This is a genomic window from Rhizobium sp. NFR12 (assembly GCF_900108545.1).
Taxonomy (GTDB): Bacteria; Pseudomonadota; Alphaproteobacteria; order Rhizobiales; family Rhizobiaceae; genus Neorhizobium; species Neorhizobium soli.
Genome location: NZ_FNWM01000001.1, coordinates 1,072,902 through 1,183,868 on the forward strand (window position 1 = coordinate 1,072,902; position 110,967 = coordinate 1,183,868).

115 protein-coding genes and 1 tRNA gene (1 of these 116 cut by a window edge) are annotated in these 110,967 nt (G+C 60.0%); 31 read left to right on the top strand and 85 right to left on the bottom strand.

Features of this window, described 5'->3' with window-relative positions; genetic code table 11:
• Positions 1-62: 62 nt before the first annotated feature.
• From BLW69_RS05170 to BLW69_RS05185, 4 genes are all read right to left on the bottom strand, one after another.
• The gene (locus BLW69_RS05170; RefSeq protein WP_092660359.1) at positions 63-1,043 is read right to left on the bottom strand and encodes a Csu type fimbrial protein; all 981 of its coding nucleotides are present in this window, start codon (positions 1,041-1,043) and stop codon (positions 63-65) included.
• Positions 1,024-3,477: a fimbria/pilus outer membrane usher protein gene (locus BLW69_RS05175; RefSeq protein WP_092660361.1), complete on the bottom strand. Its 2,454-nt coding sequence runs from the start codon at positions 3,475-3,477 to the stop codon at positions 1,024-1,026. Before BLW69_RS05175 ends, BLW69_RS05170 begins: the two co-directional genes overlap by 20 nt.
• 12 nt (positions 3,478-3,489) lie before the next feature.
• Positions 3,490-3,918 carry a fimbrial biogenesis chaperone gene (locus BLW69_RS05180; RefSeq protein ID WP_062455754.1) on the bottom strand — a complete coding sequence of 143 codons (429 nt, stop codon included), beginning with the start codon at positions 3,916-3,918 and terminating at the stop codon, positions 3,490-3,492.
• Between the two features lie 65 nt (positions 3,919-3,983).
• Positions 3,984-4,481 carry a Csu type fimbrial protein gene (locus tag BLW69_RS05185; protein ID WP_092660363.1) on the bottom strand — a complete coding sequence of 166 codons (498 nt, stop codon included), beginning with the start codon at positions 4,479-4,481 and terminating at the stop codon, positions 3,984-3,986.
• 437 nt (positions 4,482-4,918) lie between these two features.
• Here BLW69_RS05185 and BLW69_RS05190 point away from each other — a divergent pair, with 437 nt between their 5' ends.
• Positions 4,919-5,461: an adenine phosphoribosyltransferase gene (locus BLW69_RS05190; protein WP_092660366.1), complete on the top strand. Its 543-nt coding sequence runs from the start codon at positions 4,919-4,921 to the stop codon at positions 5,459-5,461.
• 101 nt (positions 5,462-5,562) lie between these two features.
• Positions 5,563-6,177 carry a LysE family translocator gene (locus BLW69_RS05195; protein WP_092660368.1) on the top strand — a complete coding sequence of 205 codons (615 nt, stop codon included), beginning with the start codon at positions 5,563-5,565 and terminating at the stop codon, positions 6,175-6,177.
• Positions 6,178-6,184: 7 nt separating this feature from the next.
• Here the strand turns inward: BLW69_RS05195 and BLW69_RS05200 are convergent, their stop codons facing one another.
• From BLW69_RS05200 to ychF, 3 genes are read right to left on the bottom strand one after another with little or no spacing between them, the layout of a single operon-like run.
• Positions 6,185-6,652, bottom strand: a complete 468-nt coding sequence (locus BLW69_RS05200) for a MaoC family dehydratase (RefSeq protein WP_092660370.1) — start codon at positions 6,650-6,652, stop codon at positions 6,185-6,187.
• Positions 6,649-7,119 (bottom strand): MaoC family dehydratase, encoded by a 471-nt coding sequence (locus BLW69_RS05205; protein ID WP_092660372.1) that lies wholly within the window; start codon positions 7,117-7,119, stop codon positions 6,649-6,651. Before BLW69_RS05205 ends, BLW69_RS05200 begins: the two co-directional genes overlap by 4 nt.
• Before the next feature lie 27 nt (positions 7,120-7,146).
• The gene (ychF, locus tag BLW69_RS05210; RefSeq protein WP_092660374.1) at positions 7,147-8,250 is read right to left on the bottom strand and encodes a redox-regulated ATPase YchF; all 1,104 of its coding nucleotides are present in this window, start codon (positions 8,248-8,250) and stop codon (positions 7,147-7,149) included.
• Between the two features lie 283 nt (positions 8,251-8,533).
• Here ychF and clpS point away from each other — a divergent pair, with 283 nt between their 5' ends.
• Positions 8,534-8,842, top strand: coding sequence for an ATP-dependent Clp protease adapter ClpS (gene clpS, locus BLW69_RS05215; protein ID WP_062455774.1), 309 nt, complete (start codon positions 8,534-8,536; stop codon positions 8,840-8,842).
• 12 nt (positions 8,843-8,854) lie between these two features.
• Here clpS and prmB read toward each other — a convergent pair whose 3' ends face one another.
• The 5 genes from prmB to BLW69_RS05240 all read right to left on the bottom strand — a co-directional run bounded on the left by prmB (position 8,855) and on the right by BLW69_RS05240 (position 14,637).
• Positions 8,855-9,784 carry a 50S ribosomal protein L3 N(5)-glutamine methyltransferase gene (prmB, locus tag BLW69_RS05220; RefSeq protein WP_092660376.1) on the bottom strand — a complete coding sequence of 310 codons (930 nt, stop codon included), beginning with the start codon at positions 9,782-9,784 and terminating at the stop codon, positions 8,855-8,857.
• Between the two features lies 1 nt (position 9,785).
• Entirely contained in the window at positions 9,786-10,514 is a 729-nt protein-coding gene (pth, locus tag BLW69_RS05225) for an aminoacyl-tRNA hydrolase (protein WP_062455780.1), read from the bottom strand.
• 108 nt (positions 10,515-10,622) lie between these two features.
• Positions 10,623-11,435, bottom strand: coding sequence for a substrate-binding periplasmic protein (locus tag BLW69_RS05230; RefSeq protein WP_244508744.1), 813 nt, complete (start codon positions 11,433-11,435; stop codon positions 10,623-10,625).
• Positions 11,416-13,800 (bottom strand): putative bifunctional diguanylate cyclase/phosphodiesterase, encoded by a 2,385-nt coding sequence (locus BLW69_RS05235; RefSeq protein WP_092660378.1) that lies wholly within the window; start codon positions 13,798-13,800, stop codon positions 11,416-11,418. The genes BLW69_RS05230 and BLW69_RS05235 overlap by 20 nt, the downstream gene beginning before the upstream one ends.
• Positions 13,801-14,019: 219 nt before the next feature.
• Positions 14,020-14,637 (bottom strand): 50S ribosomal protein L25/general stress protein Ctc, encoded by a 618-nt coding sequence (locus tag BLW69_RS05240; RefSeq protein ID WP_062455789.1) that lies wholly within the window; start codon positions 14,635-14,637, stop codon positions 14,020-14,022.
• Positions 14,638-15,006: 369 nt separating this feature from the next.
• On the opposite strand from BLW69_RS05240, the gene BLW69_RS05245 reads away from it, so the two are divergent.
• Positions 15,007-17,817, top strand: a complete 2,811-nt coding sequence (locus tag BLW69_RS05245; RefSeq protein ID WP_092660380.1) for a bifunctional diguanylate cyclase/phosphodiesterase — start codon at positions 15,007-15,009, stop codon at positions 17,815-17,817.
• Between the two features lie 20 nt (positions 17,818-17,837).
• On the opposite strand, the gene BLW69_RS05250 is transcribed toward BLW69_RS05245, so the two are convergent.
• From BLW69_RS05250 to lgt, 8 genes are all read right to left on the bottom strand, one after another.
• Positions 17,838-18,095, bottom strand: a complete 258-nt coding sequence (locus tag BLW69_RS05250; protein WP_062455795.1) for a hypothetical protein — start codon at positions 18,093-18,095, stop codon at positions 17,838-17,840.
• Positions 18,096-18,205: 110 nt separating this feature from the next.
• The gene (locus tag BLW69_RS05255) at positions 18,206-18,610 is read right to left on the bottom strand and encodes a Kazal-type serine protease inhibitor family protein (protein WP_082472021.1); all 405 of its coding nucleotides are present in this window, start codon (positions 18,608-18,610) and stop codon (positions 18,206-18,208) included.
• Positions 18,611-18,726: 116 nt separating this feature from the next.
• Positions 18,727-19,659, bottom strand: a complete 933-nt coding sequence (locus tag BLW69_RS05260; RefSeq protein WP_062455798.1) for a ribose-phosphate pyrophosphokinase — start codon at positions 19,657-19,659, stop codon at positions 18,727-18,729.
• A gap of 125 nt (positions 19,660-19,784) precedes the next feature.
• Positions 19,785-20,528 carry a hypothetical protein gene (locus BLW69_RS05265; protein ID WP_092660382.1) on the bottom strand — a complete coding sequence of 248 codons (744 nt, stop codon included), beginning with the start codon at positions 20,526-20,528 and terminating at the stop codon, positions 19,785-19,787.
• Between the two features lie 78 nt (positions 20,529-20,606).
• Entirely contained in the window at positions 20,607-21,758 is a 1,152-nt protein-coding gene (locus tag BLW69_RS05270; RefSeq protein ID WP_092660384.1) for a M24 family metallopeptidase, read from the bottom strand.
• Between the two features lie 18 nt (positions 21,759-21,776).
• On the bottom strand, positions 21,777-22,568 hold the full coding sequence (gene pgeF / locus BLW69_RS05275; protein WP_092660386.1) for a peptidoglycan editing factor PgeF: 792 nt from the start codon (positions 22,566-22,568) through the stop codon (positions 21,777-21,779).
• A 127-nt stretch (positions 22,569-22,695) separates the two neighbouring features.
• Complete coding sequence (locus tag BLW69_RS05280; protein WP_092660388.1) at positions 22,696-23,811, bottom strand: class I SAM-dependent methyltransferase; 1,116 nt, start codon at positions 23,809-23,811, stop codon at positions 22,696-22,698.
• A 7-nt stretch (positions 23,812-23,818) separates the two neighbouring features.
• Positions 23,819-24,637: a prolipoprotein diacylglyceryl transferase gene (gene lgt, locus BLW69_RS05285; RefSeq protein ID WP_062457920.1), complete on the bottom strand. Its 819-nt coding sequence runs from the start codon at positions 24,635-24,637 to the stop codon at positions 23,819-23,821.
• 234 nt (positions 24,638-24,871) lie between these two features.
• Between lgt and BLW69_RS05290 the strand changes: the two genes are divergently transcribed.
• From BLW69_RS05290 to BLW69_RS05305, 4 genes are all read left to right on the top strand, one after another.
• A complete protein-coding gene (locus tag BLW69_RS05290; RefSeq protein WP_062582967.1) occupies positions 24,872-25,156 on the top strand; it encodes an accessory factor UbiK family protein in 285 nt (94 codons plus the stop codon).
• Between the two features lie 538 nt (positions 25,157-25,694).
• Complete coding sequence (locus tag BLW69_RS05295) at positions 25,695-26,195, top strand: type III secretion system chaperone family protein (RefSeq protein WP_062455815.1); 501 nt, start codon at positions 25,695-25,697, stop codon at positions 26,193-26,195.
• Entirely contained in the window at positions 26,195-27,010 is an 816-nt protein-coding gene (gene proC / locus BLW69_RS05300) for a pyrroline-5-carboxylate reductase (RefSeq protein ID WP_062455818.1), read from the top strand. The genes BLW69_RS05295 and proC overlap by 1 nt, the downstream gene beginning before the upstream one ends.
• A gap of 6 nt (positions 27,011-27,016) precedes the next feature.
• Positions 27,017-27,358: a tRNA-binding protein gene (locus tag BLW69_RS05305; RefSeq protein ID WP_062455821.1), complete on the top strand. Its 342-nt coding sequence runs from the start codon at positions 27,017-27,019 to the stop codon at positions 27,356-27,358.
• A gap of 71 nt (positions 27,359-27,429) precedes the next feature.
• On the opposite strand, the gene BLW69_RS05310 is transcribed toward BLW69_RS05305, so the two are convergent.
• The 3 genes from BLW69_RS05310 to BLW69_RS05320 are packed head-to-tail and all read right to left on the bottom strand — an operon-like array spanning position 27,430 to position 30,037.
• Positions 27,430-28,809 carry an ATP-binding protein gene (locus BLW69_RS05310; protein ID WP_092660390.1) on the bottom strand — a complete coding sequence of 460 codons (1,380 nt, stop codon included), beginning with the start codon at positions 28,807-28,809 and terminating at the stop codon, positions 27,430-27,432.
• Between the two features lie 39 nt (positions 28,810-28,848).
• On the bottom strand, positions 28,849-29,547 hold the full coding sequence (locus tag BLW69_RS05315; RefSeq protein WP_062455827.1) for a response regulator: 699 nt from the start codon (positions 29,545-29,547) through the stop codon (positions 28,849-28,851).
• Positions 29,548-29,560: 13 nt separating this feature from the next.
• The gene (locus BLW69_RS05320; RefSeq protein ID WP_092660392.1) at positions 29,561-30,037 is read right to left on the bottom strand and encodes a MarR family winged helix-turn-helix transcriptional regulator; all 477 of its coding nucleotides are present in this window, start codon (positions 30,035-30,037) and stop codon (positions 29,561-29,563) included.
• Positions 30,038-30,301: 264 nt separating this feature from the next.
• Between BLW69_RS05320 and BLW69_RS05325 the strand changes: the two genes are divergently transcribed.
• Positions 30,302-30,496, top strand: coding sequence for a hypothetical protein (locus BLW69_RS05325; protein ID WP_062455833.1), 195 nt, complete (start codon positions 30,302-30,304; stop codon positions 30,494-30,496).
• A gap of 68 nt (positions 30,497-30,564) precedes the next feature.
• Positions 30,565-31,212, top strand: coding sequence for an MBL fold metallo-hydrolase (locus BLW69_RS05330; protein ID WP_092661065.1), 648 nt, complete (start codon positions 30,565-30,567; stop codon positions 31,210-31,212).
• Positions 31,213-31,290: 78 nt separating this feature from the next.
• Here BLW69_RS05330 and BLW69_RS05335 read toward each other — a convergent pair whose 3' ends face one another.
• Together BLW69_RS05335 and BLW69_RS05340 are read right to left on the bottom strand one after the other, a co-directional pair.
• The gene (locus BLW69_RS05335; protein ID WP_006725577.1) at positions 31,291-31,506 is read right to left on the bottom strand and encodes a cold-shock protein; all 216 of its coding nucleotides are present in this window, start codon (positions 31,504-31,506) and stop codon (positions 31,291-31,293) included.
• A 478-nt stretch (positions 31,507-31,984) separates the two neighbouring features.
• Positions 31,985-32,926 (bottom strand): EAL domain-containing protein, encoded by a 942-nt coding sequence (locus BLW69_RS05340; RefSeq protein ID WP_062455836.1) that lies wholly within the window; start codon positions 32,924-32,926, stop codon positions 31,985-31,987.
• 220 nt (positions 32,927-33,146) lie between these two features.
• Here BLW69_RS05340 and BLW69_RS05345 point away from each other — a divergent pair, with 220 nt between their 5' ends.
• Positions 33,147-34,349 (top strand): pyridoxal phosphate-dependent aminotransferase, encoded by a 1,203-nt coding sequence (locus BLW69_RS05345; RefSeq protein WP_092660394.1) that lies wholly within the window; start codon positions 33,147-33,149, stop codon positions 34,347-34,349.
• A gap of 134 nt (positions 34,350-34,483) precedes the next feature.
• Here the strand turns inward: BLW69_RS05345 and BLW69_RS05350 are convergent, their stop codons facing one another.
• Both BLW69_RS05350 and BLW69_RS05355 read right to left on the bottom strand, forming a co-directional pair.
• Positions 34,484-35,704, bottom strand: coding sequence for a PQQ-dependent sugar dehydrogenase (locus tag BLW69_RS05350; protein ID WP_092660396.1), 1,221 nt, complete (start codon positions 35,702-35,704; stop codon positions 34,484-34,486).
• A 124-nt stretch (positions 35,705-35,828) separates the two neighbouring features.
• On the bottom strand, positions 35,829-36,941 hold the full coding sequence (locus BLW69_RS05355; RefSeq protein ID WP_062455845.1) for a calcium:cation antiporter: 1,113 nt from the start codon (positions 36,939-36,941) through the stop codon (positions 35,829-35,831).
• 199 nt (positions 36,942-37,140) lie between these two features.
• Here BLW69_RS05355 and BLW69_RS05360 point away from each other — a divergent pair, with 199 nt between their 5' ends.
• Positions 37,141-37,401, top strand: a complete 261-nt coding sequence (locus BLW69_RS05360) for a DUF2188 domain-containing protein (RefSeq protein ID WP_062455848.1) — start codon at positions 37,141-37,143, stop codon at positions 37,399-37,401.
• A gap of 80 nt (positions 37,402-37,481) precedes the next feature.
• Here the strand turns inward: BLW69_RS05360 and BLW69_RS05365 are convergent, their stop codons facing one another.
• The 4 genes from BLW69_RS05365 to trxB all read right to left on the bottom strand — a co-directional run bounded on the left by BLW69_RS05365 (position 37,482) and on the right by trxB (position 41,425).
• Positions 37,482-38,606: an alkene reductase gene (locus tag BLW69_RS05365; RefSeq protein ID WP_062455851.1), complete on the bottom strand. Its 1,125-nt coding sequence runs from the start codon at positions 38,604-38,606 to the stop codon at positions 37,482-37,484.
• Positions 38,607-38,657: 51 nt separating this feature from the next.
• Positions 38,658-38,954, bottom strand: coding sequence for an ArsR/SmtB family transcription factor (locus BLW69_RS05370; RefSeq protein WP_092660398.1), 297 nt, complete (start codon positions 38,952-38,954; stop codon positions 38,658-38,660).
• 591 nt (positions 38,955-39,545) lie between these two features.
• On the bottom strand, positions 39,546-40,448 hold the full coding sequence (locus tag BLW69_RS05375; protein WP_062455858.1) for a LysR family transcriptional regulator VtlR: 903 nt from the start codon (positions 40,446-40,448) through the stop codon (positions 39,546-39,548).
• Positions 40,449-40,450: 2 nt separating this feature from the next.
• Positions 40,451-41,425, bottom strand: a complete 975-nt coding sequence (gene trxB / locus BLW69_RS05380; RefSeq protein WP_062455861.1) for a thioredoxin-disulfide reductase — start codon at positions 41,423-41,425, stop codon at positions 40,451-40,453.
• A gap of 341 nt (positions 41,426-41,766) precedes the next feature.
• On the opposite strand from trxB, the gene BLW69_RS05385 reads away from it, so the two are divergent.
• From BLW69_RS05385 to BLW69_RS05395, 3 genes are read left to right on the top strand one after another with little or no spacing between them, the layout of a single operon-like run.
• Positions 41,767-42,237: an Lrp/AsnC family transcriptional regulator gene (locus tag BLW69_RS05385; RefSeq protein ID WP_062455864.1), complete on the top strand. Its 471-nt coding sequence runs from the start codon at positions 41,767-41,769 to the stop codon at positions 42,235-42,237.
• Between the two features lie 49 nt (positions 42,238-42,286).
• On the top strand, positions 42,287-43,300 hold the full coding sequence (locus tag BLW69_RS05390) for a Stealth CR1 domain-containing protein (RefSeq protein ID WP_092661067.1): 1,014 nt from the start codon (positions 42,287-42,289) through the stop codon (positions 43,298-43,300).
• A gap of 60 nt (positions 43,301-43,360) precedes the next feature.
• On the top strand, positions 43,361-44,092 hold the full coding sequence (locus BLW69_RS05395) for a hypothetical protein (RefSeq protein WP_092660400.1): 732 nt from the start codon (positions 43,361-43,363) through the stop codon (positions 44,090-44,092).
• Positions 44,093-44,114: 22 nt separating this feature from the next.
• Here BLW69_RS05395 and BLW69_RS05400 read toward each other — a convergent pair whose 3' ends face one another.
• From BLW69_RS05400 to greA, 3 genes are all read right to left on the bottom strand, one after another.
• Positions 44,115-45,005: a hypothetical protein gene (locus BLW69_RS05400; protein WP_092660402.1), complete on the bottom strand. Its 891-nt coding sequence runs from the start codon at positions 45,003-45,005 to the stop codon at positions 44,115-44,117.
• Positions 45,006-45,075: 70 nt separating this feature from the next.
• The gene (locus BLW69_RS05405) at positions 45,076-46,128 is read right to left on the bottom strand and encodes a glycosyltransferase family 4 protein (RefSeq protein WP_175487250.1); all 1,053 of its coding nucleotides are present in this window, start codon (positions 46,126-46,128) and stop codon (positions 45,076-45,078) included.
• A gap of 63 nt (positions 46,129-46,191) precedes the next feature.
• Entirely contained in the window at positions 46,192-46,668 is a 477-nt protein-coding gene (greA, locus tag BLW69_RS05410) for a transcription elongation factor GreA (RefSeq protein WP_062457929.1), read from the bottom strand.
• Positions 46,669-46,910: 242 nt separating this feature from the next.
• Between greA and BLW69_RS05415 the strand changes: the two genes are divergently transcribed.
• From BLW69_RS05415 to BLW69_RS05425, 3 genes are all read left to right on the top strand, one after another.
• Positions 46,911-48,143, top strand: a complete 1,233-nt coding sequence (locus BLW69_RS05415) for a putative DNA modification/repair radical SAM protein (protein ID WP_092660406.1) — start codon at positions 46,911-46,913, stop codon at positions 48,141-48,143.
• Positions 48,143-49,594 (top strand): UdgX family uracil-DNA binding protein, encoded by a 1,452-nt coding sequence (locus BLW69_RS05420; protein WP_092660408.1) that lies wholly within the window; start codon positions 48,143-48,145, stop codon positions 49,592-49,594. The genes BLW69_RS05415 and BLW69_RS05420 overlap by 1 nt, the downstream gene beginning before the upstream one ends.
• 100 nt (positions 49,595-49,694) lie before the next feature.
• The gene (locus BLW69_RS05425; RefSeq protein ID WP_244508745.1) at positions 49,695-50,072 is read left to right on the top strand and encodes a DUF6693 family protein; all 378 of its coding nucleotides are present in this window, start codon (positions 49,695-49,697) and stop codon (positions 50,070-50,072) included.
• A 6-nt stretch (positions 50,073-50,078) separates the two neighbouring features.
• Here the strand turns inward: BLW69_RS05425 and BLW69_RS05430 are convergent, their stop codons facing one another.
• Both BLW69_RS05430 and carB read right to left on the bottom strand, forming a co-directional pair.
• Positions 50,079-51,647, bottom strand: a complete 1,569-nt coding sequence (locus BLW69_RS05430) for an MFS transporter (RefSeq protein ID WP_092660410.1) — start codon at positions 51,645-51,647, stop codon at positions 50,079-50,081.
• A gap of 107 nt (positions 51,648-51,754) precedes the next feature.
• Positions 51,755-55,243 (bottom strand): carbamoyl-phosphate synthase large subunit, encoded by a 3,489-nt coding sequence (gene carB, locus BLW69_RS05435; protein ID WP_092660412.1) that lies wholly within the window; start codon positions 55,241-55,243, stop codon positions 51,755-51,757.
• A 347-nt stretch (positions 55,244-55,590) separates the two neighbouring features.
• On the opposite strand from carB, the gene BLW69_RS05440 reads away from it, so the two are divergent.
• The 4 genes from BLW69_RS05440 (at position 55,591) to BLW69_RS05455 (ending at position 60,618) form a co-directional block, all read left to right on the top strand.
• Positions 55,591-56,505, top strand: coding sequence for a phosphatase PAP2 family protein (locus tag BLW69_RS05440; RefSeq protein ID WP_210184903.1), 915 nt, complete (start codon positions 55,591-55,593; stop codon positions 56,503-56,505).
• Between the two features lie 71 nt (positions 56,506-56,576).
• Entirely contained in the window at positions 56,577-57,824 is a 1,248-nt protein-coding gene (locus BLW69_RS05445; RefSeq protein ID WP_092660416.1) for an MFS transporter, read from the top strand.
• Between the two features lie 100 nt (positions 57,825-57,924).
• A complete protein-coding gene (locus BLW69_RS05450; protein ID WP_092660418.1) occupies positions 57,925-58,821 on the top strand; it encodes a KPN_02809 family neutral zinc metallopeptidase in 897 nt (298 codons plus the stop codon).
• A 381-nt stretch (positions 58,822-59,202) separates the two neighbouring features.
• A complete protein-coding gene (locus tag BLW69_RS05455; protein ID WP_092660420.1) occupies positions 59,203-60,618 on the top strand; it encodes an MATE family efflux transporter in 1,416 nt (471 codons plus the stop codon).
• A gap of 42 nt (positions 60,619-60,660) precedes the next feature.
• Here BLW69_RS05455 and carA read toward each other — a convergent pair whose 3' ends face one another.
• Complete coding sequence (carA, locus tag BLW69_RS05460) at positions 60,661-61,866, bottom strand: glutamine-hydrolyzing carbamoyl-phosphate synthase small subunit (RefSeq protein ID WP_092661069.1); 1,206 nt, start codon at positions 61,864-61,866, stop codon at positions 60,661-60,663.
• Between the two features lie 307 nt (positions 61,867-62,173).
• Between carA and BLW69_RS05465 the strand changes: the two genes are divergently transcribed.
• The 6 genes from BLW69_RS05465 to BLW69_RS05490 all read left to right on the top strand — a co-directional run bounded on the left by BLW69_RS05465 (position 62,174) and on the right by BLW69_RS05490 (position 69,995).
• On the top strand, positions 62,174-62,626 hold the full coding sequence (locus tag BLW69_RS05465; protein WP_062455897.1) for a GatB/YqeY domain-containing protein: 453 nt from the start codon (positions 62,174-62,176) through the stop codon (positions 62,624-62,626).
• A gap of 383 nt (positions 62,627-63,009) precedes the next feature.
• On the top strand, positions 63,010-65,025 hold the full coding sequence (gene dnaG / locus BLW69_RS05470; protein WP_092660422.1) for a DNA primase: 2,016 nt from the start codon (positions 63,010-63,012) through the stop codon (positions 65,023-65,025).
• 537 nt (positions 65,026-65,562) lie between these two features.
• Positions 65,563-67,614 carry an RNA polymerase sigma factor RpoD gene (gene rpoD / locus BLW69_RS05475; protein ID WP_062455900.1) on the top strand — a complete coding sequence of 684 codons (2,052 nt, stop codon included), beginning with the start codon at positions 65,563-65,565 and terminating at the stop codon, positions 67,612-67,614.
• Positions 67,615-67,727: 113 nt separating this feature from the next.
• On the top strand, positions 67,728-69,050 hold the full coding sequence (locus BLW69_RS05480; RefSeq protein ID WP_162759463.1) for a DUF930 domain-containing protein: 1,323 nt from the start codon (positions 67,728-67,730) through the stop codon (positions 69,048-69,050).
• A gap of 25 nt (positions 69,051-69,075) precedes the next feature.
• Entirely contained in the window at positions 69,076-69,498 is a 423-nt protein-coding gene (locus BLW69_RS05485; RefSeq protein WP_092660426.1) for a secondary thiamine-phosphate synthase enzyme YjbQ, read from the top strand.
• A 155-nt stretch (positions 69,499-69,653) separates the two neighbouring features.
• Positions 69,654-69,995 carry a hypothetical protein gene (locus BLW69_RS05490; protein WP_092661070.1) on the top strand — a complete coding sequence of 114 codons (342 nt, stop codon included), beginning with the start codon at positions 69,654-69,656 and terminating at the stop codon, positions 69,993-69,995.
• A gap of 78 nt (positions 69,996-70,073) precedes the next feature.
• Here BLW69_RS05490 and BLW69_RS05495 read toward each other — a convergent pair whose 3' ends face one another.
• Positions 70,074-70,841: an SIMPL domain-containing protein gene (locus tag BLW69_RS05495; RefSeq protein ID WP_062455912.1), complete on the bottom strand. Its 768-nt coding sequence runs from the start codon at positions 70,839-70,841 to the stop codon at positions 70,074-70,076.
• A gap of 188 nt (positions 70,842-71,029) precedes the next feature.
• Here BLW69_RS05495 and BLW69_RS05500 point away from each other — a divergent pair.
• Positions 71,030-71,105 (top strand) — tRNA-Ile (locus tag BLW69_RS05500).
• Complete coding sequence (locus tag BLW69_RS05505) at positions 71,106-71,531, top strand: hypothetical protein (protein WP_139283798.1); 426 nt, start codon at positions 71,106-71,108, stop codon at positions 71,529-71,531.
• Positions 71,532-71,591: 60 nt separating this feature from the next.
• On the opposite strand, the gene tcmP is transcribed toward BLW69_RS05505, so the two are convergent.
• From tcmP to BLW69_RS05700, 38 genes are all read right to left on the bottom strand, one after another.
• On the bottom strand, positions 71,592-72,461 hold the full coding sequence (tcmP, locus tag BLW69_RS05510; protein ID WP_092660430.1) for a three-Cys-motif partner protein TcmP: 870 nt from the start codon (positions 72,459-72,461) through the stop codon (positions 71,592-71,594).
• Positions 72,462-72,491: 30 nt separating this feature from the next.
• Positions 72,492-73,316: a DUF5131 family protein gene (locus BLW69_RS05515; protein WP_092660432.1), complete on the bottom strand. Its 825-nt coding sequence runs from the start codon at positions 73,314-73,316 to the stop codon at positions 72,492-72,494.
• A gap of 84 nt (positions 73,317-73,400) precedes the next feature.
• Complete coding sequence (locus BLW69_RS05520) at positions 73,401-74,207, bottom strand: DNA adenine methylase (RefSeq protein WP_092660434.1); 807 nt, start codon at positions 74,205-74,207, stop codon at positions 73,401-73,403.
• A 157-nt stretch (positions 74,208-74,364) separates the two neighbouring features.
• Positions 74,365-74,583 carry a hypothetical protein gene (locus BLW69_RS05525; protein WP_092660436.1) on the bottom strand — a complete coding sequence of 73 codons (219 nt, stop codon included), beginning with the start codon at positions 74,581-74,583 and terminating at the stop codon, positions 74,365-74,367.
• Between the two features lie 11 nt (positions 74,584-74,594).
• Complete coding sequence (locus BLW69_RS05530) at positions 74,595-75,278, bottom strand: hypothetical protein (RefSeq protein ID WP_092660438.1); 684 nt, start codon at positions 75,276-75,278, stop codon at positions 74,595-74,597.
• A gap of 12 nt (positions 75,279-75,290) precedes the next feature.
• On the bottom strand, positions 75,291-76,817 hold the full coding sequence (locus BLW69_RS05535) for a hypothetical protein (protein ID WP_092660440.1): 1,527 nt from the start codon (positions 76,815-76,817) through the stop codon (positions 75,291-75,293).
• Positions 76,814-82,042 (bottom strand): carbohydrate binding domain-containing protein, encoded by a 5,229-nt coding sequence (locus BLW69_RS05540; protein ID WP_092660442.1) that lies wholly within the window; start codon positions 82,040-82,042, stop codon positions 76,814-76,816. The genes BLW69_RS05535 and BLW69_RS05540 overlap by 4 nt, the downstream gene beginning before the upstream one ends.
• A gap of 3 nt (positions 82,043-82,045) precedes the next feature.
• Positions 82,046-82,468, bottom strand: a complete 423-nt coding sequence (locus BLW69_RS05545; protein WP_092660444.1) for a DUF6950 family protein — start codon at positions 82,466-82,468, stop codon at positions 82,046-82,048.
• 62 nt (positions 82,469-82,530) lie between these two features.
• The gene (locus BLW69_RS05550) at positions 82,531-83,151 is read right to left on the bottom strand and encodes a hypothetical protein (RefSeq protein ID WP_092660446.1); all 621 of its coding nucleotides are present in this window, start codon (positions 83,149-83,151) and stop codon (positions 82,531-82,533) included.
• The gene (locus BLW69_RS05555) at positions 83,152-83,796 is read right to left on the bottom strand and encodes a hypothetical protein (RefSeq protein WP_092660448.1); all 645 of its coding nucleotides are present in this window, start codon (positions 83,794-83,796) and stop codon (positions 83,152-83,154) included.
• On the bottom strand, positions 83,796-86,345 hold the full coding sequence (locus tag BLW69_RS05560) for a phage tail length tape measure family protein (RefSeq protein ID WP_092660450.1): 2,550 nt from the start codon (positions 86,343-86,345) through the stop codon (positions 83,796-83,798). Before BLW69_RS05560 ends, BLW69_RS05555 begins: the two co-directional genes overlap by 1 nt.
• A complete protein-coding gene (locus BLW69_RS05565; RefSeq protein ID WP_092660452.1) occupies positions 86,345-86,737 on the bottom strand; it encodes a DUF1799 domain-containing protein in 393 nt (130 codons plus the stop codon). Before BLW69_RS05565 ends, BLW69_RS05560 begins: the two co-directional genes overlap by 1 nt.
• Entirely contained in the window at positions 86,737-87,150 is a 414-nt protein-coding gene (locus BLW69_RS05570; protein WP_092660454.1) for a hypothetical protein, read from the bottom strand. Before BLW69_RS05570 ends, BLW69_RS05565 begins: the two co-directional genes overlap by 1 nt.
• A gap of 21 nt (positions 87,151-87,171) precedes the next feature.
• Positions 87,172-88,101 carry a phage tail tube protein gene (locus BLW69_RS05575; RefSeq protein WP_175487244.1) on the bottom strand — a complete coding sequence of 310 codons (930 nt, stop codon included), beginning with the start codon at positions 88,099-88,101 and terminating at the stop codon, positions 87,172-87,174.
• On the bottom strand, positions 88,101-88,247 hold the full coding sequence (locus BLW69_RS22690) for a hypothetical protein (protein WP_162759461.1): 147 nt from the start codon (positions 88,245-88,247) through the stop codon (positions 88,101-88,103). Before BLW69_RS22690 ends, BLW69_RS05575 begins: the two co-directional genes overlap by 1 nt.
• Complete coding sequence (locus BLW69_RS05580) at positions 88,240-88,662, bottom strand: phage tail terminator protein (protein ID WP_092660458.1); 423 nt, start codon at positions 88,660-88,662, stop codon at positions 88,240-88,242. Before BLW69_RS05580 ends, BLW69_RS22690 begins: the two co-directional genes overlap by 8 nt.
• Positions 88,659-89,225, bottom strand: a complete 567-nt coding sequence (locus tag BLW69_RS05585; protein WP_092660460.1) for a phage virion morphogenesis protein — start codon at positions 89,223-89,225, stop codon at positions 88,659-88,661. Before BLW69_RS05585 ends, BLW69_RS05580 begins: the two co-directional genes overlap by 4 nt.
• The gene (locus BLW69_RS05590) at positions 89,225-89,656 is read right to left on the bottom strand and encodes a gp436 family protein (protein WP_092660462.1); all 432 of its coding nucleotides are present in this window, start codon (positions 89,654-89,656) and stop codon (positions 89,225-89,227) included. Before BLW69_RS05590 ends, BLW69_RS05585 begins: the two co-directional genes overlap by 1 nt.
• 14 nt (positions 89,657-89,670) lie before the next feature.
• Complete coding sequence (locus BLW69_RS05595) at positions 89,671-90,555, bottom strand: hypothetical protein (protein WP_092660464.1); 885 nt, start codon at positions 90,553-90,555, stop codon at positions 89,671-89,673.
• A gap of 99 nt (positions 90,556-90,654) precedes the next feature.
• Positions 90,655-90,939 carry a hypothetical protein gene (locus tag BLW69_RS05600; RefSeq protein WP_092660466.1) on the bottom strand — a complete coding sequence of 95 codons (285 nt, stop codon included), beginning with the start codon at positions 90,937-90,939 and terminating at the stop codon, positions 90,655-90,657.
• 81 nt (positions 90,940-91,020) lie between these two features.
• Positions 91,021-91,917, bottom strand: a complete 897-nt coding sequence (locus BLW69_RS05605) for a Mu-like prophage major head subunit gpT family protein (RefSeq protein ID WP_092660468.1) — start codon at positions 91,915-91,917, stop codon at positions 91,021-91,023.
• Between the two features lie 10 nt (positions 91,918-91,927).
• Positions 91,928-92,338 (bottom strand): hypothetical protein, encoded by a 411-nt coding sequence (locus tag BLW69_RS05610; protein WP_092660470.1) that lies wholly within the window; start codon positions 92,336-92,338, stop codon positions 91,928-91,930.
• Positions 92,335-93,495: a phage protease gene (locus BLW69_RS05615; protein ID WP_092660472.1), complete on the bottom strand. Its 1,161-nt coding sequence runs from the start codon at positions 93,493-93,495 to the stop codon at positions 92,335-92,337. The genes BLW69_RS05610 and BLW69_RS05615 overlap by 4 nt, the downstream gene beginning before the upstream one ends.
• Before the next feature lie 438 nt (positions 93,496-93,933).
• On the bottom strand, positions 93,934-94,683 hold the full coding sequence (locus BLW69_RS05625) for a hypothetical protein (protein ID WP_092660476.1): 750 nt from the start codon (positions 94,681-94,683) through the stop codon (positions 93,934-93,936).
• A complete protein-coding gene (locus BLW69_RS05630; protein ID WP_092660478.1) occupies positions 94,676-95,053 on the bottom strand; it encodes a hypothetical protein in 378 nt (125 codons plus the stop codon). Before BLW69_RS05630 ends, BLW69_RS05625 begins: the two co-directional genes overlap by 8 nt.
• 1 nt (position 95,054) lies before the next feature.
• Positions 95,055-95,861: a ParA family protein gene (locus tag BLW69_RS05635; protein WP_092660480.1), complete on the bottom strand. Its 807-nt coding sequence runs from the start codon at positions 95,859-95,861 to the stop codon at positions 95,055-95,057.
• Between the two features lie 127 nt (positions 95,862-95,988).
• Positions 95,989-97,200 carry a phage head morphogenesis protein gene (locus tag BLW69_RS05640; RefSeq protein WP_162759460.1) on the bottom strand — a complete coding sequence of 404 codons (1,212 nt, stop codon included), beginning with the start codon at positions 97,198-97,200 and terminating at the stop codon, positions 95,989-95,991.
• A gap of 1 nt (position 97,201) precedes the next feature.
• Entirely contained in the window at positions 97,202-98,782 is a 1,581-nt protein-coding gene (locus BLW69_RS05645) for a DUF935 domain-containing protein (RefSeq protein ID WP_092660484.1), read from the bottom strand.
• Positions 98,782-100,428, bottom strand: coding sequence for a hypothetical protein (locus BLW69_RS05650; RefSeq protein WP_092660486.1), 1,647 nt, complete (start codon positions 100,426-100,428; stop codon positions 98,782-98,784). Before BLW69_RS05650 ends, BLW69_RS05645 begins: the two co-directional genes overlap by 1 nt.
• Positions 100,425-101,003, bottom strand: coding sequence for a DUF3486 family protein (locus tag BLW69_RS05655; RefSeq protein WP_092660488.1), 579 nt, complete (start codon positions 101,001-101,003; stop codon positions 100,425-100,427). The genes BLW69_RS05650 and BLW69_RS05655 overlap by 4 nt, the downstream gene beginning before the upstream one ends.
• Positions 101,003-101,329, bottom strand: coding sequence for a VpaChn25_0724 family phage protein (locus tag BLW69_RS05660; RefSeq protein WP_244508746.1), 327 nt, complete (start codon positions 101,327-101,329; stop codon positions 101,003-101,005). The genes BLW69_RS05655 and BLW69_RS05660 overlap by 1 nt, the downstream gene beginning before the upstream one ends.
• Positions 101,329-101,718, bottom strand: coding sequence for a Clp protease (locus tag BLW69_RS05665; RefSeq protein WP_244508747.1), 390 nt, complete (start codon positions 101,716-101,718; stop codon positions 101,329-101,331). Before BLW69_RS05665 ends, BLW69_RS05660 begins: the two co-directional genes overlap by 1 nt.
• 214 nt (positions 101,719-101,932) lie before the next feature.
• The gene (locus BLW69_RS05675; RefSeq protein WP_244508748.1) at positions 101,933-102,220 is read right to left on the bottom strand and encodes a hypothetical protein; all 288 of its coding nucleotides are present in this window, start codon (positions 102,218-102,220) and stop codon (positions 101,933-101,935) included.
• Entirely contained in the window at positions 102,153-102,518 is a 366-nt protein-coding gene (locus tag BLW69_RS05680; RefSeq protein WP_092660494.1) for a hypothetical protein, read from the bottom strand. Before BLW69_RS05680 ends, BLW69_RS05675 begins: the two co-directional genes overlap by 68 nt.
• Entirely contained in the window at positions 102,515-102,766 is a 252-nt protein-coding gene (locus BLW69_RS05685; RefSeq protein ID WP_092660496.1) for a hypothetical protein, read from the bottom strand. The genes BLW69_RS05680 and BLW69_RS05685 overlap by 4 nt, the downstream gene beginning before the upstream one ends.
• A 2-nt stretch (positions 102,767-102,768) precedes the next feature.
• Entirely contained in the window at positions 102,769-103,479 is a 711-nt protein-coding gene (locus BLW69_RS05690; RefSeq protein ID WP_092660498.1) for a peptidoglycan recognition protein family protein, read from the bottom strand.
• Positions 103,480-103,585: 106 nt separating this feature from the next.
• Positions 103,586-103,996, bottom strand: coding sequence for a hypothetical protein (locus BLW69_RS05695; protein WP_092660500.1), 411 nt, complete (start codon positions 103,994-103,996; stop codon positions 103,586-103,588).
• On the bottom strand, positions 103,971-104,621 hold the full coding sequence (locus BLW69_RS05700; protein ID WP_092660502.1) for a gp16 family protein: 651 nt from the start codon (positions 104,619-104,621) through the stop codon (positions 103,971-103,973). The genes BLW69_RS05695 and BLW69_RS05700 overlap by 26 nt, the downstream gene beginning before the upstream one ends.
• A gap of 149 nt (positions 104,622-104,770) precedes the next feature.
• Here BLW69_RS05700 and BLW69_RS05705 point away from each other — a divergent pair, with 149 nt between their 5' ends.
• Positions 104,771-105,514, top strand: a complete 744-nt coding sequence (locus tag BLW69_RS05705; protein WP_139283802.1) for a hypothetical protein — start codon at positions 104,771-104,773, stop codon at positions 105,512-105,514.
• 53 nt (positions 105,515-105,567) lie between these two features.
• Here BLW69_RS05705 and BLW69_RS05710 read toward each other — a convergent pair whose 3' ends face one another.
• A complete protein-coding gene (locus BLW69_RS05710; protein WP_139283804.1) occupies positions 105,568-105,882 on the bottom strand; it encodes a hypothetical protein in 315 nt (104 codons plus the stop codon).
• 10 nt (positions 105,883-105,892) lie between these two features.
• Positions 105,893-106,543 (bottom strand): DUF3164 family protein, encoded by a 651-nt coding sequence (locus tag BLW69_RS05715; protein ID WP_092660508.1) that lies wholly within the window; start codon positions 106,541-106,543, stop codon positions 105,893-105,895.
• A gap of 2 nt (positions 106,544-106,545) precedes the next feature.
• Complete coding sequence (locus BLW69_RS05720) at positions 106,546-106,836, bottom strand: hypothetical protein (RefSeq protein WP_092660510.1); 291 nt, start codon at positions 106,834-106,836, stop codon at positions 106,546-106,548.
• On the bottom strand, positions 106,833-107,102 hold the full coding sequence (locus tag BLW69_RS05725) for a hypothetical protein (protein ID WP_092660512.1): 270 nt from the start codon (positions 107,100-107,102) through the stop codon (positions 106,833-106,835). Before BLW69_RS05725 ends, BLW69_RS05720 begins: the two co-directional genes overlap by 4 nt.
• The gene (locus BLW69_RS05730; protein ID WP_092660514.1) at positions 107,102-107,413 is read right to left on the bottom strand and encodes a hypothetical protein; all 312 of its coding nucleotides are present in this window, start codon (positions 107,411-107,413) and stop codon (positions 107,102-107,104) included. Before BLW69_RS05730 ends, BLW69_RS05725 begins: the two co-directional genes overlap by 1 nt.
• Entirely contained in the window at positions 107,410-108,429 is a 1,020-nt protein-coding gene (locus BLW69_RS05735) for an AAA family ATPase (RefSeq protein ID WP_092660516.1), read from the bottom strand. The genes BLW69_RS05730 and BLW69_RS05735 overlap by 4 nt, the downstream gene beginning before the upstream one ends.
• Before the next feature lie 116 nt (positions 108,430-108,545).
• Complete coding sequence (locus BLW69_RS05740; protein WP_092660518.1) at positions 108,546-110,507, bottom strand: transposase domain-containing protein; 1,962 nt, start codon at positions 110,505-110,507, stop codon at positions 108,546-108,548.
• Between the two features lies 1 nt (position 110,508).
• A complete protein-coding gene (locus tag BLW69_RS05745) occupies positions 110,509-110,967 on the bottom strand; it encodes a hypothetical protein (protein ID WP_092660519.1) in 459 nt (152 codons plus the stop codon).
• Positions 110,960-110,967, bottom strand: the end of a protein-coding gene (locus tag BLW69_RS05750; RefSeq protein WP_092660521.1) for a ParB N-terminal domain-containing protein. 847 nt of this gene lie beyond the right edge of the window; 8 of the gene's 855 nt are visible here — the last part of the coding sequence; its start codon lies off the right edge, out of view — the gene reads right to left on this strand; its stop codon occupies positions 110,960-110,962. Before BLW69_RS05750 ends, BLW69_RS05745 begins: the two co-directional genes overlap by 8 nt.

The following is a 110,967-nucleotide window of genomic DNA, read 5'->3' on the forward strand; positions in this document are numbered from 1 at the left end:
CTTTTTTGTTGTCTTGCGACTGGCCGCTCAGAGGTCCGGGCAGCCCCGTCCTTCGGCAGAGGTCAGAAATAGGTGACGGTGACGATGACCGTGTCTGTGTAGTTGCCGACGGCAGCCGGTTGCGGAGCAACGCGGCCAAAGACAGGTATCGACTGCACCGCGCCGGCCCCCGTGCCGGAGACCAGTGCGCTGCCTGTCGCACCCCAGGGTCGAGAATGGGCCTGATCGGCGTAAAGGCCGTAAGCGATCGTGTTGGTACCGGAGCGCATCAGCCGTTGTTCCGGGTTGGTGGCCGCAGCCAGGCCGCCATCCATGGCGATGCTATAGGTCGAGTTCGGCGTGCAGGTGACGTCGACCCCGCCGCTTGCGGTCACTTCGGAATCGATCAGGCCGTGAAGACCGAAATCAAGGTTTGAAACGGCGATCAGGCAGTTTGCCGCAACTGTTGCCTGGACGGTAAAGCTTGCCTGCGCCAGTGTCGCCGAGGTCGGTGCAGTGCAGTCGAGGGTACTTCCCTCTTCATAGTAGAACCGTACTTCGCCGGTGGTGAAGGAGGAGAGGTAGGTGCCGGTGCCAGCGCTCGTCTGGCCTGCAGACAGCGCGCCGTATAGCGTCACAACGCCATTGGCCTCGCCATCAGATGCGGCGATGCGGATCGTCCGTGGCTGGCCGAGTGTCGTATCGTCATACGAACCCCAACGGGTCGCGCGGCCGGCGTCGGCGTAGAGCTGGTAGCCGAGTTCGTTCGCGCCCGACCGCATGGTGCGGGTCCCGCCGGATGTGCCACCGCTACCGCTGCCGAGATTGCCGCAGAGCGTGACCGCCGTTGCGTTGGCGCTGACGCCGCTGCAACTGATCGAAACCTGCGCCGTCGCATCGGCGGATGCGCCCGAGAGCGTATCGACATTGCCGAAATTGGCGGAGTCGATGTCGACCGTGCAGCTTGCGGCCGCGGCGTCGGCGGCGCCGGCTCCATAGAGGAGCAGGCCGATCCCGGCCTGGAGAAGAAGCGTTCTGAGGCGCTTAAGGCTGGCATATCGCATCGGTAATACTCACCTGTTTGCCCCGCTGGGGCTTGTATTGGAAGGTTGCCACGCAGGTGGTCTCATCCGGCAGCGTCAGGGTGAGGCGGTTGCTGGCTTTCAGATTTTCCACGAGCGTCTGGCCGTCATAGCCGACGACGAAAGGTTCCGATCCGGTCTTCGTCGTGCCGCTGGCGCCGACTGCGATGGGTTTTCCGTCCGGTCCGGAGAAGGTCACCAGTGCGGCGTTCGCATCGACGTCGACCTCGAAGTTGACGACGATCCCCGATCGGTCGGCCGGCACCACGACGGTGCGGGTGGTGTTGACGACGGCGTCGAGCGGCAGATCCTCGGGGTCGATCGCAATGTGGTTTTCCTGATAGGAGCGCAGGTTCGGAAGGAGCAGCTTGCCGCCGCTGTTTGTGCGGCCGGCTGGTCTGTTCTCATGCTGGACCTCGACGCCGGGCGCGCCTGCATCGACGATGGCGAACGCGTCGTTGATGCGGTTGGACGCGAAGACGCCGCCTCCGGCCGCGACCAGAGCTCCATCAACGGTCACACTGGCCCTTGTCTTGCTGCCGCGTTGGTCGACGCGCGCCGCCACTTTTGCCGCCGAAGCGCGGTAGCTGACGGCTGCCGAGTTGATCGCGTTTTCCGACTGCGTCCGGCCAACGCTCCAGCCGTAGTCGCCGATCTGCTGACCCAGCGTGCGGCTGACCGTCTGCGTCACGCTGGTTTCGTCTGACTGCGATGCTACCGATGTGGTGGCCGAGATCCGCTTGCCGATCGGGACGAAGAGGCTCGCATAGATTCCGACAGTGCCGTCGGTCAGGCTCTTGATCGCGGACACGGAAAACGTGCTGTCGGTGAACACCGGGCGGCTGTAGGAAAGGCCGAGGATACGCTGCCGGTCACCTTCTGCGGTCTCGGCATTGGTAAAGCTGAAGTTCAGGTTCGATCGGTCGAACGGCATTGGGACCGAGACGGATACCTGATCGAGCGCCTTGGGCGGCGCCGCTGATCCCAGCAAGATCCCGTCGGTTGAGCTGCGCTTGTCGGCTGTGACCGAGGCAATGTCCTGAAAACTGCCGAAGCTGCGCTGCATGCGGGCTCTGAGGTGAAAGCCTCGCATCTGTCTCTCCCAGGTCATGCCAACCTGCTCGCCTATTCCACCGTCGTGATAGCTGCCAGCGCCAGAGAGCGAGATGACGCCACTCCAAGGCGCGGCGAACACGGCGCCGACGCCGCCATGGACGAGATCCGCGCCGCCCTCGGCATGGCCTTCCATCGTCAGCCAGTTGGTCGCGCCGGTGCGCAGGGTCAGCGATCCGTAAGGGCGGGAATCGTAGTCGTTCGAGTCGATCCCGTAGCCGTGTCGCGCAAAGCCCAGCTCGGCGGAGAAATCGTAAAGCCCGCGGGCGAGCATCTGACTGGACGCGATGAAGCTGCTTTCGGTCGACACCTGCTGCCCTTGAGCGTCGGTGACGACAACCCGGGCATTGCCGCTTCCGTCGACGAAGGGCAGGTTGGTGATGTCGAACGGACCTGCGCCGACCGAACTGGAAAAGCGCTTGGCATCATTGAGATAGACATCGACGGTGGAAGGCACGGCAGCACTGGCCGACAGTTCCGGCACGGGAAAGGTGACCAGGTCGGATCGCAGCGAGAAGCTGCGTTGCACCTGCAGGCCTCCAAGACGGGTCGGGCGCGTCCAGTTCAGGCCGCCGGTGATGACGTCACCGGCGCTGTAGGTGATCATCGAGTCCTGATCCGAATAGCGCCAGGTCGTGTCCAGGCGCGTCGAGCCGTAGTATGTATCGTCCGAGGTGCTGGCGATAAATGTATTGCTGAGGACGCCCAGCGGGCTGAAATACAGGGCTTCGAAAGCGCCGCTCACACCGGTGAAGCCGAACCGCGAATCCTTTTCGGAATTGTCGGAAGACGCGACGATATTGTAGTTGAGGAGTGCACCGGACGAGGATTGCGCCTTCAGTCTCGGTCTCTTCGGCGCACCGCCGCGCCGCGCCTTGGCGTCGATGATTTTTGGCGCGCGTTCGCCGTTCGATGCGGTAAAATCGATCGTTTGCTGCAGATCGTCGTAGACGAAGGTGACTGATGGTAGCTGATCGATCGTCACGCGGCCATCGGCGCCGATTGCCGTCTTGGCGGGCTTGATGCCGATATTGCGCAGCTGCTCGATATCGATCGAGAGGGATCCGTCCGGTGCCTGCCGGAAGGCGGCAACGAGATTGGTCTTTACGCCGTTGATCGATACGTACAGATAGAGGTCGCTCGGCCCGCCCGTATCGGTGGCCGCAGGGACGTCAAAAGGATCGGCGTCGGCCGCCAGATCGGCATCCGGAGACGTATCCCCGGATGCCGCATGACCTGCGGTCGGCAGGACGAGGACGGCGAGGCACAAGCGCGCCAGGAGCAGGGCTGTCTGACGCGCCATGCGACCGACCCCCTAGTCGGTAAACCGAACGGGGATCGAATGCCGGATCATGACGCTGACCTGACCGGGGGTCTTTCGCCCGGCCTCGGGCAGCTGATCGATCAGAAGCCGGTAGGACTCTGTTCCGACAATCGGCTTCTTGCTGACACGGACAACTCTGATCGAGTTCTCAGTACCAGGCTTCAGCGTGGTGACCGGGGGGCTGGCAACCACGTCCGTGGTGGGATCCAGGCGATCCTTGCCATTGACCTTCGTCCAGCGAAAAACCCGCACCTGCACCTTGACCGGCCGCAACCCGTCTTCCCACACCCGAACCGTTCCCGTGGGGGAAGAGGCTTTCAGATCCAAAGTGATCGGAGAAACCCTCAAAGCAGCTGCTCCGGCACCGCCGGCTATCAGGCATGCGAATAGGCTCGCTGCCATGAAGCGCATGGAGATCATCTTGTCATCCTTATTTTCAGGTTAGCGACACGCCGCGCCGCCGGAGCTTGCCGCAAGCTTCGTGCTTAGTAGTTGATCGTTGCGATCAAGACGTCGGCGTAGGTATCAGCCTGGACGCTCTGGTTCGCTGCAAGCACTGCCGTGAACGGAATGACGTCTGCTGCGCCAGTCGCGGTGCCGTCAAGCGTGTTCGTACCGAGGGTGGCGCCCCAGATCGGACCGGTCGCCAAGCCCTGGTGAACCGTATAGGTCGCCAGACCACCGTTGGCTACGCCTGTCATAAAGCGGGTTTCAACGGTTGCCAGGGCGCCATTGCCGACACCAAGCTGTATCTGATAGGGCGCATTCGCCGTGCATTGCACGGTCATGTTTCCGGGGACCTCTACGGCTACATCGATCAGGGCCTGATTGCCGAAGGCTACCGGATCAGTGGCAAGCGTGCATTCGGCAGCCACGGTCATGGAGACATCCATGTTGGCATCCAGTGTCTGGGCAAATGCGGCGCTGGACGTCAGGGAAAGGGCTGTAGCGGCGAAAATCGTCGCGAGTATTGTCTTCGTCATGAAGGACCTCAATGGGCGCGATCATTCGCGCTTTGATAGAAATTGGCAATGTTGCCAACCCTAGACTGCGGTCCAATTTGTTAACGAAACATTAATGCCGTTTCTTTCGCAAGTAACTAATTTACTCCAAATCAAATAAAGTGATGATGAATCGGAAAATCGCTCTTCCGCATTCAAACGAGCCAGCGCGTTATGCGAGGGCCAGGCGACAGTTTACTTATTCGTGATTTCTAATGGATGGCGGAATGTCGAGAGTGCAGGTATCGATTGCGGTGAATACTCAGATCGGTTTTGGTTGAAGAGACGGCGGACGAGAATGCGTCGCTGGGGGGCACTGTTGGGTCGGCGGGTAGTGCGCGGTTTGATCTGGACAATGTCGACCGCAGCTGCCTATTGCTTTCCTTTAGCAACGAACAACAAACAAGGCTCCCGCCCCAATGTCCTCCCGTGACGACACACTCGCCGCCTCCATCCGTGCCATCCGTGATTACCCGAAACCAGGTATCATCTTTCGCGACATCACGACGCTGCTTGGCGATGCCAAGGCGTTCCGTCAGGCGGTGGACGATCTGGTGAAACCTTATGCCGACATGTCCATCGCCCAAGTGGCCGGTATCGAGGCGCGTGGCTTTATTCTCGGTGGTGCACTGGCGCACCAGCTCTCGGCAGGGTTCGTGCCGATCCGCAAGAAGGGCAAGCTGCCGCACGAGACCGTGCGCGTGGCCTACAGCCTCGAATACGGCGTCGACGAGATGGAAATGCATGTCGATGCGGTCAAGCCCGGCGAGAAAGTCATCCTGACCGACGACCTGATCGCGACCGGCGGCACGGCCGAAGGTGCGGTGAAGCTGCTGCGCCAGATGGGTGCGGAGATCGTATCCGCCTGTTTCGTCATCGACCTGCCGGAACTCGGCGGCCGCAAAAAGCTGGAAGCCCTCGGCGTCGAAGTGCGCACGCTGATCGAATTCGAAGTGCACTAACGAAAATCCGCAAATGCCGCCGGTTTTGAGGATTGCGACCGGCGGCGGAGGCGATATCCTTCACCCGTTCCGGACTTGACCGGAGCCTCGGGGAGACGGCCATGGATATCGCAAGCCTGACTGCCTTTGCCGCCGCGTTTCTGGTTTTCGCGGCAAGTCCCGGACCCGACAATGTGACGATCATGGCCCGTACGGTGTCGCACGGTGCGGCCGCCGGTATCGCCTACGGAGCCGGAACGGTCACCGGCATCCTGATCTTTCTGTTCCTCGCCGTGTTCGGCCTGTCGCTGGTGGCGGAGGAGCTGGGCATGGCAATGACGGTGCTGCGCTATGCCGGGGCTGCCTATCTGGTCTGGATGGGCGTGCGGTTGTGGTTTGCCGAGCCGGTTCCGGCCGATCATGCCGTGGTAACGGGCCGGTCGGGGCTGGTGGCGACATTTGCGACCGGTGTCCTTCTCAATCTCGGCAATCCGAAAATGCCGCTCTTTTACATAGCGCTCCTGCCCAACGTCGTTGGACCCAATCTCACGATCGAGCAGGCCGGCGTTTTGGCGCTTGTCATCGTCGCCGTCGAGGTTCTGGTGATCGGCGGCCACGTGGTTCTGGCAGGCCGTGCACGAATGGCACTCAAGCGCCCAGCGGTTCTGCGGCGCGTCAACCGGGGCTGCGGAGCGGTGATGGTGGGGGCGGGCGTTGCTGCTATCGCCGTGCGATAGCGGGCGTTCAGGTGAATTCGAGAACGGTGCCTTCGTAGCGAAGCACCGTTTCACCGTGCTGGTTCACGCCGTCATTTGCCGTCAGGTTGATGAACGTGCCGGGGCGGCTTGTGAGCGGGCGCGATTCGATCAGGGTCACGGAATAGGTGATGCTGTCGCCGGCATAGACGGGTTTCAGCCATTGTAGCGACTTGAAGCCGGCGGAAGGGCCGAGTTTCGGGGCGGCGAGGCCGGCGGCTTCGAGGCGTGCGACTTCCGCTGTCCAATAGACCATGAACGTCTTCATCCAACCGGCGCAGGTGTGCCAGCCGGAGGCGCAGAGCCCGCCGAAGACGTAGTGTTTTGCGGCTTCCGCATCCACATGGAAGGGTTGCGGATCGAATTTCCGGGCGAACCGGATGATGTCATCAGCGGTGAAGAGCAGCGTGCCGGTTTCGATCCGCGTGCCGGGGGGTGAGAGTTCGATCAGCCTCATGACGTGGCCTCGACCGGATGGCGAAGCCGGATCATGATCGGGTTTTCACCGCGCATGACGATCTGGCCGCGCTGGTTGGTGACTTCGTGCAGGAAGTTGACGAGGCCGATGGTCGGGCGGGAGCGGAGCAGGCGGGTCGAGGCCACGGTGGAGCGGCCCGACAGCGTGTCGCCGGCGAGGACCGGCTTTTTCCATTCCATCAGCTCTATGCCGGGCGAGCCTTCGGACGCGGCGCGCGACAGCCAGCCGTCATACATCATCCGCATGAACATCGACGATGTATGCCAGCCGGACGCCGAGAGACCGCCGAGAATGCTGGCGCGGCCGGCAGCTTCATCGAGATGCATCGGCTGAGGGTCGAATTCGGTGGCGAACTCGACGATTTCCTCGGCCGTCACAAGCTTATTCGCGAGCGGGAAGGTGCGATCCGGGGTGAAGTCCTCGAAGTGATATTCGATTTCCGTCATCGCGTTCGCGCCTCCGCGGTGTCCCGATCAGGTGTTGAAGCGGAAGTGGATCACATCGCCGTCGTTCACGACATATTCCTTGCCTTCGTCGCGGCCCTTGCCGGCTTCCTTGGCGCCGACTTCGCCCTTGAAGGCGACGTAGTCGTCAAAGCCGATGGTGAAGGCGCGGATGAAGCCGCGTTCGAAATCCGTGTGGATGACGCCGGCAGCGGCCGGGGCCTTGGTGCCGCGGACGATCGTCCAGGCGCGGGTTTCCTTGGGGCCGACCGTGAAATAGGTGATCAGGTGAAGGAGGTTGTAACCGGCGCGGATGAGGCGATCGAGACCTGCTTCTTCAAGGCCGAGCGCCGAGAGGAATTCCTTGGCTTCGTCTTCCGGCAGCTGCGCGACTTCGGATTCGATGGCGGCCGAGATGATGACGCATTCGGCACCCTGTTCCTTGGCCATCTCTGCCACGGCCTTGGTGTGCTCGTTGCCATCGACGGCATCGCTTTCGGCGACGTTGCAGACGTAGAGGACGGGATGCGAGGTCAGGAGGTTTAGAGCCTTCAAAATCTCGATGTCGTCGGCTGCCAGCGTCTTCAGAAGAATGCGGGCAGGCTTTCCGTCGTTGAGAAGCTTGATGACGGCTTCCATGACCGGCAGCTGGGCGACGGATTCCTTGTCGTTGGTCTTGGCGCGCTTGCGGGTCTGTTCGACGCGGCGCTCCAGGCTTTCGAGGTCGGCGAGCATGAGCTCGGTCTCGATCGTCTCGGCATCGCCGACCGGATTGATACGGCCTTCGACATGGGTAATGTCGTCGTCTTCGAAGCAGCGCAGCACGTGCACGACAGCATCGACTTCGCGGATATTGGCGAGGAACTTGTTGCCGAGGCCTTCACCCTTCGAGGCGCCGCGCACGAGGCCGGCGATATCGACGAAGGAGATACGGGTCGGAATGATTTCCTTGGAGCCGGCGATGGTGGCCAGCTGCTGCATGCGCGGATCCGGAACCGCGACCTCGCCGGTGTTCGGCTCGATCGTGCAGAACGGATAGTTGGCAGCCTGCGCCGCTGCAGTCTTGGTGAGAGCGTTAAAGAGCGTGGACTTGCCGACATTCGGCAGGCCGACGATACCGCATTTGAAACCCATGGGACGGACCCCGTCTGACTAGAATTGTTCGTTGCCGTGGCTATGGGGGAAACAGGCCGGGCGGTCAAGGGTTGGCGGCTTGGGGGAGGCGGCGGGACGCTGGTAACGACGCAAAACAGGAATCGGAAACGAGACGTCGGCTTGCGATGCAAACACAAGTCAGACCCACCGGTCCCAATCGGGCAAATCACCGCAGTTGCTTGAATTTCCGACCCGTCGGTGCGATATAGCCAGCATACAATCATTGCTGTTTGAGCATGGCGAACGTCATCAGGAGATGCGGATGGCCGGAGACACCACCCTCACGCCGAAGACGACGACAAAGCCCAAGCTGGAGCGGCCGAAGCTCTACAAGGTTATGCTCGTCAACGACGACTATACGCCGCGCGAATTCGTGACCATGGTTCTGAAAGCCGTGTTCCGGATGAGCGAGGATACGGGCCGGCGGGTGATGATGACCGCCCACCAGATGGGTGTGGCGGTCGTGGTTGTCTGCACCAAGGATATTGCCGAGACCAAGGCCACCGAGGCGATCGATCTCGCCAAGGAAGCCGGTTTTCCGCTGATGTTCACGACCGAGCCTGAAGAATAGCCGGTCGTCCGCTCACGCCGCGGTGACGCCGAGAGCTTCGGCGGAGATCCAGAACACCGCGTCCTGCGATTCCTCGGTTTCCAGCCAGACGAAGTCGAGACCCGGAAATTCCTCCTCGAGGATTTCACGGCCGGAGCCGATCTCGCAGATCATGCCGCCTTCGGGATTGAGGTGGTTTGCGGCGTCTGCCAGCAATGTCCGCACCAGATCGAGACCATCAACACCGCCATCGAACGCCATCGAAGGCTCGGCACGGAATTCCGCCGGGAAACCATCCATCGCGTCGTGATCGACATAGGGCGGGTTGGTGATGATCAGGTCGTATTTCCGGCCTGCGAGCGGCTGGAACAGATCGCCCTGATGCAGGCTCACCTGCTGTTCGACCTCGTGTTCCCGCAGGTTCAGCTTTGCCACTTCCAGCGCGTCGGCCGACAGATCGACCGCATCGACGGCGGCGTTGGGGAAGAATTTGGCGGCGAGCACCGCGAGGCAGCCGGAGCCCGTGCAGATGTCCACAGCAGTCTCGACCATCATCTGGTCGGGCAGGAAGGACGATCCGTTCGGACCGAGATATTCGCGAAACAGGATCTCGCCGATATGCGAGCGTGGCACGATGACCCGCTCGTCAACTAGAAACCGGACGCCCTGGATATAGGCGCGGCCGGTGAGATATGCGGAGGGTTTGCGGGTCGTGACGCGGGCCTCGATACGCTCTGCGAGAAGCCTGCGCTCGGCCGGCAGGAGGCGGGCGTCGAGGAAGGGATCGAGCGCGTCGATCGGCAGGTCGAGCGTATCGAGCAGCAGAAAGGCCGCGTCGTCGCCGGCAGTCGTGGTGCCGTGGCCAAAGGAAAGATTGGCGGCGTTGAAGCGCGAGATTGCATAGCGCCAGTAATCGCGCAGCGTGACGAGTTCGGTCGTGAGAGCGGTCATATCTGGTGTCATCTTACTTGTCCTTGTCGCCGAACAGTTTCTTCAGCATGTCGGCCATCGGGCCGGTGGCCGGGATGTTCGGTTTCATGCCGCCGCGCGCCTGGTGGATATGGCTCTTGCCCGCTGGTTTTGGCGCCTTCGGGGTGGGCTTCGGCTTTTCGTCCTCGTCCGGCTGGCTGCCGACGGCAAGGGCCAGCTTGTTCATCAGCTGCGAATCCTCGCCCTTCACCAGCATTTCGGCATTGTCGGCGAGCGCATCGAGAAGCTGCGGCAACCAGGCCTGATCCAGCTTGTCGAAATCGCCGAGCACGTGGTTGTTGACGAATTCCTTGGCGCCGGGATGGCCGATGCCGAGCCGCAGGCGGCGGTAATCCTTGCCACAATGAGCGTCGAGCGACTTGATGCCGTTGTGACCGCCATGTCCGCCAGCCGTCTTGATGCGCGCCTTGCCGGGCGCCAGATCGAGTTCATCATAGATCGCGATGATGTTTTCGGGGCCGAGCTTGTAGAAGCGCATGGCCTCGCCGACCGCTTCGCCCGACAGGTTCATGTAGGTCTGCGGCTTGATCAGCAGAACCTTGTCGCCGGCGAGCTCGCCTTCGGAAATGAGGGCCTTGAACTTCTTTGCCCATGGCGAAAAGCCCGGCCGCCGCTGGATGGCGTCGAGCGCCATGAAGCCGATATTGTGGCGATTGCCGGAGTACTTGCTGCCGGGATTGCCGAGACCCGCAATGATCAACATGAAGTGCGTCCGAATTTTCGTACAGGATGTGGTCTCACCACCCCGAAACGGAACGGAAGTCAACCCGGTTTCGTCCCTGCCGACTGATTGGCACCGCTGATCGCTTGCTCAGTGTTCGGCCTTGAGGCCGTAACGCCGGTAGATCGTGTCCTGGCGGCCATCGCGGATCATGCTGTCGAGTGCGGACTGCATTTTAGCGATCAAGGCGTCCGGGACTGTTTTCTGACAGGCAATGCCGAGCTTCTCCTCGGAGAGGGGAACCACCCTCTCGACGTCGGTGCCATTGTTCTTCAGCCTCTGATAGACGCCTTCCGACATGGGCATCATGTCGATCCGGCCCCGGACGAGCTTGCGCAGCGACGTGTCGAAATCGGCGCTGAGATCGAGGTTCGCAAATCCCATCGATTTCAAAAGGTCCTCGGTAAAGTCGAGCCGATGGGTTCCGATCAGAAAGCTCTTCGCCTCATCGAGCGTCGTGGCGTGGATCGACGAGCCCGCCCGCTTGACCAGGATCGTATGGTTCACGGAGATCGTCATGACCCATTTGAACCGCGGCTTGCGGTCCGCTGTCTGCGCTGCCGAGAAGGCGCAGGTCATCGGCTCGGTCTCGGCGAGCGCGATGGCGCGCGCCCAAGGGATCATTTCAACGTCATAGGGTATCTGCGCTTGCCGCATGATGACATCGATCTGGTCTATGCCCGCGCCGCCATAGCGCCCGTTCTGATCACGGTAGCTGAAGGGTGCATAGGGCTCTGTCTTGAGCTGGAGCCTGTCTGCGGCGTGCGCCTGCAGGCAAGACCACGGTCCGATTGTTGCAGCGAGAGCAAGCACGACGAGTGCTGCGCTTGTCATGCCACACCTGATCGAGGACATCTGCTGCTCCACATCGAGGGCCGGGATTTCAGCTTGCAATAGAATCAATTCGGTCGCCGCTTCGGTCGGCATTCAACATCGTAAGGACATCGCCGATCGCTTGCGGTCGTGCGAAGTAGTAACCCTGAGCGTATTCGATGCCCATGTCGATGAGTGTCGAACGCTGATATTCGGTTTCGACGCCTTCGGCGACGACATGGCAGTTCATCTTGTGCGAGATCGCGGCAATGCCTTCGATCAGCATCTTGTTTCGACGATCGATATCATCATCGCCATTGTTGAGAGACCGGATAAAGGATTGGTCGATCTTGACGATATCGACCGGGAAACGGCTGAGATAGCTGAGCGAGGAATAGCCGGTTCCGAAGTCGTCAAGCGCGATGCGGCAACCGATGTTGCGGATCTCGTCGAGCAGCCTGCGGATTTCCGGATTGTCATGCATCAGCACGGCCTCCGTGATCTCGATGACCAGTCGGGACGGGCGGATTGCGTAGCGGCCGAGCAAGGTTGACAGCTTGACGGGAAGGCTCGCATCGAATTGCAGCGGCGATACGTTGACGGCGACATAGGTGTCAGACATGCCCGGTATCCGGGAGATGCGGGCAAGATTGGCGACGGCGTCCTCAAGGATGAGATTGCCGATCTGGCCGATCGTGCCGGTTTCCTCGGCGACGCTGACGATTGCGCCCGGAGGAACAAGCCCCTTGCGCGGATGGCGCATGCGCATGAGCGCTTCAAAGCCGTTGCAGGCGCCGGTCCTGATATCCACGATCGGCTGGAGATGCGCTTCGAACCAGTTGGCGGCAAGCGCTGCTTCGATGTCGGTTTCGATTTCGGCACGTTCCCGCGTCTTGTCGAGGATGGCCGAATTATAGACCTGCGCACCGTTCTTGCCGTCGCGCTTGCGGGCATACATGGCCAGATCCGACTTCTGTAGAAGCTCGGCGCCGCTTGCGGCATGGGCAGGGTAGAAGGCAAGGCCGATACTGGCGCTAAGGCGCACACTGTTGGTCTCGATGCGGAATGGAACGTCAAAGAACTCGACGATTCTCTGGCACAGCTCGGTGCCGCGCCGTTCCGACCCCTCGCCACACAGAAGAATGGCAAACTCGTCGCCGCCCAGGCGCGATGCCGCGTCGTGGTCGCCCAAAAGCGGCAGCATCCGCTCGACGAACTGGCCAAGCACGAGATCGCCGGCCGCATGACCGAGATTGTCGTTGATCGATTTGAACCGATCGAGATCAACGAACAGACAGGCGATGTCGGTTCCGTTGCGATCCGCCTCGATGATTTTCTGCTCAAGCGCCGCCTCGAACCCCTGACGGTTGAGAAGACCGGTCAGGTGGTCGGAAATGGCCTGCTGATAGTTGCGGATTTCTGACTGCTTGAGCTCGGTGACGTCGGTCATCACGCTCAGCGAGCCGGTCTCGCCGTCGCCCGCGGAACCGAGTTCGGTCTCCGCGATAAGGACGTTCATCGTCTTGCCGGACTGACAGATGAAGCGCACGGTGACTTCGAACGCCGGTCCGCGCGATCGGACCTGCGATTTCCTGTTGTGGTAGAGGCTGCGGTCTTCCGGCATCACCAGTTCGCAGAAGGGCAGGTTCAATATGTCAGATCGGCTGTACCCGGTCGCAACGAGCCAGTAGTCGCTGACGGCGGCGATCCTGTCGTCTGCGTCGAGCGAAAACAGCATGGCCGGCGTGAGATTGTAGGTCTGCGTCGTCTTGCGATGTGCCAGTTTCAGCTCGCGCTCCTCGTGTTCGAGAAGGGTCTGCATCTCGTTGAAGCTCTTGGCCAGTCGTCCCATTTCATCGGTGGAGCGCCAGTCGACATGGTGACGAGAACCGAGGCGACGGGTCGCTTCGATTGCGGCGGTCAAACGCAGAAGAGGTTTGATCACCATCACGCGGTTGCCGAGAATGGCGGCGCCGAACACGGTCAGGATGGCGATGATGAAGATCGAGATGAAGGCGAACTCGAATTCGTGAAGCTTCGAGAACCAGCCGATTGTCGGGATGCTGACGCTGACCTTACCGACAACGCGAGCGCCGTAGTTCGACATGTAGGTGATGGGCTGCGAGCGGATCGTCAGGTCGCTCAGGGATATCTCCTGCGGCGTGACTTCCGATATATTCAGTTTGCCCGTCGTGTCGGTTACGCGAACCGCGTAGATGGTCGGATCTTTCACCATGGCGACGGCGATCTGGTGAACGCTTTCGGTATCGAGATCCCAGAGGGGCTTGGCAAGCGCTTGCGAGTTCGTCGCCAGAACGATGTCGACATGCTCTTCGAGCGCCCGAACCGCCTGCTGCGATGACAACGCCAAAAGCAGCGTGAACAACGGCACGACGACGGCCAGAAGCGCGCCCGAGATAATGGCTATGAACCGACTCTCAACGGAATGAGCCACCCGTATTCCCCGCCTGCTTGTAGTCGGTGTTAGCCGCCGACTGCGTGTTCCCCAACACAGTAATTGGCCGGATAATTCCAGCCATTGATTAAGCTTTACTGAAGCCGGGAAGAGTAAAGCGGGGCGGATCTTAAAGAGGGTTACGTAATCCTGACCGAAAAACGTAAAAGCCCGCCTTCGGTGGAAGGCGGGCTCTCAGAAAGACAAGACGAAAATGTCTTATTCGGCTTCAGGAGCCGCAGTCTCAGTCGCTTCTTCTTCTTCGACGCCTGCAGCAGGTGCAACGATCGTCGCGATGGTGAAGTCGCGGTCGGTGATGACAGGTGTCACGCCCTTCGGCAGCTTAACGGCCGAGATGTGGAGGCTGTCGCCGATCTTGGCGTCGGTCAGATCAACCGTGATGAATTCCGGGATCTGGTCGGCCGGGCAATGGAACTCGACCGTGTGACGGACGATGTTCAGAACGGCGCCCTGCTTGATGGCCGACTTGTCTTCGTTTTCGAAGTGTACCGGTACTTCGACGTTGACTTCAGTCTTGGCCGAAACGCGCAGGAAGTCGACATGCATGGTGAAGTCGCGGACCGGATCCAGCTGGTAGTCCTTCGGGAGGACCTGGATCTTCTTGCCGTCGAATTCGATCGTCGCGATGGTGGTCATGAAACCGCCAGCGTGAATGCGCTTCGTGACTTCGTTCGTGTTGAGCACGATCGACAGAGGAGCCTGCTTGTCACCATAGATGACTGCAGGGATAAAACCGTTGCGGCGAAGTTCACGGGAGGACCCCTTACCGACCCGTTCGCGCGCCTCGGCCTTGAGCACGTAAGTTTCCTTGCTCATGGCAATTCCTTTCGAGGTTGTTTGGAGAGTTCTTCGCGGACAGTGCCGCGTCAAACCGGAGGGCATCGTCCGACGCTCTCCATCCGCGTTGCCTCCAAGGGTGTCTACGCGGACGGGGTCCCTATAGTCCATCAGGGCAGGAGACGCAAGGGATCTGCGGCGTGGTTGGCTCTGCAAACCGGTCGTCGTCGTTACCTACCGCCAGATACCTGCGTGGCCAATATGAAACTTCCGGTATGTGCCGTTTTGCCATCCATTAATGACGTTCATTCGAAATTAGCGAGATTCGATAAATGCGAGGTCCGGGCGACCGAATTTGTTAAATTGTGAGGGTCAAGACGGTGTTAACTCCGGAGACCAAGATCTAACATGTACGCCGTTCTGTCCTGTCTGGCCTATGAGCACAATCTCTTCCTCGTCGTCGTGGCGGGGGCGCTCTGCTTCATTGCGAATGCGGGAACCGTGGTTTTTGCCGCCCGGGCACGACAGGCAAACGACCGCAGCCGCTACGGCTGGGTGATCGTCTCCGGCGGAGCAGGGGGCTTCGGGATCTGGGCAACACATTTCGTGGCCATGCTCGCCTACGATCCGGGCCAGCTCTTCACATTCAATCTGTCGCTGACGCTGCTGTCGCTTGGTATTGCATTTCTCGCGACATTTGCGGCGGGACTGCTTGCCGTGCTGTTTACCGGCAAGTCCGGCGCTGTGGCCGCCGGCCTGGTATTCGGTACCGGCGTTTCCTGCATGCATTTTACCGGCATGGCGGCGATCGAGTTCGGCGGCCTGATCGTCTGGTCGCAGCCGCTGGTCATCGCTGCCATCGTCACCGCGATCGTCATGTCGACGACAGCCTTCCTCATGATCCTGAAGGGAGGCCTTGCAAACAACATTCTTGCTGCAGGTCTCCTGTCGCTCGGTATCGTCTTTATGCATTTCATCGCGATGGCCGCGGCAACACTTGTCCCGGGTTTCGGGATCCTGCCTGAAGACGGGATGCTGTCGAAGCCGCTGATGCTGGCAACGATCATTGCCGTCTCGCTGTCGCTGATCGGGTCGGGCCTGGCCGTTGCCACAATCACCGGGCGTGCGGCGCGGTCCTCGAAGGCCAGCGAAGCCAATTTCCAGATGCTCGTGCGCGGGGTGACCGACTACGCGATCTACATGCTTTCACCCGAGGGCGCCGTCTCCAGCTGGAATGCAGGGGCAGAGCGTGCCAAGGGGTACAGGGCCGACGAGATCATTGGTCAGCATTTTGCACGTTTCTATTCGGATGAAGAACAAGCCCGGGGTCTGCCGGAACAGGCGCTCGCAACAGCGCGCACAACCGGTCTGTTCGAGGCGGAAGGCCGGCGCTACCGCAAGGATGGGAGCTGGTTCTGGGCACATGTGGTGATCCAGCCCGTCCTCGACGACGATGGCGTGCTTGCCGGCTACGCCAAGATCACGCGCGACATCACCCGTCAGAGACAGGACACCGACCGGATCGCCTCCGTGACGCAGAACCTCGATCTGGCGCTTGAGAACATGGCGCAGGGGATTTGCCTGTTCGATCGCGAGCAGCGGTTGGTGCTGACGAACCGGCGCTATGGCCAGATTTTTCGGTTTGAGGAAGGCGCTCTGAAGCCGGGTATGACATACCGCGAGATCGTGGCTCTTGGCTACAGGACCTCGTTTGCCGACGCGTCGGAGGCGGAAGCACGGGCAGAACAGCATTACCAGCGCAACATCGAAGCCATCAATTCCAGGCAGGAAGCCCTTCTACACCGACTGAGCGACGATCGGACGATCCGGATCGATTTCAGCTATCTCGATCAGGGCGGCTGGGTTTCGACATTCGAGGATATCAGCGAGCGGATACGGTCGGAGGAAAAGATCGCCTTCATGGCGAAGCATGACAGCCTGACGCAGCTTCCGAACCGTCCGGCTCTGATGGAATATCTCGAAGCCGAGGTCCGTAACGCGGAGAGCGAGGGCGGGCATGTTGCGGTCGTCGGCATCGATCTCAACAAGTTCAAGCAGATCAACGATCAGTTCGGGCACGCGGCCGGCGATGCCGTGCTCAAGGAAATTGCCGAGCGGATGAATTCGATCGTGCGGCCGCACGAGATGTTTGCCCGGTTCGGCGGCGACGAATTCGTGGCCGTGAAGCGCTACGGGGATTTGGCCGAAGTGTCCGAGTTCCTGGACCGATTGTCGGATGCGTTCGGGCAGCCGATCCAGATCGAGGTGCATCGTCTCAGTCCCGGCGCAAGCATGGGTGTTGCGCTCTACCCGCATGACGGGGCATCCCCCGATGCGCTGATCGCGAACGCGGACCTGGCCATGTACCGCGCCAAGGGATCGCTCTCGCGCGACATCTGCTTCTACGACATCGAGATGGACGAGGCCGCCCGCGACCGCACCAAGATGGCCGAGGATCTGTGGACGGCGATCGAGCAGGATCAGCTCAGGCTGCACTACCAGGTGCAAAAATCGGTCGCGACCGATGAGATCACCGGTTACGAGGTCCTGCTGCGCTGGAGCCATCCGGAGCGAGGCAATGTCTCGCCGGCAGATTTCATCGGGGTCGCGGAGGAATGCGGCGCCATCCTGCCGATCGGCGCGTGGGTTCTGCGCGAAGCATGCCGGGAGGCGGCCAACTGGCCGAATGACTACAAGGTCGCGGTCAATCTGTCGCCGGTGCAGATCGCCCATGCCGACATGCCGGCGCTGGTCCATACCGTGCTTCTGGAAACCGGTCTGAAACCAAGCCGTCTCGAGCTTGAAATCACCGAAAGCTCGATCATCAGCGACAAGCAGCGGGCGATGAATGCGCTTCGCTCCATCAAGGCGCTGGGCGTATCGATTGCGATCGACGATTTCGGGACCGGCTATTCGTCGCTGGAGACGCTGCGCTCCTTCCCGTTCGACAAGATCAAGCTCGACCGGAGCTTCCTGACCGAAGTGGACCGCAGCGAGCAGGCAACGGCCATGGTGCGAGCAATTCTGGCTCTGGGGCAGGGCCTGCAAATCCCGGTTCTCGCGGAGGGTGTCGAGACGGTGAACCAGCTCGACATTCTGCGGCGGGAAGGATGCCACGAAGTGCAGGGCTATCTTCTCGGTCGGCCGATGCCGATGGAAGATCAGCCGAACCCGCAGTCTGGGTCAGAGATGGGCTCGGCCAACCAGAACGCTGCCTGAAGATCGCGGAAACGTTTGACCTAGCGTCGAGGTTCGCCGCCGGGGGCGTAGGCAGTTTTCTGCTCGAACCGGAATTTGTGGCCGCAGTCGCTACAGCGCAGCATGTATTTGCGCGGATCTTTCGAGGCGAACTCGGTCTGAAAACCTTTCGGGAGTTCGTCGATGCGAAAATCGCGATTGCTGGCACGCTTGTCGTCGGACTCGGAGACTTCGGCATAACCGGCATGTCCGCACTGCGAGCATTCGAGTTTTCGGGAATAGCGGTCGCGGGCGGCCATGCGGAACTCCTTGGGTACCGCGCCTACATAGTCAACAGACGCCGCGAATGCAAAACGCCGGGATGAAAAATCCCGGCGTTTATATTCTTGGCGTTCAACTCACGTCGCGATCAGCGGCGGCATTCGCCCGGAGAGACCGCGCCGAAGCCGGCATTGCGGGCTTCGCAGGCATTCGGGAATGTCTGGAGCCGACCGCCACGCTGGCCGCAGACCGGGCGATATTCGCGGGTGCACATGCCGCCGCCATTTTCAGGACGGTCAGGTCTACCGGGACGATCCGGCCTCGAGGGGCGATCCCAATCCGGGCGGTCAGGCCGTGATGGACGATCCGGGCGATCGGGTCTGGATGGGCGATCCCAATCTGGACGGGGATCGGGGCGATCGGGCCGGCTCCAGCCGGGGGCGGGACGTTCCGGCGGATAGCCGGGGCCCGGACCTGCGTCGACGCAGGCGGAAAGCATTGGAGCCAGGATGAAAAGTGCAAGCCATTTCGGCTTGTTTCGTAGGATCGACATCGCGATAGGTCCTCCCTCTGCAGATGGATGGCAGACCTCTATCAGACTTACATAGCCGTGGGACAGGGGGCGCAGCGTTTTTGCTGCCGAGCCCGTCCCACGGTCATGCGTCAATCCTAGTCGAACAGGCTCGAGACGGACTCTTCCATGGCGGTACGGTTGATCGCCTCGCCGAGAAGGTTTGCCGTGGTGATGACGCGGATATTGTGCGCCGACTGCACAGATGTCGTCGGCTGGATCGAATCCGTGATAACCAGTTCCTTGAGCTTGGACGCCGCGATGCGGGCAACGGCACCGCCCGACAGCACGCCGTGGGTGATGTAGGCGGTGACGCTTGTGGCGCCGTTCTTCAAAAGCGCTTCGGCCGCGTTGCAGAGCGTGCCGCCGGAATCGACGATATCGTCGATCAGGAGACAGTCCTTGCCGGTCACGTCACCGATGACGTTCATGACTTCCGACTCGCCTGCGCGTTCACGCCGCTTGTCGACGATGGCGAGCTGGCAGCCGAGGCGCTTGGCAAGCGCACGGGCGCGAACCACGCCGCCGACATCCGGCGAGACCACCATGACGTTGTTGAGGTCGTAGTGTTCCTTCACGTCGCGCGCAAGAATCGGCACGGCGTAGAGGTTGTCGGTCGGGATATCGAAGAAGCCCTGGATCTGGTCTGCGTGCAGATCGAGCGTCATGACACGGTTGGCGCCGGCCTCGGTGATGAGGTTGGCGACGAGCTTGGCCGAGATCGGCGTGCGCGGCCCGGCCTTGCGGTCCTGGCGGGCATAGCCGAAATAGGGAAGCACAGCCGTGATGCGCTTGGCGGAAGACCGCCGGAACGCATCGATCATGATCAGCAGTTCCATCAGGTGATCGTTGGTCGGAAACGACGTGGACTGGATGACGAACACGTCTTCCCCACGGACATTCTCCTGTATTTCAACGAAGATTTCCTGGTCTGCAAATCGCCTTACCGAGGCTTTTCCGACTGGTACATTAAGATAGCTGCAGATCGCGTCGGCCAGATGCCGGTTCGAATTGCCTGCGAAAACCTTCATTGCGGTCCGCCTGTATTGAAGCTGGATGGCGGCCTTTTACCGGCGCCACCTTCGAATGCAATAGCGTTTTCCCTCAGGCCACCGTTTTTTGCGAAGAAACAGTGACCGTGTCACATCATGGTTACCTAACCGCCATGCGATTGCCGCCAGCTCATATAGTCCTGGATCGTCTTTGCGGCGATGAGTTCCATGGTTGAGGAGGGCACTGCGGCCCATGGATCCTGGCCGCTGCCGGGCACATTTTCCTGCCCCTGCATGCGGTGAAGTCTGGAGCCGGTATTGTCGAGAACATCCCAGACGTAGACGATGGTGATCTTTTCGCCATCGCTGAAGGCCGAGAAATAGCCCTTGAGGATCTGCTCGGTACCCGTATCGCTGGAGGGACGGATCGTCAGCCCGGCGGCGCGCGCCTCGGCGCCAAGCCTTCGCGACAGCGGCGTCACGGCCTGTACGGGGGCACCGATGATCGGCAGGAAGCGGATGGTGTTGCCTGCGGCGGCGGGCAGGGAAGCCTCCTGCTGGGGCGCTGCAGCGGTAGACTGGGCTTCAGCCTGGCTTTGGCCCTGCCAGTCGGGCGGTGGGCCTGAAGAGGCGGGCGAGGTCTGGTTGCCAGACTGCATCGCCTGGGCCTGCGCCTCCAGCGTATTTTGCGGGCGCGGCTGGTAGGTGTCGTTTCTGTAGGTCTGATTGCTGTAGGTCTCGGGCCTTGGGGATCGGGCCATGCGTTCCGTATCGGCCTGGGTGACCGGTGTCGATGCGCGACTGCCGCCGCCGATCTCGGCGCGCGGCGTCAGCGCCTCGCTGGTGTTGCAGCCGGAGACGGTCAGCGCAACGATGCAGGCGGAAAGCAGTTTTCCGATAAGCCGCATGCGTTCGCCCCTTTGCCGGTTCCCATCCCGCGACAAGCTAAGGTCGGATTTTCCGGCCTGTCAATGATCGCGGGCTTCTCAGCCCTGGATAAGGTCGAGACCATGGCGTGAAAGCGGCTGGGGAGCGCCTTCCGTCGTCAGATAGGTCTGGCCGAGCGTCATGGCCGCGCCGCTGTCGCTGTCCATGATGATCATGTGCACGAACAGCGTCATGCCGGGCAAGATCTCCTGCGGATTGCCGAAGTGGAACATCTGGTGCTCCATCCACGACGGCGAGAAGCGGGCGCCCAACGAGTAGCCGCATGCGTTCAGCCGGTGACGGGAGAGGCCGCGTTCGTCGAGGATCCTGGCATGGGTATCGAACACGTCTCCGAATGTATGACCTGGAGACAGAACCTCCTCGATCGCCCGGATCGTCTCAAGGCAGGCCTTGTAGAGTTCCTTGTGGCGCGGCGAGGGATCACCGACGAGCGCGGTGCGCATCATCGCGACGTGATAGTGGGCGGCGGTGCCGGCCCATTCGAGCGTCAGCTGGTCGGTGGCATCGAGCTTGCGGCGACCGGCCTTGTAACGGCACAGAAGCGCATCCTCGCCGGAACCGATGATGAATTCGTTGGCGGGGTAATCGCCGCCGCCGGAAAATACGGACCCCTGCATCGCCGCAAGGATATCGGCCTCGTCGCCGCCGGCCTTGATCAGCGGCAGAGCGGCGTCGAGCGCATCATCGGCCAGTTCGGCGGCGCGTTGCACATGAGCGATCTCGGCCGCGCTTTTGACGAGGCGCAGCCGGCTGACCAGATAGGATGCGTCACTGAGCTGGCCGAAATTGGTGAGCTGGTTGTCGAGCAGGCGCGCGATGCGGCCGGTCATGCCGTGCGTGTCGTATTCGACGCCGATCTTTGCGCCGAGCAGATCGAGTTCGCTCAAGAGGTTCTTGAGATCCAGCGTCGGATCGGCATTCACCCGGTCGACCCAGACGACGATGTTTTCGATAATCGAGGTCTGGCGGGCCTGGCGAAGGTCGGCAGAGCGCGTGAGCAGCGTCATCGAGCCGTCGGCCTTCACGACCAGCGTCTGGAAGAAGCAGTAGCCGAACGTGTCGTAGCCGGTTAGCCAGTACATGCTTTCCTGCGCAAACAGCAGGATGGCATCGAGCTTTTCCTCGGCCATCTTCGTCGTCAGGCGGGCGAGGCGATCGGCATATTCCGATCTGTCGAAGTGCAGAGCCATGGTAGTCCTCCCGAACTTTTATTGCTGAAGCGCGATGGCTGAAATCTGGCGGCCGTAATCCGGCTCTTGGTCGTGCGTCGTGCGGCGATAGGAAAAGAAGCGTTCCCGATCCGGGTAGGTGTCGAGGCCGAGGTTCTCAGCGGCGACGCCTGCCGCCTTCAGTCGCGACATGGTGAGAGCGGGCAGATCGAACATCGAATGCTGCGGCTTTGGAGACGGCGTGAAGAAGGCTGCGTATTCGGGGTTCACGCCGAGGAAGCGTTCCACGAATTCCGGGCCGACCTCGTAGCTGTCAGGGCCGATCGAGGGTCCGAGAACGGCCACGATCTTTTCCCTTTCAGCACCGAGCGACACCATCGCGTCGATCGTGTTTTCGAGCACGCCTGTCAGCGCGCCCTTCCAGCCGGCGTGGGCCGCGCCGATCACGCCATTGTCGCCATCGGCAAACAAGATGGGGCCGCAATCGGCAGACAGGACGCCGATCACGACGCCGGGCGTGGCCGCGACCATCGCATCGACCTGCGGGCGCTCGCCTGAATAGGCGGCATCGACCACGACCACATCGGGCGAATGGACCTGATGGACGGTTGCGAGCTTTTCGAGCGGCAGATCGAACCAGGCCGCGACCCGCCGTCGGTTTTCGAGAACGAGCGTCTGATCGTCTTTCGACCCGACACCGACATTGAGACCGGCGTAGATTCCGTCCGACACGCCGCCCTTTCGCGTGAAGAAGCCGTGGCGGATTTTGGCGCCGGCTTTAGCGTTCAAGACTGCGCTTTCGATCGGCGTCGGCGAGGCGTTCTCCGGCATCGGTTTATCCACCCTGCTGATTTTGTTGGTTTTTGCGTGATGCACCGTCGGCGGCACTCGCTGCTTCGATTGGGCGCGAGATTGGCGCAAGCCGATAGCGTGTGTCAATCCGCCCGGACGTGCTCTTTCAGTCGACCGGACGGAAGGGCATCAGATTGACCGCGGAGCCCGAGACGGCGATGACCTTGAAAAGCTCGCCCATCTTGCCCGCACCTTCGCCGGCAAGACGATCGACCGCGGCAGCAATCAACCGCTGTTCGGACGGTTCCTTGTCGCGCGCAAGGGCTGAAGCCCGTTCGGCAAGGCCGAGGCCATAGAGGAACTCGCCCTGATGGAGGCCGCCGTTCAGATGAATGCCGGACGCCAAGGCGACCTTGGCGAGATCTTCGAAATCGACATGGCTGGTCAGATCTGCCTCGCCGGGGCTGGCAAGCGGCGGGTCATAGTCGTGGTTCTTTACGGCCTGCAGCGTATCGCCGAAACTGGTGACCATATGGCCGTAGTCGATGACGAGCGCACTGCCGCCGAAATGCCTTAGCCTTTCGCAGAGCGTCTGCATGACGGCCTGGCGGGCAGGGGCGAATTCGAAGATCGTGCCTTCCGGGATGGAAGCGACGGGGGCCGGCAGGAGGACCGGATCGAGCGTGGCGATGCCGGCGACGAAGGACAGCTCGTCCTCCGGGCCGAGGCCTACGAGCCTTTCGCGAAAACCGGTCGTGGTCCGCACGAACTGGCGGATCGGGATCGCGTCGAACAACTCGTTGGCGGCGATCAGGGTGAACCCTTCCGGCACGTCTTCGAAACTGTCGTGCCAGGAAATTTTTGTCGAATAGGCCTCGAGCGTCACGCGCTGAACGCCGCGAAGGCGTTCGCTGGTTTCCACCAGATGGACACGCAGGCCGTCCATCAGGGATGGTGCGATGCGCTGGATGACGCGCAGCATGTCGGACATCATCGTGCCGCGGCCGGGACCGATCTCGACCAGGCGCACATCGCCCGGGCTACCCTGGCGCTGCCAGGCATGGACCATGAAGATGCCGACCATTTCGCCGAACAGTTGGCTGATCTCCGGCGCGGTGACGAAATCACCATGCCGGCCGAAAGGTTCGCGGGTGCGGTAGTAGCCGAATTCCGGATCGGCGAGGCAGAGCGCGAAATAGTCGGTGACGCTGATCGGTCCGCTGGCGCGGATCAGCGTCTTGATCTTTTCGGCAAGGGGCGTGGTTACTTCTGGGCTGTTCACGGGTGCCTCACACTTTCGCCGCGGAGGCGACGCGAGCCCGCGTGATCGCCCAGATGCCAACAGCAACCATCGGTAGTGATAGCACCATGCCCATCGTTAGCCAATTGGTGCCGAGCAAATAGCCGAGCTGCACATCCGGTTCGCGGAAGAACTCGACAAAAATTCGGCAGAGCCCGTAGCCGAGGACGAACGCGCCGCAGATGGTGCCGGGTACACGAAGGGCCTTGAAACGATAGATCAGGAGTGCCAGCACCAGAAGCAGGATGATGCCTTCCAGGCCTGCTTCATAGAGTTGGCTCGGATGGCGGGCGAACGGGCCACCGGTCGGGAAGACGACAGCCCATGGTGCATCGCTCAACCGTCCCCAGAGTTCGCCGTTGACGAAGTTCGCAATGCGGCCGAACAGCAGGCCGAACGGCACGACGGCGGCGACGATGTCGAACATGCTCCAGACGGGAATGGCATGGCGGCGGGCAAACACGATCATCGCGATCGTCGCGCCGAGGAAACCGCCGTGGAAGGACATGCCGCCGTTCCAGATCTCGATCGCGCGGATCGGGTTTTCCAGGATCGGGCCGAGATCGTAAAACAGGATGTAGCCGATGCGGCCGCCGAGCACGACGCCTGCCGCGATCCAGACGAGGAAGTCGTCGAGATGGACCGCGGTCATCGGGGCCTGACCGTTGGGCCACAGTGACGCGTTTGCGGTCAGCTTGCGGGCGTAAAGCCAGCCCAGCATGATACCGGCAACATAGGCAAGGCCATACCAGTGTACCGCAAGCGGCCCCAAGGAGAACGCGACCGGATTTATCTCGGGAAATGGCATGAGAGCAAAAAAATGAAGCGCTTCGTACAAATTACAGGTGTCTCGCTTACTCACAGTCGTGTGAAAAGATGGACTTGGGGACATCGCCGGTCAAGATGAATCTCATTCTGAGACGCGCGCAACAGTGGATGACGCTTGCAACGCGGCGACCCAAGCCCTACTTCAGATCCCATAGGACAAACACAGGCCGATATCGGGCCGATATCGCTGCCGATGGCAAGGAGACGGAACCTTATGTCGACCGGAACGAACCGCATATTCGACGATTTCGCACGGCTGATGACGGACGCTGCCGGCGCTGCACAGGGTGTGCGCAAGGAAGTGGAGACGGCTTTCCATGCCCAGGCGGAACGGTTCCTTAACAACATGGATCTGGTCAAGCGGGAGGAATTCGAAGCCGTTCGCGAGATGGCTGCCCGCGCCCGCGACGAGAATGTTGCGCTAAAGGCCCGTCTCGATGCGCTGGAGGCAAAATTCGGCCAGAGCCAGAGCCATGATCAGGGCCATTCAGGTCAGTAGGCCACTTCAGATCGGGCCATAAACTGTGGCCCCTCAGGGGATTCGCAATCTCCGTTTGAGATCGCCGTCAAAGTCCAGCGCCAAAAGCCTGCGCGGCGATCTTTCCCAGCCTATTCGCGATTGAGCGTCATCGCGTCTAATCGGCACAGTCAGGCGTCTGTTTTGCCTCGCCAAATCCCCATGAATTTACAAAAAATTAAGCCCTGTGGACACACTTAAAAAAGCCAGCGTCCAGAGTCATTTAACCATCCGTTCTGATCTCATGCGCGAACCGGTTTCGGGGTTCAATCCACGGAAATCGGCATTCAGGGGATGGCAGCCGGACTCCGTCTAGCTACACTGATTTTACACGATGATTCGAAACGAGCCGGTGAGCTTCCGGTGGTGACCGATAGGTTACCGACGAGGCTGAAGGTAAGCTCCAGACAGGGTAACTCAGTTATTCTGGCGGCGACGAGCGATCATCGAAATGTAGTTCCGGTTAAGTGTTGGCGCGTTCCGCTCGAATTCGCAATCATTCCGGTCAAAAAGGTGCCGCATGAGCCTCATGGAATTAAACGTTGAGCGTCAGTCGAACCCGGTGGACATGATCGAGTTCGTCGCAGCTTCCAACGATTGGACATTCGAACGGTCCGGCGAAGACGAGATCGCCATGACCGTGGAGGGTCGGTGGACGGACTACCACGTATCCTTCTCCTGGATGGAGGAGTTCGAGGCGCTGCATCTCGCCTGCGCCTTCGATCTGAAGATCCCCGATATCCGCGTGAACGAGGTCATCCGGCTTCTGTCCTACGTGAATGGACAGACGCTGATGGGGCATTTCGACCTGTGGCGTCAGGAGGACGTGGTGATATTCCGCCAGTCGCTTCTGCTGGCCGGCGGTGCCGAGCCCACAAACCAGCAGGTCGAGGTTCTGTTTTCCAGCGCGCTTGATGCCTGCGAGGCCTATTATCAGGCGTTCCAGTTCGTCGTCTGGTCCGGCATGGAAGCCAAGGCTGCCATGGATTGCGTTCTGTTCGAGACGGTCGGCGAGGCTTGATGGCGTTGCAGCTGGGTTCGATCGTTCTCGTCGGTGCCGGCAATATGGGCGGCGCCATGCTTTCCGGCTGGTTGAAGAACGGCGTTCCCGGCGCATCCGTCACCGTCGTTGACCCATCGCCGTCCGAGGCGATGAGAGCGATGATGTCCGACGCCGGCGCGACGCATGTTACGGCACTTCCAAACGGTGCGTCGGCAGATATCCTGTTTCTCGCGGTCAAGCCGCAGCTGATGGATGCCGTTCTGCCGCCGCTGAAGCCTGTGGTCGGCGCTTCGACAGTCGTCGTCTCGGTCGCAGCCGGCAAGACGCTGTCCTCCATGCAGATCCATCTCGGGGACGGTGCAATGGTGCGCGCCATGCCGAACACGCCGGCCATGATCGGCCGTGGCGTGACCGGTGCCTATGCCAACGACAAGGTGTCGGCCGCCCAGCGCGATGCGGTGCATGCGCTCTTGAAGGTCAGCGGTCCGGTGGAATGGGTTTCGAGCGAGGCGGATATCGATGCCGTCACCGCCGTTTCCGGCAGTGGCCCGGCCTATGTCTTCTATCTGGTCGAATGCATGGCGGAGGCCGGGCGCAAAGCCGGTCTTCCTGCCGATCTTGCGATGCGGCTTGCGCGCGAAACCGTGTCGGGTGCGGGAGAACTTCTGCACCAGTCGACCGAGGATGCCTCAAGGCTTCGCCAGAACGTGACGTCTCCGGGCGGCACCACGGCTGCTGCCCTCTCCGTGCTAATGGCAGACGATGGGATGCAGCCGCTGTTCGACAAGGCAATCGAGGCAGCGCGGAGCCGCGCGGAAGAACTGGGACGCTGAGCAGCCATGTCTGACGAGATAAGCTTTGCCGACTTCGAGAAGGTCGATATCCGGGTTGGCACGATCGTCGAGGTCGAGCCGTTTCCGGAAGCCCGCAAGCCGGCCTTCAAGCTGAAGATCGATTTCGGGCCTGAGATCGGCGTCAAGAAATCGTCGGCGCAGATTACCGTCCACTATACGCCTGAAACGCTGCTCGGACGCCAGGTGCTGGGCGTCGTCAATTTTCCGCCGCGCCAGATCGGGCCGGTCCGTTCCGAAGTGCTGACTCTTGGCTTTGAAGACGAGAACGGCGCGATCGTTCTGGCTGCCGTCGAGCAGGGCGTTCCAAACGGCAAGAAGATGATGTGAGACGGCAACCCCGTCTTCACTAAACGTCTTAGTCTTCTCCCCAGTCCAGCATGTTGCCGATAGCGGTCCGCTCAGGCCGGAACGCGAACGATTGCCCTCAAGCCACCGCTCGGACTGTCGTCCAGCGTGACATTGCCGCCATGCGAGCGGGCGATGTCGCGGGCGATCGCGAGGCCGAGGCCGGTTCCGGATGCATCGAGATTGCGGGCCTCGTCGAGCCTGTGGAATGGCTTGAACACGTCCTCGCGGGATTGCGCAGGAACGCCCGGGCCGTCGTCATCGAGGGTCAATGTCAGCCATTTGGCGCTGTGGCGCGCATCGATATGCAGGTTGTCTGCGTAGCGCTGGCTGTTTGAGACGAGGTTTCCGAGCAGGCGGTTGAAGGCGTTCGGCCTGACGGCGATCTCGTCGTCGCCCTCGATGTGGTAGGTGAGGATCTGGCCGTGCAGGCTGAAGCTCGCGCGGAATTTCTCGAGAAGCTCGCTGAGATAGAGCGTGCCGAAATCCTCCTCGGCCTCGCCCTTGGCAAACGCCAGATAGCCTTCCAGCATAGACTGCATGTCTTCGACATCCTGTTCCATGCCGGCGAGCTCAGGCTTGTTGCCGGCAAGTGCCAGCTGCAGCTTGAATCGGGTGAGGATGGTGCGCAGGTCGTGGCTGATGCCGGCCAGCATCGCGGTGCGCTGCTCCATCTGCCGTTCGAGCCGTTCGCGCATCTGGATGAAGGCAAGGCCTGCGCGCCTTACCTCGTCTGCGCCGCGCGGCGAAAAGCCTTCGGTCTTTTGTCCCTTGCCGAAACTTTCCGCCGCCTGGGCAAGTCTCAGAATCGGGCGGATCTGGCCGCGCAGGAACAGGATCGAAATCACCACCAGCACGAAGGCGGTGCCGATCATCCAGATCAGGAAGATGTGGGTGTTGGACGCGTAGGTAGAGCCGCGTCTGGCAAACACCCGCAGCACCCGTTCGTCCATTTTCACGCGGATCTCGACGAGCCGACTGTCGCCTACCGTATCGATCCAGAACGGCATGCGGATCTGACTGCTCAACTGTTCGGCAAGGATGTTGTCGAGGATCGCGAAGAAGGGGCGCTGGCGGGGCGGCGGGAGCTGGCCGTTCTCCTCGATTGCAATCGTCAGGCCGAGAGAGCTGTCGGCGATACGGCTGACTTCGTTGTAGTTGCTGTCCTGCGGATAACTGCGGATGATTTCGATAATGGCGGCGATGTCGCGAACGGTGCCTTCAGACAGGCGCTCCGTCACCATTCGCCAGTGGCGTTCCATGAACACCGCGGCGACGACCGTCTGCAGCAGAAGCATGGGGAGAATGACGATCAGCAGCGAACGGGTGTAGAGGCCCGTCGGCAGCCAGCGACGCAGCCAGCGCGTGAACGGACGCCAACCGGGGAGGGTCAACCGGCTGGTCTCTCGCTTCAGCGTGTTGAAAATTGCCATTCGCCGCCCGTTATCGTCCTGTCGTCGGTCTCTTGTGCATCAGTCGATACTCAGCCTGTACCCGATGCCACGCACGGTCTGGAGATAGACCGGGTTGGCGGGGTCTTCTTCGATCTTACGACGCAGCCGGTTGATCTGCACGTCGATTGTGCGCTCGCCGACATCCGTATCGTCCCCGATCAGTTCGTGGCGGGGGATCGTTTCGCCGGCGCGCAAGGCAAACAGCATCATGATTTCCTGTTCGCGGTCGGTCAGGCGGATCGTCTCGGCAGCCTTGCGCAGTTCCTTGCGCGGGATCGAGAAGGTGAACGGACCAAACATGATCTGCTCGATCTTCGGTGCATCGGCCGAGCTGCTGCGGCGCAGGATGTTGTTGATGCGCAGGACCAGTTCGCGCGGATCGAAGGGTTTTGACAGGTAATCGTCGGCACCTGCCTCAAGACCGGCGATGCGCGATTCTGCCTCGACCCGTGCCGTCAGCAGGATGACCGGGGTGGTCTTCTTTTCATAAAGCGACTGGGTGAGCGACAGGCCTGTTTCGCCCGGCATCATCACGTCGAGAATGATGAGGTCGAAATGCAGTCCTTCCAACTTGCGCCGCGCTTCGGCGGCATCTCCCGCGACCGTGATGCGGAAACCCTGCTCCACCAGATAGCGGTTGAGGAGATCGCGGATGCGGGTGTCGTCGTCGACAACGAGAAGGTGAGGGGCGTCGTCCAAAAGCGGTGTATTGGTCATCTGTCTGTCCCGGTCAGATATCCTGACTGATGTCGATATCAGAAATCACGAGGTTCGGGTCACGTCCACGCATCCGTTGAAGGAAAAGGGTTACGCTTTCCCGCATCCCGGGGGTGAAGTCTTCCATGGCGCGTGCGATACGCTTGGATTGCGGCTCGCACAGGGCCAGCGCCAGTTCGCGGCCGGCAAGGGTCGGATAGAGGCGGCGCTGTCTGCGATCCTTGGCCCCGGCCATCTGCCGGATATAGCCAGTCTCGATCAACTGCTTCAGGACGCGGGCGAGGCTCTGCTTGGTAATCTGCAACAAATCGAGAAGATCCGTCACCATCATCCCCGGCTGGCGGCAGACGAAATAGACAACCCGATGGTGGGCGCGCCCCATGCCGATCTTCGCCAGGATAGCGTCCGGATCGGACACGAAGTCGCGATAGGCAAAGAAGAACAGCTCGATCGCTTCGAAATCGATCTGGCCCTCGTCGACCACGGGCATCTGTGGCGGGACTTTCTTGACGGCTTTTCCCGTTGCTGCAGGCGGCACGCCGTTTCCTTTCGCTCGCTACGTCTTCATCGTGTGAAGCTGTTTAACGTAATCCTTTTGCGCTGTCGCCCGTGATAAATCGCTCTGGCGGTCAAAATTCGACCGGTTGTGTTGCTTTCAGGGAGAACACGCACTTTCTTTTGCGCGCACGACTTGTCCGGCGGAACCTTTATCCCCAAGCGCCATTATTCCCAGCGAACGACTGGAGATTATTCAATGAACGCGCACACTTATTCCGCAATGCCGCCGATCGAGCTGAACCAGACCAAGGCCGAAGCTCATCCGCTGCGCCCGGTCTTCATCACGGTGATTGCGCTGAAAGTCGTCGTCTCGGCATTTCTGCTGGCGACTGTTTCGCTGGCCCCGCCGGTTGCTGCCGAAGGCACGTATCTGGCCGCCGCTATCAACTGATTTTGAGGCTGTCATCGGCAAGCCTTCCGGCTATGAAGAACGACAACGTTCAGGGCAGGACAGGCATTATGCGTCGATTGCAGGCAAGCGTCATTCCGGTGACGCCATTTCAACAAAACTGTACCGTCTTCTTTGACGACGATACAAAGGCAGGCGTCATTGTCGACCCAGGCGGTGACATCGGGGTTATTCTAGAACTCGTGCGCAAAAGTGGCATTGCCCTTTCCGAGATCTGGCTGACCCACGGTCATATCGATCATGCCGGAGGTGCCGACGAACTTCGTGAGGTGCTGGGCATTCCTGTCGTCGGACCCCACCGCGACGATCTTCCCCTTCTCGAAAATCTTGAAAAGCAGGCTCAGATGTTCGGTGTCGAGGGCGACGTCCGCAACGTCGTGCCTGATCGGTTTCTTGACGAAGGCGAAACAGTCTCGTTCGGCGAGCATGTGTTCGAGGTTTTTCATTGTCCGGGACATTCGCCCGGTCACGTCATCTTCTATAACAGAGACAACGCCTTCGCACATCTTGGCGACGTCCTGTTTGCCGGGTCGGTCGGACGGACCGACCTACCCGGAGGCGATCACGCGACCCTGCTGGACTCGATCCGCACCAAGGTTCTGCCGCTGGGAGACGAGGTAGGTTTTCTCTGCGGTCACGGACCGGGAAGCCGGATCGGCGACGAGCGCCGCAGCAATCCATTCCTGAAGGGCCTGTAACCGGCAACCGGTATCACGGGCATAAAAAAACCCGGCATCACTGCCGGGCTCCAACTGGAATGAGCGAGCTTTTGAAGCTCAACCGGAAATCTGCAGATTGACGGCCTTGGGGCCTTTTCCGCGACGATCCGGTTCCGTGTCGAAGCTTACTTTCTGGTTTTCAGTCAGCCCGGACAGGCCGGAAGCCTGTACGGCGGAGATATGAACGAAGATATCGGCGCCACCGTTGTCTGGTTTGATAAAGCCGAATCCCTTGTCCGTATTGAAGAATTTCACAGTGCCAGTCTCGGCCATGCAGCAGGTCCTTTTCCTTCTGTCCGTGTTCAGCGGCGGACAGCATCAGAGTGTGCCCTCACGGGCGGCGGCAGGCAGCTTTAAGAAAGGGTCCCTGTGTTTACCGCGGCGACTGGCAGATAAGGTATAAAACCAAGCCCCCAGTTCCCGCCCGAAGTCTTGGCGCCTTCGGAGCGCGTCATTATAGGTCTTCCCATGCTCGTAAATTGCCCGAACATGGACAGAGTGCTGTGTTTATCAAAAATTGGCAAGAAAAAGTTTTTTGAAAGGCAGGCCCGTTCCAGCCTGCCTCATTTGGCCAAAAGCGCTGCAAATGCGGGCTTTGCGCATGGTCCGAAGGAAGTTGGATGGGCAACGGATCGCTGGCGATGCTTCGCCCGATCGGCTTTATGCCCGTTCGCGTCATGTTTGTAGCCGTTTCTCAACGTCTACACTCTCTGCGGGAAGTTCCACTGCGAACCGGTGAAAGTACGGACGGCTAGCTGCCCTGATGTCTGCGGCCGAAGGTTTTCATCCGCTTGAGAGGGGTGGCCGACGGAAACGGGGCGGCGGCAGAGACGCGAATGGCGGATGCAGGCGAGGGGCTCATGTCGAGGTCGCCGCCGATGCGCGGCAGGCCGTGTTCCGGGAATGTCCTGTCGAACGTGGTCGGGGCGAGTTCAGGCCGTGCGAGTGCATATCCCTGCACGAGAGACGCGCCGAATTCCTCGCACACCTCCACCTGCCACATTTCCTCCAGTCCTTCGATGATCGGTTCGATCCCGTCATCCAGCATCTGCTGCAGGACGACACGCAGGAGTGCTGCTCCTGCCGGATTGTCGAGAAAGTCGCGGACCCAGCCGGGTTCGAATTTGACGTAGTCAGGCTTCACCCGCTTGAGAAGCGCCAGATCGGACTCGCCCGCACCGTAATCATCGATCGCCACCTGGAAGCCGATGGCGCGCATGTGGCTGGTGAAGTCGGCGATGACGGCGGCGTTGGTCTCGGCGGTCTGGCGGATTTCGCAGACGATCCGGTTGACGGCAAGTCCGGCTTCGTGGCTCGCAAGTTTGATGCGTTCGACTTCGTGGCGCATGTCTTCGGGCGTGCGCACCAGACCCGGCTGGAACTTGACGAAGATCTTCGCCTGGCGTCTGTCGAGCCGGCCGGTGTTGAGAATATGGATCGTCCGGACCATGCTGTCGATATCGGCAACTTCGGCGGGATCAACGAGGCTGAAGAATTCGTGTGGGGGAACGGGCTCTTCGCCACGATAGGCGCGCACGAGCCCGACAAAGGCTTCGATGGCCAGCCGATTGCCGGGTTTCGACGTTCTGAAAATGGGCTGAAGCGCGGATCTGAGAATGAAAGGCCCGTACGCGGTCGACCATGCCCCGTCGTCGCCGCGAACCAGGTTGGCGAAAATGCTTCTCGATGCCATACCCGTACCGTCTCCTGCGCAATTTTGCAGATTGTAGGCGAGACGGGTTACGCGGTCGTAAATACGCGTCCGAAGGTTTTAATCAGCGACATTGATGGCATTCATTCATGCTTTTTTCTTGAAAGGCGTCGGTTCATTCTCCATACAGCTTGAGGCGGCCGCTCGGCGGCGAATGAGCGCACCCCGCCGTAGTGTTCAATCAGCCCAGGACCGAAACGACATGGCCTTTCTTGCCGACGCCCTTTCCCGTGTAAAGCCTTCAGCGACAATCGCTGTTTCCCAGAAAGCTCGCGAACTGAAGGCGAAAGGGCGTGATATTATCGGTCTCGGTGCCGGTGAGCCCGATTTCGACACGCCTGATAATGTCAAGCAGGCGGCGATCGACGCGATCAACCGCGGCGAAACCAAGTACACCCCGGTTTCAGGCATTCCGGAGCTGCGCAAGGCGATCGTCGACAAGTTCAAGCGCGAAAACAATCTCGACTACAAGGTCGAGCAGACCATCGTCGGAACCGGCGGAAAGCAGATTCTGTTCAATGCCTTTATGGCGACGATGAATGCAGGGGATGAAGTGATCATCCCGGCGCCGTACTGGGTTTCCTACCCGGAAATGGTATCGATCTGCGGCGGCACGCCCGTCACGATCTCGACCAAGCAGGAAAACAACTTCAAGCTGACAGCCGAAGAGCTGGAAAGCGTGATCACGCCGAAGACCAAGTGGTTCATCTTCAACTCGCCGTCGAACCCGACGGGTGCTGCCTATAGCGCGGATGAATTGAAGTCGCTGACCGACGTGCTGCTGAAGCATCCGCATGTGTGGGTCCTGACCGACGACATGTACGAGCATCTGACCTTCGGCGACTTCAAGTTCGCAACGCCCGTCGAAGTGGAGCCGAAGCTCTACGACCGGACGCTGACGATGAACGGCGTTTCGAAGGCCTATGCGATGACCGGTTGGCGTATCGGCTATGCGGCTGGTCCGATCGAGCTGATCAAGGCCATGGACATGATCCAGGGCCAGCAGACCTCGGGAGCGTCGTCGATCGCGCAGTGGGCAGCTGTCGAGGCGCTCAACGGTCCGCAGGATTTCGTGACCAAGAACAAGGCGATCTTCGAAGGCCGCCGCGATCTCGTCGTGTCGATGCTCAACCAGGCCTCCGGCATCGTTTGCCCGAAGCCTGAAGGCGCATTCTACGTCTATCCGTCCTGCGCCGGCCTGATCGGCAAGACGGCTCCGACCGGCAAGGTCATCGAAACGGACGAGGATTTCGTGTCCGAGCTTCTGGAATCGGAAGGTGTCGCCGTGGTTCACGGATCGGCCTTCGGTCTTGGCCCGAACTTCCGCATTTCCTACGCGACGTCGGAAGACATTCTCGAAGAAGCCTGCAAGCGCATCCAGCGCTTCTGCGCAGCCTGCAAGTAAGTTTCGAGACACGAGTTTGATGGGAGAGCCCGGCCAAGCGCCGGGCTTTTTCGTGAGTGGTGGTCCAGTGGAGGGAAGGTCGGGGCGGGCCACGGCTATAGCCCCGACCGAGCCCCTTTTCGAGGATCCTGCGTTTAAGCCTTGGTTAGCTTGACGATCGTCGAGGAGCCGGAGCGGGTTTCGGTGACGGCGTAGACGGCGCCATCGGGGCCGACCTTGACGTCGCGGATGCGGGCCTTGAGCGGAACGTGTTCTTCGTGACTCACCTTGTCGCCATCCATATGCAGGACCACCACGCCCTGGGTTACCAGGCCGCCGACCAGGAATGCGCCCTTCCATTCGGGGATCGCATCGCCATCGTAGAAGGCCATGCCGGAGGGGCCGATGACCGGATCCCAGTAATAGACGGGCTGTTCGGTCTGAGCCTTCTCGGTGATGCCGTCGCCCACCTTGCCGCCGCTATATTCGACGCCGTAGGTAACCTCCGGCCAGCCGTAGTTCTTGCCGGCTTCCGGTCGGTTCAACTCGTCGCCGCCCTTGGGGCCATGTTCGACCGTCCAGAGGCGGCCGTTGCCATCGAGCGCTGCTGACTGGAGATTGCGGTGGCCGTAGGACCAGATTTCCGGTCGCGCTTCGGCCTGATCAACGAATGGATTGTCGGGCAGGGCCTTGCCGTCCATGTCGATGCGGAAGACTTTTCCAAGACCGCTTTTGAGATCCTGTGCCTGGACACGCGGCTCCGGATCGGACCGCTCGCCGACCGTGACATAGAGCTCGTTGTTGTTGCCAAAGGTGAGGCGCGAGCCGAAATGCTTGTTGCCGTCATAGCTTGGCATCTGCTGGAAGATCACCTTGACGTTTTCCAGCTTGCCGCCGCCATCGTCGTTGGCGACGAGCTTGGCGGAGGCGACGGATGTGCCGTTGCCGTCTTCACGCTCTTCGGAGAAGGAGAAGAAGATCATGCCGGACGTTTCGTGATCCGGGGCGAGGGCCACGTCGAGAAGACCGCCCTGGCCAGCGGACAGGACTTTTGGAACGCCTTCGATCGCAGGGCCGGGCTTGCCGTCCTTGATGATATGCATCGCGCCTTCCTTGGCGGTCACGAGCATGCGGCCATCGGGGAGAAATTCCATAGACCAGATGTGCGGAAGCCCTTCGGCAACGACTTCGGTGGTGATCTTAGGCATTTCCGCCGGCTGCGCTGCGCGGGTCTGACCGGTGAAGGCAGGCTTTTGATCCTTCGCATTTGGAGCGCTTGTTTCAACCGGTTTGCCACCGGTTTGAGCCATTGCGGGAGCGCCGACCAGTGCGAGAGCCAGGGCCGTGCCTGCAAGGAAGATGTTCGTGCGTTTCATGGGTCACCTCCGGACTTTGTCTTGATGCCTTTCAGTGGCGATCGCTCGCCAGACATTGTCCCATCTAGGGCGGCCAGTCCCGAAGACCGAACACAGGGTGTTCAACTCTTCTTTATTGCAGATGTCACAATCCGATCATCGTCAGCATGATGAAGGTCGCAAACAGCACAAAATGGGTCATGCCCTCGATTGCGTTGGTCTGGCCGTCGTTGAGGTTGATCGCCGCAACCACGAGCGTGATTGCCACCATCACCGTCTGGACCGGCGTCATCGCCATGATGAAGGGCTGGCCGGTATAGAGCGCGATGCCTTCCATGACCGGGACGGTGAGAATGACCGTCGAGAGCGACGCGCCCATGGCGATGTTGACGACGGACTGCATGCGGTTCTTGAGCGCCGCCCGCATGGCGGTCAGGATTTCCGGCGCGGCGGAGATGGCGGCGACAACGACAGCGGTCAGCGCGATCGGCGCGCCGGAGCCTTCCAGGCCTTCGCCCATGAAGACCGACATGAATTCCGCCAGGAAGCCGATGATCAGAACGCCCAGAAGAATTATGCCGATCGATACGGCCGCGGAATCCTCGGCGGCCTCCTCCTGAGGCGCGGACGCTGTCCCGGCGGCTGCCGCCTTCTGGGTCCGCGGATAGGTGTAGCTGAAGAAGTAGCTGTGCGGCCCGACCTGCATCTTGAGAAAGACGCCGTAGAGCGCGATCATCGCGCAGATGGTAAAGGCGGAATAGTAGTGCCAGCTTTCACGCGGTACGAATTCCGGCACGATCATCGAAATGCCTACCGCCGTCATGATCATGACAGTGTAGGTGCGGCTTGAATCGTCGTTATAGGGTTGCTCGCCATGGCGCAGGCCACCGAGCAGGGCCGCGAGGCCAAGAATGCCGTTGATATCCAGCATCACCGCCGAATAGATCGTGTCGCGCACCAGCGTCGGTGAGGAATTCGAACCCATCATGATGGCGAGGATCAGGACCTCGACCGCCACCGCGGACAGGGTGAGGATCATCGTGCCATAGGGGTCGCCAACCTTGTGCGCTAAAACCTCCGCATGATGCGCGACACGTGTCGATGCAAGCACGATCACGCCGACGAAGAGCGCTGCTGCGATCAGCGACACCGTCTTTCCGGCCTCCAGAATTGAGTGTTCGATGAAGAAGCCGAGAATGGCGACAACGAGGGCGATCAGCAGGAATTTCTCCTGCCGGAGGTGGGTCGCGATTTGCACTGGAAGCTCCTGGAAACGATCTCGGAGAAACTAGGGTTGTCGGTCGACCTGCACAGAGGACGGTTTGCGATAATCGGTCTTTGGTGCCATTATCCTCGCCAGTGGAAGGAACTTCGCGGCGTATTCCGGCTTTTTTGCACTACGCGGCCTTCTGGACCGAGACCGGTCGGGCAGCCACGAAAAACATACAGGAGGATCTATGACCAAGGTCGTTTACACAATCGTGCCACATGATGGCGGCTGGGCCTATCGACTGGGCGACGTTTATTCCGAAACATTCCCGAACCACAACGACGCGCTGCAGGCGGCCCGGATTGTGGCTGCCGAACAGCAGGTGGGTGGTGAGCCCGAAGAGATCAGCTGGCAGGACGCAAAGGGCGTCTGGCACACCGAGCACAGCGACGGCGGTGACCGTCCCGAAGCCGAAGTTGTGGATGGCGATCAGGCGGACGCGCGCTAAGCATTCGCTGCGACCAAAAAGAAGGCCATGCCCGGCGTTTGTGCCAGGCATGGCCGATTTCAGATAGTCGGGCCTAAAGCTTAGGCTTCTGCTGATTCAAGCGACGGGTAGTCGGTATAACCCTTAGCGCCGCCGCCGTAGAATGTGTTCTTGTCCGGCTCGTTGAGCGGCGCGTTTGTCTTGAAACGCTCGACCAGATCCGGGTTGGCAATGAACAGCTTGCCGAAAGCGACGCCATCCGCATAGCCGCTAGCTACAGCCTTTTCAGCCGTATCCTTTTCATAGCCATTGTTGACCACCCAGGCGCCGGTGCCGCCGGCGTTGCGGTAGGTATCCTTCAGTTCCTGGTAATCGAACGGCTTGCCGCCCTGGACATAGTCGCGGTCACCACCGGTCGCACCCTCGATGACGTGGATGAAGGACAGGTTGCGGGTCGCCAGTTCCTTGACCAGATAGTCGAAGACCGTCTGCGGCGCATCTTCGGTGATGTTGTTGGCAGGCGTAACAGGCGACAGGCGAATGCCGACGCGACCGCTGCCGATGGCTGCAGCGACGGCGTCAACGACTTCGAGCGCGAACCGGGCGCGGTTCTCGACGGAGCCACCGTATTCGTCTTCGCGGAGGTTGGCGCCAGTCTTCAGGAACTGGTCGATGAGGTAGCCGTTGGCGCCGTGGATTTCGACGCCGTCAAAGCCGGCCTCGATCGCAGCCTTTGCACCGGCAGCAAAATCGGCAACGACGCCCGGGATCTCGGAAAGTTCGAGAGCGCGCGGCTCCGATGTATCGGCAAACGCGCCGCTGCCATCCGGGTTGATGATGTAGGTCTTGCCCTTGGCGCCCAGTGCGGACGGCGCGACGGGTGCGCCTTCATTCGGCTGCAGCGAGGTATGCGAAACGCGACCGACGTGCCAGATCTGGGTAACGATCTTGCCGCCCTTCTTGTGAACGGCTTCCGTCACCTTCTTCCAGCCGTCGATGGCCGGAGCGAGGTAAAGGCCCGGAACGTCGGCATAGCCCTGTCCCTGCTGGCTGACCGGGGTGCCCTCGGTGATGATGAGGCCCGCGGAGGCGCGCTGTTCGTAATAGGCGATGTTGAGATCGTTGGGGATCGCCTTCGGCGAACGGTTGCGGGTGAGCGGCGCCATGACGACGCGGTTCTTCAGTTCGATGTCGCCGAACTTTACCGGTTCAAAGAGTGAGGTCACAGGAATATCCTTCCATGCTGCTTTGGGAGTGATTGAGTTAAGGGGTGGCATTCAGAGAGCGGAGCGAAGATTGGTCACGAAGTCTGCGATCTTCTCCTCGTCGCGGCTGTAGAACGCCCATTGACCAACCCGGCTCGTTTTCACGAGGCCGGCTTTTTCGAGGGTCGAAAGGTGCGCAGAGACGGTCGATTGCGACAGACCACATCGTCTTTCGAACTGCTTGGCACAGATGCCCATTTCGAGCGGATGATCCTGATCGGAAAAATGCTGCTCGGGCTGCTTCATCCATTCAAGGAACTCAATCCTCGTCGGATGGGACAGTGCTTTCAGTATCTCGTTGCGATCCATCGTCTTTCCATATCGTCTCTAACCGATATATAGATCGTCTGAAGACGATTTAAAGGAATGACGTTCCCATTTTTTTGAGGAAGGCAAAAAAAAGGGCCTACAGATTGCTCCGAGGCCCGTCAGGTGTGAAGGTCTAAAACCTCCAGAGGGGAACAGCCGGCGCTGATAACGGGGACGTCATCAAATTGCTCCGGCTGATCCCTATATGGGCGCAGCGATTTGTGAGAGCAAGGGGGGTGGCCGAAATATTGACCGTTTCGGTCCAATTACTCTGGCAGGCAGCCGAGGATTGCGGCGGGCCGGCAAACCGCAGGGCAAAAAAAGAGGGCCACCGGATCACTCCAGGGCCCTTATAATTATGAAGGTTAAAAACAACCTCCAGAGGGGAACAGCTGCTGCGGTGGAACTGGGAGGAAAGCCACCATATGCATCAGCTGAGTGCGATATGATGGTTTTTTGGGCAAGCGGCAACGCTTTTTTGCGCAGGACTGCCATGCACGTTCTGCACAGCTTACTCTAGTCAGTGAGTCGTGTATGAAATCGCTGCGAGAATCCCGGTGCCCATTCCGAGCGAAACGTCTTCGACAGCGATCAGAAATTCCAGTTACGCGCCTTGGCGACGATAAAATCGCGGAAGACCTTCAGCTTGGCAGCGTTCTTCATTTCATCCGGGTAGCAGAAGTAAGTGTCGAATGAAGGGATGTCGGCGCTCAGCGTCAGCTGGATCAACCCAGGGTCGCGGCCGACGATATAGTCGGGCAGGCAAGCGATGCCGATGCCAAGCAGGCAGGCTCGTTTGATGGAGGTCTGGCTGTTTATCTGCAGGTGGGGCGTGCGGGTGTTGTCCGAAGAACGGCCGGCGGATTCGAGCCAGTTGACGTCGAGAAGGTAATTCGGGGCAGGCTCGCCGAAGGAAATGATGCGGTGGGTGTCGAGATCTTCGACCGACTGCGGTTCGCCATAGCGGTTGATATAGGAGGGGGCTGCATAAACGTGCATGTGCACGGTGAACAGCTTGCGCTGGATCAGGTCCGACTGCTGCGGCTGGCGAAGGCGGATGGCGCAGTCCGCATGGCGCATGTTGACGTCGACTTCCTCGTTATCGAGGATGAGCTGGATCGACATTTCCGGATAAAGCTGCAGGAACTCCTGCACCTTGTCGGTGAGCCAGCCCTGGCCAAGGCCGACCGTTGTCGTGACGCGCAGCTTGCCCGACGGCTTTTCCGTCGTCTCGGTCAGCTGCATCTTCACGGTTTCGAGCTTCAGAAGCACGTCATGCGCGGTGCGATAAAGAAGCTCTCCCTGTTCGGTGAGGATGAGGCCGCGGGCGTGGCGGTGGAACAATTTGACGCCGACGTCCTGTTCCAGCGCGCTGACCTGCCGGCTGATTGCCGACTGGGACAGATGCAGCTTGTCTGCTGCATGGGTGAAGGATCCCGCCTCCGCTGCAGCGTGGAAGATGCGCAACTTGTCCCAGTCGAGAGGTACGCCCATGCTTACTCCGCAGCAATGGCAACCGGCTGAATGCCGGCGAGGTAACGTTCGGCTTCGAGCGCTGCCATGCAGCCCATGCCGGCGGCGGTGATCGCCTGTCGGAAGGTGTCGTCAGTCACATCGCCCGCGGCAAACACGCCGGGAACGTCGGTCATTGTTGAATCAGGCGCCGTCCAGAGATAGCCGCCGTTCTTCATTTTCAGCTTGTCCCTGAAGAGTTCGGTCGCCGGCGCATGGCCGATCGCCACGAACACGCCGTCGATCGGCTGGTCAGAGATCGTGCCGGTCCTGGTATCACGCAGGCGCACACCCTCGACCGATGGGGGCAGTGGCGCGCGGGCCGGCTTGCCGGTGACCTCGGCAATTTCGGTGTTCCACATGACCTTGACGTTGGGGCGCTGGAACAGGCGCTCGGACAGGATCTTTTCCGACCGGAACGAATCACGCCGGTGGACGACCGTCACGGTCTTGGCGATATTGGAAAGATAGAGTGCTTCCTCGACTGCGGAGTTGCCGCCGCCGACCACGATCACATCCTTGTTGCGATAGAAGAAGCCGTCGCATGTGGCGCAGGCGGAAACGCCAAAACCCTGGAACTGCTGCTCGCTTTCGATGCCGAGCCATTTGGCCTTCGCACCGGTCGCGATGATGATCGTATCGGCAGTCCAGACGGTGCCGGAATCGGTGCGGACCGTGAAGGGGCGATGATTCATCTCGACCTCGGTCACGAGATCGTTGACGATCTCGGTGCCCACATGGACCGCCTGCTGCAGCATCTGTTCCATCAGCCAGGGACCCTGGATCGGATCGGCAAAGCCCGGATAGTTTTCAACGTCCGTGGTGATCATCAGCTGACCACCCTGTTCCATGCCTGCAATCAAGACCGGCTTCAGCATCGCACGCGCTGCGTACACCGCAGCTGTATAGCCGGCGGGGCCGGAACCGATGATCAGAACCTCTGTATGACGGGCGGACATGATGACGTTTCCTTTCCAAGACCGTGTCGGGCGCCTGGCGCCGCTTCCTCATATAGGAAGCCATTATTCGGTCTGCCGCTTTTGACACGTCATGTAAGGGCCATCCATGCAACATTGCAAGGGCAGCCTTGCGATAACAACAAGACAGTTGGAACCGCCCGGCAGAAACGGCAGGTCAACTGCGATTGGATGTGTCTCCAGGTGCACCTCGGTTGACAACATCTGGACCGGCGCGCGAAATTTTCTTGCGTCGGAACGATGTTATTGTATGTCTTCGCGACACCGAGATGGATACCCGGGAGCCTGCGTGCTCCCGTCAATTTTGAAGGCAGGCACTACACATGGTCGTGAAAGTCGAACTCGATACCATCGACCTGAAGATCCTTCGCGAATTGCAGAAGGACGGACGCATGACCAATGTCGAGCTGTCCGAACGGGTCGGCATATCGGCGCCGCCCTGTCTGCGGCGCGTTCGCAAGCTGGAAGAGAACGGCATCATCAAGGGTTATCGCGCCATGCTGCAGGCGTCGCTGCTCGGATACGATCTTGTCGCCTTCTGCATGGTGGGACTGAAGCAGCAGTCGGACAGCAAGCTGAAGGCCTTCGCGGCGGATATGGAAACGCGGACCTTGGTGCGTCAGGCCTGGATGGTCTCCGGCGAGACCGATTTCCTGCTGCAATGCGTGGCCGAGAACCTCACCGTCTTCCAGGATTTCGTCATCGAGGATCTGACCGCGGTCGACAATGTCGATACGGTTCGCACCATGCTGACGATCCGGCAGGTCAAGGACGCACCGGTCGTGCAGATCTAGGATCGTTGAGATCGAGGTCCTCCGAGGGGCAGGGAGCAGGAACCAGAGCATGTCCAGCCACGACATCGAGCTTGTGATCACCTGGGTTGATGGTTCGGACCCGGAGCATCGCGCGAAGCGCCTGCGATACGATGACGTTGCGTCGAGCTCGCACGCGGTGGCGTCCAGCCCGACGCGCTTTGCCGATAACGGCGAGATCTACTATCTCATCGCCTCCGTGCTGAAATACGCGCCGTTCATCACCAAAATTCACATCGTCACGGACGGGCAGAAGCCGGAATTCGTCGACAGTTTTGCGCAGGCAGGTTTCTGCACGGAAGATTTCATCGCCATCGTTGATCACAATGTGGTTTTCGACGGGCTTCCGGCCGTGCTGCCGACGTTCAACTCGCTGTCGATCGAGGCTGCGGTCTGGAATATTCCGGGGCTTTGCGAGAATTTCGTCTACAGCAATGACGACTTCTTTCTGAACGCTCCGACATCTGCCTCCGCGTTCTTTCGCGACGGCAAGCCGATGATTTACGGGCGCGTGAAAAGCGGATTGCGATCCCGCCTCAAGCAGTGCCTGCGGTGGTTCAAGCGGCAGCGGGCGGAAGCCTCCAACGCTGTTCCGAGCTTTATCGTCGCGCAGGAGAAGGGGGCAGAGCTGGCGGGTGCGAAGAACCGGTTTCTGCAGGTCGGCCATTACTTTCATCCGGTCAGACGCTCCACGCTCGCCGATTACTATGCAGCGCATCCCGACGTACTTCGCCAGCAGCTCTCCCATCGCTTTCGCAACATCGCCCAGCATTCGCCGGTCGCGCTTGCCAATCATCTCGAGATGGAGCGCTTTGGCGCGACCCCGTTACCCGAACACCGCACGGCCTATATCAAGCCGCGGCAGAAGCGGGCGACCGCACCTGTGCTCGCCATGATCGAACAGGGTAGCGCCCCGTTCGGATGTATCCAGAGCCAGGACGAACTCAGCATCGAGCTTCGCCAGGCGCTGACTGACGTGATGATAACGAAATTTCACACCCATCTGCCGCACCGGCTTATCGAACACCTGCGGGCGGCAGACTGACGAGGTTACCGGTGTAGACAGGACTGCCGAGGTTACGGCAGCAAGACTTGGAGAACGTGCGTGGTACGCAAGAAGAGTAAGCTTGAGGCACTGCTGTCCTTCAACCGCTACCGCAAGCGCTGGGGAGCAGCAAAATACGCCAAGCTCGACCAGGATTACGCGGGCATGAAGCAGCGGCTGATCGAGGATTCGGATCGCGAGCACCGGTCGGGCAAGCAGAAGTCGCTCGACGATCACATGGCGAACCTGAGACTGGAGTTCAAAGGCCAGCCGGAACTGCTGTTCTATCATGCGCAGCTTATCGTCCTCATGCGGCGCGAATATAATGTCCGGGAGACGTACCAGCAGTTCAAGACCCTGTGGGAGAATGAAGCGCCGTTCCTCACCGCCCATCTCGATCTGCGTTGGCTGATTTCCGCGAGTGACAGCATTGCCGATCTCGACGAGGACATGACGGCAAGGGCGATCGCCATGATCGGCTCGTCGCTTGCCAACACGATCAAGGTCTACGAGACCGACCGCTTTATCCATGGCGGCGACGAGCGTCCTGTCTCACAAGATGCGATCGAACAGACGCAAGGTGCGCCGATGCACAGGTTCAACGGGATGTACCTGTTCAAGGTGGGGACCGACGACACGCTGCGAAACATGCGCTGGCGGCTCGATCCGTTTTTCAAACAGGGGATTGCCGGCGAGATCGCGAAGGCGATCTACGACCGCCTGCAGGAGAACGACACGGCATTCAGCCGGTTACGAGCGCTCCACCACCGCGATCGCAGCGGGTGGTGGTAGCAGGCGCTTAAGCTGTCCCGGTTCAGGATGGCTCGCCATTCTTCGCTCGCTGCTTTTTGCGCTGCTTGACCAGCCTGTCCTTCTTGGACCTGATCCGCAGACCTCTAGCGAGATTGTAGATGACGCGAAGCGGCATGGTGATCGTGATCAGCTTGCCGAGGTTGCGGTTGCTGTTTTCCAGCCGTTCGGAAAGGACCTGGATGGCGGCAAACACAAAGTTGCTGTTGTCGATATCGGCGAAGTGGCGCGACAGCGCCTTGTAGGAATTGAAAGCTGTTCTTCCTGCCATTTCGAGCTTGTCGCTGTTGGCGAGCAGTTGCAGCACCGACTGTTCGAACGTCCAGTCGTGGATGTGGAACATCTGCCACTTGCGGCTGCGGCGTCCCGAGAAACCGCAAAGCACGACCTTGGCCTGCGGCACCTTCTCGCAGAGCCAGACCGAAAGGGCGAAGCCTGAACTGGCGGTATGGTCGCGCGGGTAGAAATCTTCGAGGTAGCTGCAAAGGTCAATGGCACCTGCTGCGACGCCGCCGAACTCGGCCGGTTCCGTCACCTGTTCCATCGTGGCAGCACGCATGCTCATGATACCGGTAAAGCCGGGGCCCGGCAGCAGGGCCAGCACCTTGTCGAGAGCGTTGTCGTAGATCAGTTCGGACCCGACACGGCTGGTGCGTGCCACCAGCAGCGAATTGCGCGTGAACGGCGCTTTCAGCACCTTGTTGACGTAGTTGAAGAAGACGAACAGCGTCGTTTCCGGATAGGCGGCGTGGATCTCGTTGAAGTTCTGCTCGTCACTGTTGGCGACAAGGACGATGTGGCTATAGCCGGCGAAAAACTGCTGCCAGTCTCCCTCGCTCAAAAGTCCGCTCGTCGTCGGTCTGTGCTGCGCCATCCCGGCAGAAAGTTCCGTCATTCGAAGCGTCCTCCATGCAGATGCGGGCAGAGCCGGACCGGTCGCGTGACACCGGATGCCTCTGAAGTTTTCATGGTCTGGTCTCTAAAAGCGTTTCGTAGATTTCCGCCAGATTGTTGGCTTCCTTTTCGATGGCGAAGGCGACGCGCACATGCTCGCGACCGCTCCAGCCCTGCTGGCGGGCCAGTGCAGGGTTTTCGAAATAGGTGCGCAGCGCATCGCGAAGCGCCGTGTAATCGCCGGCCGGAACAACCGATCCGGTCTCGCCCTCGACGATCATTTCGGAATAGGCGCCGGCATCGCTTGCAACGACTGCGGTTCCCGATGCCATCGCCTCGAGCGGCGTCAGTCCGAAGCCTTCATTGCGGGACGGTGCCACATACAGAGACAGGCGACGGTACCAAGGCTTGATGTCGTCCACTTCGCCCATGAACAGGATGCGATCTGTCAGACCGCTCATGGCGACATCGGCTTTCAACGCATCGCCGAAAACCTTGTTGTCCGGCGTGACACGCCCGCAGACGACGCCCGTCCATTCGGGATAGGACGGCAACAGCTCGATCAGGGCACGCACGAAAAGGTCTGTACCCTTCTGATGCCGAACGCGCCCGAAGCAGCCGATCAGATGCTTGCCGAAACCATCTGCCGGGGAGGAAGGGTCGGATGGGCCGGAGGGACGGAAGAGATCGAGATCGACGCCGTGGTGCACCACCTTATAGGGCACTTTCAGGTATGAACCCGATCGTGCAGACGTCGCGACGACCGCATCCATCTTGCTGATCAGAAAACCCGTCCATGCGGAATGGGTTCGTTGCGCGGCGGAGGTGAACAAGAGCTTCAACGGCATCCGCAGCACATCGCGCATGAAGAGGCCGGGCAGCATCTCGATATTGCGGCGGGCATGCCAGACACGGGCGCGCCGCCCTGATGGCGGTGACCACAGCGCGGCAAGGTCGGCATAGCGGATGTGGGGAAGGTGGGAGGGCAGGCCAGGTCCCAAGACCGCGATCTTCTGACCCTTTGCCCATTGCACCGGAATCAGCTGGACGATCGTGGACGTCACGCCGGAGAGCCGCTTCTTGAAGTTCGGCGCGATCACTTCGATATCGGATATATCGACCACGGAGCCGGGAGCGATACCGCTGCCCATCTCCGTGGCGACTTCGCCAGACGTTTCCACGAGCGATCAGCCCCAGGAGATGGCGAGGATCTCGTAGGCCTTGGAGCCGCCAGGGGCGACGACTTCGATGCTGTCACCCTTCTCCTTGCCGATCATGGCACGGGCGATGGGTGAAGAGATCGAGATGCGGCCAGCCTTCACGTCGGCTTCCTGATCGCCGACGATCTGATAGGTCTTTTCCTCTTCGGTATCTTCATCGATCAGCTTGACGGTTGCGCCGAACTTGATCGTGGAACCGGACATCTTGGAGAGGTCGATCACTTCGGCGCGGGCCGTGAAATCTTCCAGCTCGCCGATGCGGCCTTCATTGTGGCTCTGGGCTTCCTTGGCCGCGTGGTATTCGGCGTTTTCCGAAAGGTCACCATGGGCGCGCGCTTCCGCAATCGCTTCGATGATGCGGGGACGCTCCTCCTGCTGGCGCCAGCGCAGTTCTTCCTGCAACTGGGTAAACCCCTTCGGCGTCATCGGTACCTTTTCAACCATTTTCTTGTCCTTAAGGCGCATGTCCGCGGATGCCGCGGACACAAAAAGAAACAGGTTCCGGAGCGGTAACTTCGGAACCATCTGCAGCATCTGAATTTAGGGCATCATAACAGAATTTCGACTGCTCCCGCTAGGAAAATCGAAATGGTGTCAGATGCGCCAGCTGGAGTTGAATGAATCAAACGTCCCTCGATTTGTCAACGGGTTGACGCAGTCATAAAGAACATATAGAGAACGCACTAATGAAGAAGTCGCTGAAAGAACGGTTGGCGATCCTGTCGGACGCTGCCAAGTACGACGCCTCCTGCGCCTCCAGCGGGACATCAAAGAGAGATTCGTCGGTATCCGGCGGATTGGGTTCGACCGAAGGGTCCGGCATCTGCCATGCCTATGCCCCGGATGGCCGTTGCATCTCGCTTCTGAAAATCCTTATGACGAATTTCTGCATTTACGATTGCGCCTACTGCATCAATCGTTCCTCCAGCAATGTCGAGCGCGCCCGGTTCACGCCCGAAGAGGTTATCTGGCTGACGCTGGAATTCTATCGGCGCAATTATATCGAGGGTCTGTTCCTGTCGTCGGGGATTATCCGCTCGTCCGATCACACGATGGGCGACATGGTGCGGATCGCGCGGGAATTGCGCACGGTCCATAATTTCCGCGGCTACATCCATCTGAAGACGATCCCGGAAGCGTCGCAGCAGCTGATTGAGGAGGCGGGGCTTTATGCCGACCGTCTGTCGATCAACATCGAACTGCCGACCGATGCAGGGATCAGCCAGTTTGCCCCGGAAAAGCGGCCCGCCAATATTCGTCGCTCGATGGGCGATCTGCGTCTGAAGATCGAGGAGATGCGCGACCCGACGCTGCAGACCAAGCGTCGCAAGCGGTTCGCGCCTGCCGGCCAGAGCACGCAGATGATCGTCGGGGCAGACGGCGCCAACGACGCGACCATTCTCGGGACGAGCGCCAGGCTTTACGGCAGCTACAGCCTGAAACGCGTCTATTACTCCGCCTTCAGCCCGATCCCGGACTCATCGAAGACACTGCCGCTGATCAAGCCGCCTCTGATGCGCGAGCATCGGCTCTATCAGGCTGACTGGCTTTACCGGTTCTACGGGTTCGAGATCGGCGAGATTACAGCGTCGACGGAAAACGGCATGCTGGATCTGGACCTTGATCCGAAGCTTGCATGGGCGCTCGGCAACCGCGACAAGTTCCCTGTCGATGTGAACAAGGCGGACAAGGAGACGCTGCTGCGGGTGCCGGGTTTCGGGACCAAGACCGTCGGAGCGATCCTTTCGTCGCGGCGGTTTCGCAAGCTGCGTCTGGAGGATTTAAAGCGGCTGAGCGTGTCTCTGAAGAAGGTACAGCCCTTTATCACCTGCGAAGGGTGGACACCGCGGAAGCTTGCCGACCGGGCCGATCTGCGATCCATGTTCCAGCCAAAGCCGGAGCAGCTGTCGCTTCTATGATGTACCGAGTCTTGTTGCGGGGGAGAGGCGATCTGACCGAGTGGCGCGATGCTGCGCGTGCCTATCTTGCGGCCGGCATCGCACCTGATCGTGTCGAGTGGCGCACGATGGACGACACGGACGGATTGTTCGGGCTGGACGGCAACCAGTTGCCTGAGCCTGTCGACAAGCCGGTGACGCAGGGTGTTCCTCCAGCCTTTCTGAAGCTTGCCGCCTCGGTCATCTGCCATTCCGATCCGACGCGGTTCTCGCTTCTCTACCGGATGCTGTTTCGCATGGCACACGGGCGCAATTTTCTGGGTATGGCGACCGATCCAGATGTGGTGGCGGCAAACCGGATGTCGAAATCGATCGGCCGCGACTATCACAAGATGACCGCCTTCGTCCGTTTCAAGGAAATTCCACTGCCGGAGGGTGTTGCCGGACGCCGGCGCTTTGTGTCCTGGTTCGAGCCTGATCATTTTATCATCGACCGTGTGGCCCCGTTTTTTCAGCGTCGTTTCAACGACATGGACTGGCTGATCGTGACGCCCAGGGGTTCGGCGTCCTGGGATGGCGAGACCCTGCGGACCAGCGATGAGCCCGCCGAAAAGCCAGACCTTCGCGACGACACGGACGATCTGTGGCGGACGTACTATGCCAATATCTTCAACCCCGCGCGGCTGAAGGTGAAGATGATGATGTCGGAAATGCCGAAGAAGTACTGGAAGAACCTGCCCGAGGCAGAGCTTATTCCGGGCATGATCGCCAGCGCCGAGGCAAGTGTGATCGAGATGGGACGCAAGGCGGCGAGCGAACCCCTGGCGTTCCACCATCGCATCCAGGAAGCCGCAGCACGGGTGCCAATGCCAGAAGGGCCGACCGCCGGTACAATCGAGGCCTTGCGGGAGGAAGCACGTCGCTGCACCCGCTGCGACCTCCATTGCATGGCGACCCAGACGGTTTTCGGCGAGGGGCCTGTCAATGCCAAGGTGATGATCGTCGGCGAGCAGCCGGGCGATCAGGAGGATCTGGCCGGGCGCCCCTTCGTCGGGCCGGCGGGCAAAGTGTTCAACGAGGCGGTGAGCGCGGCCGGGATCGACCGGACGCAATTCTACATCACCAATGCGGTGAAGCATTTCAAATACGAGCCACGAGGCAAGCGGCGCATTCACCAGAAGCCAAATATGGGCGAGGTGCAGCAGTGTCGCTGGTGGCTCGTCCAAGAACTCGATCTGGTGCAGCCGAAGCTGGTCGTCGCGATGGGTGCGACCGCGCTGTTTTCACTCACCGAGATGCGCCACAAGCTGGAGGACGTCCGGGGCAGGCCGATTGCCATGCAGAACGGTCGGACGCTGTTTGTCACCGTGCATCCGTCCTACCTGCTTCGCATTCCCGATCTGGGGCGAAAGGCGGAGGAGGTGGCGCGGTTCATAGAGGATATCGTGGCGATCGGACGCCTGGCTTCGTAAGCGAAGCATCAAGTTCATTGGTAGGCCCAGGTTTCAACTGACTTCGTCTTGAAATGAAAGCTGTATTCGGCGGGGTCTCTAAAGACTATAGCTGGGGAATATGTCGAATACAGACGTTGCGGCCACACCGCCATTCAAGACGCAACCTTTCGGAGCCACGCTTCGGTGCGAATATTCGCTGATGGAGGCGGTCGGGTATATCATTCTCTGGGTGATCATCAGTGTGTTGACACTTGGGATCGGTGCGTTCTTCGCCGTTTACTACTTCTACAAGAGCATCATCAACAAGACCTACCTGATCGGCCGGGACGGCCAGCGGATCGCGCGGCTCGAATGCGAACTCAATCTGGCGGAGATGATCGGTCACATCCTGATCTGGATCCTGATCTCCATCGTGACGCTTGGGATCGGTCTCGTGTTCTACGTCTTCCGCACGCTGCGCCTCTGCTTCAACAAAACGAGGCTCGTCTATATCTGAGCGCGCTCAGTGTCCCGAGCCGATCGCGCTTTCGTCGATATGGGCGCGGGCGTAGATCGTGCGGGCGGTCGCTGCGAGGATAAGCAGGACCAGTGAGGCGAGGAGGCAGCAGCTGGCAAAACCCGTCGAGAAGGATTGCCTCGCGGCCTCCAGCCAGATCGGACCTTCGCCTGCCTGCAGAGCGGTGCCACTGAGCCCGCGTGCCGTCTCGACGGCGCCGCCGATGGTCGCCCTGACCGTCGCTGCCTGGGCAGGGTCGAGGCCGGTCACATCCGCGCCATCCATTAGAATGCGATAGACCAGTGTGCCGAAGCTGCCGAGAAGGGCGACACCGAGGGCGCCGCCGAATTCGGCGCTGGTTTCGGAAATCGCCGAGGCCGAGCCGGAGCGTTCCGGTGGCGCCGTGCCAACGATCAGGCCAGTCGTCGTCAAAACGACGGGCACAAAGCCGATGGCGATGATCATGGTCGAGCCGAGGACGCCGTAGAGGCTCTCCGAGTAGGCAGCGATCGACATGGACAACATGCCGGCCGCGTTGATGACGAGACCGATGAGGACGGTGTTGACCGGGCCGAACCGGTTGGTGAAACGGTAGGCCTGCAGCGACATTACGGTAAAGACGATCGATGACGGGATCGACCAGAGGGCGGCTTCGAGCGGCGACAGGCCGAGCACGAACTGCAGGAAGAGGTTCTGGTAGAGAAACACCCCGAAGACGAAGAACATGCCCGCGAGATTGACGAGAAGCGAGGCGGTGAAGGCGGGGATGGCAAACAGTTTGAGGTCGATCAGAGGCTGCGTCAGGCGCTTCTGACGGCGGATGAACAGGTAGCCGAACGCAACGCCGACCGCGATCGGGACCAGATGCTGGCTCTGGAACCCATCTGCCGCCATGTGCTTGAAGCCGTAGATCACCGGCAGCACGGTCGCGAGCGACAGGACGACGTTGAAGAGGTCGAGCTTGGCACTGTCCGGGCTTTTGTATTCCGGCAGGAGGAACGGGGCGACGACCAGAAGCACCAGCATGATCGGAATGTTGATGAGAAACACAGAGCCCCAGTGAAAATACTGCAGGAGAAAGCCGCCGAGGAGCGGACCGATCAATCCGCCCAGTGCGAAGGCTGTGCCCCAGATGCCGATCGCCCGGTTTCGCTCGGCTTCGTTCTTGAAGAGGTTGACGATCAGCGACAGGGTCGAGGGCGCGATCGTCGCACCGGCGATGCCGAGAAGCGCACGGGCTGCGATGAGTTCCTGTGCTGTCGAGGAGAAAGCGGCAAGTGCCGAGGCGAGCCCGAAGGCGAATGCGCCGATCAGCAGCACGCGGCGGCGGCCGATCCGGTCTCCGAGCGTGCCCATGGTGACGAGAAAGCCGGCGACCATGAAGCCGTAGATATCGTTGATCCAGAGCAGTTCGGACGCCGACGGATCGAGATCCACAACGATCGCGGGGACGGCGAGAAACAGGATGGACAAGTCCATCGAGTAGATCAGGCAGGCGATCGACAGGACGCAGGTACCGATCCATTCCCGGCGACCGGCAGGCTCGTGGCCCGGATGTTGCGACGGCGTCTGCATCGTTCCTCTCCCAGATATCGGCTTGCGGATTTACCGCACGTCTCAGGATCGGGCAACCGCGGGGGCCAGCAAAGAAATCGGGCGCCAGAGGCGCCCGTTGGAGAGTGTTACGCGAAGTAGCTTTGCAGCGTCCGCACTTCGAGATTGCCGGCCTTCAGCGCCTTGATCGCCATCGCAGCGGATTCGGCACCTGATATCGTCGTGTAATACGGCACCTTCTGCATCAACGTTGCACGGCGCAGTGACTTCGAGTCCGAGATCGCCTTGTTTGAATCCGTCGTGTTGATGACGAGCTGGACCTGGCGGTTGCGGATGGCATCCTCGATATGCGGGCGTCCTTCCAGGACCTTGTTGATTTTAATCGACTCGATGCCGTTTTCGGCGAGGAAGCGGGCGGTACCGCCGGTGGCGATGACCTTGAAGCCTATTTCCTTCAGCATGCGGATGGCCGGCAGCACGCGTGGCTTGTCGTCGTCGCGGACCGACACGAAGACCGCACCGTCGCGGGGCAGTTCGACGCTTGCACCGAGCTGGCTCTTGGCAAAGGCAAGTGCGAAGTCCGTATCGAGCCCCATCACTTCGCCGGTCGAACGCATTTCCGGTCCGAGCAGGATGTCGACGCCGGGGAAGCGGGCGAACGGGAAGACCGCTTCCTTGACGGCGATGTGCTTGAGGTTGCGCGGATCGGGCTTGGTGCCGTAGGCCGCAAAGATCGCGTCGAGCTTTTCGCCGGCCATGGCACGAGCGGCGATCTTTGCGATCGGTGCGCCGATGGTCTTGGCGACGAAAGGCACCGTGCGCGAGGCACGCGGGTTGACTTCGAGCACGTAGACGGTGCCGTCCTTGATGGCGAACTGGACGTTCATCAGGCCGACGACGTTGAGCGCCTTGGCCATCGACGTTGCCTGGCGTTCCAGTTCGTCGATCATCTCGTTGGACAGCGTGCGTGGCGGCAGCGAGCAGGCGCTATCGCCCGAGTGGATGCCGGCTTCCTCGATATGCTCCATGATACCGGCGACATAGACGTCGGTGCCGTCGCAGAGGCAGTCGACATCGACTTCGATGGCGTTGGAGAGGTAGCTGTCGAAAAGGAGCGGGTTCTTGCCGAGCAGGGTGTTGATCTGGCCGGTCTTGTCGTTCGGGTAGCGCTGCTTGATATCCTCAGGCACCAGTTCCGGCACCGTATCGAGCAGGTAGCTCTGCAGCTGGCTTTCCGAATGCAGGATCTGCATCGCGCGGCCGCCGAGAACGTAGGATGGGCGAACGACCAGCGGGAAGCCGATTTCCGATGCCACGAGGCGGGCCTGTTCGACCGAGTAGGCGATGCCGTTGTTCGGCTGCGTCAGGTCAAGCTTCATCAGAAGCTTCTGGAAGCGGTCGCGGTCTTCGGCCAAGTCGATCATGTCGGGCGCCGTGCCGAGGATCGGGATACCGTTCTTTTCGAGCGCTTCGGCAAGCTTCAGCGGTGTCTGGCCGCCGAACTGCACGATGACGCCGACGACTTCGCCCTTTTCCTGCTCGGCGCGGAGAATCTCGATGACGTCTTCAGCCGTCAGCGGCTCGAAATACAGGCGGTCGGACGTGTCATAGTCGGTCGATACGGTTTCCGGGTTGCAGTTGATCATGATCGCTTCGTAGCCGGCATCCTTCAGGGCGAAGGCGGCGTGGCAGCAGCAATAGTCGAACTCGATGCCCTGGCCGATGCGGTTTGGACCGCCGCCGAGAATGACGACCTTCTTGGCGGTCGAGACTTCGGCTTCCGAGCGCAGTTCGCCCACGAACGGCGTCTCGTAGGTCGAGTACATGTAGGCGGTCGGCGAGGCGAATTCGGCAGCGCAGGTGTCGATGCGCTTGAAGACCGGCCGCACGTTGAGCGCGTTGCGCAGTTCCGCGACTTCCTTCGGACGCTTCTTGGTCAGGCTGGCGAGGCGGGCGTCGGAGAAGCCCATGGCCTTTAGCATGCGCAGGTTCTCGGCGTCAGCAGGCAGGCCGTGTTCGCGAACGCGCGCTTCCATGTCGACGATCGCCTTGAACTGGGCGATGAACCACGGGTCGATCTTGCAGGCCTCATGCACTTCGGCTTCGGAGAGACCGAGACGGAGAGCCTGTGCGACCTGGCGCAGACGGTCCGGCGTCGGCGTGCCGATCGCGGCGCGGATGGCGTTCTTGGAGCCTTCGCCTTCTTCCATGCCGGGGATCTCGATCTCGTCGAGACCGGTCAGGCCGGTTTCGAGACCGCGGAGCGCCTTCTGCAGCGATTCGGCAAAGGTACGGCCGATCGCCATGACTTCACCAACCGACTTCATGGCAGTGGTCAGGACCGGCGAGGCGCCCGGGAATTTCTCGAAGGCAAAGCGCGGGATCTTGGTGACGACGTAATCGATCGACGGTTCGAACGAGGCAGGCGTTGCGCCGCCGGTGATGTCGTTGTCGAGTTCGTCGAGCGTGTAGCCGACGGCAAGCTTGGCCGCGACCTTGGCAATCGGGAAGCCGGTGGCCTTGGAGGCGAGCGCCGACGAACGCGATACGCGCGGGTTCATTTCGATGACGACAAGACGGCCATCGGCCGGATTGACCGCGAACTGGACGTTGGAGCCGCCGGTCTCGACACCGATCTCGCGCAGGACCGCGATCGATGCGTTGCGCATGATCTGGTATTCTTTGTCCGTCAGCGTTAGGGCCGGCGCGACGGTGATCGAGTCGCCGGTGTGGACGCCCATCGGGTCGATGTTTTCGATCGAGCAGATGATGATGCAGTTATCCGCGGTGTCGCGGACCACTTCCATCTCGTATTCCTTCCAGCCGAGCACCGATTCCTCGATCAGCACTTCGGTGGTCGGCGAGGCATCGAGGCCGCCGCCGATGATCTCGAAGAATTCCGAGCGATTGTAGGCAATGCCGCCGCCGGTGCCGCCCATGGTAAAGGACGGGCGGATGATGGCGGGCAGGCCGACCACGTCGATCGCCTGTGCTGCAATCGCCATGGCATGGCTGATATAGCGCTGCTTGCGGTCGGTCTCGCCAAGGTTCCACTGGTTTTCGAGCGCGTCGAGCGCCTTGTCGAGCTCGGCGCCGGAAAGTTCAGCCTTGACCTTGTTGCGCTCGGCTTCGTGCGTCTTGCGGTCGGCATCCTTGATGTCGGTGGCGTTGGCCAGCATCGACTTCGGGGTTTCGAGGCCGATGCGGCTCATGGCTTCGCGGAAGAGGGCGCGGTCTTCAGCCATGTCGATGGCGGCGGGCTTGGCGCCGATCATCTCGACATTGTAGCGGTCGAGCACGCCCATTCTCTTCAGCGACAGTGCGGTGTTCAAGGCCGTCTGGCCGCCCATGGTCGGCAGAAGCGCGTCAGGGCGTTCCTTGGCGATGATCTTTGCGACCACTTCCGGGGTGATCGGCTCGATATAGGTGGCGTCGGCCAGGCCCGGATCGGTCATGATCGTTGCCGGGTTGGAGTTGACCAGGATGACCCGGTAACCTTCTTCGCGCAGCGCCTTGCACGCCTGGGTGCCGGAATAGTCGAATTCGCATGCCTGGCCGATGACGATCGGGCCCGCCCCGATGATGAGGATCGATTTGATGTCTTGGCGCTTCGGCATGATCTCTATCCACTTTTTTCTGCGCGAAAAACCGGCACGGGGCGTGAAGCTCCGGTCGGGTGGCGTGCGCATGTTTTTTCTGGCTAGACGCGGCTTATAGGGAAATGTGCCGGGGAACGGAACCCCATAATTGAGCATATCGACAGGAATTGTCCGGATTGGACGTTGCACACGCAACATTCGGTGTCAGGCTGGTTTTAACTTTCGACGGATACACTCGTGCTGTTTGTGCAAGGTAGTCTGACGTCATGGATTTGGAACTGATCAGGGCGCGGTACGGGTTGCTGTCGCTCACCGTCGCCTCCTATGTTGTGGCTTTCGGATTGGCGCAGATTACCGGACTGAAAGTGGATTATGCCGGCGTCGGCAGGTCCGCGGGTTACTTTGTCGCATTGCTCGTCGTCGTCGGGTTTTACTGTCACGTCCGCAAGCTGAATGCGATGACGTTCGTTCTCGAAACGGTCACCTGTACTCTGCTTCTCATCGTGCCGGTACTCGTCTCTACCTATCTCAGCATCCGGGTCGGCATGCCGACTGCGGACGCGGTGCTTATGTCGTGGGATGCGGCACTTGGCCTGTCATGGCGAGGGTTCATAGCATTTGTTGATGCAAGGCCGTTGCTGGCTGAGATCCTCGGCCTCGCGTACCTGTCGTTTTCGTTCCAGTTGCTCCTGATTCCGGTCGTCCTCATCGCGACGGGGCGTCCTTTGCGTGCCTATCAGATGGCGATTGCATACGCGGTGCTATGCTACATCTCGAGCGTGATATCGATCTGGTTTCCAGCACTTGGAGCCTATGTCGTGTACGGTGTCGAGCCAGAGCAACTGACAAGCATCAACGCGTATTTCAGCTTTTTCTTTCTCGATCAGTTCAATGCCTTGAGGACAGATCCTGATTTCATTTTCAGAATGGAGGAGGTCGCCGGCATTTTGACATTCCCATCCGTGCACGCCGCAGTCGCCGCACTTTGCGCCTGGGCCGCATGGGATCTTAGATTCGCGCGCTATCCGATGACGGTGATCAACATCCTGATGGCTGTTGCGGCTGTTTCGCATGCCAGTCATTATTTTGTCGATGTGCTGGCAGGCGGGGTCGTCGCCGGCGTTTCCATCGTTGCCGTCAAACGGCTGACACGGGGACCAAACAGATCGCCGGTTATGGAAAACCAGGCTCTGTCACAGCCTCGACGAGACCCGTTTCCGAACCACGGTCGTACCGTTTGCTCCCGTCCTGACATGGACAGGCCTGATTTGCCGCTCTAATCCTTGGCATACGTCAATATTTGCAGCGGCAACGATCCTTGAAGGACGAACACCCGCGCGGAGGAGCCCCGATGGCGGATGCCACGTCCAGACCCGTTGATGCAGCTGCAACCGTGCAGCCGGAAAATTCGGCTTCCGCCGCCCAGGCGGACAAGACTGTGATGCCGATCATTTTTGCGGTCAGCTTCTGCCATATGCTCAACGACATCATGCAGTCGATGATCTCGGCGATCTATCCGATGCTCAAGGCCGACTACAATCTCGACTTCTGGCAGATCGGCATTCTGACGCTGGCCTTCCAATGCACCGCATCGTTGCTGCAGCCGGTGATCGGCATCATCACCGATAAGAAGCCGTTTCCTTACTCGCTGCCGATCGGCATGGGTGCGACGTTTGTGGGGCTGTTTCTGCTCGCCGGTTCGCATGTCTATCTGATGCTTGTGGTGGCGGCTGCGCTGATCGGCATTGGGTCGGCGGTGTTTCATCCGGAATCGTCGCGTGTGGCGCGGCTGGCGTCCGGCGGGCGCTATGGTTTTGCGCAGGCGACCTTTCAGGTGGGCGGCAATTTCGGCCAGGCGATCGGGCCATTGCTGGCGGCCTTCATCATCGTGCCGATGGGGCAGGGCAGCGTCGCCTGGTTTTCGGCAATCGCGCTCCTCGGCATCGTGATCCTCTCCTGGGTCGCGCGCTGGTACAAGGCGCATATGCTGGCCAACAAGGGGCGCAAGAAGAGCCTCGGTATTCACAGCCTGCCGCGGCGCACGGTGATGGTGGCGCTGGTCGTGCTGGCGATCCTCACCTTTTCGAAGAACATCTACATGGCGGCGATCGGCAGCTATTACACGTTCTTCGTTATCGAGCGCTTTGGCGTCACCGTGCAGTCGTCGCAGATCATGCTGTTCGTGTTTCTGGGCGCGACGGCGCTGGGCACGTTGATCGGCGGTCCGATCGGCGACCGGTTCGGCTCCAAGGTGGTGATCTGGATCTCCATTCTCGGCGTGCTGCCGTTCACGCTGGCGATGCCGTTTGCGAATTTGCCGATGACGATCGTGCTGTCGGGTATCGTTGGGCTGGTGATGGCGTCGTCGTTCCCGGCCATCATCGTCATGGCGCAGGAGCTGGTCCCTGGCCGGGTGGGAATGATCGCCGGCATCTTCTTCGGGCTCGCTTTCGGCATGGGTGGCATCGCCGCCGCCGTGCTCGGGATCATCGCCGACCACAGGGGCATCAGTTTTGTCTATTCCATCTGCGCCTTCCTGCCGGCGCTCGGTCTTCTTACCGTGTTCCTGCCCAGCAAGGCGCAGCTCAGGGTCGCCTGAGCCAACAGCCTGACATCCCGACATGGATATTTGGCGGGCCTGTTCTATATCGTCGTCAAGGATCATTTCCGACCGAACTTATTAGAACCTGGGGTGCGATATGGAATGGAAAGGGCGTCGGCAATCCGACAATGTCGAGGATCAACGGGGTGCCTCGATGGGTGGCCGCGGTGGCGGTTTCCGCATCCCGATCGGTGGCGGCGGACGTGGCGGTGGTGGATTGAGCATCGGCGGCATCGTCGTCGTGCTGATCATCTGCTGGGTCACGGGCATCAATCCGCTGACGCTTCTGTCGGGCGGCGATACCGGCATGGATACGGGCACCAGCACCACGCAGCAGGCGCCGCGTACGCCGGCTGAAGACGAGATGACCGGTTTCGTCCGCACCATCCTTGCTGATACCGAAGACACCTGGAACGAAATCTTCCAGAGCAACGGCGCTCGTTACGAGGAGCCGACGCTGGTTCTCTTCGGCGGTCAGGTTCGGTCTGCCTGCGGTTTTGCGTCGTCGGCAAGCGGCCCGTTCTACTGCCCGGGTGACCGCAAGGTTTATCTGGATACGGAGTTCTTCAAGGAACTCAGCCAGCGGCTTGGGGCCGGAGGCGATTTTGCCGAGGCCTATGTGGTCGCGCATGAAGTCGGGCATCACGTCCAGAACCTGCTCGGCGTATTGCCGAAATTCAACCAGGCGCGGCAGAATATGAGCGAGACCGAGGCCAACCGCATGTCGGTTCGCGTCGAGCTTCAGGCGGACTGCTTTGCCGGCGTTTGGGGCAAGCGGACCCAACAAAAGGGCTTTCTCGAAAGCGGCGATCTGGAGGAGGCTCTGAACGCCGCCCAGCAGATCGGAGACGACACGCTGCAGAAGCGCAGTCAGGGTTATGTCGTCCCGGAAAGCTTCAACCACGGCACCTCGCAGCAGCGGATGCGCTGGTTCAAGCAGGGCTTCGACACCGGCGACATGAAGGCCTGCGACACGTTCTCGGGCAATGTCTGAGCAGTGATCTCTGCTGCTCCGGCGAGCAGCAGAGCCGTGATTTAGAGATCAATCTTCGAAAAATCGTGTGGGCGGCGAAACCGATCGCCCGCACTTTCCCGGTTTCGGCGTGCTCGACTGCGCAAAGCCGGGGCCTATGCCGGGCTGCATTCGGCACCAGCCGGCGGCGATGGACAAGGCCGAGAATCCTTGCCGCACCATCCTCCCATCGATCGGTCCGTCAGACCTGTCACGTCACCCATCAACGTTAGTGAACTTCGCCCTACAATTTTTGCTGGATCGGTGCCGAGCCTTGATGAACCCCGATGCCTTCTTTATAGGCAGGGTACCGTGCCGCTGACCGTTTCTGGAAGCGGCTTTTTCCATTTGTAGGATTTATCGATGTCGGGCTTGCCGAACACTGCCGGTGCATCTGCGCCGCATGACGCCGTCATTACGGATCGTTCCTGGTCGTCGCATCTGCGCGGCACGTTTGCGCTCGGCATCCCGCTGGTGGGAGCCCAGCTTGCGCAGATGGCGATCCATACGACCGACGTCATTCTGGTCGGCTGGCTTGGGACGACCGAACTGGCCTCCGTGGTCATCGCAACGCAGCTGTTTTTCGTCGTGTTCATCTTTGGCACCGGGTTTACCAGTGCCGTCGTGCCGCTGGTTGCGCAGGCGCTCGGCCACGGCGACAGGATCGGCGTGCGCCGGTCGGTGCGCATGGGGCTGTGGGTGGTGATTGCCTATTGCACGGTTGTCGCGCCGCTGCTCTGGTTTAGCGAACCGATGCTGCTCGGCCTCGGTCAGGCGCCCGATGTCGCGGCCAATGCGCAGAGCTATCTGCGGATTGCGCAATGGGGCATGTTCCCGGCGCTCGGACTGATGGCTCTGCGCAGCTTCGTGACCGGATTGGAGAAGGGCGGGATCGTTCTCTACATCACGATCGGCATGTTCATCATGAACGCGATTGTCGCCTATCTGCTGATCTTCGGCCATTACGGAGCGCCGCAGCTGGGTCTTCATGGCGCGGCGATCGCTGCTGTGTCCGCCAACCTGGTCGGCTTCCTGATCGCGATTGCCTATGTGCAGGCGCAGCCCGTCATGCGCGCTTATGAACTCTTCGTGCGCTTCTGGAAGCCTGACTGGTCGATGGTTCGGGAAGTCTTCCTGCTCGGACTGCCGATCAGCTTCACGATCCTTGCCGAAACCAGCCTGTTTGCGGCGGCTTCGCTGATGATGGGCAGTATCGGCAAGCTCGAGCTTGCCGCCCATGGGATTGCGCTGCAGCTTGCCTCGATCGCCTTCATGGTGCCGCTGGGTCTGGCGCAGGTTGCAACGGTTCGGGTCGGTCTTGCCAACGGTCGTGGCGACATGGTCGGTGTTCGAAGGGCCGGCGGGGCCGTGCTGATCGTCAGCATCATCTTCACGGCGATCGGCGGTGTCCTTTACGCCGTGATGCCGGGCGCGCTTGCGGGGCTTTTCCTCGACACCAGCCAGCCGGACGCCGCTGCGGTGCTCGCGCTAGCCACACCGCTGATTGTCATTGCCGGCATCTTCCAGCTGGTGGACGGGCTGCAGGCCGTGGGGGCCGGGCTTCTGCGCGGATTGAAGGATACGAAAGTGCCGATGCTGCTGGCGCTGATCGCCTACTGGCCGATCGGCTTCGTCTGCGCCTGGGTGTTCGCATTTCCGCTCGGCTATCGCGGCGAGGGTGTCTGGTTCGGTTTCGTGATCGGCCTTGCCGCCGCAGCTCTCTTCCTGTGCGGACGGTTCTGGATTCTTTTGCAGCGCCATAAGCAAATGGCCCGCTGAGAGCAGCGAGCCATCTGATTGAAACCGTGACTTGAGAAGGTTTTAGCGCTCTGCGAGCGCTGCCTCTCCCTTGTTCTCGCGCACCATGTTGATGAAGCGGCGGAACAGGTAGTGGCTGTCCTGCGGACCGGGCGATGCTTCCGGGTGATGCTGGACGGAGAAGACCGGCTTGCCGGACAGACGCAGACCGCAATTGGTGCCGTCGAACAGCGAAATGTGAGTCTCCTCAACACCCTGCGGCAGCGACTTCGAGTCGACCGCGAAGCCGTGGTTCATCGACACGATCTCCACCTTGCCGGTCGTGTGATCCTTGACCGGGTGGTTGGCGCCGTGATGACCCTGGTGCATCTTTTCGGTCGTGGCACCAAGTGCGAGGCCGAGGATCTGGTGACCGAGGCAGATGCCGAAGGTCGGGATGTCGGTCTTGACGATGTCCTGGATGACGGGGACAGCGTAGGCGCCGGTGGCTGCCGGATCGCCCGGGCCGTTCGACAGGAAGATGCCGTCCGGCTTCAGCGCCAGAATGTCTTCCGACGAGGTCTGGGCCGGCACGACCGTGACCTTGCAGTCGAGGCCGGTGAAGAGGCGCAGGATGTTGCGCTTCACGCCGTAGTCGATGCAGACGATGTGATACTTGGCATCTTCGGCCTTCAGCTCCTCGGAACCTTCGTTCCAGATCCAGGGCTTCTCGGTCCACTGCGACGACTGGCCGGAGGTCGCTTCCTTGGCGAGGTCGAGACCTTCGAGACCACTCCAGGCCTTGGCTTCGGCCTTTAGCGCTTCGATGTCGAAATTGCCGTTCGGGTCATGGGCGATCACCGCGTTCGGTGCACCGTTCTGGCGGATCCAGGAGGTCAGCGCGCGTGTGTCGATGCCTGACAGGCCGATGACGCCGCGGCTCTTCAGCCAAGAGTCGAGGTCCTTTGCCGAGCGGTAGTTCGACGGTTCGGTGATATCGGCCTTGAAGATCGTGCCGACGGCGCCGCGGCGTGCGGCGGGTGTCAGGTCTTCGATGTCCTCGTCATTGGTGCCGATATTGCCGATATGCGGGAAGGTGAAGGTGACGATCTGGCTGAGATAAGACGGATCAGTCAAAATTTCCTGGTAGCCGGTGAGGGCGGTGTTGAACACCACTTCGGCGGTGACCTTGCCGGTCGCGCCGATGCCGGTTCCTTCAATCACGGTTCCGTCGGCAAGCACGAGAACGGCGGTGGGTTTTTTCGTGGTCCAAGGGGTGGTCGCGGTCATATCCATCCTTCTGCCCCAGCGGCCCGTTTCCCGAAACGGAAAACAGGGTGTCGAGGTCATCTCTCGTCGCAGAAAAGGGCGCGCGGAAACCCGCTTGCGGCCCACTATCCAATTGTTGTGCAGGTCCTCGACATAAACAAGGCAGAACAGCGGGTCAATTGCCGTTTATGAGAAAGCTGGGCGCAAAGCCCGGCAATCGGTGAGTTTTGCCGTGTCGGCAAAACGTTTGATCGCCGTTCACGCTTGTTCTATGACGTCGCAAAAGATCGGTCCGCTGCGGATCGAGCGACGTTCAAGGAGACAGGCCATGTTGCGCGAGAAGCTTTCCGAAGCGATGAAGGAAGCGATGAAGGCGAAGGAAACCCGCAGGCTTTCGACCGTGCGGCTGATCCAGACCGCCATCAAGGACCGCGACATCGCCAATCGCGGCACCGGCAAGGACGCCGCCACCGACGACGAAATCCTGCAGATCCTCCAGAAAATGGTGAAGCAGCGCGAAGAGTCGGCGAAGATCTACGAAGACAACGCCCGCCCGGAACTTGCAGCACAGGAACGCGAAGAGATCGCCGTCATCAAATCCTTCATGCCGGAACAGATTTCCGACGAGAAGGCGAGCGAGATCGTCGCTTCCGTCATCGCCGAAATTGGTGCTGCTGGAATGAAGGACATGGGCAAGGTGATGGCCATCCTGCGCGAACGCTATGCCGGCCAGATGGATTTCGCCAAAGCGTCCGGCACGATCAAGGCGCAGCTGAGCTGAGGTCTAGCCGTTACGTATAAAACGAGAAAGGCGGGAAGTCCTTCATGGAGTTCCCGCCTTTTGCTCTCCTACGCCTCCCATCGGCCGACCGCGGACATGCCACCGGCGGGAGAGAACGATCGCCTGCAATCATTGCCGGCCGCCGTCCTGAAGAGCAATCCGTGAGGCCGATACCCGCAGGGTGAGCGCGTGACGGCACGATTGTCCGGCTCAAGGCTATGCAGGGAACCCGCATACCGCAAGTTACAATTCGTTAATTTCTGTGGGTTGATCGGGCGAGGGGGCGCGTGAACGGCGGCCTGTGAATAGCGGGCATGATTTGCAGCTGGGCTGGCGTTCCCGTGCACTGAGCCTTAATATGACGTCTGGCCCGCGAGGTAGACATGCGCTTTTCAAACAGTTTTCTTGATGAGATCCGGGATCGGGTGCCGATTTCGACGGTGATCGGCCGTCGTGTCACCTGGGATCGCAGGAAGACCAATGCTGCGCGCGGCGATTTCTGGGCCTGCTGCCCGTTCCATGGCGAGAAAAGCCCGAGCTTTCACTGCGAGGACCGCAAGGGCCGCTATCACTGCTTCGGCTGTGGCGTGTCGGGCGATCATTTCCGCTTCATGACCGATCTGGAAGGGCTGAACTTTCCAGAAGCCGTCCAGCAGGTCGCCGATATGGCTGGTATCGCCATGCCGCAACCCGATCCGCAGGCGGAAAAGCGTGAACGGGAGCGGATGTCGCTTCTCGACGTCATGGAAATGGCGACGCGCTTCTTTCAGGACCAGTTGCAGAGCCCAACCGGCGCCAAGGCACGCGCCTATCTTCGCGACCGCGGACTGACGGCTCGCACGATCGAGAATTTCCGGCTCGGCTATGCGCTGGACAGCCGCAATGCGCTCAAGGAGTTCCTCGCCGGCAAGGGTGTGGCCAAGGAGCAGATCGAGGCCTGCGGGCTGGTGCGTCATGGCGAGGGGATTGCCGTATCCTACGACTATTTCCGCGACCGCATCATGTTCCCGATCCTGTCGTCGCGCGACAAGGTGATTGCCTTTGGTGGACGCGCGATGGCGCCGGATGCGCCGGCCAAATACATGAACTCGCCGGATACCGAACTCTTCCACAAGGGTCAGGTGCTCTACAATTTTACCCGCGCCAGGCGGGCGGCCCAGCCAGGGCCGGGATCCAAGGAGCCGGGCACGATCATAGCCGTCGAGGGCTATATGGATGTGATCGCGCTCAGCCAGGTGGGCGTCGAGAATGCCGTCGCGCCGCTCGGTACGGCCTTGACCGAAAACCAGCTGGAGCTGCTTTGGCGGATGACGCCGGAACCGATCCTGTGTTTCGATGGCGATGGTGCCGGTATCCGTGCTGCAAACCGTGCTGCGGATCTCGCGCTTCCCTCCATCAAGCCCGGCCGCTCGGTGCGGTTCGCGTTGCTTCCAGACGGCAAGGATCCGGACGATCTCGTCAAGCACGAGGGAAGAGCGCCGTTCGATGGCGTGATCGCGCAGGCGCGTCCGCTTGCGGAGATGGTCTGGCAGCGGGAAACCAATGGTGCCGCCTTCGAGACCCCGGAAAAGCGGGCGGAACTTGAGGCAAGGCTCAAGCAGATCGTTTCCGTGATTGCCGACGAAAGTGTGCGCCGTCACTACCAGCAGAATGTGCGCGATCGTCTCAACGGCTTGTTCCAGCCGCAGCGCAATGGCGGCGGTGGCGATCGTCGTCAAAGCTACCAGCAGCGCGAAGGCGGCGGGGCCGGCAGAGGCGGTGCAGCCGGCGGAAGGGGTGGATCGTCTTTCCAGCAGCAGGGTCGCGGAATGGGCATTTCCGACCGCCTGACGCGATCGGGGCTGGTGCGAGGACATCTCGACCTTCCGGCCCTGCGCGAAAGCGTGCTGGCGCTGACCATCGTCCATCATCCGCAGCTTCTGCTCAACGAGTATGACGAGATCGCCTCCATCGAATTCGAGAACCGCGATCTGAAGCGGATGTGGTCTTGCGTGCTGACCATTGTCGGGCAGGCCGGTGCCGGTTTGACGGTGCAGGACCTGAAACGGGAACTCGGCGAGAATGGCTTTGAGGAACTGTTGAAGTCGATGAACCAGCAGATCCGCAATGCGCGACTGTGGACGGCGACGGAAGAGGCCGATCCGCAGGATTCGCTGCAAGCCTACCGTCAGACCCGGGCACTGCATTCCAGAAACAAGGAGCTCCGCTGGCAGAAGATCGAGCTGGAGCGTGAACTCGCGGAGATGACCGAGGACGAGGCCGAGCGTGCCGAGATCCTGCTGCGTGCACTTCTGGAGGTACAGAATGAAATTTCCAGGCTTGAAAACCAGGAAGCGATCATCGACGGCTTCGGTGTTCTGTCAGGACGCGTCAAGGGCGCTGCCGTCAGTCACGGATAAAGGAGAGCTGCGCAGATACTAAACCGTGTTGAATTGGTCGCCTGATGGATTAACAGCGCGAGTGGAGTGGTCTATGCAGCTCTTGATTGATCACTGTATTGTTGCAACGCATCGGAAAATGGCGTCAATCCCGCGCATTTCGGGTAGAGCCAAGGGTTTTTACCGGGCGGCGGGCTCTTGTCTTTCATTGTGCACCGCTTACATATGGCTTCAATATGACGGGAGTACCGCCAACGGGGACATGGTCGTAAGGTAATTTCCACTTTTCCTGGGCACAAGCTTTGGAAGAACTTGACGAAGCGTTATTTTGTGGGAATCACCATTTCGGGCAATATTGGTGGAGTGGGTCTAGCGCCGCGGCGATGTTCGGCATCTTCGTTCTGGCGGTCCCCGCGAGTAGCGGTCGCCGATGGTAATCGGGAGTTAAAGGTCATTCCGTTACGAGTTGGATATTGATTCGCGGCTGGTGTGGCTTTTGCCCTCCGCCGCAGGCCACGAAGCGCTGCGCAGTGGCGTTCAGGGAAAGCGACGACATACATGGCAACTAAAGTCAAAGAAAACGAAGAAGCCGATACCGAGCGCGAAGGCTCGGTCGACGGTCCGCTTCTCGATCTTTCTGACGACGCGGTCAAGAAGATGATCAAAGCCGCGAAGAAGCGCGGCTACGTGACGATGGACGAGCTTAACTCGGTTCTTCCGTCCGAAGAGGTCACTTCCGAACAGATCGAAGACACGATGGCGATGTTGTCCGACATGGGCATCAACGTCGTTGAAGATGAAGAAGCCGAGGAGGCCACCACCGAAGAGGAGGACTCCAACGAGAGCGAAGAGAGCGAAGGCGGCGAACTTGCCCCGACGTCCAGCACAGCTCTTGCCACGGCGAAGAAGAAAGAACCCACCGATCGTACCGACGATCCGGTGCGCATGTATCTGCGCGAAATGGGCTCGGTCGAGCTTCTGTCGCGTGAAGGCGAAATTGCGATCGCCAAGCGCATCGAGGCTGGCCGCGAGACGATGATCGCCGGTCTGTGCGAAAGCCCGCTGACGTTCCAGGCGCTGATCATCTGGCGCGACGAACTGAACGAAGGCACGACGCTGCTGCGCGAGATCATCGATCTCGAGACGACCTATTCGGGTCCCGAGGCGAAGGCTGCGCCACAGTTCCAGAGCCCGGAAAAGATCGAGGCGGACCGCAAGGCTGCCGAGGAAAAGGAAAAGACCCGCAAGGCTCGTTTCTCTGCTGCCAACGATGACGACATCACCGCTGTCGGCGGTGACCAGGGCTTGGAAGAAGAGGAAGAGGACGACGACGAGTCGAACCTTTCGCTTGCCGCCATGGAAGCGGAACTGCGCCCGCAGGTCATGGAAACGCTCGACACGATTGCGGATACCTACAAGAAGCTGCGCAAGCTTCAGGACCAGCAGGTCGAGCAGCGGCTTGCCGCCTCCGGCACGCTGTCTTCCGCTCAGGAGCGCCGCTACAAGGAACTGAAGGACGAGCTGATCACGGCAGTGAAGTCGCTGTCACTGAACCAGAACCGCGTCGAAAGCCTTGTCGAACAGCTCTACGACATCTCCAAGCGCCTGATGCAGAACGAAGGTCGTCTTCTGCGTCTGGCTGAATCCTACGGCGTCAAGCGCGACTCGTTCCTGGAACAGTATCAGGGTGCCGAGCTTGATCCGAACTGGATGAAGTCGATCGCCAATCTGTCGGCACGCGGCTGGAAGGATTTTGCCAAGGCGGAGTTCAACGCCATTCGCGATATCCGTCAGGAGATCCAGAGTCTCGCGACCGAAACCGGTATTTCGATCACCGAATTCCGCCGGATCGTGTCGATGGTGCAGAAGGGCGAGCGCGAGGCGCGGATCGCCAAGAAGGAAATGGTCGAGGCGAACCTTCGTCTCGTCATCTCCATCGCCAAGAAATACACCAACCGCGGCCTGCAGTTCCTGGACCTTATCCAGGAAGGCAATATCGGCCTGATGAAGGCCGTCGACAAGTTCGAATACCGTCGCGGTTACAAGTTCTCGACCTATGCGACCTGGTGGATCAGGCAGGCGATCACCCGCTCGATCGCCGACCAGGCCCGCACGATCCGTATTCCGGTGCACATGATCGAGACGATCAACAAGATCGTCCGGACATCGCGCCAGATGCTGCACGAGATCGGCCGCGAGCCGACCCCGGAAGAGCTGGCCGAAAAGCTGGCCATGCCGCTCGAAAAGGTCCGCAAGGTCCTGAAGATCGCCAAGGAGCCGATCTCGCTCGAAACCCCTGTGGGTGACGAAGAGGATTCGCATCTGGGTGACTTCATCGAGGACAAGAATGCGCTGCTGCCGATCGATGCCGCCATTCAGGCGAACCTTCGTGAAACGACGACGCGGGTTCTCGCATCGCTGACGCCGCGTGAAGAACGTGTTCTTCGCATGCGCTTCGGCATCGGCATGAACACCGACCACACGCTCGAAGAAGTCGGCCAGCAGTTCTCGGTTACCCGCGAACGTATCCGCCAGATCGAAGCGAAGGCGCTGCGCAAGCTGAAGCACCCGAGCCGGAGCCGCAAGCTTCGCTCGTTCCTCGACAGCTGATCGCTGGACCAGACGCATTAAAAGCCCGGCCGTTATGACGTGCCGGGCTTTTTTATTGATGTTGTGATCGGGCCGGGCTCGATCATACCCGCGAACCATCCTACATGGGAGCCATGCCGGATATGTCTCCCGCCCCGCATAAGAAGGTGATCGCAACGGCGCTGGGTGCGTCCGTGGCTCTGCATCTGATCATTGCCGGCGCGCTTCTCGTCCAATTGCCGCTGCCGACCGACGCGGTTCCCGAGGAGGAGACCGTTCAGGTGGAAATCGTGCCGCCGCCGGAAGAGGAAAAGCAGGAGCCAGCCGAAGAGGCCAAGAAGCCCGACGAGCTGAACCTCAAGGAAGAGGCGAAGGCCGAAGAGCCGCCACCGGACAAGCCGCCCGAGCAGAAGCCTCAGGAAGATCCGCTCGAGGACCCCGTGATTTCGGCGAGCAAGGCTTCGGCACCGGAAGCTGCTCCGCCGCCTTCCCCTGCGCAGGACGAAAAGCCGGAGGAGACGAAGCCGCCGGAACCTCAGCCTCCCAAGCCTGAAGAACCAAAGCCCGAAGAGCCGCAGCCTCAAGAAAAGCCGCCCGAAGAAAAGGCGCCGGAAGAAGCGAAAGAGCCCGAGGCACCGCAGAAGGCCGAGCAGCCGGCACCGCCGCCGCCGCCTGCAAGCCCGACACCGGCCGAGGAGGAGAAGCAGGCGTCAGCTCCGCCGATGTCCGCACTGCGGCCTGTGTTCCAGTTTGGCGAAAAGGATAGCGGTCCGCGCCAGGCGCTTGACGGCAATGCTGCGGAGGATACGCCAGCGCCCGCTGCGACCGATGCCGATCCGCCAGCGCCGGAGGAGCCTGCACAGACGGCGGGTCCCGACGGACAGGGCGAGGGCGCGCCAGCAGAAGCGCCGGTGCCGACCAATATGACGCCACCGCAGCTCAGTGTTCCAGGCTCCGATCCGTCGGGAATGCCCGGACCTGCCGGCGGTGCGTCTCCTGATGCGATGACGGCCGGGCTCTTTACAGGGCCGCCTTCCTCCGCACCCGTGCCGACGCAAAAGCCGGCGCCGCCGAAACCATCCACTGCCGCCGGCGATCTCAAGCCTGTCAGAACGCTGTTTTCCGCGCGCGATACCGGTGATGCGCTGGCGACCGTCGCGATGGCCGGCATTCCGCGCGGCGTTCGGGCAGGGCAGCTCTGCTCGTCGGAACTCAGCGCGCAACTTCAGAACGGCTCGCCCGCCTACAATCCCGATGTCTTGCCCGCACCGAAGCTGCCCAATGGGACGGTTCTCGAGGCGCGCAATATCGGCTTTCGCGCCAAAGGCCAGTGGCATGATGTCAGCTTCCGCTGCGAAGTCGATGCCGATGCCACGAAAATCGTTTCGTTTTCGATGAATCTGGGTGGCCTCGTGCCGCGCTCGGAATGGCGCAAGCGCGGTTTTCCCGAGTTTTGATCTTCAAGCAGACAAGAGAATTCTGATGCCGCAGACCGCGATCCAGATTTCGACCAGAGGCCAAGGGCTATACGAGTTCACGGATGAAGCCGAACGCTTCGTGCGCCAGGCCGGGCGCGACGAGGGCCTGCTGACCGTCTTCGTTCGCCACACGTCCTGTTCGCTGATCATTCAGGAAAATGCCGATCCGGACGTGAAGCGCGATCTGAATGCGTTCTTTTCCCGCCTCGTTCCGCCGTCGGATGATCCTTCGATGGGCTGGGTCAGCCATACAATGGAAGGGCCAGATGATATGCCGGCACATATCAAGGCGGCACTGACGGCAGTCTCGATCGGCATTCCGATAACCGGCGGTAGGCTGGTGCTCGGCACGTGGCAGGGGATCTATCTCTTCGAGCACCGCGACAGCCCGCACCGTCGAGAGATCGTGCTGCATCTATCGTCGTGATGATCGTTGTTTTCCAAATGAACACATACTGAATGATCGGTTTTGCAGGCATTCAGCTGGGTTGGATAGAGTTGCATCGACCGTTGGCCCGAAAGGCCGGCGCGAGACAGCCGGACAACCGGTGACAGGTTCAGGAGAAGCAAAAGATGACTACAATCACACGCCTGATGGCGAAGGCCGGCCTTGCAGCCTTGATCGCCCTGACAGGGATTTCGGCGTCCGCGCCAATCGCCGCCGCCGCCGGCCCGGAATTCGTACAGTACCGTGAGCGCGACTGGCGTCCGCACCACCCGCCGCGCTATGAGCGCCCGCGCCACATGCGTCCCGTCGGCTGCTCGCCGCGCTTGGCTGAACGTCGCGCCGAAGCGATGGGTCTGCGCCGTACCCGCGTCGTCGACATCTCCCGCCGCAGCGTGACCGTCGTCGGCGTCGACCGCCGCGGACGCGACCGGGTCGTGTTTGCCAACGTGCGCGGCTGCCCGCTCATCCGTCGCTAAGAGATCTCAAGCGTCCGAGTGTATCTTCAGCCCCGTCCGGCATTCGCCGGGCGGGGTTTTGTCGTTGAAGCGATCCGATCAGGGATCGATGGAGAACACGACGTTGACGTTGACCGTGTAGCTGGTCTCGCCGGCCGCCACCGGGACGCCGTTGCCGGAATCCTTTGCCATTGTCATGCGCATCATCGGCGGGGCCATGGGCGGTGCCGAATTCTCGCTGATCTCCATGATGCGGCCAAGCTTGACGCCGGCGGCTTCCGTCAGCGTCTTTGCCTTGGCGAGCGCTTCGGCAACGGCTGCCTTGCGCGCCTGCGTCATCACTTCGTCGGTATTGGTATTGGTGAACTCGATCTGTCCGCCCTGGTTGACACCGAGCTTGACCGTCTTGTCGATCAGACCGCCGAGCTTTTCGAGATCGCGCACCTTCAGCGTCAGCGTGTTGGACACTTCGTAACCGATAATTTCCTGCGGCGGCTCGATGCCGTCCTTCGGGGCTACCTGGCGATATTGCGGGTAGATCGCAAAGCTGCTGGTCTGGACGTCGCGATCGGCAATGCCTTCAGCCTTGATGGCGGCGAGCACTTCGCTCATTGCCGTGTTGTTGGCGGAGACGGCCGCATCGGCGGTCTTTGCCTGCCTCACGACGGCAAGCGACAGGATCGCCATATCGGGCGCGACCGCGGCCTTGCCCTCACCGGACACGCTGATGATCGGTTCGCGCGGCGTGCGGGCTTCCTGCGCAGAGGCGACCGTTGCCGAAAACGGCGACAGCGGAAGGAAGGCCGTGCCGAGGGCAAGGGCTAGGAAAGCCGGCGCGAGAGAAGGGGCGGTGGGCAAACGGCGCATTGTGTCTCCTTTGATACTGGTTGTTCGACGATCCCGGCCAAATGCCTGAGTTGAAAGCCGAACACCCTCTAGGTGACGTGTGATTGTGAACCTATTGCGGCGAGGCCTTGTGAGCGTTCACAATTTGAGCTAGACGGACCCTTGCGACCGGCGAACCATTGCGCCAGTCGTCATGCCTTCAAAGGGCAGGGCCTGTAGCTCAATGGTTAGAGCCGGCGGCTCATAACCGCTTGGTTGGGAGTTCGAGTCTCTCCGGGCCCACCATTGTTTTTCATCGCAGTTGTAGCCGGACGCGAATTTCCGGAATTTTGTCACGAGGTTCCGGAAATTTTATTTTCCAGAAGCGGTTCGCGGCGCTTGTCGAAGTTCTCACGCATAATAGGCATGGACAGCTTTCATCTCGTCTGGTCTGTTCCCGCTAGTTTAATTGTGGGGTCACTCGTGAGAAAGATTGTTGCTACACCTACCCTGAATAAAGCCGGCCAGTGGGGTGCGGGTCTATTATTGCTGATGCCAGTGATCAGCGGGTTGTCGTTCTGGTGGTTGATCGTTGAGCTGAGTGCCTACGATAGTCACTACGGTCGCTGGAAAGTCGCTCTGTTTCTAACGCTTGTCACATCGGTTGCCTCGCTTGCTGGCATTATATTGCTGGTCATTGGCAGGACGCTGCGAATCGAATTTGTGGATTAAACGGCGGGACTGCTCGAAGGGGACGCAGTGATTGAGCCTCTAGGGTTTCTTAGCGCTCGCTTACTTGGTTAGTTGTCCTGCCAGTTCCAGGTTTAGTTGCTCTTCGCTCTCAGGGACGTCGAGGACATGCTTGTAGGCGCGTTTCATCAACTTATGAGCTTCTGGATGGTCGCTGGCATGGATCATGTGGAACATGATCCTACCTTTCCCTTTTTCGCGCTTATAAATCGGCCAGGGGCGAACGAACCGATAGCCGAGCTCATCCCGAAAACGTTCGGCCATCTTTATTGCAATCAGATCGCCGCTCAGGCCTTGCAGTTCGAGCCAGTCGCTGCTGCCCCACCAGTTGTCAGGGACTGGATTGCCCGATTTGAAACCTGCAAGTGATCTCCCGAGCCATCCAGTTGCAAGGAAGTAGAACTGCTCAATCTTGTTCGCACCGTCCCCTTTGTGTCGAGCGAGCTTTCTGACCGTCTCCCAATGACATTCGCAACTGTACTGGTCTAGCAAACAGAAAGTAGCGGTCTTTTCTCCAATGACACCGCTATCGAGTACCTGATCTACGGTCGCGTTGAAGTCGCCGGGCAGTACCTGAAAGGTTCTCTTCGGCGCGGATGGTTGGCTTGAAACAAGTGATTGAAGCGCGCTGACCTGTCCCGGGTCCTGATCACAGAGGAAAAACTGTTTTAGGAACCGTGGCTCTGAGTTCACGACCAACTCGGCTGCCCAACTGTCCGCCAGATCTTTATTCTTGGGGCCGGCGAACCCATCGACATAACAGCCATGTTTTGTGATGAACACAAAGTAGCGGAGATACCGGGCAATGAGCTTTGCTTTATGCTCAGTCCAAACCGGATCGACGCCGGCCTGCATGATTGAGACGGGCGCCATCTGGTGCGGCAGATCTTGGAACAGAGAATCATTGGTCATGGCGTATGCCACTCTCAAAGCCCTTGGTTGTCAACCAGACCGGCGCAATCCAAGGGGGAAGTCTCTCACGAGAGCGCCATCGACTAGACCGCCGCCTTTGCCGAAGGGATCGGCCTGCTTCTGTTCCACTCGGCTCATCGAAGGGCTGCCCGTCAACGGGTTATTGGCATAGTTACCCCATTGCTTGAAGAAAGCCGCGATGTTGTAGGCCTCACAGTCTAGGAGAGCGTCTTCCACCCAACGGGCGTCCATTGGCCGAGCTCCTCCACCGCTTTCTCCCCCGATAATCAGCCAGTTTGGCTTAGGGTCATTGGCAGCGATACGCAGAGGTCCGATCGCTGGCTCATAGCTGACAAACCAAACTCGCGCTGGAATAGACGAAATGAAGGACTTTCGCTGGTCAAATCGCAACTGGTCCTCAGCAGTGAACCCAAGCCATACGTTAGGATACCCTTCGGCTCCCCAATCAGCCGGCAACATCTTTCTGATTTGCTGCGGGCGCTTGGTGAGCAGTTGCCAATCAAGATCCGGCGTCTCACGGATGAGGCCGAAGAGGTCGTCTCTCCATTGTGGATCGACCTGGTTGTCGAAGACATCAGCGAGTGAAGCACAGAACACACGCTGACGGCGACCGTGCTCACGGAAGAACGCTGCGGCCTGCGACTGCCACGTCAACGGTGCCTTCCAATAAGCATCCGTGGTCCGCTTTCGGGGATTGTTTCCCCATTTTACGTGGCCAGACCGCTTGGACCAACCCTCGGCGTAGCAATTGTCGCAGCCGGGACTAATCTTGGTGCAACCCGTCCAAGGGTTGAACGTACGGTCGGTCCATTCGATCTTGGTCAATTCGGCCATGGCAAATCACCTTTCATTCAAGAGTGTATTTCTAAATGCCCCATAGTTAAACAACTGTGATTGGCTGAGGACGGTGCCAGTGCGTCAGGTCTGAATGCTGATGATCACCTCTTTGACTGCTTTGCTATGTCCTCGACCGGCAACGGAATAGGAGCAATCGACCTCCTCGATCTGAAACTTCGAGAACGTTTCGAAGACGCCTCGAACCGCATTCAAAGACAGAATGAAGCGCCCTCGAATCGAGCCGAGCACTTCCGCCATCTCTTCGAAGTCTGCTCGGGTAAACACGGCCCTGCCGTAGTCGTCTTCATTCCCCCAGTACGGCGGGTCGAGGTAGAACAGCGTCCCTGGCCTATCGTAGCGCTCAACGATCTTCTGCCATGGCAGGTTCTCAATCACGACGCCCGCCATGCGCTCGTGAATGTCCTCAAGCTGCGGCGCGAGCTTCGTCAGGTTGAACCGGCCTCCCAGCATCGTAACGCCGAAGTTCTGGCCTGAAACCTTGCCGCCGAACGCCAGGCGCTGGAGATAAAGGAAGCGCGCAGCGCGCTCCAGATCAGTGAGTGTCGACGGATCAGTGCGCGATAGTCTTTCGAACTCGCGCCTCGACGAGATCTGGAAGCGCAACGTCTCCATAAACTGCGGATAGTGCCTCTGCAGGATGCGGAAGAGGTTCGCCACCTCGCCGTTAATGTCGTTGATGACCTCCAGGCGAGGCTGCTGGTTGCGACGAAGGAATACGCCGCCCATGCCCACGAACGGTTCGACATAGGCCGAATGGGGGATCTGGTTGATCCGCTGGATTATCTGCTTCGAGAGAAGCCGTTTGCCGCCGATGTATGGGGCGGCAGGGTTTACAGGTTCGACCGGCTTGAGGCCCTCGTTGTCCATGAAATATTAATCCGAATCTTGTCACGGTCCACTGCCCCTCGGGGTACGGGTGCGACGGTCATGGAAGTTGCTGTCGGACAGGTCTGGTCTCCAAACTAAGGCCTGTCGCTTGGGGTGCTCGTGGGCCCCAACCGCCCGGTATCTCCGGGCTGCCATTTCACTCTTCAGGTGGATGGAGCTCAGGGCCAATGTCGTCCGGCGTCTCCGGGATCGGCTGTCCCATCTGCCGAGCCACGTAAGCTGGCTCGTGGTCCTTCAAATGATGGTAGGCTTCCTGCAGCTGAAGCGACAAATTATCCATGCCTTGAGCAAGGAGGTCGCATTCATTCTGCAGGGCTTCAATGCGACGCTTCAGCGACGTTGTGAGCATGGACATGGCGGCGGTTCCTACTCGTAAGACCAGTCGACCGCCGAAGCCGCTTTTACCGCCTCAGCTGTCTCGGCCGCGGCGATCGCAGCCTTGGCAGCCATACGCTTGCCTTCGATCGAAGCCGATACGAGCTGCCAGCGTTCGAACGTCTCCACCACGTCGTGCGCTACTTCCGCCTTCGTTTTGCTAGTCGCCAACGCCTCGGCAACGATATGCGGGATCTCGGCATCGGCAACCGAGGGGTTGGCGACTTTCGCCCGCGCCTCTGCAAGCTTCTGCTGGTAGACCATGACCTGACCGAAGCCCGGCGTGATGAATGTCATACGGAACGCCTCAGCTCCGCGATCGACCCGGTCGACGGCCTCCAAGCGAACCGCATCGAGGTCGATTTCCTTGAGCTCAGGTGTCCAGGAGTTGACGACACTCTGCAGGCCTTCTGAAATGGCCGGCCAGTCTCCAACGCTATCGAGGAGCAGATCTTCCTGCTTGCTAAGCTGCTCTTCGATGGCGGCACGATCGACGGCCGGCAAAAGCGTGGTGACCTTCGCGGCGACCGCAAACCAGAAGTTCGACTCGCCGAAGACTTGCTGTCGACCCAGCCAGAAGGCTGCAGCTGCTACCCACCGTTCCACTGTCTGCGCCTGGTGAGCTTTGACCACGGCCTCTGCCATGGGTTCGTACATGCTATCGATGCGATACATCGTCCGTCTCCGTTAAGTCGCGATGCCGAGGATGAAATACCGGATCCCGACGATGGGATCGGGCACGTAGTCGAAGACCCACTTGTCATTGTAGCGCTCCGCATAGGGATTGCCGTTGAACGTGTAGAAGGTCGCACGGCTGTTGCTGAGTTGGCAGTAGGTCGAATTCGCCTGATGGTATTGCTTGTCACCGTTGTAGTTCTCGGTGATGAGCGTCTGCGGGAACTTCACGCATTTCCCGAATGACCTGTGCTGGTGGACGGTCATGTATTTGATGATCGGAAAGAAGCCGGCGCTGTTGAAGTCGACGCTGAAGGATTGGCCCGCGTTGACGCCACCAGGCGGTTCACGCTCGCCCACAGCAGCAATTGATTGATACCCCTCGGCCAGGATCTGAAGCGCAGGCCATCGGCTGTCGAGGACGATGTCGCGCAGGGCTGGAGGGTTGCCTGCACCTGGTCTCAGAAATTGGACGACGTTCTCTCCGCCAACCGACAGCTTGCGGATCACGTTGTAGCTTCCGGACGAAAGCGGTGCTCGATCATTGGCGAACACAACGAACCTGCAGCGACAGGCGGTGGACTGTTTGTTGTCGATGTAGAGCTTGGTGCCACTGAACCAGTATTCGGCGACCAGCGCTCGGCCGAAGCGGCTCATGGGAAACGTGATCACGTCGTCGACATAGAGAAAGAGATCGGCGAGCGTGTTGGCCGTGACGGCGATTCCAAGCTCGTATTGGCTGACCCCTGCTGGAAGATTGATGTCGTCGGCCGCGATCGATGCGAGCGGGCGGCCGGAACTGTCGAATGCGAGTTGGGTGTCGGAAGCGGTGCGGACGTCATAGCCAGGCTTCGCAACCCGGCAATAACTCTTGTTGATCTCGATGCTCTTTTGACCTGCGACGGGTGCCTTGGTCGCGGCATCCCGCAGAGCAGTGTTGTCGCCGGGCAAACGCCAGACGATGACTTCTTTCTCGATCAGATTGGCGTCGGCTGTTCCGTAGCTATGACCAGGATAGAGGAGACCGGCTCCAAGCGCTCCTATCACATCGAAGCTGTTGCTGCTCGCATCCGGACGGTCCTCCCACCAGGCGCTCTGTCCGCGATCGGAGGTTTCGAAGTAGCCGGGTTCTGCCCCTCCGTATCCTTCGTTGCCTTCCCGTCGAACTCGAAGCAGCTCCGTGTACTTTCCATCAGACAAGCGCCGGCGTTTGACGTCGAAAAGCGGCAGGCTGTAGGTCAGCGCATCGCCGAAGAACGTGTTGCGGACACCGATATCCTTGACCGCAGCAGAGCCCACGTACGGTGCCTGAAGCACCTTTTGATAGTTGTTGATGTTCGCATTGGATGGCACGTACCTGCTGCCAGTCTGGAACGGAGTGCTATCCGTCAGCGTCAGCTTCACGTCGTTCGGCCACTTGGAATTATAGTAGAAGGACGACCGGTTGGCATCCGGCTCGGTGTAGGGGTTGATGTTGCCCTTCGTGATCTTCACGCAGGCGACGCCTGTGCTATCGCGGCCGATCCGGATCCTGGTCATGAGAATATCTCGATCCCGCCGTTGTTGAAGTCGAGGACCATCTTGCCGTTTACCGATCGAGCGTAGCCCGAGAAGAACGCGTCGCCGAAGTTTGCCGAGATAGCTGACAAGCTATTGACGCTGAGCTTGTCAGCAGTGATTGCGCCATCGACAATGAGCTCGGCCGACTGCCTGCGACGGATCATCATGCCGCCAATGGAAACTTTACCCGTTCCGTCTCCAAGGCGACGAAACCTGACACGGACGACACGCTCTGAACCGGTTAGATCGAAATTCGCACCCTGTCGGCTTGTCGATGTCGACTGCGTTTTGTCTGAGACGACGATAGTCCTCGTGAGGGTGTAAACGGACGAGGAGTCGACAGTGTAGATCTGGATTTCACAGCGACCGCGAGCACCAGCAACGTTGTCCGTGGAGATGGAAACTTCGGCGTAGAAGTTACCGCCCGTTTCGAGAGTGTAATAATCCGAATAGCTGCTCACATCCTGTCCAGAACTCTGCGGATTTATCAGCATCTCGTTCTTGCCGCGATTTGCTGTCCCGCTCCCTCGGAAAGTGATGGTCGGAGACGATCCAGTGTAGGCGGCAGGATCAACAAAGTCGTAATCGACGAATACGTTAGAGAAGTCCGTCAGGTAGAGCTGTTTGGACGTGATCGAGTTGGCTACGATCTTATCCGCCGTCACAGAATTTGCCGCGATCTTGTCAGCGGTGACGGCTCCGGCAGCAATCTTTACAGCGGTGATAGCGTTGGACGCGATCTCTGTCGCCGTTACCGCGCCGGCATTGATCTTGGCAGTCGTGACAGCGTTAGCGGCAATCTTATCGGCAATGATGGCGCCATTGACGATCAGCTCGGCCGTATTTCTGCGCCGAACTGCGAAATTCGTGAACAGGATGTAGCCGTCCGGATTGGCATTGAACTGGATAGAGGGCTTGAAGCCCACCGCGCCTGCAGGTGCCACCCAAACGTAAGTGAAGGTCTTCCAAACAGTGCTGAGGCCAGTCCAGAAGTTGTTGTTATTGGCTGTGGTGCCATCGGCGTAAACCGCAAGAGGGCGGAACTGGGCAGCGGTATCGTTGACCGTGCCGGAGATCGCGACGTCTATTGTGAAGAAGAACTCGTCGCCTTCCTTGCATTCGATCGTTACGCCCGCATTGGGATACCATCGAAAGGAGCCGGAGCCGGCTGCCACATAGCCTGCGAAAGGGGCGGGCATGTTGACGTTTGCTGTGCTGCCTTGCGACCCGCGAGCACGGACACCGTACCCAGCCGCCGGCGCACTCCAGCTCGCTGCATCGCCTGAGGCGAAAGCGCCGTTCTGGATCAGGTTCTGTAGATCGGTGATGACGAGATGCTTTGCTGTGATTGCGTTTGCGGCAACCTGATCGGCGGACACCGCCCCAGCTTGGATCTTCGCTGTCGTGATTGCATTCGCTGCGATCTTGTCGGCGCTGATAGCTCCGTCGACGATAAGCTCGGCATTATTGGCGCGACGCAGGAACACATTGGCTACACGCACAGACGCTCCAGATGTCGCCGTCACGTCTCTGAAGCTTACGTAGAGCCTGGCTTTGACAGTGGGGTTGCTGTTGACTGTGGCAGGAACAGCTATGCGGCCCGTCATCTTCACCCAGCCGCGTCCGTTGGTGAATGTCACGTCTGGAATGCGAGCGTAAGCGTTGCCGGTTATAGTCGTGTCCTGGAATTGCAATTCCACACGGAAGGTTCCGCCAGATCCGCTAGAACCGTTTACCCATGCCTCGACGTAATATTCCTCGCCAGGTGTTACAGGGAATTGATTACCCTGGATCAGGGAAAATGTGCCAGTCGTGGTTGGCGAGATCTGAGCGTAACGGTCCACTACGCCGCCGACAGCGGTTTCCGCTCGAACACTGTATCCGGCGTTCGCGTTCCATCCATCAAGTCCTTGCGAAAAATCGCCGTTGACCACCAGATTGGAGAAATCGACCAGCAATAGCTGCTTAGCTGTGATCGCATTAGCAGCGATCTGCTCCGCAGTCACTGCGCCAGCGGCGAGAGCGGCTGTGGTGACCGAGTTGGCAAGAATCTTATCGGCAGTTACGGCGTTTGCAGCGAGCTGAAGCGCAGTGATGGCACCGTCAACAATCAAGTTAGCATTGTTTTTCCGTTTCAGAAGCGGCCCGGAAAAGACCGCAACACCTGATCCGGTTCCACTCCGGCGGAAGACGAAGCGGAACCGCCTGGCATCGGCCGGTGCGGTAAGCGAAGCCCCAACGCGACCGTTAGCCGAGCTGTTCGTTTTGCTTGCTATCGTTGGCGCACCTGCAAGGGCAGCGACCGCCCCCGCGGCACTGACCGATCCCCACTGGATGCGAACGTCAGCTGTAGTGTCGGTCCCGGTTCGAAGAGCCACTTCGCCCCAGTATTCAGCTCCTGGTTCGCAGGGTGTCCAATTGCTATAGACCGTCAACGTGTCGTCGGCGGCCGCTGGTGAGAAGCGGATTTCGTTCGTGCCACCGTTGGCGTCTGCCGTGCCGGTGACGGTCATTCGATCGATGTTGCCGGTCCACGTTGCCGTGGCGGTCAGATCATAGTCGTTAAAGAGGTTGGTGAAGTCTGTAAGGACCAGCTCACGCGCCGTAATCGCGTTGGCCGCGATGACGTTTCCGTAGATTGAATTCGCGGAAAGCTTCTCATTTGTTACAGCGCCAGATGCCAGCTTGATAGCAGTGATGGCTGCATCTGCGATCTTTGCGGCGGTGACTGAGCCGTCAGCGATCCCGAAATCTGGTTTTGAATATTTGCTGCCGTCCCAAGTGTAGAGCGAGCCCTGAAAGACGATGTTGGTCGTCGTCTTCGCAACAGGAAGAGTGGAACCGCTGACGATCGTGACGGGCTCGAGTCCGTTTGCAAACTTCGTCGCATCAATCGCACCGGCCAAGATATCGGCGTTGCCAACAGACGCTGTGTATTTGGTACCATCCCAGCGGTAGAGTTTCCCGCCGAAGGTAATGACGTCGGTGGTCTTGGTGATAGGGAGCGCGCTGCCCGTGGCGATCGATACGGGTTGGATGCCAGCGGCAAACTTTGCGACCGTGATCGCGCCATTGGCAAGCTTGTCGGCAATGACAGCCTGACTTGCGAGGACTTCGGCCGTCACTGCACCCACCGAGAGCTTCGCCGTCGAGACTGCCTTGTCGGCAAGCTTCAAGGCGGTGATCGCCTCGTTCATGATTTTGTCGGCCGTCACCGCGGCGTTGGCGATTTTCTCGGCCGTGATCGACTCGTTGAGAAAGTCGTAGCCCGTCAGGCGGATGTTTGGAGTGAGAACATCGATCCAGTCGGACCAAGCGGTCTCCCGCTTCGAGATAGGCACGAATTTCCCGCGCACCTGATAGATTGTGAAGGGCAGGAAAATTGCATTCAATATCCATTCGAAGGGGTCGCCGTAACGGGTTTCGTCGGCGTCATAGACCTTCTGGCCTGAAGCTTTCAGCCTGACCTGCACCCATAGTCGAGCGACGTCGTCCTGGTCGGCCGCGCAGCTGACCTTGATCGAGGGCCGGCGCGAGCCGCCTTCGCCATCGACCAGCTCGGCCGGCTGGGCGTTGAAGCCGAATGTGGCCTGTACTGGCGGATTGATCGGCCCTGAGGGGCCAGTGACTGGCGGGAACGTGAACTCCGGTGGATCGTAGTCTGTGGGGTCGAGTTCCTTGAGCAGCACTTTCTGCAGCAGCCCAGGTAGAGCAACTGCCCGCTCCACAACGAACTTTTTGTTCGCATAGCCATTTCGCACGCTCGACCAGGCGGTGACGTCGTTCGGCTCAAGCGGAGAGGCATCGGGCGGAAGTACGAGTTCATGCGTGCGCCAGCGCTGCTCCTCGTCGATCATCGTCGACATCAGGCACTGCACCTGGTCGGCGATTGAGACCGCGTCGAACTGGAACGTGATTGGAAGACGTTCGCCAGCATCACGAGTGAGAAGGGCTGGCGAACTGCGTTCCGGTGCGTCTTTCTCGGCCCATCGCTGGGCTGGCTCTGGATAGGTCGCCGTGATCGTATTGTGCGTGGCAGAGATGGTGGGGAACGGCTCGAAGTCCTGGTCGCGCGTAATGACGAGTTCGGCGTCGGTAAAGCTGTAGACGGCGGCCGCCGGCGCGCCGATCAGCATCTTCAAAATACCGCCGACCTCGGCGACGCGGCCGGCGCATCCCAGCCGCAGGTCTTCGATGACATCGAGGCCGTCCTGGTCGACGTAAACCTCAAGCCCGCCTCTGAACTGGCGACGGCCGTTGACTTGTCGATCGGCTTCATTCAGTGCGGCGATCCACGACGAGGCGGGCAGTCGGTGCTGCGCGAAGTTGCGACCGCCATGGAGCCAGCGGCCGCCGTAATAGATGCCGCGAGCGATGTTGTAGCTCATCACGCCTAGATTATCGGAGGATTCCCACGTTGTCGGCTCGCTCCAGCGATGTGTCCCCACGCCGCCGTTGGTCGAATCCTTTCGAAGATCGTAGAGCCGCATTGGCTTCGGCTGATAGAGGCCCTGTGGCTGACCGGACTTGAACAAGTCTTCGTTAATTCTTGCCGTGAGGATGACGACCTGACAGCCGCGTCCGATCATCGTGGACTTGAACGGCCGGTCTCCGCCTGAGAACGTTGCGACGAGAAAAGGATCGGCGACAGTTTGCGTACCGTCCAGATATTTAATCCAGAGATAGTCTTTGCCGTCTTTTCGGTACTCGCCGACCGGATAGCCGAGGCCGTCTTCGTGCGGTTCGTCCCAGAGGACCGTCACCTTCTTGTCGCCAATCCATACAGCGTCCAGCCCCTTCGGGCCGGCATGGCTCGGCAGGCAGGATATTTCGAGCACGTCGGTCAGGTAGGCGTTCGGGGTTTTCGAAGCGCGTCCCCATGTGCCGATGTAGCGCCGGATGCCGGCCGTGGCTCTCGTCCCGATAAGATATGAGCGTGGAACCGTGTCGCCGACCTGGACGGAAAGGGTGACGCCAGCGGACCTTTGGTTCTTGCGGGCAGCGCGGCGCGCGCGAGCCTGCTGGATCAGGCTCATACCGAAGTTGGCAGCGACGACCAGGCCGATCTTTACGAGACCCGCTACAGCGCCCGCGCCACTGATCAGGCCGCCGATCGCGGCAACAGCGCCCGCAACGGGACCGGCGTCTGCAGAGGTGCCCAGAATGAGAAAGAGGGCGAGGGCAAGAAAGGCCGAGCGGATCATGCGTTATCCGACCTTGAAGCAGGAAACGGCGTCGAGAAGATCGACAGTACCGATGCCTGTATCGGTGAGAACGAAGATCCGCTCGCCGTTCACGACGCCGAGGGCGTGACCAATCGGACCAGGCATCAGGAGAGCCGCGACATCGCCGATCTCTGCTTGGCTGGGATGGATGGTTGGCAGAAGCGCGCCGACCAGCTCACCGAGGCTGGAGAAGCCGAGGTCTCGGATTTTACGGGCGGCGCTGGCGGCATCTGTGTAGTCGACGGAGAAGTTTGCCGAGAGGTCGACGCCGGTCATCGCCAGTACGAGCCGGCCGGCAAGGCCCGGCCCGCAGTCATGCACTCCCCACTTGAAAGGGCGGGTTTTGATGTCGTCGATCGTCGCTTCGTAGCGGCGTCGCCAATCTGGGAGACGGGTAAGAGCCATGCGCGCACCTTGCACGCGCGCGGGAGTTTTCCTTATCGTCCGATTTCGGACGGGGTACTACGTCACTGGCCCCAGGACAATTCCCAGGACTCGACAACGCCGGCATAAAGGTTGAATTCGTCGTTCTGTCGGAGGCGCTGCGCCTCGTACGATCCCTTTTCGGGGTTTGTTCGCCGTATCATCATCATCATCTCCGAGACGACCTTCAGCGTGGCCGCTCCCTGGCCGCCGGCGCGGGGTGTGCGTATCGGAGCGCCATCAACGATACCGAGAAAGACGGGCAGGTCAGGAGCGGCTGGCTGGCCGGTTACTGGCGAAAGAACGATCTCGTGGACCTCGACCTGTGCGCGGTGCAGGTCGTGAGTTCGAAACAACGCCTGGACTGCATCAGCGATCTGGGAAAGGTCGATCGTCACCGTTTGCGCGGTGAGGTCGGAGACGCGCGGAATGTCGCTGATGGACAGAAGATTGGAGGCACCGAAGTAAGGCCTCGTGACCAGGACATTGTCGGCCCCGCGAATAACCGTCAGGTTGACGTCCTCATCTCCGGCCCAGAAGCCTGCCTCCTGTGGCGCGCCGGTCTCGCGGTTCTTGGCAACGATCCAGACGGCTTTCCGTGTCGCGATGCCGGTAGCCGGAACAGATGAAAGTGCGGCTGTGACAGCGAGGGGCTGATTGCGCATTCAGGAAGTCCTCTTCTTCTGCAGAACCTTGAACGTGGCCCCCTCAGTGATCGTATGACGACCAGTGCCGGGGTCGTGGCTGCCCGGAGCAACAATGACCGGACAAGACGGCCTAATAAGCGTGACTGTCGCGTCCACAGCTAGTGTCAGCGGAAGTCGAGGGAAGACCGATAAGTCGCTCTGTCCAGTCGAGGACGCCGCGACAGTCGCTCCGATCTCATGAAAGCGCCGCAGCGAGCCTTGCGTAATCTGGAGCTTGTCTCCGACTGTGAGGGTGTAGCCGACGGGCAAGCCTTTGACGCGGAGCACGCGCCGATCGGCGTCGACAACGCGGACCGCAACAGCCGCCGAACCGAGGATCGTGCCTTTCGGATCAGCCTGAGGAAATAGCGAAAGTGGATCGCAGCACATGAACGCCTGGCGCGAGCCATCGAGCGCACGAAGGATGGCTGCGGCTTGCTTCAGTTCGCTATGCAGACCGCGTCCCAACGTGATCTCAGCAGTCCAAAGCGGATCTGCAAGATCGGCGGACCATACATCGCCATCGCCGTTTCCCGACAGTTCGTCATTGCGCTGGATGTCCCACTTCACGGTGGAAATGGGGAGTTTATTGAAGACTGCGCTTAGTGCTAGCGGGTCGGCCATTATCGCCTCCAGGGTTCGGAATTGATGGCCGCCACGCGGTCCGGCATGCCAGCGTCATAATCCCTGACGATCTCGATCGCGTAGCCGGGAGCTTCGTCGGCGACCACCTGCTTGATCAGCGGTTTGAGGTTGCCGTTGTTATCGAGGTCGAGGCCGACTTTGAGCGAGATCATGCCACGCGAGGCCGCGATGCCGGCACCTGCCTGTCCAGACGCCCCGGCCGAGAGAAGCGGCTGTACGCCGACAATGCCGCCCCTGTCATAGCCGCGGCGGCCGAGCCGCATGGCGTCGACTGTCTGGACGCCGCCGGCGCGGGCGATATCGGCTTGAGACCAGACGATCTCGCCTGCATGAACGATGCCGCGTGGCTCGTGGACGCCGCCTGGTCCGGTATAGCCGCCGCGATCATAGAGGCTGCCACCGGGCTTGGCAGGGAATGCCGACGAACCGCCGAACAGGCTGGTAAACCCTCCAAGCAGGGAACCGAGGAGCCCACCGCCAGAGCCGCCACCAGCTGCTGCGCTATTGACTTGGAAAAGGCTGTTCAAAACATCGTTGAGGAGGGTTTCAGAGATCCTCTTGAGGACGCTGACGGCAGCATCGCCAAGCGTCTCCCACATGCCCTTGCCCTGAGAGATGCCGCTGGCGAAAGTGGAAACGAAATCGCCGGTCAGCTCGCGGGCATATTGCAGCTGCAGGTTCGTCCGGATCAGGCCGGCCTCGTAGCTGTCGAAATCAACCGGCAGGCCAGCGCCCTTCAACGAAGATGCGATCTGCTGATCCATCGCCGAGCGGCCGAGCTGCTCGCGCTCGAACAGGATATCGGCCTTCAGCGTGGCCTTGGCTGCTTCCTCGGCATACTTCTTGAACGCCTCGACGCGCGCATTGATCGCTTCAACCTGTTGTGGCGTGAGCTTCCTGCCCTTGTCTTCGGACTGCTGAAGGATGTCGAGTTTGAACCGTAGCGTTTCCGCGGCAACGCCCGTTTCGCCGGCGAGCTGGGCTTCCAGCTTCATCTGCGCGACGCGGTCGTCGGCCGATTTCACGAGGTCACGATAGGCATTGGCTGTTGCCGCGACCGACTTGTCCGGCTTCGCCGGCTTGTCTCCGAGCGTGATAGGTTTCGCACCGGGAATTGGCACGTTGGTCGTGTTCCCATCGGAGTTGGTGACCGTGGGGTTTTGGTTCCAGATGCGCAGCAAAGCTTCATCGTACTCTCGCTGCGCCGATCGGCTGTTCGGGTCAGCCTGGAGAGCGGTCTGGTAGGCTCGAAGCGCTCTTTCCTGATCGGTAAGCGCCGGCATCGCAATCCCGGCAAGCTCGCGCAAAGCCGAGGAGAGTTGGCTGACAGCGCCGATCTGCGCGGTAGCAGTGCCTTCAATCAAGCCAATCTGCTGGTTCATTCCAGGGATCGAGCGGGCCACCCGGACCACGTCGTCGTCAAACTTACGCATTTCTTCGGCAAGGTCGCGGACGCCTTTTGGCGCATTCGCATTGTCGGCGATACGGGCCATTGCATCCCGGAACGCAAGCAGGTCAGGCTCTCCGGCTTTGATGGAGGCTCTTAGCTCGATAAACGCGTTTTGGTAGTCGCTGACGATCTTCGCGTCGGTCGATCCGACGAAGGGCGTGATGAATGTCGAGTAGGTACTGCGGGCGCTTGCCGCCTCAACGATACTTTCACGCGCATCTTTTAGTCGGTCGCGGATATCAACGATCGTTCCGCTCAGACCTTCGTTGACATACTCTCGCAAGCCCGAGGCGGCCTGGCCGTACCGTTCTCTCAACGAAGCAATTGTCTCGGCGTGCCCCTTCAGCAGCTCGTCCGCGGTTTTGACCTCGCTGGCGCTGGAAAGATACTGAACGAGGGCAGCGGTTGCAGCGATGACGCCGATCGTGACCAGCGAGACCGGGTTGAGGATTTGCGTGAAGGCACCCGCGACGGCCGGGCCGATTGACTGACCGCTCGCCCTGATGTCGTTGAAGACCTGCGAGACCTGCGGACCTTGCTGTAGAGCGACCGTGTACCAGGGCATGAACGCTGCGGTCGACGCAATATCGAAGCCCTGCGCCGCAAGGTTCGACGTATTGAACGACTGGCTGCCGTTTCCGCGATGAGCCGGCGTATCGGCGATCGCGGCATTGCGTCCTTTGAGCGCCTCGATCGAGGCGAGTGCTGCCTGACGTTCTCGCGAGATAGCGCTCGCCATCTCATCGGCCGATAGCGCGCCCTGCGCATGCAGAGTGCGGATCTCAGTCAGAGACGCCTTGTATTGACGGATCACGCCAAACAGCGGGTTCCACTTGGCGCGCAGATCGTCGAGCGACTTTCCCTGCGCTGCGAGTGCACCTGTCCATTCGCGTGCATTCTGGTTGGCCGGTCCGTCATGCAAGCCGGTCGATGTTGCGATGAGCTTCTGCAGCTCCGTTGCGGACTTGCCCGCAGCATCGCCGATCCCGGCGATCGCGCTACTTGCAGCCGTCGCGCCATGGCGGGCCTGAGATGGATCGATTTCAACGCGAGCCGAAATCTTCAATGGGTTTGCCATCAGTCGGCCTCGTTCAGGACTCGGAGCGCTGCAGCCTCCATGACCCGGAGGTCATCGAGGAGCTTGGGCGGGATTTTCGACGTCGGTCGGCGGCGATGGCCAGAGTGCCGGCGGGCTCCCAGCACGACTTCGCAACTTTGATAATTGAGACCCAGCCAGATGAGGCCCGACATGCCGGAGACCGCATTCCATTGCGTCTGGCATTCGAGGAAGGCGCAAAAGCTATTCCAGGCAGTTGGCATGATCCCGAACATTTCCTCGTCGCCGACCGGAATTGCGATGGTTACGCCCAGTTCCCGGAACTGCTTCTGCATGTCGTCGTCGACGACGGTAGCCTTGGAACGATCGACGCGGCCGCTTCGTACTCTTGCCCATCGAGCGGCCGCGTCCATCAGTTTCCCAAGCGAGCCTTGTCCTGGCTAATTGCTTCTTCGTAGGCACGCACAAGCCCGATCCGAACGCGCTCGTGGGCCGTAACTGCCCGGAAGGTAACATCGGTAAACGCGATCGGCTTGTCGTCGTCACCGACAATGGAACTCCAGCCTCGAATGACTTCTTGCAAGGCGGTCTGATCGTGCGCGTGGATCTCTTCCTGAATAACCTTCAGTTCGTCGAGCTCCATTCCAGGCGTCATCTTTGCGAGGATCGCTCGGCGTTCGGCAGTTCGCTTCCTGCCGACCTCGGGATCGAGAATGGCGAAGATGACCTCGAACTCGCGCTCGATCAGCTCACCGGGTGAACCCGGGTTGGGCTCGATCACCTTCACCGGCCATGGGAAGGTCAGTTCGCTCGACAGTTTGAACATCGGATGAGGGCCTTTCGAAGCCTATTTGAAGGTGATTTTGAACTCGTCATTGCCCGCGACCGGCGTGTACATCAGCGGCAATGTGTTGTTCAAAATGCGCTGGCTCTCGCCATAAGTCGGCCGACCGATCTGGACCGCCGGCGCATCGAACGCGACGATGTTGCCAGCGACCGTGCCGTGCTGGGCGGAAAGGATGCCCTTGGTATGGGCGCGAGCGATCGCAAACCAATCCTTCGTCGCAAGGCTGACAGCTTCCATGATCGCCGATCCGGTCATCTGACGGTCGACCTGCTGGATGCTCTCATGGTTGATGAGCATGCGAGGCTCGATCTGGTTTGCGAGATCCATCGTGACGCCTTCGACGCCGACGGTCGAGAGACCATGCAAAGAGAAGGTCGTGTTTGCCTTGTTTACGGGAACCGGTGCCTTCCAGGCCGTCAGAACCTGCGCGGGCAAGGCTTGATCAGAGATCGTGCCAAGAAGCCCGGTGTACACGAAGGCAAACCTCGGGATCTGACGAGGCGCAAGATTGAGGCTCATGGTGCCGCGCGCGCCGAGCAGCGCGTGCTTGACGCCATCGCCGTTGAACCAAAGGGTGGCAGCTTCGTGCTGCGCCGAGATCGGCAGATACTGCACGTCGACGCCGGCCGAGATGACTTCTGCCAAGCCGGAGCTTCGCAGCAGCGGACCAGATGCCGGCGGCGTACCGACAACGCCGGAGCCTGCGATCTCGATCTCGAAGGACAGTCGCGCATAATTGGCGACGAACAGAACGCCCTGGTGGCCCATGTAAGGCAGGACGAGATCTCGACTGACGTCCTCCCCGAGCAGTGGTTCGAGGTTTACGTTCGTCGCCTGCAGCGCATTGGCCGCGCCGGTCGGGGCGGCATCGACGCCATAAGTCGTTTCGATCTTTCCAAGGATCGCGCGGTTACGCCAATAGCGTGGCATTATTTGTCATCCTTTCGCTTGGCAGGCGTCGCCGCTGGTGCCGGTGTTGCTTCGCTTGCTTGCGGATCCTCGGTGCGTTCCAGGAGCTTCAGTGATCCATCGGAACTGCGGGTGTATGAACCGCCAGTGGTCGGTGCGTCAGCCATCGGTTTCCTCCTGATAGCGGGCATTGGTGAAGACGTCTTCGAACCAGACAGTGCCGCCGAGGGCCTGCTGCAGCTCGCCCTCGACATGCTCAAGCGGATCGCTTGCGCCTTCGGCCATGAAGCCGAGCAGCTTGGCGCGGACGTAGGTTTTGAGCGTCTCGATATCGCCGGCTGCAGCCGCGTTTTTCTGCTGCGAAAGGTTCGTGGTCACGATGACCACGCCGATATCTGCAGCGGTTCGCTGCATAATGGAGTTGATGCGCTCACTTTGCGCCGAACGTTCGCGGGCGATGTACACGTAGACGGCAGGCGTATTCGGCGGCTGGTCTTTCACGTTCGCCAGTTCACCTGCGCCACCAGCGATCCGAAACGGTGTGCCGGCTTCCTGAAGCCGATCAATAATGGATTTGATCAAGGCCTTGCCTCCCGTTCGAGCCAGTCCTGGCCGATGGCGATCAGCTCGGCACGATCCTGCTCGTTGAAGCCGAGATACGGCCGCGCTGGCATCTTGACTGTGTGCTCGCCGATGGTGATGTTTTTCTCGGTCGCGCCCTTGGTGCCGCGCTGGACGAAGCGGTACCGCTTGCGGATCTTCTTGAAGCTGGCGCGCTGACTGCGAGCGTATTGCTGGATCTCGCCACCGAACTGATGAATGCCGGCGTATTCGACGTTCGAGCCGACTTCTGCCGAGTGATCGTCGGAGGCAGCGACCAAGCTGGAATAGAGCCGCGTGGTCACGCGCAGGATATTCGATGCGCCGCGACGCCGTCCACGGATCTTCGCCAACGTCGTACGTCTGGCAAGCGGTGCCCACTTCGTACCGTCAGGGCCAACTTGGCGCTCGAAGCGTCTTTGCGTTGACGACAGAAGGTACGCCGCCATTTCGGCCGTCAGCCCGCCCGGATGCGTGATTGAGATCCCGATCGCCGAGATGACAGGCGTAAGTTCGTCGTCGAGGATTATCGCAGCGCCCGGCATCAGAAATGCCTCAGGCTATCGCGGGTGAACACGCGACCAGGTGCAGATGCCTTGACCGAACCGCCGCCAGCTTGCGGTGCGCTTACCCCCTCGATCTCAAGTGTCACTTGACCTTTGGAGACATTTTCGAGCCACCGCGTCGCCTCGCGATAAGCGCGCGACACCGGATCATCTTTGTCTGCCGACCGGCCATGCAGGTAGTACCGAGCAATATCGCAAGCCATCTTCACAAGAATCGGCGGCACACTCGCCAGAGGTACCCGGTAAAACTTGGCAAGATAGCCGTCGATTAGAGCGGCCGCGTCAGTTAAGGCGCGGTCGATTGGCGTCGCATCGATGGTTGAAACAGGAATGTTGGTCCGGTCGGTGAGTTGGATAAGTTCCTCCTCACCAAACCGGTCGATCAGATCCTGTTGCGTTGCGTAAGGCACGGCCGCTCCGGTGGTTAGATGATTTCGGCGACGAGGTTCGGCTCCGTTAGGATGGCTTCCACCTCGTGGGAGGTGAAGCGATCGAGGCGATACTCGACGGCCTCGGCCGGGTGCGCGATGCCAGCGCGTCGGAAACCCGCGATCTTGGCTGAAACGCGGAGATGCGTCGCACCCGCTACCAGTCCAGCATCCAGGGTTCGATGAGCGGGCTCAGTCACTCCCACCAATGAACGACGCTCTTCGATCATGTTGATGAGGTCGAACACGATCTCAGCCGGATCGTCTGCAGGGCTCCAGCCCTTCAGGATGCCGTCGCGAGTAACGCTGTCGATCGTCGATATCAGCGACGTTCCCACGAGTGCCATATCGACAAGATCGGCATAGTCGCTGCAGCCTGTCTCGGCCAAAGCCGAAGCAATGCTGAACGCCGAGGTTTCTACTTCCACTGCGGGACTGGCCGAATTGCCAGCCCCGACTTCAACAGCGGTCGCGCTTCGCTCGGGGGTATTCGAAAGGTCTGTCGCGTCAACATGCAGAAACGCGGACTGGCCGAAAGTGTCGGGACGTAAGCTCTCCATGGAGACTGCAACCGGCTGTACAAACTCCGGGCCAGCGCCAGCGGCTGCGATCGCGGCGTCGCCGGCAGCATCACCGGTGATTGCAGGTTCGGAAGCGAGGGCCGGATTGACCGGCTCAACCACCGAACCGACCGCGAGAACCGGCCGTGTTACAGCAGCAGCTGCGAGGTCGCCGGCGATGTCATTATTCTGATGCTCGCCGAGCCCCAGTGCATCGACAGTGCTGATATCGTGGACGACGCCTTCGCCCGTGCTGGCAGGCAAGGCAACGCCGGTGGAGAGGGTGCGAGTCGAGGTGGCAGTAAGAGGTTTCTTAACCATCGTTTTCCCTTTCGGATCTTGCAGAGCGGATCGGCAATCGATCTCCTCTGAAAAATCCGCCCGGCAACGCGCCGGGACGGACATTCATCGAATGCGACTTCAGTCTCGGACGCTCGGCAGGCTGAGACCGTGCGTGTCATGGCTCTCGCGGTAGACTGGCTTCAGGAAAGCGATGACGCGGAACATGACAGGCTTGAACTTCGAGAAGAGCATCGTGAGGACTGCCGGAACTGGTGTCTTTTCGACGAGGTAAACCACCGGTGCAGTGAAGGCCCAGACGACGTGTCTGGCGACGTTGCAGACGACGGAATAGATCTGGCTTGCCCGCAGGAACGCGATGATCCCGATGACTGCCTGGAGGATGTAAGAGCGGCGATACGACATGCTTCGTCTTTCTGGGTTGGAAATTGTCCGTCCGGCATTCGCGCCGGAACGGCATTACTTCGCCTGGTAAGCTTGGGAGGATCAGGCGAGGAGCGGAACGACCAGGACTTCGGCGGTGCCTGCCCACTTGTTGCTTTCGCCGCCGTTCACCAAGGCGCTGGCGACGATTGCACGAGCAGCACCTTCGAGTGCAGGCGGTACGACCAGGAGGCGTGGGTTTAGATTGAGTGGCCGACCGAAGTCACCCTTCATGCCACCGATCGCGACACGGGCCGTCTCGTAAGTCTCAGCGTTCAAAGGCTGCTTCGAGCCCCAGGCTTGCTGCCAGAAACCGAACCCGACCTGGCATCGGCCGTCAGCGCCGTACAGGAATTCCTTGCGGAAGAAGACGTTGTCGTCGTCTTCCTTGTCCTTCCGGATCAGGTTCGTGAATGGCTTGCGCTCCTGGTAGATCAGCGGTCGCAGCGGGCGCGACGCGTCCATCAGGAACCAAGCAGGGCCGGTACCGCCGTCCGTATTGGCAACCGAGATGACCTTGCCGTTGATGTCCAGAACCGGGTGATCGGTGTCGAAGAAATACTGGCCGTCGTAGCAGTTGGTGGAGAAGCCAAGTTTCAGCAGTTCGAAGATCAGCTCGTCCGGGAAAATCAGCGCGGCAGCACCCATTTCCTCGAACAGCGGCCCGTAGATGCCAAGGTTGTCGTCGTCGAAGTCGTCGCGGTCGACACCGATCGTATTTTCGAACGAACGGTTGGTGAGCGTATAGCCGTGCTTCGCCAGTGCGTTGATGACGCGGTCGCCGATCCATTCACGGAAGCGCGGCACTTTGCCGAGCCAGCCATACTCGTTGCTCTTCGTGGTCGAGCGGACCGTGGTGGCGATACGGTCCTTCAGCGAGGAGCCGGAGGTCAGACCCCGCTGAAACGCGGCATTGAAGCCTACGCCAGCGGATCTGAGGGTCGCGTGATTGATTTCCATGTGTTGCCCCTTAAGCGAACGTGACCCAGACGCCCTGGTCATCAACGTCGAAGATCTTGCCGACGATGGACCGGGAGTTGGTGGCGGAGGTTTTCGCGACAGTCTGGTCATCGACGCCATAAGCATCGGAGCCGATATCGGCGCGGGTGATGAGGTCGGCCGAGGCCGAGTTCTCGTAGCGGAAGGTGCCAACCTCTGTCTTGGCGAGGACAGCACCATTCGAGCCGGTGAGATTGTCCACCGTCTGCTCGATGCGGGCGATGCCCTTCAGGGTAGCGACGGCCGTAACAGGAACCAGATACCCGGCCGGGTTGATGCCTGCCATGCCACCGGCGATGAGCTTGACGCCGGCTCCGATCGGAACGTGACGAGTGGTGCGCTCGCGCCGCGGTGTGTTTCGGGGTGCGGAAAGAGCGGTCACTGGCCTGCCTCCATTGCTTCGCGGGACTTCTTCATGTCCTCGGCGCTGATGCCCAACTGACGCATGACAGTGAGGTCGGCGTCATCAAGGCTTGCTGCGGCACTTCCCGCGGCAGGGGGCGCGGTTGAGGAGCGCTGCGCTGATGTCAGAACCGGAGCCTTGCCGACGAAGTCGTCGAACATCTTGATGTCGGCCTTATGCAGCGAGATCGCCCAGTCCTTCTGGGCCGGAGTGATCTTGCCTGCACGCATGGCGGAGGCGATGGCCGTCTCGGCATCCGTGTCGACCTTGTGCGTGACCAGCGAGTTGACCTGGTCGCGTACTTCCTGGAACGCGGCGATCGGAACGAACTTAGTCGGATCGACGGTGCCTGCAGTGTGAGCTGCGGCGAGGGCGCTTACGATCGCGTCGACCGGAGCGTTCTCGGGCTGGCCGGCGGCGATCGCGATCTTCTTGCGGTCGGCGAATGCGGACTGGACGGCCGTCATGACCTCTTCCGATTTCGCATCCTTCATCAGGCCAGCTGCAGCGGCGATTGCCGTTGAGCTGGTGAGCAGCGAGTTGACGGCAGTCAGCACGTCATCCTCGCCGGTGCCTTCGGCCAGGCCGAGGGCAGCGAGCACTCTTTTCATAGGAACCTCTGTTTTGGGGGGCTGAAAGTGGAAAACCGAATGAGCGGAGATCTCGACCATGTCGAGGTTCGGCACGTTGGTCAGTGCGACGGACTGCAGAGCGAGGATCTCGCCATCCGCCTTGTGGAAGTAGACGGGCGAAACGTAACGGTATTCGCGACCCTTGATGTGCGAGGCAGCATTTGCAGTCCATTCGACGCGACCATACAGGCCATCATCGCGTGCCTGGACTTCCTTGACCCAACCGGCAGCAGGAGCGGGCTTGCCGTTCTCCTGGCTGTTGCGGCTCTGATGTTCGTAATCGACGAGGATATCCGTCCCGCCAGCATACCGCCGCGTCATCGCGGCGATCTGTTCGAGCTTTACCTTGCCACCGGCATGATATGGACCGCGACCATCACGGCCCGAGAACGTCCCGGCCGGGATCAGCAGCACCCACGGATGATCGGCCGCAGTAGCCGGAAGATCGGTCGCGTGAGCAGTGAGGAGCGAAGATGCAAGGAGAGCGGCGACGGCGTTTTTCATGAGTGCATCTAAGCTCGATGCAGGCACTCACTCTTTCGTCCGAAATCGGACTTCCCCGAACCGCTTAGTGGGAGGGATCGCGTCGTCCGACCATACTGCGACATGATCGAGCGGGCAACGGACCGATCGATGAATTTCGAAGCCACTTCAAAGCCCGTACAGCGGCTTCAGGGGTATTTCGGCAGCAACCGCCCGTTCGCACTCTTGGCAGCGCTCCTGAGCCGTTTGTTGCATTCCTACTGGAACCGGTGGAAATCCCTTGGTGCGCGCGACACGGTGTAATTCTCCCCGCCGTAGGACTGTCTTCTTACAGGTTCACAATGTGAGGTTCTTGGAAGGCCTCACCGCGGAAAAATCATTTTCCACGGTCACTCGGAATTCCTTGTAGGAGTAACGAACTGTCACAGGTCGCTGGTCAGACTGAGATGTCCGTCCTCCTTATTCAGGGCTGGGAATCGAAATACCACAATGGGTTTTAAGCGCCTTCCGACACGACGAACTAACCACGATGCTGAGAGCATCACGCAGTTGAGGTTGCTTGGCACCCTCGAGATGATCGCGCATAACAGATGCGATGATAGTTACGCAGAGGCTCACCGTCTCTCGTTCGCGTGTCGCCCACTTACCGAGGTCTGCCTGGTTCGGCTTAGTGATAGAAGTTTTCCCATCTGCCGACGTCATCCTGAACAGGGAGTTAGAGGCATGAACAGCCTTAGAAAGAGTGGCATACTCACTATCGATGAGAGACTTCAAATCCAAGCTTTTAGCCAAGTCTTGAACTTTCGGATGTTCAGCGACATACGCTCGCAGTTCTTTCGGTGGAATGTAAAATTTTCCGCTCTTCCACTTTTCCAACTCGACAGGGTGATCGGCATAGTAAACCGCGGAGAACGTGTTTTCCATGAAGCTCCGGAGCGCCTGTAGTGCCGGACGCCAGCAGCCAAAACTTGCGTTAACATGAGAAAGAACCGCGTCGTTATGGGCCTCGTAAAAGAAATGAACTGCCTCCGGAGACAAATTTCGTTCGAGCAAGTCAACTTTGATCGCATTGACCGCTGCTATACGAGCATAGCTTTCAATCAGGACGTCTTTGCCGCTTAAGAGCTTAATATTGTCGGCGATTGCTTTGGAGAACGCTGTAACAAAAGCCTGATGATTTGCGGCTACCGCTTCAGGAATTTTAGCCATTGTTCAGCAAAAATTGTAACGCGGAGGAGAGTTCGGATGGCCGATCAGAATCGGACGCTGTCGACTTTCGAGCTACCCGGTCCCGTTCGGCGTCATTCTCGGCAAGATAAGTGATGATCTTTCCCATAACGTCGCGAGCACCGTCCCGAGCGCGCACTTCGAGCGGAAGTTCGAAATCACGGATGACCTTCTCCCAGTCCAGCTTGTTGTACTTCGAAAGGGCCGCCAACGCAGAGAGGCTGATACCAATGGGTTGCTGGGGAGGCGCACCCATTAAGGCTGATCCCAAGCCATCAAGTTCTTGGTTAGGCATCGCCCGCAAAATCTTCCCTAGTTGCTGCAGAGCCTTCGCGAGTTCGTGTGTCTTCATATCAGAGGCCTAATTTCTTGATGAGCTCGGCTGAGAAAGCAGCGAATTCCTGCTTCGCTTGAGCATCATTCATTTCATAGATTGGCTTGTTCTTAGCTGTAGCTTCCGTGACAGCGGAACGTTCTTTGATCTCAGACTTGAACATCTGCCGGGGAAACTGTTTTCGAAGATCGGCGGTCGTCTGGTCTCGAAAAGCGGACTGTCGGCCAACCCGGGATAACACAATCCCCGCATTCTTGATTTCAAGCTCCATGTCATCGGCAAACTTCTTTACCCGCCTGATGAGTAGAGCGATGCCAAGGCTCGAGAGAAAATCTGGAGATACGGGTACGACGTAATGTGTACTGATCGCCAAAGCATTCTGTGTCGGAAGCGTCAGGTTTGGCGGGCAGTCGCATACTATGACGTCGTACTCGTCCATGATGTCCTTCAACGCTTTTTTCAGCAATTTCTCGCGCGCGTTTCTTCCACCAATATCAAGATCGATCGTAAACAGATTGAGGTCAGAGGGAACGAGGTCAACGCCGGGGAATACATCTTCGATGATAACATCGTCGGTAGTCTTGACGTTTCCTTCGGCATGTTCCGTGTTCCTCACCCCTAGCAGGTCGGCAACGGTACCATTTTCATTGCGGTGCTTTGCCCAAGCCTCAGGCGAAATGCATGAGAAGGTGGCGTTCGTCTGCGGATCAAGGTCGACCAAGAGCGTTTTATAGCCGTTCTTACCGCAGTAAGCAGCGAAGTTGACCGCTAGCGCGGTTTTGCCAACGCCACCTTTTAGATTCACGCAGGAAACTACGACTGTCATGCTTTCCCCCAGCTGTTACGTAGTGAAGCTCTCGCATCGCCAGAACGGTTCGTCAACCACCTGCTACTGAACATCTAAGGTGGCGAGCGCACTGGGCGTATCACTCGCCGCTTCCTGATTTACGCAGTCATTCACGTCGGTCCAATAAGAGCTTCACATCGCCTCGCTCCAAAAGTCGCACGATGTTTTCCTCCCGTGCGAAGCGGAAGGATGTCAAATAAGCAGTTTTGCCGGTAGCGGTTAGCTTCAGAGCGATGTACCGCCAGCGGCCGTCCGCGAGTTTAGTCGATACGAACGTTCGCTCCTTGTCCTGGAAGACAAGCGTCGGCTCACCACCGATCGATGGAATTGCGCGGTAATCAGCAGGTGTCAGCTCAGGATAACGTCGAGCCTGCTTCTGCATTATCTCCGAGGAGAGTAACGCGACCCGAACATCCCGGCCAAGAGCCTCCGAGATGGCCTCTGGGATTGCCATCACAGGCATGCTGCCCTTTGGGTTGCGCAGGAACCGCTCGAAGGCGACACTAGATAATCGTTCATCCACAGCAGCCGTAATAAAAATGAGCGGTGCATCGGCAATTTTTTCTGCCAGCGATTGGTTGATACGTGCCTCGTAGGCAGCGCGTCCGGGGTTGTACGCCCAGCCAGGATCGATGCCGTCAGGGACGCGGGTGATTTCTCCAGTGCGCCTGTTGAGGAAATTGCGGAAAGTGTCTTCCGGTGCCTCAAATCGCAGATCTTCGCCCTCGGCCTGGAGCTGATCGACGTCTCGCTGCGACAAGCTTTGAATTGTGCAGCGGCAGTTCCAACCGCAGGGCGGGGCCCATTCATCCCAGTAAGGATGATCGACAGACAGGACGAGATTGTGCCGGGCCCGGTGCGCCGGCCGGGTGCGATCGTCGAGGAGAGCCACATAGCGCAGAAACGGACGGCCGCGCTTGTTCTGCTCAAAACCAGCCCAGTGGCCTGCTGCGTATGAGGTCCGCATATTTGCGTCGAATATCGTCTGCAGCCTGCGATCGCTGCCGAGCTGGGCCGCGACCAAGTCGCCGGTCTGGGGATCCTCAAGAAGCTTTTTGCCCCACCAACCCTTGGCTTGGAGCAGTGGTCGAAGGTCACGAGCGAAATCCCGCGGAGTTCGACCCTCCTTCAAAGCTCGTTCGAAGCCATCGGAAATGTCCTTCAGGATATCGAAGCCCGCAGACTTGGCGACGGTGAAGGATGTGGCATGCTCCTCCCGCCACATGTCGAGATAGGAGAACGTGCCGACCAGGTCAGGCTTGCGGGCCTCGAAGGCCCGGATAGCGTCCATCGGTGGCAGTGGCCTCAGTTCGATCATGTCAGAGATTATCCGACAGAGGATCGTTCGCGATGCCGGCCAGGCGGGCGGCAAACGACGCCTTCGCAAGCCGATCGGCAAGTGCCTCAACATCCATCTGGCGGAGATGATCGGCGAGGATCGTCCGCGCGTCTTCTACTGTCGCGGCGCGACCGAGCTTCGCTTCCAACCCTTCGATGATGTTGTCTACCGCTATCTCGAAGCCGTCGGCTGCGAGCATGTCCTCTATCGAGGTGTCGATAGCGTCTTTCGGAGCGTTCAGGTCGGCGCGATGAGCAGCAATGCCGATCGGCGTCTTATCCTTCGGCTTGAGCGACTTCTTATCCTGGTGACCATCGTCTGGCTTTGCCGGCGCTCCCAGCAGCTCCTCGTCTTTTCCCGGCTCTTCGATGCCTAGCTTGTCGCGGACGATCGACATGCCGACCTTGCCGCCCATACTCACGAAGGTTTTTACATCGGTGAGCCATTTGCTCGTGTCGAGCTGCTCGGGTCGCCCGATCTTGATGTCCGGGTATGCCTTCTGCGGGCCCATGTTGAGGTCGATGTAGGGCTTGAACAGATCGCGCTTCAGGGTCGCGGCGAGCTGCCTTGCGTCGGAGCGTTCGATGTCCTCTTTGACGCTGCTATGGACTTTGCCAACCGCATATCCACCGGCGATTGCGTCGGTCGTCCCGGTCTGGCCGAGAACGACTTTCGACACCTGCTGATCGAGCCAGTCGCATCGCTTCAGGTAGAGTTCGTGCGAACCGGCGATATCGGCCTTCACGAACTCGACGGACATCGATGCCGGCACGATCGCCGAATAATCTACGCCGATATTGGCGACCGCCTGCAAGAGCACTTCTTTGTCGGCCTCGGACGCGCCTTCTCCCCATTTGCCCAGGCGCAGCGGCTGGCCGTAGGCTTCGCAGAAGATTGCCCAGTCCTTTTGCGTGAAGCTCTTGAACAGGAATGTCCAGCACACGGCGCGAGCAATACCGCCACGGATTGGCAAGCCCGACTTCACCTTCGCCTGGTGAAATACCCATTTGAATGGCGACAGAGGAACATCACCGGTCACGTCGCGCAAAAGCGGCGTCTCACCGTCTTCGTCTGCGAATCGGAACCAGCGCGGATCCCGCCATTTCAGAGCAACCGGCTCCCACTGGCTTTCCGATGTGTCCCAGATGATTTCGGTAGCGGAGAAGCCTTTGCCGATCGCATCAAGGATATCGATCAGCTCGGTTTCAAACGCATCGCGGTCGATGAAGCTACGGATCATGTCAGCATTGGCCACGTCCTCGGCGCTGTCGCTCGCGGCTTCGACCGTAATCTCAAGACCGGCGACCTGTAGCTTGCGAGACATCAGAACGCCGGCGTAATGCAGGTCGCGTTCTTCCATGTCCTCGGCCAGCGCCAGATAGGCTTCCGGATCACCATTGATGCTGGACTTCAACATCCGGGCGAGCTTGGCCGGGGTCAGGCCCGACGCCTGATGGTCGTTGTTCGGCCGGCGCACGCCCATCATCGTGGGTGCTGCCTGTTCCTTCTTCAGAGCCACGGTGCTGACTGGGTTGCCCCACTGGTCGATGATGCCTGCCATTAGTAGATCCCTCTCGATCGGCGCATTCCAGACAGGCGGTATGGGGCACCGTCGTCTCGGCCGGACGAACCGCTGTCAAATTTGGTCGGTGCGCGCGGAACAGGAATGTAGCCGTATTCGTGCCACTGCATCCGACTGGCGAAGTGAGCAAGCGCCAGGGCAACTGCAAAGTCGCCGTGACGGCGTTTGTTGGTTTCGCCTGTCCGCGAATCCGGGATCATCGGAATGCCCCGGATGACTTTGACCAGGCGAAGGTCGGACAGGTGATTGTCATCCTTGGAGATCGCGATCGCATCGTCTTCAAATGCCGTCTTAAGAGGCGGCATGTTGATGCGGTACCATTCCTGGGAGAACTTGATCGCGTGGACGAGGCCGCCCTGATTGTCTTTGTCGCGAAGGCCGAAGATGCGGCCCATATCTTCCGCAACTGTCCAACCCATGCCGGTGGCGTCGAACGCTGCTCCGACAAGCCGAGGAGCTGCCTGCAGGATCATCTTGATGATGGTCTTTTGCTCATCACCGGGAACGCCGCGCATCTCGACAGTCAGGGCGCTGGATCGCTTCAGTGTCTTGTCGATCGACAGGAGGGAAGCCACCGACAAGTCGGCCACGCGGGCAAAGTCGAAGCCGAGCGCGTGCATCAGTGCCGGATCGAGCAGTTTCAGCGCTGCTTCGAGCTGCTCCATGAACGGTGCCAGAAGGACAAGCCGCTCCAGCTCGGGCAGGTGCAGGAAGTTCGGCGGCAGATCGAGATAAAGCACCGGTGCGTTGGACGTCATACGGGCTTCGATCAGCGGGCCGGTCAGCCACGCGCCGCTGCCCATCGTTGGAACGCAAAACAGTTCCTCATCCGCGCCATCGCCGTAAAACTTGATGATGTTCTCGCGCCAGTCGGCTTCCGCCTCTGGCGACCAGGTCTTTCCCGTCACCAGGGCGATGCGCTGGTAAAGTCCGTCGATCAGCGCCTCGTCGAAATCGATGTGCATGTGATCGTAGGCGGAGCGGCCCGACAGGATATCTTGGATCTGCACGTTGAATTCGTTTTCCGCGCCGTTGTGGGTCGAGCAGACAACGACTTGGCCGCCCCACATCAGGAAGGCGAGCGCGGCCTTCAGCAGCTCCTTCAGACTATCGACGAACGCCGCCTCGTCGATCATGACCACGCCTTGCTTGCCGCGCAGCGATCGTGGAGCCGAGGATAGGCCGACGATCTCGAAGCCAGAGGCAAACCGGATACGAAACGCCTGGATTGCGCGGACGCCTTCGTCGTCGCTGTCGTCGAACAGAAACTCGTCCATCTGGATGGCAGCAGTCGAGAAAGCCCGAGCCCACATCCCACAAGCGTCGATGAACTCGCGCGTCATGTCCTGCGAATAGGAAATATACATGACGTCCATGCCGCCGGCGGCTTTCGCGCGGCCGGCGCGCAGGACGGCGTAAGATGCAAATCCCCAGGTCAGACCGATACGGCGGCTCTTTTCGATGAAGAGCACCTGGCATGTCGAGCTTTCCAGCTTGGCGATCGTCCTGCCCTGATAGGGTAGGAGCGCCTTCGGTAGCCCGACCTGATCCAGGAGATCAGGCAGCACTTCGGTCGACTGGCGGCGGATCTCCGCCCATTCCTCTTTCGAAAAAGGTGCACTCACTTCTGCACCCCGAGGATCTTCGAGAGGATCTCTTCAGCGCCCTCGGCGGAAACGCCCTTGGCTTTGACGACGGCCTCGACAGCGTCGGTGACCTTTTCGCCGAATTCCTTCTCGACCTTCTGACGGCGTGCCGTCGAAATCCCCTGCGCCTGGGTGGCAGACCGCAACGCGTTGGCGAGCGCCATTGCACCCTTCGGATCGAGGCCGGCTTCACCGCCATTCGTGAGCAGTTCGAAGATCAGTGTCTTGATGGTCTCTGCCGCGATCAGCGTGAGATTGTCGGAGTCCGAGACGTCGAACTTTTCGGCTAGCGTCGCTGCGATTTCGCGGGTCTGGTTGAGGCGCGAGGATACTGTCGCCAGCTTGATGCTGTAGCGGTTAAAGGCGCTGAATGATGGAATGACGAATTCCAGCTCGCCGCGATGCTCTCTCTTCAGAGCCTCAAGCTGCGCAAAGAATTCTTCGTAGATGTCGACCTGTGTCCGGTCCCTGTCCTGCAGGGCGGCAGCAGCCGAAGCCACGATCGGCGCGCACTCTTCGGGCAGAAGTTCGATACCAGACAGGCGGCTTCGCATCAGCTGATCACCCTCTGGATTGCGACGGTTGGACGCTTTACACCCGGAAGAACAAGCTCGCGCTGCAGGTGCCGCCAGCCACGTTGCGTGATGGTACCGATCCTGATGGTGCCAGCGTCGACAACGGTGATGGCACCATGCTCGGCCAGGTGCGCCATCTGGTCGTGGACCCAGTCTCGGTCTTTGCGGATCACGAAGGCATCGAGAACGACTTCGAGCGTGCTGCTCGCCAGACTGTCGTTCGTCTGCTCGGACAGCGCGCGCAAAATGATCAGGCGCGCGTCTTCGCGGGTCACCTTCTCATAATCAATGGCCAGTGGGATCATCAGCTCGCTTTCTTCATTTGGTCGACCAGGACATCATTGAGCCGCTCGCCAATCGCCTGGATGGGCTTCAGTTGCGCGTCCATCGCGCTGAAGCGACCGTCCAGTGTGGCATCCTGCTTATCGAGGCGGCCGACGATCGTGATCATTGTCATCTCGATCCGGTGCGTCGTTTCCTTATCCGGCAGATGCTTCATATCGCTCTCGACCGTCTGGATCCGGCGGTCGTGGTCGATGAGCTTCGACTCGGCTTTGACCAGGCGGTCTTCGAGCTTCTTCTCTCCGGACGAGATGATGCCCTTCAGCAGGATCATGAAATTGAGGATCGTCATCGCGGCAACGATCCAGGAAATGAGGGGAGCAACGTCCAAGGCGGCACTGGAGGCATTCATCGGCGTAGACCTTCATGTTCGTGAGCCTGCTGGCAGGGGACGCACCGAAGCGCGAAGGGAGCCACAGCCAGGCGTTCGGCCGGGATCGGCCTTTCGCATTCCACGCATTCTTCACGGCCGGTCCGACCGATCTTTTCCCGTGTTGCAGCCAACGACGCCTCTCGCTCTTGAGAGGCGCGCAAGTCGGCCAGGTCCAGTCCTCGCTCACCCATGCTCACTTCGGCCGTGCTCCTGCATCGACCGCCGCGACCGCTTTAGCTCTGCGGATCTCGCAGATATTGCGCGCCGTGCGATCGCTCGCCCAGTTGTCAAAAACTTCGGCCTCCGGCATGTCGCGATCGGGCTTCGCGCTCAGCGCCGGGCAAGGCTTGCGGACCTCAGGCGGCAGCTCGAACGGGATTGACTTGGTAATCACGACAGGCTCGCGATCGGGATCAGTTTGGGAGCAGCCGACCGCGATCGCCGCTAAGGCCACAGTCGACACGAAGCGGAAGCTGCGCATTTTTCACCTTCAGTTCTGCGAGTTGCTGTTCGGCAAAGCGCACCTGGTCGGTGGCTTCGGCCTGCATCGTCATGGCAGCGGAGACTTGCTCTGCAGCCTGTTTGTTCGTCGCGGCGTTGGCGCGCTCGATCTTCGCTTCCCAGACCCCGTCTCGTTCGGTGATCGCGGCCGCGCGCGCGTCGCTCACCATCTCGTTGACGGTTCGCAAGGCCAACCAGCCGAGCAGCAGCGCGGCGATTAGCATTGCGCCGACGATCAGAAGCGGCGTGACAGCCTTTGCAATCCATGCCGGGATCATGCCGCATCCTTCTTTGCTGCTGCCTGGGCCTTGCCCTGAGCCCGGTAGTCGGCCGAGCCGAAACCGCGGTGGACAGCGAGATTGCCGGTGATGATGGCGAACATGGTCGGAAGGGCGATATTGCCAAACCCAACGGCCTGCTCTGATCCGAGTATCGCGCCCACGGTCAGCATGACGATAACCGCCCAGGCGCCGACAAAGGACGCCCAGAGATACCAGCGCGAAGAACTGTAGGAAGGACGCTCCATGATCAGGCGGCCTTATCCAGCAGCGCATGGAAAGGTGCGGTGCCATTGAGGGCACGGTCCATCTCGTCGCGGGTTTGCGGTCCGACCTTGCCGTCGATGAGGATCTTGCGCTCGGATTGGAACCAACGCGTCACCATTTCGAGGTTCTGATCGAAGACGGACGTCGGCACGACAGGCCACTGGTGACCGATCTTCCTTCGGAGGGTCGCAAGCTGGTCTGCCCATTCCTCGACGGCTAGGCCGGTCATACCGCGCGAGAGCGTGGCATCGAGGATTGGCTGGAATGTCTTGCCGCCCTCGAAATAGCCATCGTATTCGGCCGATGCGTTGAAGCACGGGCACGCCTTGTTGGCATACTCGTTGTGGCCGGAGATCTTCACGATGCCAGGGTAGGCTTTCTTCAGGGCGAGCAGCTCTTCGAGAAGCGCTTCTTTCTGGACGTTGGTGCGCGTGTCGAAGGCCGTCTTGCCGTCGCTCTTCAGGCCGCCGACATAGACGACGCCGATCGTGCCAGTGTTGTGGCCCTCGCAGTGAGCGCCAATATTCTCCATGACGCGGCCCTGCCAGCGCTCGCCATTGATCCCGATAACGCGATGGTAACCGATCCCGGACCAGCCGCGGGCCTGGTGCCATGCGTTGATGTCCTTGACGGAAGCAGGCCGACCGGCCGGCGTTGCCGTGCAGTGCACGATGATTTCGTTGATGGGTCGCATGTCGCTCGCTCAAAACGACCGGGGATGGACCGGTCTGTGGAGGCGACAATGGCAATAAGGGGAGAAAGGATCGCGCGTCCGATTTCGGACGTCTAAGAACTAGATCTTAGAAGAGGGAGCCCTGAGGATCGTCTTTAGGGGCCTGTTTGGCCCGATGCTCCATGACAGTGGAGCGAGCAACACCAGTTACTCGGGTGATCTCGTTTGTTGAGTACCCTTTTTCGATCAGCGCCGCAATAAGCGCCGCTCTCTTCCTTTTCGCTCCAGCAAGCGCGGGCGGGATAATAAGATGCTGGCTTCCAAACGCTGCGGCGATCGCGTCCGCTTCACTCTGTCCGACCAGTTTCGCAAGCCAGTGGTCAGGCTTCACCTTTTCGGGGATGTAGATCTGCTGGCCGGCCTTTTCAGTACCGATCGCAAGAGCGGCTTCAATGCTCGAAACGCCGGCGATCTTGTTGAGAAGGGGAGTGAGCCAGAGGCGGTCGCGCTGATCAGACATGGTGAGCCTGAAGCGCATCCCTTCGGATCTGCTCACCGAAGTGGTTCATGACGGAGATCCAGTCGAGATCGCTCGGGTCCCGGAACAGGGTAGGGCGGTCGAGCAGGCCTGTGACGACCGGCCAGAAATCGTTTGGTGCCTTCGGAGATATGATCGACCATTGGGCGCGGGCGATCTTGTAGCCGTCCTTCAGCATGTATTCCCGGGTGTGCTTGGTGCTCGACCAATCAACACCGGCCTCGCGGGTGAGCCACTTCTTCAGCGCCTCGATGACGGCACGTGCATCGTCCCAGTGGTGAAGCCAGCGCTCGCTCTCGATCTTCGTCTGACGGAAGATAAAGCGTTCCATTGCACTGTCGTCGCGCTCGCGGAAGACGCCGAGATTGTAACCGGCGATCCAGAGCGCCTGCAGTTTCTTTGCGAACTTGCCGCTTAGCTTCCTGCGGCCGTTCGGGCGGCGGCTTGCAGCTGCGGGCTGGAAGCCGTCGTTGCGGAAAACGGTGAGCACCTGCTGGCGCTCGTCCTCGCTCATGTCCTTCGTGGAACTCTTGCCAGTGATCAGGAGGAGCTTGGCACGATAGGTGTCGTCGTCGAGGGCGAGCTGCTTCTTGGCAACGTGGATAGCGGTGATAGAGGACTTCATCAGCAAATTCCGCCTATCTGCTGAGAGGAACGGTAAGCAGTGCGCAAGAGCTCTGTTTTGCAACCGCCTTCATCGTCTACGGATCGACTTCCGACTTCTTGGTCGCCATGCCATGTTGTGCGCCGACGTACGCTTAGAGGGGCGCTGGGATGAATTTCAGAAAATGGACTTGGTTGGGTCTTATCGCGGTCATCGCAGCGAGTGCGCTTATACCCCCGATCCTTTTTGGTGAGCCGCGGCTTGTGAAAGATCAAACCGGCGGCGACACGTGGCGAAACATCATCTCTGACTTTCAAACGCTCTTCACCGGTATGGCTGCGGTTGCTGCTGCAACTTGGACCGTTCTCACGATGGAAAAAACTGATGCAAGACAGGAAGCGAGACATCGCGAGCTCGTGGCGCTCACAATACGTGCGGACCGACTTCGTGCAGATCGTGCTGTGCACCCTCAGCTTCAGGACTATGAAGATTACGTGGGCGACAGCTTGAACAGGCTGCAGCACATTTTCCGCAGCGATGAACGGGCACTGACGCACTTCGATGCTGGGAAGCGCAATTATCGAGGTCCGGCGGAGACGTTGAAAGCGTTTTTTGATCGAGCTCCAATACAGCAGGCCCACGACCTTTTTGATGGAGAGATGAACTACGCACTCACGCGTATACACGTCGCGATCAACGAAATGACTTACTGTTGGGCAAGAGCTGAGAATTACTCGCCGCCTATAGGCTTGGATCGCTCCCAATACACTCTTACTGATGATGAGCGCATCAGTGCAGATGCGGCTTTCACAGAGGCTGCCTCTGTTACTCGAAGGCAGCTTCTCGTGCTCCAGGAGCACACATCGACATTTTATGCAGGCCTTGTGGGAATGAAGCGCGGATACGAGCTGTAAGTCAGACCGAGGCGCTAAAAAGTTTGGGTTGCGGCCACCAGTGACGAGCGTCCTCATGCTGCTTTCACCTTCATCATGATGACTGTCCGACTGGCGTTGATGTGCCAGCGGCGAAACAGACTGATCCCGCCGTCCTGCGACGAGGAGGTGACGTTTGCCATCTGCAGGTGGTACTTGCCGTCCGATCCGAAACGGAACCGAGCAGAAAGCTCCTTCTGCAGCTCGCCCTTCACCCGCTTCTCGGCGGCGCGGATGCCGAGATCGTCGGCCTCCGCAGTCGTCGGGATCGATGCGAGCTTGCGCCGAAGGATGACGATCGTGTGCTCGAGGCGAGCGATCTTCTGATCTGTGGTGAGATGCCGGTTCATGGCGAGCACCTCACGCCTTTGCCAAGTCGATGGTGACGGCTTGCCAGCTGTCAGTGATCTTCTTGCGGGTATAGAAGCGGACGTATTCCTTGGAGCCGGTAACCCGCATGGCATCCCGAATCGCGTCCATGGCCCGCTGCCAGCGCGGGTCCGCAATCTGATGCCGCATCAGCATGAAGATCTCGGCCCGGTTGATCTTGCCCTCCTGGTCAGTGTTGAAGGCGCGTGTGATGATCGACTGGATCTCGGCACGGCTGTCGGCCGACCATTCCGTCAGGCACTCGTCAATGATCGACTTTGCGACCTGCAACTCCGACCCGAAATCGATCTGCTCGGAAACCTGCACTTGGACTTTCATGAGCCCGTCGATGGTCTGATACGTGCGGTTGCCTTTGGCTCCGCCGATCTTGGCGTTATATTCCTGGGCAATCAGGGCATCCAGGCTACCGAGGTCGGTCATGGTGTGCCCGCGGAACCGAGCGATCTGCGCGTTGAGGTCGACGGCAAAAGCGATGATTTTGCGGACGGTCTCGTCTTCGAGCTTGTGCTGTGGCTTCACCATTGCAAGCGGCACGAACGCGCCCTTGGCGTCGGTCATGTATTCCTTGCCGTTGATAAGCGTGATGCCATCGACGCGGCTTTCGAGGATTACAGCTTCCATATTCAGTTTCCTTTTACGTAGTTGAGCCGCGCGGACCTGAGCCCAGCAGCAGCGGCGACGAGTGCGTTGATTGAGGGGGTCTCGTCTCGGGAGTTGCGGGCCTTCTCGACCCGTTCCACGGCTTTGATGACTGCGGACACGGCGACCTCAAAACTGTCGAGCCTGGACCGCCGCTTGTTAGCGGCGACCTTCATTCCTGCGAACTTGGCCTCAAGGCGTTCCTCAACCAGAGGAACGACCTGATCGACCAGCTCGGTCAGCGGAAAGCTGACATTTCCTGATCCTTCGGTCATTCTCGACCTCGCGGGGTTGGCGATGGGAACGGCACTACGTTTGGGCCGACGATCGCGAGTGGCAGTGTGCGGCCGCCGGACAAAAGGTTCCGGCGTTCGAGAAGGCGCTTTTCCTCCTCGATGTCCTCAGCAAGTGCCATCGCGGTGTTGAGCCGTCTTAGAAGCGCGGAAAATTCCTCGCCGGTTACGTACTTGCCGCCGTGAACGGCAGGCTTGATCTCCTCGCAGAGGGCAAAGAGATGGTCAGACAACAGTTCGCCACACATCAGCGATCCCTCCTGAAATTTGGTTTGATGACATTGCCGCTGGTTTCGAGGATGAGGCCAACGGCGGCGTCCTGGGCGACCTGTTCGATGGTCGACGAGAAGACGCGGCCGGCGTCGATGAGGCGGTAGGTTTCAACCTCGCGCTCTATGTTCGAAGCCATGATACGCATCAGTCGAAGATGGCTTGTGATGCCTTTGATGCTCTGCAGGTCGATCTCGGCGACCTCCTTCTCGCCCATCTTCTCGAAGGGTGCGAACCGGTTGAGGAGCGCGCCGAGGCTGTCGCTGAGTTTGGGGAGGGCGCGGCTCATCCGAGGTCCTCCACATCGCGATTTCTCCAGGCGTCCTGAATGTCCCGGACGGTGACCTCCCGGTCGTCGGCAAGCGCCACCATGCTGGCGAGCTTCATTGTCTTGTCGATCTGACCGAGCGCGCCACCCTTCATACCGATACCGGTCAGCAGGCGGACGCTATCCGCATCTGTGACGCCCCAGGCTTTGATGTAGGAAGCGATATCGTCAGCGTACGGCTTGTTGCGGCGGAGGTGCTTTCCGACGCGGCGCTTGAGCTGGGCGTAGGAGCGGCCCTTCGACTGCGCGACAAAGCGAGAATAGACCTCTTCGTTTCCGACCAGGGCGATGCCGCACTGGTAGATATCGGAGAAGTGCCGGAGCTGGTTGATTGCGTCGTCGACCAAGTTCTGGGCTTCGTCGATGACGAGGAGCGATCCGCCGCCGACACGCTCAAGCTTAGCGCCGATCGCGCGGGTGAGGCGGGCAGGGTTGTTTTCGTTCAGGCCCAACTCGGCCGACAACTCGACGAGCATGCCGTGGACCGTCTTCGTGTGGGGGCTGATTGTGGCGTGATAGACGTGCGGGTGTGTCGCCTTGTAGTGGCGGCAGGTCGCAGTCTTACCGTTGCCAGCTGCCACGGTGATGATAACGAAGTCCGCCGTCATCTGTGCCCACTGCAGGGTCTGTGTGATCTCAGCTGCGATGCGGGTTTTGATGAAGGCAGGCGAGATGGGGATCATCGGCATGGCCGCGGCCTCGATCACCGCATCGACCCAGTTACGCATCTGCCGCGTCATGTTCTCCAGGCGACCGAGATAGGTGCCGGAAAACCACTGGCTAAAAGTGCCTTCCTTCATTCCGCTGCGGCGGGTGACCTCGGCTTTCGTCCAACTATTAGAGATGGCGATGGCCGAGACCTTTTCACGGATCTCGCGCCACTCCTCGATTTCCTCACCGTGCTTGGTGACAAATTCGAGCGCTGGCTCTGGCTGTTCCCAGCCCGACAAGCGGCTTGTGTCTACATGCTTATTCATACTATGGTTCCTTCAGAGCGCCTCTTTGAGGCTGACTTGGCGGGCGAGACTTTTGGTCTCGCCCTTTTTTTTGGAACCGGACGCAATACACTTCGGCTCTGCTATTCAGTCGGCTGTTACTTCGCCGACCGATCCCCTCTCGGGAATTCAAGGACCGCGCGCTCGTCAGCCACTCGGGACAAGGCGCGGGAAAAACTGTCTTCAAAGGCGTGTTCGTCGCTCGGCGCTGGCATCTGCACCGCGAGATTTCCGGTCGCGAGGCGCGTGACCTTCGAGCGGACTGGCGTCGGCGCTGGCGCTGTCGAAGGCTCGCCTTTCTTGAGAATGTCCGCGAGCTGGCCGGCCGTAAGCGCCGTGTGAGCGGCCTTCTCTGCCGCGATAGCCTTCTGATAATCGCGGCGCTTGCGGGCATGCTGGCGAGCGGCTTCCTGATCGTCGAAGCCAGCGTCGGCGATGCAAGGCGCTTCGCAGATCAGAACATTCTTCAAGTCGTAGACTTTGATCGAGCCGTGCAGGTTGTCGGGATCGAAGCGAATGGTGACCTTCTGACCGGCGTGCTGGTTAAGCTCGCGGCTCCAATATCGATTGCCGTGGTAGTGGATTTCGCCGCTACCCTTCTGGCTACGGATGATCTCGGAGGCGAGCAGCCACAGTGAGCGCTGCGCCTTCGACGGCCACCGGACGATCGTGCCGGGATGCGCGATGCTTTCCTCGAAGGTCTGATCGAAGCTGCGACCGTTGCAGGTCTGAGCCTTGCGGCCGATCCGGGCGTTGTGCTCGGCAATTTCGCGGCCGATGTGCTCGCGAAACTCGTCGATCGGAACAGCGCGGTTGCCGTAGTTTTCAGGCTTGGCGTCCGGCTTGTTGCCGGTATAGGCGCCGGCGCAGAACGGATGCTTCGAAATGTTCTCCGCAAGGTCGCCCCATGCGCGTTCGATCGGCTTCGACTGACCGGAATAGGGGTTCGTCCAGCGAGGCTCGATGCCGAGCGTGACCAGCAGACCCTCTGGATCCTCGTCGCGGACCTTGAAGCGATAGCGGGTCGCAGCGCCACCGGAGATCCACTTCGAGGCAAACGAGCGGCCGTTATCGAGGTAGATGCGTTCCGGAATGCCGAACTGCTCGACCATGTCGCCGATGACCAGTCGCACTGTTTCCTTGTTCTCGCTGTCGGAGATCCGCCAGGCCAAAACCTTGCCGGAATAGAGATCCTGAATGCCGAGAAGGAAGAGGCGAACCGGCTGCTCGGACCAAGGCACCCGCACGAAGACATCGAGCTTGTGACCGTCCATGTTGACCATCTGCATGGCGTGGAGGTGCGAGCGCGTGCGGCGCTGAGCAGGATAGAGGCCCTTGGCGGTTTCCTTGCCCTTTCGGGCAAGCTTTTGGACAGCCTCTGGCACTTCGGCGTCCAGCCTGCGCCTCAGGGATCGCTCGTGCGGAACCGGGTTCCATTTCTCTTTGTTGGCGGCGACGAGGAGGCGACGATAGCAGGCCGAGAACTTCGGTGCCTCAGGCCGCAGGAAGTCGGACGTGATGTATTCCCAAGCCTTCGGATGGCATTCCGAGCGAGAGCGATCCGGTTGATAGCTCGGCGCGAGCGCAGCAACCCAATCCTGCCGATCGACACCTTCGACCATACCGCGCCATTCATACAACGCGGACTTTGCGATGCCGGCCTTGCGACACGCCATCGTGACAGCTGCCTTCGCCGACATGCCGGCGTCTTCAAGCTCAGCCGCCATTTGAAGGGCTTTCAAACGTTGTTCGCATGTGGCTTTATGCTCGGCTGAGAGCTTCTCATACCGGTCCCAAAGCACCTGCCGACGTTCGGCCTTGAGGTCGCGATCGTCATTCGCCGGTGCGGAATGGATAATTAGGAGGCGCATCTGCGCTGCCGACGGCAGCAGAGAGAAGTGATACTCCCAGACTGGCTTTGTCTTGCCGGGTACGCGGCGTGCCGTGTTCGGATCAGCACGCCACGAACTGCGAGCAAGGTTGTCCAGGCTCTTTTCCGTGCGCGGCAAATCCGGAAGGTTCGCGGAGGCCAGTTCGGCAATGGAGTAGAACTGCTTCACGCTAGCGTCCGCGTCGTTTGATGTTGATCGGAACCGAGAGGAGCGTCTTTAGGTCTTTGGCGAGGGCACGCTGTTCCTGCTGAAGCCGGGCGATTTCGGCGAGGCGTGCCTCGTCGCCCTCAAGCATGATCAGGCCATCCTCGGAGACGACGAAATCCCAAAGCCAGACCGCTCCGGTCGCGCGGACAAAGGCCTTGAAGCGAACAAGGCTGATATCGTGCGTTGCTTTGCTCTCGGCCGTGTAGGCGTCGATTGTCATTTTCGAGAGGTTGGGCAGACCAAGGTACTGCGCCATGCGAGCTGCGATGACTTCGCGGTTATGCGGGCACTCGCGGATGGCCTTCGCCATCGCGCGCTTGAGCTTGGAACGGAAACGCTCGATGTCGATCGAGACGGCGGCTTGGCGCACCGGGAAGAGGGGCTCCAGGAAGAGATCGAGCTGGCTCGGATGATTACTCAT

Excerpts from the sequence above, each read along its gene's own strand:
- BLW69_RS05170 (WP_092660359.1), bottom strand. The coding sequence starts at position 1,043 with ATGCGATATGCCAGCCTTAAGCGCCTCAGAACGCTTCTTCTCCAGGCC.
- BLW69_RS05175 (WP_092660361.1), bottom strand. The coding sequence starts at position 3,477 with ATGGCGCGTCAGACAGCCCTGCTCCTGGCGCGCTTGTGCCTCGCCGTC.
- BLW69_RS05180 (WP_062455754.1), bottom strand. The coding sequence starts at position 3,918 with ATGATCTCCATGCGCTTCATGGCAGCGAGCCTATTCGCATGCCTGATA.
- BLW69_RS05185 (WP_092660363.1), bottom strand. The coding sequence starts at position 4,481 with ATGACGAAGACAATACTCGCGACGATTTTCGCCGCTACAGCCCTTTCC.
- BLW69_RS05190 (WP_092660366.1), top strand. The coding sequence starts at position 4,919 with ATGTCCTCCCGTGACGACACACTCGCCGCCTCCATCCGTGCCATCCGT.
- BLW69_RS05195 (WP_092660368.1), top strand. The coding sequence starts at position 5,563 with ATGGATATCGCAAGCCTGACTGCCTTTGCCGCCGCGTTTCTGGTTTTC.
- BLW69_RS05200 (WP_092660370.1), bottom strand. The coding sequence starts at position 6,652 with ATGAGGCTGATCGAACTCTCACCCCCCGGCACGCGGATCGAAACCGGC.
- BLW69_RS05205 (WP_092660372.1), bottom strand. The coding sequence starts at position 7,119 with ATGACGGAAATCGAATATCACTTCGAGGACTTCACCCCGGATCGCACC.
- ychF (WP_092660374.1), bottom strand. The coding sequence starts at position 8,250 with ATGGGTTTCAAATGCGGTATCGTCGGCCTGCCGAATGTCGGCAAGTCC.
- clpS (WP_062455774.1), top strand. The coding sequence starts at position 8,534 with ATGGCCGGAGACACCACCCTCACGCCGAAGACGACGACAAAGCCCAAG.
- prmB (WP_092660376.1), bottom strand. The coding sequence starts at position 9,784 with ATGACACCAGATATGACCGCTCTCACGACCGAACTCGTCACGCTGCGC.
- pth (WP_062455780.1), bottom strand. The coding sequence starts at position 10,514 with ATGTTGATCATTGCGGGTCTCGGCAATCCCGGCAGCAAGTACTCCGGC.
- BLW69_RS05240 (WP_062455789.1), bottom strand. The coding sequence starts at position 14,637 with ATGAGCAAGGAAACTTACGTGCTCAAGGCCGAGGCGCGCGAACGGGTC.
- BLW69_RS05245 (WP_092660380.1), top strand. The coding sequence starts at position 15,007 with ATGTACGCCGTTCTGTCCTGTCTGGCCTATGAGCACAATCTCTTCCTC.
- BLW69_RS05250 (WP_062455795.1), bottom strand. The coding sequence starts at position 18,095 with ATGGCCGCCCGCGACCGCTATTCCCGAAAACTCGAATGCTCGCAGTGC.
- BLW69_RS05255 (WP_082472021.1), bottom strand. The coding sequence starts at position 18,610 with ATGTCGATCCTACGAAACAAGCCGAAATGGCTTGCACTTTTCATCCTG.
- BLW69_RS05260 (WP_062455798.1), bottom strand. The coding sequence starts at position 19,659 with ATGAAGGTTTTCGCAGGCAATTCGAACCGGCATCTGGCCGACGCGATC.
- BLW69_RS05265 (WP_092660382.1), bottom strand. The coding sequence starts at position 20,528 with ATGCGGCTTATCGGAAAACTGCTTTCCGCCTGCATCGTTGCGCTGACC.
- BLW69_RS05270 (WP_092660384.1), bottom strand. The coding sequence starts at position 21,758 with ATGGCTCTGCACTTCGACAGATCGGAATATGCCGATCGCCTCGCCCGC.
- pgeF (WP_092660386.1), bottom strand. The coding sequence starts at position 22,568 with ATGCCGGAGAACGCCTCGCCGACGCCGATCGAAAGCGCAGTCTTGAAC.
- lgt (WP_062457920.1), bottom strand. The coding sequence starts at position 24,637 with ATGCCATTTCCCGAGATAAATCCGGTCGCGTTCTCCTTGGGGCCGCTT.
- BLW69_RS05290 (WP_062582967.1), top strand. The coding sequence starts at position 24,872 with ATGTCGACCGGAACGAACCGCATATTCGACGATTTCGCACGGCTGATG.
- BLW69_RS05295 (WP_062455815.1), top strand. The coding sequence starts at position 25,695 with ATGAGCCTCATGGAATTAAACGTTGAGCGTCAGTCGAACCCGGTGGAC.
- proC (WP_062455818.1), top strand. The coding sequence starts at position 26,195 with ATGGCGTTGCAGCTGGGTTCGATCGTTCTCGTCGGTGCCGGCAATATG.
- BLW69_RS05305 (WP_062455821.1), top strand. The coding sequence starts at position 27,017 with ATGTCTGACGAGATAAGCTTTGCCGACTTCGAGAAGGTCGATATCCGG.
- BLW69_RS05310 (WP_092660390.1), bottom strand. The coding sequence starts at position 28,809 with ATGGCAATTTTCAACACGCTGAAGCGAGAGACCAGCCGGTTGACCCTC.
- BLW69_RS05315 (WP_062455827.1), bottom strand. The coding sequence starts at position 29,547 with ATGACCAATACACCGCTTTTGGACGACGCCCCTCACCTTCTCGTTGTC.
- BLW69_RS05320 (WP_092660392.1), bottom strand. The coding sequence starts at position 30,037 with ATGCCCGTGGTCGACGAGGGCCAGATCGATTTCGAAGCGATCGAGCTG.
- BLW69_RS05325 (WP_062455833.1), top strand. The coding sequence starts at position 30,302 with ATGAACGCGCACACTTATTCCGCAATGCCGCCGATCGAGCTGAACCAG.
- BLW69_RS05330 (WP_092661065.1), top strand. The coding sequence starts at position 30,565 with ATGCGTCGATTGCAGGCAAGCGTCATTCCGGTGACGCCATTTCAACAA.
- BLW69_RS05335 (WP_006725577.1), bottom strand. The coding sequence starts at position 31,506 with ATGGCCGAGACTGGCACTGTGAAATTCTTCAATACGGACAAGGGATTC.
- BLW69_RS05340 (WP_062455836.1), bottom strand. The coding sequence starts at position 32,926 with ATGGCATCGAGAAGCATTTTCGCCAACCTGGTTCGCGGCGACGACGGG.
- BLW69_RS05345 (WP_092660394.1), top strand. The coding sequence starts at position 33,147 with ATGGCCTTTCTTGCCGACGCCCTTTCCCGTGTAAAGCCTTCAGCGACA.
- BLW69_RS05350 (WP_092660396.1), bottom strand. The coding sequence starts at position 35,704 with ATGAAACGCACGAACATCTTCCTTGCAGGCACGGCCCTGGCTCTCGCA.
- BLW69_RS05360 (WP_062455848.1), top strand. The coding sequence starts at position 37,141 with ATGACCAAGGTCGTTTACACAATCGTGCCACATGATGGCGGCTGGGCC.
- BLW69_RS05370 (WP_092660398.1), bottom strand. The coding sequence starts at position 38,954 with ATGGATCGCAACGAGATACTGAAAGCACTGTCCCATCCGACGAGGATT.
- BLW69_RS05375 (WP_062455858.1), bottom strand. The coding sequence starts at position 40,448 with ATGGGCGTACCTCTCGACTGGGACAAGTTGCGCATCTTCCACGCTGCA.
- trxB (WP_062455861.1), bottom strand. The coding sequence starts at position 41,425 with ATGTCCGCCCGTCATACAGAGGTTCTGATCATCGGTTCCGGCCCCGCC.
- BLW69_RS05385 (WP_062455864.1), top strand. The coding sequence starts at position 41,767 with ATGGTCGTGAAAGTCGAACTCGATACCATCGACCTGAAGATCCTTCGC.
- BLW69_RS05390 (WP_092661067.1), top strand. The coding sequence starts at position 42,287 with ATGTCCAGCCACGACATCGAGCTTGTGATCACCTGGGTTGATGGTTCG.
- BLW69_RS05400 (WP_092660402.1), bottom strand. The coding sequence starts at position 45,005 with ATGACGGAACTTTCTGCCGGGATGGCGCAGCACAGACCGACGACGAGC.
- greA (WP_062457929.1), bottom strand. The coding sequence starts at position 46,668 with ATGGTTGAAAAGGTACCGATGACGCCGAAGGGGTTTACCCAGTTGCAG.
- BLW69_RS05415 (WP_092660406.1), top strand. The coding sequence starts at position 46,911 with ATGAAGAAGTCGCTGAAAGAACGGTTGGCGATCCTGTCGGACGCTGCC.
- BLW69_RS05420 (WP_092660408.1), top strand. The coding sequence starts at position 48,143 with ATGTACCGAGTCTTGTTGCGGGGGAGAGGCGATCTGACCGAGTGGCGC.
- BLW69_RS05425 (WP_244508745.1), top strand. The coding sequence starts at position 49,695 with ATGTCGAATACAGACGTTGCGGCCACACCGCCATTCAAGACGCAACCT.
- BLW69_RS05430 (WP_092660410.1), bottom strand. The coding sequence starts at position 51,647 with ATGCAGACGCCGTCGCAACATCCGGGCCACGAGCCTGCCGGTCGCCGG.
- carB (WP_092660412.1), bottom strand. The coding sequence starts at position 55,243 with ATGCCGAAGCGCCAAGACATCAAATCGATCCTCATCATCGGGGCGGGC.
- BLW69_RS05445 (WP_092660416.1), top strand. The coding sequence starts at position 56,577 with ATGGCGGATGCCACGTCCAGACCCGTTGATGCAGCTGCAACCGTGCAG.
- BLW69_RS05450 (WP_092660418.1), top strand. The coding sequence starts at position 57,925 with ATGGAATGGAAAGGGCGTCGGCAATCCGACAATGTCGAGGATCAACGG.
- BLW69_RS05455 (WP_092660420.1), top strand. The coding sequence starts at position 59,203 with ATGTCGGGCTTGCCGAACACTGCCGGTGCATCTGCGCCGCATGACGCC.
- carA (WP_092661069.1), bottom strand. The coding sequence starts at position 61,866 with ATGACCGCGACCACCCCTTGGACCACGAAAAAACCCACCGCCGTTCTC.
- BLW69_RS05465 (WP_062455897.1), top strand. The coding sequence starts at position 62,174 with ATGTTGCGCGAGAAGCTTTCCGAAGCGATGAAGGAAGCGATGAAGGCG.
- dnaG (WP_092660422.1), top strand. The coding sequence starts at position 63,010 with ATGCGCTTTTCAAACAGTTTTCTTGATGAGATCCGGGATCGGGTGCCG.
- rpoD (WP_062455900.1), top strand. The coding sequence starts at position 65,563 with ATGGCAACTAAAGTCAAAGAAAACGAAGAAGCCGATACCGAGCGCGAA.
- BLW69_RS05480 (WP_162759463.1), top strand. The coding sequence starts at position 67,728 with ATGCCGGATATGTCTCCCGCCCCGCATAAGAAGGTGATCGCAACGGCG.
- BLW69_RS05485 (WP_092660426.1), top strand. The coding sequence starts at position 69,076 with ATGCCGCAGACCGCGATCCAGATTTCGACCAGAGGCCAAGGGCTATAC.
- BLW69_RS05495 (WP_062455912.1), bottom strand. The coding sequence starts at position 70,841 with ATGCGCCGTTTGCCCACCGCCCCTTCTCTCGCGCCGGCTTTCCTAGCC.
- tcmP (WP_092660430.1), bottom strand. The coding sequence starts at position 72,461 with ATGACCAATGATTCTCTGTTCCAAGATCTGCCGCACCAGATGGCGCCC.
- BLW69_RS05515 (WP_092660432.1), bottom strand. The coding sequence starts at position 73,316 with ATGGCCGAATTGACCAAGATCGAATGGACCGACCGTACGTTCAACCCT.
- BLW69_RS05520 (WP_092660434.1), bottom strand. The coding sequence starts at position 74,207 with ATGGACAACGAGGGCCTCAAGCCGGTCGAACCTGTAAACCCTGCCGCC.
- BLW69_RS05525 (WP_092660436.1), bottom strand. The coding sequence starts at position 74,583 with ATGTCCATGCTCACAACGTCGCTGAAGCGTCGCATTGAAGCCCTGCAG.
- BLW69_RS05530 (WP_092660438.1), bottom strand. The coding sequence starts at position 75,278 with ATGTATCGCATCGATAGCATGTACGAACCCATGGCAGAGGCCGTGGTC.
- BLW69_RS05535 (WP_092660440.1), bottom strand. The coding sequence starts at position 76,817 with ATGACCAGGATCCGGATCGGCCGCGATAGCACAGGCGTCGCCTGCGTG.
- BLW69_RS05540 (WP_092660442.1), bottom strand. The coding sequence starts at position 82,042 with ATGATCCGCTCGGCCTTTCTTGCCCTCGCCCTCTTTCTCATTCTGGGC.
- BLW69_RS05545 (WP_092660444.1), bottom strand. The coding sequence starts at position 82,468 with ATGGCTCTTACCCGTCTCCCAGATTGGCGACGCCGCTACGAAGCGACG.
- BLW69_RS05550 (WP_092660446.1), bottom strand. The coding sequence starts at position 83,151 with ATGCGCAATCAGCCCCTCGCTGTCACAGCCGCACTTTCATCTGTTCCG.
- BLW69_RS05555 (WP_092660448.1), bottom strand. The coding sequence starts at position 83,796 with ATGGCCGACCCGCTAGCACTAAGCGCAGTCTTCAATAAACTCCCCATT.
- BLW69_RS05560 (WP_092660450.1), bottom strand. The coding sequence starts at position 86,345 with ATGGCAAACCCATTGAAGATTTCGGCTCGCGTTGAAATCGATCCATCT.
- BLW69_RS05565 (WP_092660452.1), bottom strand. The coding sequence starts at position 86,737 with ATGGACGCGGCCGCTCGATGGGCAAGAGTACGAAGCGGCCGCGTCGAT.
- BLW69_RS05570 (WP_092660454.1), bottom strand. The coding sequence starts at position 87,150 with ATGTTCAAACTGTCGAGCGAACTGACCTTCCCATGGCCGGTGAAGGTG.
- BLW69_RS05575 (WP_175487244.1), bottom strand. The coding sequence starts at position 88,101 with ATGCCACGCTATTGGCGTAACCGCGCGATCCTTGGAAAGATCGAAACG.
- BLW69_RS22690 (WP_162759461.1), bottom strand. The coding sequence starts at position 88,247 with ATGGCTGACGCACCGACCACTGGCGGTTCATACACCCGCAGTTCCGAT.
- BLW69_RS05585 (WP_092660460.1), bottom strand. The coding sequence starts at position 89,225 with ATGCCGGGCGCTGCGATAATCCTCGACGACGAACTTACGCCTGTCATC.
- BLW69_RS05595 (WP_092660464.1), bottom strand. The coding sequence starts at position 90,555 with ATGGTTAAGAAACCTCTTACTGCCACCTCGACTCGCACCCTCTCCACC.
- BLW69_RS05600 (WP_092660466.1), bottom strand. The coding sequence starts at position 90,939 with ATGTCGTATCGCCGCTCTTACATCCTCCAGGCAGTCATCGGGATCATC.
- BLW69_RS05605 (WP_092660468.1), bottom strand. The coding sequence starts at position 91,917 with ATGGAAATCAATCACGCGACCCTCAGATCCGCTGGCGTAGGCTTCAAT.
- BLW69_RS05615 (WP_092660472.1), bottom strand. The coding sequence starts at position 93,495 with ATGAAAAACGCCGTCGCCGCTCTCCTTGCATCTTCGCTCCTCACTGCT.
- BLW69_RS05625 (WP_092660476.1), bottom strand. The coding sequence starts at position 94,683 with ATGGCTAAAATTCCTGAAGCGGTAGCCGCAAATCATCAGGCTTTTGTT.
- BLW69_RS05630 (WP_092660478.1), bottom strand. The coding sequence starts at position 95,053 with ATGAAGACACACGAACTCGCGAAGGCTCTGCAGCAACTAGGGAAGATT.
- BLW69_RS05635 (WP_092660480.1), bottom strand. The coding sequence starts at position 95,861 with ATGACAGTCGTAGTTTCCTGCGTGAATCTAAAAGGTGGCGTTGGCAAA.
- BLW69_RS05640 (WP_162759460.1), bottom strand. The coding sequence starts at position 97,200 with ATGATCGAACTGAGGCCACTGCCACCGATGGACGCTATCCGGGCCTTC.
- BLW69_RS05645 (WP_092660484.1), bottom strand. The coding sequence starts at position 98,782 with ATGGCAGGCATCATCGACCAGTGGGGCAACCCAGTCAGCACCGTGGCT.
- BLW69_RS05655 (WP_092660488.1), bottom strand. The coding sequence starts at position 101,003 with ATGCGAAGCCGCCTGTCTGGTATCGAACTTCTGCCCGAAGAGTGCGCG.
- BLW69_RS05660 (WP_244508746.1), bottom strand. The coding sequence starts at position 101,329 with ATGATCCCACTGGCCATTGATTATGAGAAGGTGACCCGCGAAGACGCG.
- BLW69_RS05665 (WP_244508747.1), bottom strand. The coding sequence starts at position 101,718 with ATGAATGCCTCCAGTGCCGCCTTGGACGTTGCTCCCCTCATTTCCTGG.
- BLW69_RS05675 (WP_244508748.1), bottom strand. The coding sequence starts at position 102,220 with ATGCGCAGCTTCCGCTTCGTGTCGACTGTGGCCTTAGCGGCGATCGCG.
- BLW69_RS05680 (WP_092660494.1), bottom strand. The coding sequence starts at position 102,518 with ATGATCCCGGCATGGATTGCAAAGGCTGTCACGCCGCTTCTGATCGTC.
- BLW69_RS05685 (WP_092660496.1), bottom strand. The coding sequence starts at position 102,766 with ATGGAGCGTCCTTCCTACAGTTCTTCGCGCTGGTATCTCTGGGCGTCC.
- BLW69_RS05690 (WP_092660498.1), bottom strand. The coding sequence starts at position 103,479 with ATGCGACCCATCAACGAAATCATCGTGCACTGCACGGCAACGCCGGCC.
- BLW69_RS05695 (WP_092660500.1), bottom strand. The coding sequence starts at position 103,996 with ATGCGCTTCAGGCTCACCATGTCTGATCAGCGCGACCGCCTCTGGCTC.
- BLW69_RS05700 (WP_092660502.1), bottom strand. The coding sequence starts at position 104,621 with ATGAAGTCCTCTATCACCGCTATCCACGTTGCCAAGAAGCAGCTCGCC.
- BLW69_RS05705 (WP_139283802.1), top strand. The coding sequence starts at position 104,771 with ATGAATTTCAGAAAATGGACTTGGTTGGGTCTTATCGCGGTCATCGCA.
- BLW69_RS05710 (WP_139283804.1), bottom strand. The coding sequence starts at position 105,882 with ATGAACCGGCATCTCACCACAGATCAGAAGATCGCTCGCCTCGAGCAC.
- BLW69_RS05715 (WP_092660508.1), bottom strand. The coding sequence starts at position 106,543 with ATGGAAGCTGTAATCCTCGAAAGCCGCGTCGATGGCATCACGCTTATC.
- BLW69_RS05720 (WP_092660510.1), bottom strand. The coding sequence starts at position 106,836 with ATGACCGAAGGATCAGGAAATGTCAGCTTTCCGCTGACCGAGCTGGTC.
- BLW69_RS05725 (WP_092660512.1), bottom strand. The coding sequence starts at position 107,102 with ATGTGTGGCGAACTGTTGTCTGACCATCTCTTTGCCCTCTGCGAGGAG.
- BLW69_RS05730 (WP_092660514.1), bottom strand. The coding sequence starts at position 107,413 with ATGAGCCGCGCCCTCCCCAAACTCAGCGACAGCCTCGGCGCGCTCCTC.
- BLW69_RS05735 (WP_092660516.1), bottom strand. The coding sequence starts at position 108,429 with ATGAATAAGCATGTAGACACAAGCCGCTTGTCGGGCTGGGAACAGCCA.
- BLW69_RS05745 (WP_092660519.1), bottom strand. The coding sequence starts at position 110,967 with ATGAGTAATCATCCGAGCCAGCTCGATCTCTTCCTGGAGCCCCTCTTC.